This is a genomic window from Pseudomonas sp. PDM22, from assembly GCF_014851965.1.
In the GTDB taxonomy this organism is placed as follows: Bacteria; Pseudomonadota; Gammaproteobacteria; order Pseudomonadales; family Pseudomonadaceae; genus Pseudomonas.
The window spans coordinates 223,386-326,316 of record NZ_JACVAR010000007.1 but is presented as its reverse complement, the minus strand read 5'-3'; the positions used below and the strand labels follow the sequence as shown (position 1 = coordinate 326,316).

The window sequence follows — 102,931 nt, the reverse complement described above, 5'->3', positions numbered from 1 at the left end:
ATCTTCTGCGCGGCAGCGACAGTGTTCAGAGTGGCAGCGCCCAGTGCGCCGTTGTTGTGCTCAGCGATTACCAGGATAGCCATCAGATTACTTTCGCCTCGTTCTTCAGTTTCTCGACCAGTTCGGCCACCGATTTCACCTTGATGCCGGCACTGCGCGCGGCGGGCGCTTCGACCTTGAGGGTTTTCACGGTGGAGGCCGTGGAGACGCCCAGCGCATCAGGAGTGAGGGTTTCCAGCGGCTTCTTCTTCGCCTTCATGATGTTCGGCAGCGACGCGTAGCGCGGCTCGTTCAGGCGCAGGTCGGTGGTGACGATGGCCGGCAGGTTCAGGGCAACGGTCTGCAGGCCGCCGTCGATTTCACGGGTGACGTTGACCTTGTCGCCAGCAACTTCGACCTTGGAGGCGAAGGTGCCCTGGGCGTAGCCGGTCAGCGCAGCCAGCATCTGGCCGGTCTGGTTGTTGTCGCTGTCGATGGCCTGCTTGCCGAGGATGACCAGCTGCGGCTGCTCCTTGTCGACAAGGGCATTCAGGGCCTTGGCGACAGCCAGCGAGTTCAGTTCGTCATTGCTCTCGACCAGCACTGCACGGTCGGCGCCCAGCGCCAATGCGGTACGCAGTTGCTCCTGCGCGCCACTGGGGCCGACCGAGACCACCACGATCTCGCTGGCGACGCCTTTCTCTTTCAGGCGTACGGCCTCTTCCACGGCGATTTCGCAGAAGGGGTTCATGGACATCTTGACGTTGGCCAGATCGACGCCGGAGTGGTCCGCCTTGACGCGGACCTTGACGTTGTAATCGACCACGCGCTTGACGGCTACGAGGACTTTCATCGGGGACTCCTGGAAAAAAACCGGGCCTTGCGGCCCGGAACAAGGGGTGACTCTGGGACTGGGCTACACCTGCGAGACGCCAGGGGCCTGTAGGAAAGCAGAACGTAGGGCGCATAACCGCTTGCGGTTATCCGCCGTCATTCGGGGCAGCGGCGGATAACGCTGGCGCGTTATTCGCCCTACGTACTAGGCCACGTCCATCATCTGGCTGAACGCCTGCAGGTGATGGTCGTCGTCGCCAAACTGGTGGCTGATCATCACCAGGTGCTTGGCGTAGTGCGAGCCCAGGTATTCGTCGGTGAGGCCGATGCCGCCGTGCAGCTGGATGCACTGCTCGGAGATCAGGCGGCCGGCGCGGACCGTGATGTACTTGGCGGCAGCCAGGGCGCGGCTGCGCTCGGCGCTGTCGGGCTGGTCGGCGACGCAGGCGGCGAGGATCGCCATGCTGCTGGCCTGGTCCAGTTCGGCGCGCATGTCCACCATGCGGTGCTGCAGCACCTGGAAGGAGCCGATGGCGACGCCGAACTGCTTGCGGGTCTTCAGGTACTCCAGGGTCAGCTCGCAGGTGGCTTCCATGGCGCCGACCGCCTCGGCGCACTGCGCGGCGATGGCGCGACCCTGCTGGTAGCGCAGCGCATCGAAGGCTTCGCCGGGTTCGCCCAGCACGTGCTCGCTGGCGACAAAGGCACCGTCCAGGTACAGCTCGCAGGCCTTGAGGCCGTTGGCGGTCGGGTAGACGCGGCGCTTCACGCCCGCCTCGTTCGGGTCGAGGAAGAACAGGCCGATGCCCTGCTCGTCCTGCTCGCCGCCGGCCACGCGAGCCGAGACCAGGATCAGCCCGGCGCTGTGCCCGCCGATCACCGCGACCTTGCGCCCGCTCAGACGCCAGCCGCCGTTCACCGGCTCGGCGCGGGTGGCCACGCTGTTCAGTTCGTAATGGCTTTGCGGTTCCTCGAAGGCCACCGCCAGTTGCAGCTCGCCACTGGCGACGCGGGTCAGCAGCTGGTCCTTCTGCGCGTCGCTGCCCAGTTGGGCCAGCAGGCCGCCGGCGAATACCACCGATTGCAGGTAAGGCTCCAGGCACAGGCCGCGGCCCAGCTCGGTGTGCACCAGCATGCTGTCCACGCCGCCGCCGAAACCGCCGTAGGCTTCGGGCAGGGACACGCCGGTCAGGCCCAGCTCGCCGAGCTGGCGCCAGAAGTCGGCGCTGTAGCCCAGCTCGCTACGGCGATAAGCCTCGCGCTGTTCGAATCCGTAGGCGTCACGTACCAGACGCGCCGCCGTGTCTTGCAGCATCTGCTGCTCTTCATTGAGTTTGAAGTCCATGGTCGGCTGCCTCTCAGAGTCCGAGGTTCACTTTGGAAACGATGTTCTTCTGGATTTCGTTGGAGCCGCCGTAGATCGAGAGCTTGCGCATGATGAAGTACTGGCTGGCGGCGGTGGCGCTGTAGTCGGTGTGCAGCAGGTCGCCCGAGCAGGCTTCCATTTCATCTTCGAGGAACGGCAGCGCGTAGGGGCCGACGGCCTTGCGCAGCAGATGGGTGATCGCCTGGCGGATCTCGGTGCCGCGCACCTTGAGGATCGAGCTTTCCGCGCCGCTGCCGCCGCCTTCGCGGGCGGCGGCGAGGATGCGCAGGTTGCTCATTTCTGCCGCCATCAGCTGCATTTCCAGATCGGCAATCTGCGCCCGGAACAGCGGATCGTCGATCAGCGGTTTCCCGCCTTTGCGCTCGCGCGCCGCGATGCCCTTGAGCTGGCGCAGCAACTGCTTGGAGAAGCCGATGCCGGCAAGCCCGGTACGCTCGTGGGTGAGCAGGTACTTGGCGCAGGTCCAGCCGTCGTTCTCCTGGCCCACCAGGTTGGCCACCGGCACCTTCACGTTGTCGAAGAAGACCTCGTTGACCTCGTGCTCGCCGTCCAGGGTGATGATCGGGCGCACGGTGATGCCGGGGGACTTCATGTCGATCAGCAGGAAGCTGATGCCGCGCTGGGCCTTGGCCTGCGGGTCGGTGCGCACCAGGCAGAAGATCCAGTCGGCGTGCTGGCCCATGGTGGTCCAGGTCTTCTGGCCGTTGACGATGTAGTGCTCGCCTTCGCGCACGGCGCGTGTCTTCAGGCTGGCCAGGTCGGAGCCGGAGCCCGGCTCGGAATAACCCTGGGCCCACCAGTCGGTCATGTCGAGGATGCGCGGCAGGAAGTAGGCCTTCTGCTCCTCGGTGCCGAAATTGATGATCACCGGGCCGACCATGACCGCGCCGAACGGCAGTACGCGCGGCGCGCCGAAGATCGCGCACTCTTCCTCGAAGATGTACTTCTGCACCACGCTCCAGCCGGTGCCGCCGTGCTCCACCGGCCAGAGGGAGGCGTGCCAGCCGCGATCGTTCAGGGTGCGCATCCAGAAGACGTTGTCTTCCTTGGAGAGGCGCTTGCCGAGCTTGACCTTGGCGGCCAGCTCGGCCGGCAGCTTGTCGCGCAGGAAGGCCCGCACTTCCTCGCGGAAGGCCAGCTCTTCGGGCGTGTAGTGGATATCCATCGAGGTGTTCCTCAGACCTGTTGTTCTTGTGGGCCGCTTTCACGGCAGGGGTTTCGCCGTCGAGTATCGGGACGTGGCGCGGGGCTGGCTGTAGTTCGTTCGGACCAATTTCGGGCGGGATTTATTTCGGGCGCCGGGAAAGCAGAAAGCCCGCGCGGCATGGGCCGGGCGGGCTTTCGGTGCTTGCCTGGTGATTGCGTGCCTGGGCTTCCCCCTCACCCCAGCCCTCTCCCTCAGGGAGAGGGGGCAGATCGTGCCGGCTGACGCATTGGTTTCAACCTGCACCGAACGGTCCCCTCTCCCCTTGGGAGAGGGTTAGGGTGAGGGGCTCTTGCTCGATGCCCGATCAGAGCACCGCCTCACTCCCCAGGAACGCCGTGACCTGGCTCGACAGCGTCCCGCCGTTGCCATGCAGCAGCGCGATATCGGCCTTCTTCAATTGCCGCGCGCCGGCCTGGCCGCGAATCTGCGTCACCGCTTCAAGGATCAGGAACATCCCGTACATCCCCGGATGCACGCACGACAGCCCGCCACCATTGGTGTTCACCGCCAGCTCGCCGCCGGGAGCGATACGCCCGCCCTGGACGAAGCGGCCGCCCTCGCCCTTCGGGCAGAAGCCGAGGTCTTCGAGGAACAGGATGGTGTTGATGGTGAAGGCGTCGTAGAGCATCACCAGGTCGACGTCAGCGTGGCTCACGCCGGCCATCTGCATGGCGCGCGGGCCGCTTTCCGAGGCGGCGGTGACAGTCAGGTTCGGCATGCACACTACCGAGCGGTGCCATTGCGCGCCGCCGGCGCCGAGGAAGTACGCGGGCTTGTTCGGCAGGTCGCGGGCACGGTCCGCACGGACCATCACGCAGGCGCCGGCGCCATCGGTCACCAGGCAGCAGTCGGCGGCGCTCAGCGGGTCGCTGACCATCCGTGCGCCCAGCACGTCGTCCATGCTCAGCGGGCCGCGGGCAAAGGCCTCCGGGTTGAGGTTGGCCCAGCCGCGCGCCGCCAGCGCCACTTCCGCCAGTTGCTCGCGGGTGGTGCCGTACTGGTGCATGTGCCGGCTGGCCGCCAGCGCATAGGAGGTGATCGGGTGGCGCGGCTTGTAGGCCGTCTCGTGCCACTGCGGCTCGCTCATCGACACCAGCTTGCCGCCGGCGGTGCGCTGGTTGGAGCCATAGCAGATCAACGCCACGTCGCACAGCCCGGCCTGCAGCGCCAGGGTGGCCTGCAGCAGGTGCCATTCGAAGCTGGAACCGCCGACGTTGGTGCCGTCAACGAACCTGGGCTTGATGCCCAGATACTCGCATACCGACAGCGTCGGGAACGCATGGGAGCTGGTGGCGGAGAACACCGCATCGACGTCGGAGAGTTTCAGCCCGGCATCGGCGATGGCTTTCAGCGAAGCCTGGCCGAGCAGTTCCATGGCGCTGAAGCCGTGGGCTTCTCCGATTCCGGCGCTGCCGATGCCGACGATGGCGGTCTTGCCGCGAAGGGACGAATTCATGCCTGCACCTCTTCGATCACGTCGAACACCACGAGCGCCTGCCCGTCTTCCTCGATCACCCGCGCCTTGACGCGGCTGCCGATGGGCGCGGTTTCCCGGCCTTCGATGCGCGACATCAGGCGCACGCCTTCGTCGAGATCGATCAGCGCCACGTTGTGGCTGGCATTGCGCGAGCGGTTAACGGTGATGGCGTAGATGCGCCCGGTGCCGGCAGCCTCGACCCATTCCAGGTCGGTCTCGCCGCTGCCGGGGACGGCCACCCGCGGGTAGAACACATGGCGGCCAGTGGAAGCGCTGCGCTGGATCATGAAACGGCCCTGCTGGAGGAACCGCTGGTACTGCGCTTCCGGTCCGACGGGCGCGGCGGCTGGGGGATTCTCGGCCATGGCTGGCTCCTGGTTCATTGCGCCCGGCCGTGCAGGCTGCGCGTGTTGTTGATGAAAGTGCCCTTGCCGCGCGCCAGCAGTTTGTCGCCGTCAAGCAGGTCGCAACTGGCCACGCAGATGCTGCGGCCGAGCTTGTGGATCTGCACATGGACTTCGATCCAGCGCCCCGGCAGCGCCGGGCTCAGGTAGTCCATGTCGAGGTTGATGGTGGCCGGGGGCAGTTCGCTGCCGGCCGTGAGCTTGATTGCCGTGCCGAAGCCGGTATCGACCAGGGTCGCGAGGAAACCGCCGTGAGCAATCCCCAGCGGGTTCAGGTGCTCCTCGAGGACTCGCGCCGCCACCACGCGGCGTTCGAGGTTCACGTACACGCCACCGCAGTTGTTGACGAAGCCCGGCCGCGACATGGGCTGGAAGCCGGCGGGCACAGCGCCCTCCTCTTCGATGAAATCACTGGCGCTCATGCTTCGCTCCCCGCGTAACGCTGGGCTCGCTGGAGGCTGGCCCGGCAGTCGTGGACCATGCGCTGCAGCAGCTCGGCGCAGCTGGGGATGTCGTCGATCAGGCCGACGCACTGCCCGGCGGTGACGATGCCGTCGTCCGCCTCGCCGCTCTCCAGCGCCGCGCGGCCACGGGCACCGGCCACCAGGTGGCGGATGTCCTCGAACTGCGCATTGCCGCGCTTCTCGATGCTGACCACTTCCTCGGAGATCGGGTTGCGCAGTACCCGCGCGGTGTTGTGCAGGGTGCGGAAGATCAACCGGGTGTCGCGCTCGGTGGCGCCCACCAGCGCGCGCTTGATGTTCTCGTGGATCGGCGCCTCCTGGGTGGCGCAGAAACGCGTGCCCATGTTCACCCCTTCGGCGCCCAGGGCCAGGGCGGCAGCCATACCTTCACCATCGGCGATGCCGCCGGAAGCAATCACTGGCACCTGCAGGCGGCGTGCCGCCAGCGGGATCAGCACCAGGCCGGAAACATCGTCCTCGCCCGGATGCCCGGCACACTCGAAACCGTCGATGGACACCGCGTCCACCCCCAGGCTCTGCGCCTTCAGCGCATGGCGCACGGCCACGCACTTGTGGATCACCGTCATGCCGGCGGCCTTGGCGCGGGCGATGAACTCGCCGGGATTGTTGCCGGCGGTCTCCAGCACCTTCACGCCGCTGGCGATGATCACGTCCAGGTAGCGCTCATAGGGCGGCGGATTGATCGACGGCAGCAACGTCAGGTTCACGCCGAAGGGCTTGTCGGTGAGGGTTCGGCAGCGCTCGATTTCCTCACCCAGCGCCTCGGGGGTCGGCTGCGTCAGCGCGGTGAGGATGCCCAGGCCGCCGGCGTTGGAAACGGCGGCGGCCATCTCGGCGCGACCGACCCACATCATGCCGCCCTGGATGATCGGGTAGCGGATGCCGAGCAGTTCGGTAATGCGTGTCTTCATGGGGGTTCTCCGCGTTTCACTGGTCGAAGACGATGACCGAGCGCGCCAGTTCGCCCCGGCGCAGCTCGTCGAAGCCCTGGTTGATCTGCTCGAGGCCGATGCGCTGGGAGATCAGCTCGTCCAGCTTTAGCCGGCCCTGCAGGTAGAAGTCCACCAGCCGCGGCAGGTCCACCGGGAAGCGGTTGGAGCCCATGAACGAGCCCTGGATGCGCCGCTCGGCGAGGAAGTCCAGGCCGCTCAGCTCCAGCTTCACGCCGGGCCTGATCATGCCGATGACCGTGGCGCTGCCACCACGCGCGAGCATGGCGAAGGCCTGCTCGGCGGTCTGTTTCAGGCCGATGCATTCGAAGGCGTGCTGCACGCCGCCGCGGGTCAGCTCCAGCACCTGCTGCACGGCGTCGCCGTCGGCGGCATTGATCACGTCGGTGGCACCGAAGGTCTTCGCCAGTTCCAGCTTCGAGTCGAGCCGGTCGATGGCGATGATCCGCCCTGCCCCGGCCAGCGCCGCGCCGTTGAGGGTGGACAGGCCGATGCCGCCACAGCCGATCACCGCCACGGTCTCGCCCGGCCGCACCTGGGCGGTGTTGAACACCGCGCCGGTGCCGGTGATTACCGCGCAACCGAGCACGGCGGCACGGTCCAGCGGCATGTCGCGGCGGATGGCGACGCAGGCGTTCTCGTGCACCAGCATCTGCTCGGCGAAGGCCGAGAGGTTCATGAACTGGTTCACCGGCTTGAGGCTGGTGACTTCGCTCAGGCGCGGCTCATCGTTCTTGCCGCGCTTGGTTTCCGGCGACACGCACAGCGACAGGTGTCCGGAAACGCAGTGCGGGCAATGCCCGCAGAAGGCCGAGAGGCAGGTGACGACGTGGTCGCCCGGCTTCACCGAACGAACTTCCGAGCCCACCTGCTCGACGACACCGGCGGCCTCGTGCCCGAGGATCACCGGCATCGGCCAGGGGTAGGCACCCTCGATGAAATGCAGGTCGGAATGGCACAGGCCCACGGCACGGGTGCGGATCAGCACTTCACGCGGGCCGGGCTTGCCGATGGCGACTTCCTCGATGGACAGCGGCGTGCCCGGTTGGCGCAGTACAGCGGCTTTCATGGCGATTCCTCAGCGACTGATCATGGCGGCGACGGCCTGGCGCACCGGTTCGATGTAGGGCGGGCGCATCAGGTCCGGGCCTTCCGCCGGCTTGAACACCGCCTTGGCGTGGCTGAAAGCGCGGAAGCCGTCGCGGCCGTGGTACGAGCCCATGCCGGAAGGGCCGACACCGCCGAACGGCAGGCTCTCGACGCCAACGTGCTTGATCACGTCGTTGATGGTCACCCCCCCGGAAGTGGTGCGGCGCAGCACCAGCGCCTGCTCGTCGGCGTCGACGCCGAAGTAGTACAGGCCCAGCGGACGCGGGTGGGCGTTGATGTAGTCGATCACCTCGGCGATGGTCTTGTACGGCTTGATCGGCAGCAGCGGGCCGAAGATTTCGTCCTGCATCACCTTCAGCTCGTCGCCGGGGTTGCGCAGCAGGGTCGGCGCCAGCTTGTGCCCGGTTTGCGCAGCGAAGTCCTCGCCGGCCGGGTTCAGCTCGATCAGCTCTACGCCCGCCTCGCGGGCTTCGTCCAGGTAGCCCTGCAGGCGCTGCTGGTGGCGGACGTTGATCACCGAGGTGTAGTCGGGGTTGTCGCGCAGGCTCGGGTAGATGCGCGCGATCACTTCACGGGCGCTGGCGATGAAGTCGTCCAGCGACTCCTCGGGAACGAACACGTAGTCCGGCGCCAGGCAGATCTGCCCGGCGTTGTGCAGCTTGCCGGCGATGATCTTCTGCACCGCGGCCTGGAAGTCGGCCGAGCGGGAAATGATGGTCGGCGACTTGCCGCCCAGCTCCAGGGTCACCGGCACCAGGTTCTCGGCGGCGGCGCGCATCACCTGGCGGCCGATGCTGGTGGCGCCGGTGAACAGCAGGTGGTCGAAGGGCTGGGCGCAGAACGCCTGGCCGACTTCCGGCCCGCCGGTGATCACCGCAACTTCGTCCTCGGCGAACACCGAGGCGATCATCCGGGCAATCAGTGCCGAGCTGTGCGGGGTGAATTCCGAGGGCTTGATGATCGCCCGGTTGCCGGCGGCCAGGACTCCGGCAAGGCCGGTGAAGACCATGTTCACCGGGAAGTTCCACGGCGTGACGATGCCCACCACGCCCAGCGGCTGGTACTCCACCCAGGCTTCGCCGCGCTCGCAGTGACGCGGCTCGCGCTGCATCCAGCCGAGCAGCTGGGCCTTGGTCTGCTTCAGGCTCATCAGTGGCGACAGCACTTCCACCACGCGAGAGAAGTCGTCGCTGCGCTGGCCGAAATCGGCGCGCACCGCTTCGACGATTGCCTGCTGGTGATCGACCAGCAGGCCGATGGCGCGGTCGATCAGCTCGATGCGCCGCTCGGCGCTCAGCGGTTCACTGGACAGGTGCGCGGCGCGCTGGCGGTCGAGCACGGCGCGGATGGCAGCGCCGGGGCTGGTCTGGGTCATGGCGGGTCTGAGCCTCGTTGTTGTTGTCGTTCAGTCGTCGCGGCGCGACGGCCACTGGTATTGCGGGGCTTCCTTGCGCAGGAAGCGCGCGGAGGCTTCCTTCACGTAGCCGGATGTGAGCGCCACGGCCTGGGCGGCAGCTTCGGCGTCGAGCTGGGCGGCCAGGTCGTTCTCGAAGCTGCGGGCCAGCAGGCGCTTGCTCATGGCGAAGGCCGGGGGCGACATCTCTGCCAGCGCTCGTGCCAGTTCCTCGGCGCGTTCGATGGCGCGCTCGCCTTCATGCCGTTCCAGGGCGATGCCCAGCTGCACGGCTTCGGCGGCGCCGATCTCGCGGGCGGAATAGATGATCTCGCGGGCGCGTTGCATGCCCACCAGGCGCGGCAGCAGCCAGGAGGCGGCCAGGTCCGGCACCAGGCCGATGCGGGCGAAGGCCATGCAGAAGCGGGCACGCTCGCTGGCGATGACGAAGTCGGCGGCCAGCGCGAGGCTGAAACCGGCGCCATAGGCCACGCCGTCCACCAGCGCAACGACCGGGCGATCGAAGTCGGCCAGGGCGGCCAGCAGGCGGTTGGTCTCGGCCATGCGCATGCGTACCGCGCCCGCTTCGGGCGTGCCGCCCATGCTGCTGACGTCGCCGCCGGAGCAGAAACCCCCGCCAGCGCCGGATAACAGCAGCGCGCGCACTTCAGGGTTGCGGCGCAGGGCGGTGAGCGCGTCGATCAGCTCGGCGACCATCGCCGTGGTCAATGCGTTCCGGCGTTCCGGACTGGCCAGCGTCAGGCGCGCCAGTCCGTCTTCGATGGAGAGTTCGATGCTCGACATGCGTACCTCGCGGCGGGCATCCCGGCGGGAATGGCCGGCCCGCACGTGGCGGCCCGGCCCACCCGCATCACAGGGTGCGGGCGATGATTTCCTTCATGATTTCGTTGGAGCCGCCGAAGATGCGGCCCACCCGGGCGTTGGCGTACATCCGCGCGATGGGGTACTCGAGCATGTAGCCGTAGCCGCCGTGCAGCTGCAGGCACTCGTCGATCACCTTGCAGTTCTGCTCGGTGCTCCACCACTTGGCGATGGCTGCGGTCTCGCCGGACAGCTCGCCCTTGAGCACCTTGACCATGCAGTCGTCGACGAAGGCGCGGGCAATGACGGCAGTGCTCTGGCACTCGGCGAGCTTGAAACGAGTGTTCTGCAGGTCCAGCAGGGTCTGGCCGAACACCTTGCGGCTGCGCACGTACTCCACCGTCTCGGCCACCGCGCGCTCCATGGTCGCCAGCGCGCCGAGGGCGATGATCATGCGTTCCTGGGGCAGCTGCTGCATCAGCTGGATGAAGCCCTTGCCCTCCTCCGGGCCCAGCAGGTTGCTGGCCGGCACGCGCACGTCGTCGAAGAACAGTTCGGTGGTGTCCTGGCCCTTCTGGCCGATCTTCTCGAGGATGCGGCCACGGCGGAAGCCGGGCAGGTCCCTGGTTTCGACCACCACGATGGAGGTGCCCTTGGCGCCTTTCTCCGGGTCGGTCTTGGCCACCACCAGGATGAGGTCGGCGTGATAGCCGTTGGTGATGAAGGTCTTCGAGCCGTTGATCACGTACTCGTCGCCGTCACGCACGGCGCGGGTCTTGATCGCCTGCAGGTCGGAACCGGCGCCCGGCTCGGACATGGCGATGGCGCCCACCATCTCGCCACGGGCCATCTTCGGCAGCCAGTCGAGCTTCTGCTCTTCGCTGGCGTAGCGCAGCAGGTAGTGCGCGACGATGCCGCTGTGCACGTTGGTGCCCAGGCTGGAGCACATCGCCCGGCTCTGTTCCAGGGTGACGATGGCGTCGTGGGCGAAGGTGCCGCCACCGCCGCCGTACTGTTCGGGGATGCTCGGCAGCAACATGCCGAACTCGCCGGCCTTGCGCCACATGTCGCGGTCGATGTACTGCTGCTTCCACCAGCGCTCTTCATGGGGCACCAGTTCGTTGGCGATGAAGCGGCGGATGGAGTCCTGGAAGATCACCAGGTCGTCGGTGATCCACGGCGATTGAGTGGCGCTCATGGCGGCTCCTCGGCAAGCGATTCGGGAAACGATTCGGGTAAGAAGGCCGGCCGCACGGGGCGGCCGGCAAAGGGACGGTCAGGGACGACCGCCGCCGACAATCAGCACCTGGCCGGAGACGTAGTTCGACTCCGGGATGCAGAACAGGTAGACACCACCGGCGGCCTCTTCCGGAGTGCCGGCGCGGCCCATGGGGATCAGCGCGGCGGCGTTCTTCGCCATCTGTTCGCTGATGCCGACCTTCAGCTCGCGGCCGCCAACGTTGATGGTGGCGCCCTCGCCCGCTGCGGCGGAGGTCAGGCGGGTTTCGATCAGGCCGAAGGCGACGCTGTTGACGCAAACCTTGTAGCGGCCCCATTCCTTGGCCAGGGCCTTGGTCAGGCCGTTGATCGCGGACTTGGCGGCCGAGTAGTTGGCCTGGCCGGGGTTGCCCATGACGCCGGAGACGGAGGAGATGTTGACCACCTTGCGGAATACCTCGCGGCCTTCCTCGGCTTCCTTCTTGGCAGCTTCGCGGAAGTGCCCGGAAGCGGCGCGCAGGATGCGGAACGGCGCGGAGACGTGGACTTCCATGATGTCGTCCCACTGCTGGTCGGTCATCTTCTGGATCACGTTGTCCCAGGTGTAGCCGGCGTTGTTGACGATGATGTCGAGGCCGCCGAAGGACTCCAGGGCGGTCTTCACGAAGCGCTCGCCGAAGTCCTTTTCAGTCACGCTGCCGACGCAGGCAACGGCGCGGCCGCCTTCGGCGACGATCTGCGCGACCACTTCCTCTGCCGGGGCGGCGTCGAGGTCGTTGACCACCACGGCGGCGCCGTCGCGGTGCAGCTTGAGGGCGATTTCACGACCGATGCCACGGCCGGAACCGGAAACGATGGCGACCTGGCCTGCGAGTTTGTTGTTCATTGTTGTTCTCCTGTTTCAGGCGTCCAGGGCCACGACGGCTTCGCCGGACAGTTTGATTTCACCCGCCTGGTTGCGGGTGGTGATTTCCAGGCGCAGGGTGCCGGCGGCCTCGTCCTTCTCCAGCACGCGGCCGGAGCAGGTGATGGCGTCGCCCAGCTGGGTGATCGCGGCGAAGCGCACCGAGTAGCTGCGCAGGCGCTCCTGCGCCACCCAGTTGGTCAGCAGCCGGCCGAGGTAGGCCATGGACAGCATCCCGTGGGCGAACACGTCGGGCATGCCGGCCTTCTTCGCGAAGTCGATGTCGACGTGGATCGGGTTGTGGTCCCCCGAGGCGCCGCAGTAGAGCGCCAGGGTGGTGCGGTTCACCGGGTCGGTGGTGAAGCTCGGCAGTTCGTCGCCGACGGCGATTGCATTCAGGTTCACGCTCGGCTCCTTATCCGTTGCGTACGACGAGGCTGTTGCGCAGTTCCGCCACCAGCTCGCCGGCGGCGTTGCTGACGCGGGTTTCACGCACCACGAATTCCAGGGCGCCGCCCTTCTTGTCGTAGATGTCGACGATCTTCGTCTCGAAGGACAAGCGCTCGCCGGCGAAGGCCATGCGGTGGTAGGTGAAGCCCTGCTCGGCATGCAGGATGCGTCCGAGGTCGATGTTCAGGCGCTTGAGTACCGAACCCGAGCCGCCGGCTTCCATGTCCAGGCAGAAGAGGAAGGTCGGCGGCACCGGCAGGCCGGGGTAGCCGGCGTCGCGGGCGGCGGTCTCGTCGCTGTAGCGCGCGTCCGCCTGGCCGGTGGCCTTGGCGAAGAAGCGCAGGCGCCCCGCCTCGACCAGTTGCGTGTGGCTGGAGACCACCGCGCCGATATGGCTCTTGTCGATCATGCTCGCGGCTCCCCGGTCACTGGCGCTGGAACAGGGTGACGACGCAGGCGCCGCCCAGGCCCAGGTTGTGCTGCAGGGCGAAGCGCGCGCCGTCGACCTGGGTGGCGTCGGCAGTGCCGCGCAGCTGGCGGGTCAGCTCGAAGCACTGGGCCAGGCCGGTGGCGCCCAGCGGGTGGCCCTTGGAGAGCAGGCCGCCGGAGGGGTTGGTGACGATGCGGCCACCGTAGGTGTTGTCGCCGTCGAGGATGAATTTCTCGGCGGTGCCCTCGGGGGTCAGCATCAGGCCTTCGTAGGTGATCAGTTCATTGGCGGTGAAGCAGTCGTGCAGCTCGACCACCTGGATGTCCTGCGGACCGACACCGGCCTTCTCGTACACGATGTTGGCGGCGTTGCGGGTCATGTCGTAACCGACGACCTTGCGCATGTCGCCTTCGTCGAAGGTGCTGTTGCGGTCGGTGGTCATGGCCTGGGCGGCGATCACCACGTCGGTGCGCAGGCCGTGCTTCTTCGCGAAGGCCTCGGTGCAGACGATGGCGGCGGCCGCGCCGCAGGTCGGCGGGCAGCACTGCAGGCGGGTCAGCGGGTCGAAGATCATCGGCGAGGCCATCACTTCGTCGACGCTGACCACGTTGCGGAACACCGCCAGCGGGTTGCGCGCGGCGTGCTGGCTGGCCTTGACGCGGATGCGGGCGAAGACTTCGCGGCTGATGCCGTATTCCTTCATGTAGGCGCGCCCGGCGCCGCCGAAGAACTGCGCGGCGCGCGGCGCGGCCTCGTCGAAGCCCTGCACCTGGGTCATGGTCTTGGCGAAGCGGTCCATCGGGCCGGTACGGTCGGTGTAGGCGCCCTTCAGCGCGCCGGGGACCATCTGCTCGAAGCCCAGGGCGATGGCGCATTCCACGGCGCCGCTTTCCACGGCCTGGCGCGCCAGGAACAGCGCGGTGGAGCCGGTGGCGCAGTTGTTGTTGACGTTGACCACCGGGATGCCGGTCAGGCCGACGCCATAGACCGCGGCCTGGCCGCAGGTGGAGTCGCCGTAGACGTAGCCCACGTAGGCCTGCTGCACCAGCGCATAGTCGATACCGGCGTCGGCCAGTGCGGCCTTGGCCGCATTCGCGCCCATGATGTGGTACTCGTCGCTCTGGCCCGGCTTGGTGAAGGGGATCATGCCGACCCCGGCCACCACTACTTTATTGCTCATGTGTTTCTCCTTGGGGATGGGCGTGTCGCGCGCCGTCAGTTGACGGCGCGGTTCTGGTCTTTCCAGTAGGGAGCGCGCAGGTCGCGCTTGAGCACCTTGCCGGCCGCCGAGAGCGGCAGCGCGGCAACGAACTCGACGGATTTCGGGCACTTGTAGCCGGCGATGTGCTGGGCGCAGTGGGCGCGGATGTCGTCGGAGCAGACGTCGCTGCCGGCGTGCAGCACCACCACGGCGTGCACCGCCTCGCCCCAGCGCTCGTGGGGAATGCCGATCACCGCGCAGCTCTGCACGGACGGGTGGCGGGCCACCACGTTCTCGACCTCGGCGGAGTACACGTTCTCGCCGCCGGTGACGATCATGTCCTTGAGGCGGTCGACGATGAACAGGAAGCCGCGCTCGTCCATGTAGGCGCCGTCGCCGGTGTGCAGCCAGCCGTTGCGCAGGGTCTTGGCGGTCTCTTCCGGGCGGTTCCAGTAGCCGAGCATGACGTTGGGGCCGCAGACGATGATCTCGCCCACCACGCCACGGGGGACTTCGTTGCCCTCCTCGTCGACGATCTTCACCAGGCCGCCGAAGCCGCCGCGCCCGGCGCTGCGTACCAGGCCGCTGGCGATGCCCTCGGCCTGATGGGTCCAGTCCGGGCTCACCGAGATCACCGGCGAGGTTTCGGTCATGCCGTAGGCCTGCATGAAGGCGATGCCGGGAAACTTCGCCAGGGCCTGCTCCAGCACCGGCAGGGAAATCGGCGAGGCGCCGTAGGCCATGCGCTTGAGGCAGGACAGGTCGTGGCGCTCGAAGTCCGGGTGGTTGATCACCGCCTGCAGCATGGTCGGCACCAGCAGCATCTCGTTGATGCGCTCGCGCTCGATGGTCTGCAGCACTTCCAGCGGATCGAACATCGGGATGAACACGTTGACGTAGCCACCGATCACCTGGCTCAGGCAGCGCGCCATGGCGGCGGTGTGGAACATCGGCGCGGCGTGCAGGGTGCGCGAGTCGTCCTCGGCGGGGAACTCGGCCATCCGCGCCACGGCGGAGGACCAGAGGTTCAGGTGCGACTGCATCACGCCCTTGGGCAGGCCGGTGGTGCCGCCGGTGTACATGATCGAGGCGAGGTCGTTGCCGCCGCGCAGGGCGTCTTCGATGGGCTCGTGGCTGGCGATCAGGCCCTCGAAGGAATGCATGCCTTCGGGCGCGGCGCCGTCACCGACATGGATCAGCACCGGGGCGCTCCTGGCGCCGGCGCGGATGCCTTCGGCCAGGTGCAGGAAGTGGTCGTCGATCAGCAGGATTTCGGTCTGGCAGTCGTCCAGCGAGTAGACGATCTCCGGCACGCTCCAGCGGATGTTCACCGGGTTGAGCACGCCGCCGCCCCACCAGGTGGCCAGCATGTATTCCAGGTAGCGGTCCGAGTTCAGGGCCAGCATGCCGACCCGGTCGCCGTTGCGCATGCCCAGCGATTGCAGGGCCGCGGCCAGGCGCGAGACGCGCTCGCCCTGCTCGCGGAAGGTCCGCGTGCGGCCGCGGAAGATGGTCGCGACGTGGTCCGGGTCCTGCTGCAGCATGCGTTGCAGGCCTTGGGTCAGGTACATGGCAGGTCTCCAATCGATGTTGTTCTTGTGAGTTCGATACTAGGGAGGGGCGTTGGGCGCGGCGTCGGTCGAAGGGATGAAGCTGCGGGGGATTGGCGGGTGGTTCGAAGGGACTAGAGCGGGATCGCCGGCAGGACCGTAGGGCGCATAACCCGGAACGGGTTATCCGCCGCGCTGGCGGATAACGCCGTAGGCGTTATGCGCCCTACAGGTGATCTGCAGGCAATAAAAAAGGGCCGGGCGCCCGAAGCCGCCCGGCCCTTCCCCCCGTACAACTCGGTATCAACTGGTCTGCAGTTCCCCCAGCGAGGCCGCGCGGCCCGGCTGGACGTCATTGCGCTCGGCCAGCAGCAGATCGGCGCACTTCTCGCCGACCATGATGGTCGGCGCGTTGGTGTTGCCGCCTACCTGCAGGGGGATCACCGAGGCGTCTGCCACGCGCAGGCCCTGGACGCCGCGCACGCGCAGTTGCGGATCGACCACCGACTGCTCGTCGCCGCCCATCCGGCAACTGCCCACCGGGTGGTAAACGTTGTCGCAGTGCTCGCGGATCATCTGTTTCACCGCTTCGTCGTCGCTCCCGTCGAACTTCAGGTGGCCATGGAACAGCGGCTTGCCGCCGAAGCGCGTGAGCACCGGCTGTTCGAGGATCTGATGCACCAGCTTCACGCCCTTGAGCATGGTCGCCATGTCGCGCTCGTCCTGCAGCAGGTTCAGCTCGATCAGCGGGTCGTCGCGCATGTCGGCGCTGTGCAGGCGAATCTGCCCGCGGCTGTGCGGGCGCAGCACGCAGACGTGCACCGAGTAGCCGCTGCCATAGTGGAAGGTGCGCCCGTGGTTGTCGCCCGAGGACATCACGAAGTGCAGCTGGATGTCCGGGTCGGCCAGTGTCGGATCGGTCTTGAGGAAGGCTCCGGCCTCGGTGAAGGTGCGGGTGAACAGGCCGCCGCGCTCGCGCTTGTACTTGCGCCATTGCCCCAGGTAGCTCAGCGCGCCGCGCACGGTCACACCGAACAGGTCGGTGCTGAAGATGCGCTTGTGCAGGATCAGGTCCGGGTGTTCCTGCAGGTTCTGCCCGACCTCGGGCGCGTCGTGCAGCGGCGCGATGCCCAGCTGCCGCAGGTGCGCGGCCGGGCCGATGCCGGAAACCATCAGCAGTTGCGGCGAGACCAGGCTGCCGGCGCAGACGATCACTTCCCGCGAGGCATGCAGCGCCACTTCCTGGCCGTCACGCTCCACCAGCACGCCGGTGGCACGCTTGCCCTGGAACAGGATGCGCAGCGCGCGGCTGCCGGTCAGCACCTGCAGATTCGAGCGCCCGCCATTGTGCGTCGCATCGCCGGCATTGCCACGGTGCAGGTAGGCCCGCGCGGCGTTCCAGCGCTCGCCGTTGAACTGGGTGACCTGGAAGTAACCCACGCCCTCCTGCTGCGGCCCGTTGAAGTCGTGGTTGTAGGCGTGGCCGGCGCTGGCCGCCGCCTCGATGAAGTGGCGCGCCCAGGAGCACGGCGAACGCGGGTCGGTGACGTGCAGCGGGCCGCTGCCGCCGTGCAGTGCGTCGTCCTTGCCGGCAGCGCGCTCGTTGTTCTCGGCGCGTTTGAAGTACGGCAGCACCTCTTTCCAGCTCCAGCCTTCGCAGCCGGCAGCGGCCCAGCCGTCATAATCCGAAGGCGTACCGCGCAGGTAGAGCATGCCGTTGATCGAGGAGCTGCCGCCCAGCCCGCGACCGCGCGGCAGGTAGCTGGCGCGACCCGCCAGGCTCGGCTGCGCGGTGCTTTCGTAGGCGTAGTTGTAGTCGCCCTTGCGCGGAATGGTCAGCACCAGGCCCACCGGCACGGTGACCTTGCCGTGGTGGTCGTGACCGCCGGTTTCCAGCAGCGCCACCTTGCAGCCGGCATCGGCCAGCCGCCCGGCCACTGCGCAACCGGCCGAGCCGGCGCCTACCACTATGTACTCGTACAAGCGTTCCATCGGTTCACCTTTCTTGTTGTTGTGCTGTTGGCCCCCGTCGCTGCGGGGTTCAGATGACGCCGGCCTGCTGCAGGTCGGCGATGCGTTCGTCACTCAGTCCCCAGTCGCGCAGCACCGCTTCGCTCTGCGGTTCGCCCGCAGCCTGCGTCGGCGTCGCGGCGGGTGTGCGGCTGAAGCGCGGCGCCGGCGCAGGCTGGAGTACGCCGTCGAGTTCGAGGTAGGTGCCGCGTTCGCGGTTGTGCGGGTGCTGCGCGGCCTCGGCCCAGTCCAGCACCGGGGCGAAGCAGGCGTCGCTGCCTTCGAGCAGCTCGCACCACTGGGCACGGCTGCGCTGCAGGAACAGCGCGGTGAGCTTGGCCTTGAGCTGCGGCCACTGGCGCGGGTCCATCTGCTGCTGGAACTGCGGGTCGTCGATGCCGCAGCGCTGCAGCAGCTCGGCGTAGAACTGCGGTTCGATGGCGCCCAGGGCGATGAAGCGGCCGTCGGCGCAGGCGTAGGTGTCGTAGAAATGCGCGCCGCCGTCGAGCAGGTTGGCGCCGCGCTCGTCGCTCAGGCGGCCGCCCGCGCGGAAGCCGTACATCATCGCCGAGAGCAGCGCGGTGCCGTCGGTCATGGCCGCATCGACGACCTGTCCCTTGCCGGAGCGTTGCGCTTCCAGCAGCGCGCAGAGCACCCCAAAGCCCAGCAGCATGCCGCCGCCACCGAAGTCGCCGATGTAGTTGTGCGGCACCACCGGCTTCTCGCCGGGTCGGCCGATGGCGTGCAGCGCGCCGGCCAGGGCGATGTAGTTGATGTCGTGGCCGGCGGCCTGGGCCAGCGGGCCGCTCTGGCCCCAGCCGGTCATGCGGCCGAACACCAGCTTCGGGTTGCGCTGCAGGCATTGCTCCGGCCCCAGGCCCAGGCGTTCCATCACACCGGGGCGGAAGCCTTCGATCAGCGCGTCGGCGCCTTCCACCAGTTGCAGCAGGGTTTCCACCCCTTCGCTCTGGCGCAGGTCCAGGGCGACGGCGCGGCGGCCACGGCCGAGCACGTCGAAGCGCGCCCGCTCGCCCAGCGTCTGGCCGGGGCGTTGCACGCGGATCACTTCGGCGCCCATGTCAGCCAGCAGCATGGCGCAGAACGGCGCCGGCCCCAGGCCGACCATCTCGATTACCTTCAATCCCGTCAGCGGGCCCGCCATCGCATCGCTCCTGTCTGGCTGTGCAAGCGCCGGGATATCCGGCAGCTCCCCAGCCTAGCGACGGGCCAGCGGGCAACAATGGATCGAACGGACGAATCACGGACTAGTCCGCTCGGGCCGAATTTCGGGGCTCTGGCGTGCCTCAAACTGTCGAGTAGTTCGAATGGACGACTGCGATCCCGCCGCCGGCCATGGCAAGATGCCGCGACATAGAAAAACAATTGAGCCGGCGGCGCGCCCAGCGCAGCCACACGACCGGCCAGCGGAGTTGCCATGTCTGCCCAGTTTTCCGCCGCCTCTGCCACCGGGACCGCGCCCCTGCGCATCCTGTCGAGCAAGTTCGCCACGCCGTCCGTCTCCGCCAGCCATCTGCCCCGCCAGCACCTGCTGGAGCAGATGGAGCAGTCCAGCGCGCGGCTGATCCTGATCCGCGCCGCCGCCGGCTTCGGCAAGACGACCCTCCTGCAGCAGTACCGCGAGCGCTGCCTGGCCCAGGAGCGCCAGGTGCTCTGGCTCAACCTGGATGCCGCGGACAACGACCTGCAACGCTTCGTCGCCCACCTCGCCAACGGCCTGCGCCAACTCGACGCCACGCCGACCGGCGAGCCGCAGGGCCTGTCCCAGCAGATGCAGACGCTGCTGGAAGAACTCTCCGACCGCACTCGCCCCTTCGCCCTGCTGCTGGACGAATTCGAGGCGATCCACAACCCGGCGGTGCTCAACTTCGTCCAGCAGCTGATCGACACCCTGCCGCCCTGCGGCGTACTGGTGCTGGCCTCCCGCTCGACACCGGACATCGGCCTGGGGCGCATCCGTGCCCGTGGCCAGCTGCTGGAGTTCAACCCCGGCGCGCTGCGCTTCTCCCTCGACGAGGCGACGCGCTTCATCCGCGACAAGCGCGAACTGCCGCTGCGTGACGCCGAGATCGCCACCCTCTACCGCTGTACCGAGGGCTGGATCACCGCCATCTACCTCGCCAGCCTGTCGCTGCAGGGGCGCAACGACCACGCAGCCTTCGTCTCCAGCTTCTCCGGCAGCAACCTGGAGCTGGCCGAGTACCTGACCGAGGACATCCTCGCGCGGCAGAGCGAGGCCTGCCGGCAGTTCCTCCTGCTCACCAGCGTGCTTGACCAGCTCTGCGTGCCGCTGTGCAACGCCGTCACCGGCGGGCAGGACGGCCAGGAAATGCTCGCCTACCTGGAACGCGCCAATCTGTTCCTCTTCCCCCTGGACAGCGAACACCAGTGGTTCCGCTACCACAGCCTGTTCGCCAGCTACCTGCGCGACGCCCTGCAGCGCTCCTACCCCGGCCATGCCGCACGGCTGCACCAGCTGGCGGCGCAGTGGTACCTGGCCGAGCAGCGTCCGGTGCCGGCCATCGACCACCTGCTGCAGGCCGGCGCCCGCGACGAGGCCGCGCTGCACCTGACCCGGCATGTCGGCGAATTCATGGACGTGGGCCGTTCGCGCCTGCTGCTGCGCTGGCTGGACCAGATTCCGCCGCAGACCCTGCAGCGCTATCCCAACCTCTGCCTGGGCTATTCCTGGACCCTCGCCCTGCACCGCCGCTACACCGACGCGTTGGCCAGCATCGCGCTGATCCGTGGCGCCACCGAGGACGGCGAGCAACCGCTGGCGCTGGAAGCGGAAACCATCCGCTGCCTGCTGTTCGCCCTCACCGACCAGGTGGAAGCCTGCTGCGAAGCGGGCCTGGCGCACATCCAGCGCATCCCCGATGACGAACAGTTCCAGTACGGCGTGATCGCCAACTGCCTGGGCTACAGCCTGGTCTCCACTGGACGCTACGAAGAGGCGCGGCGCCTGCTGTCGCGGGCGATCCTGCGCTGCTCGCAGAGCCGCACCCAGTCCATGGGCAGCGTCGCCAGTTGCCTGGAGGGCGCGCTGGACATGATCCAGGGGCGTTTGGGCAATGCCGTGGCGCGCCTGCAGGCGGCCTTCCCGACGCAGACCGCGGGGGGCGCGGAGAAGATTCTCGCCGGGCGGCCGTCGCTGGAGATCACGTTGTCCATTGCGCTCTACGAAACCGACGCGCTGGATGAGGTGGAACAGCTGCTGGGCGAAGTGCTGCCCCACGCCAAGGAAAGCAGCCCGCCGGATTCACTGATTTCCTGCCATGTCCTGCTGGCCCGCGTCGCCCTGCTCAAGGGCGATCGCGACGCCTGGCTGCGCCTGCTGGCGGACCTGGAACAGATCGGACAGCAGTCCGGCTCGGCACGGGTGATCTGCTCGGCCTGGCTGGAGCGTGCACGCGCGGCCACCCTGGAGAATCGACTGGAATCGGCCCGCCAATCCCTGCGCTATGCCGAGCTGCATGGTGACTGGGAGCGGCCGGGCATCCTGCTGCATGGCAACGACGTGGACACCCCGAGCATCGCCCGCTTCCGCCTGCGCATCGCCCAGGGCGACTGCGAGGACACCGAGCGCGAGCTGCGCGAAGCCATGGCCGAGGCCAACACCCGCCAGCACCATCGCCGCGAACTCAAGCTGCGCCTGCTGCATGCCCTCGCGCTCAGTGCCCTGGAGCGAACCGAGGAGTCCTTCGAGGCACTCAGCGAGGCGCTGCGCTTCGCCAGCCATGAAGGCTTCATGCGCACCTTCCTCGACGAGGGCCCGCGCCTGGGTGGCCTGCTGCAACGCTGGGCGGTTCCGCATCAGGCGCAGTCGCGGGCGCTGGGCATCGAGCCGCGCTTCCTCACCACCCTGCTGCAGCGCTTCGTCGGCCATGGCGAGACGCCGAGCAACGGCCAGGTACCCGGCGCTGCCGGCGAAGGCCTGACCACCCGCGAGATCCAGGTGATCCGCCTGCTGGCAGCCGGGCACCGGAACAAGGTGATCGCCGAGAAGATGTTCCTCTCCGAGTTCACCGTGAAGTCGCACCTGCGCAACATCAACGCCAAGCTCGGCGCCCAGGGGCGCACCGAGGCCGTGGCGATTGCGCGGGCGCGGGGATTGCTGGATTGAACATGCATGGCGCACTGCCAGGGTTCTGTCCAAAAACTTCTTCGCTCGGATGACCCCTCACCCTAACCCTCTCCCAAGGGGAGAGGGGACCGTTCGGCACAGGGTGAAACCCAAGTGTCAGCCGGCACGATCTGCTCCCTCTCCCTCAGGGAGAGGGCTGGGGTGAGGGGGAAGCGCAAGCGCGGAGCTGACCTGTAGGAGCGGGCCATGCGCGCGATCGCGGGCATGGCCCGCTCCTACAGGAAACACTGGAAATCAGTCGCCAGCGCTGGCCAGCAACCGCCGGGCGCGGCCCAGCACCGGCGCATCGACCATCTGCCCGTCGACCTGGAAGGCCGCCGCGCCGCTCTGCGCGGCAGCCACCACCCGCTGCGCCCAATCCAGCTCGTCCGCGCTCGGGGCCAGCGCCGCATGGGCGACATCGACCTGCTTCGGATGAATACAGAGCGCGCCGAGCAGACCGAGGTCGCGGCCATGGCGGATGGTCGCGGCGAAGCCTTCGGCGTCGTCGAACGCGGGGAACACGGTGTCCAGCGGCGGTTGCAGGTCGTTCACCCGTGAATGCAGTAGCAGGCTCAGGCGCACCTGGTCATAGACCATCGCGGCAGCCTGGGTGCCACTGCTCATGCCGATATCCAGCGCCAGGTCGAGGCCACCGAAGGTCAGGCGCTCCACACCCTCGCAGGCAGCGATTTCGCCCAGTGCGAGCAGGCCACGGGCGCTCTCGATCAGTGGCCACACCGGTTTGCCGCAGGACGCGGCGATACGCACCTGCATGGCGCGCTCGGCCTTGGGCAGCAGGATGCCGATGACGCCCGGCAGGCGCCGGCAGAGTTCAAGATCGGCGGCCTGTTCCGGATCGCCAGCGGCATTCACCCGCACCCGCACGCGGGCCTCCGGATTGGCGCCGAGGAAGGCTTCCAGATTGTCGCGGGCCTGGGCCTTGAGCGAGGCCTCGACAGCATCCTCGAAGTCGACGATCACCGCGTCGGCGCCGCTGGCCAGGGCCTTGGCGAAACGCTCCGGGCGGCTGCCGGGAACGAACAGCGCGGTTCGCACGATGGAATCCGCCGGGCTTTGCTGAATCATTGGGTTCTCCTGGGTCATACCGCGCCCTGCTCGTGCAGGCGCTGGATATCACCGGGGGTATAACCCAGTTCCTGCAGCAGGTCATCCGTCTGCTGACCTAATGCCGGCACGGCGTCCATGCGCGGGGCGTAGGCATTGCTGTTCACCGGCGGCAAAAGCGCCGGCAGGCGGCCGGCCGGGCTGTCGATCTCACGCCAGCGGTCGCGGGCGGCGAGTTGCGGGTGTTGCCACAGGCCACGCATGTCGTTGACGTGGGCGTTGGCGATTTGCGCCTGTTCCAGGCGTTCGACCACCTGTTCGGCGCCAAGGCTGGCAAAGGCTTCGACGATCAGTCCACGCAGGGCATCGCGGTTGGCCACCCGCAGGCTGGTCGCGGTGAAACGCGGATCGACCGCCAGCTCCGGACGCTGCAGGACCACTTCGCAGAACAGCTTCCACTCGCGCTCGTTCTGTACGCCGAGCATGACGCTGCCGCCGTCGCCGGTGGGGAACGGCCCGTAGGGATAGATGGTGGCGTGGGCAGCGCCGGCGCGCGGCGGCTGCGACTGGCCTTCGAAGGCGTAGTACATGGGGAAGCCCATCCACTCGGCCATGCCTTCGAGCATCGACACCTCGACGCGGCTGCCCTCTCCCGTACGGCCACGCAGCAACAGCGCGGAGAGGATGCCGCTGTAGGCGTACATGCCGGCGGAAATGTCGGCAATCGAGCAGCCGGCTTTGGCCATCTCGTCGGCGCCGGGCCCGCCGGTCACCGAGAGGAAGCCGCTCTCGCTCTGGATCAGCAGGTCATAGGCCTTCTTCTGCTCGTAGGGGCCGCCTTCGCCGTAGCCGGAAATGTCACAGACGATCAGGCGCGGGAAGCGCTCGTGCAGCGCGTCGAACGACAGCCCCAGGCGCGCAGCGGCGCCCGGCGCGAGGTTCTGCACCAGCACGTCGGCGGTTTCCAGCAGTTGCTCCAGCACGGCCTGCGCCGGTTCCTGCTTGAGGTCCAGGGACAGGCTTTCCTTGGAGCGGTTGGTCCAGACGAAGTGCGAGGCCAGGCCGCGCACGCGCTCGTCATAGCCACGGGCGAAGTCGCCGACGCCGGGGCGCTCGACCTTGATCACGCGGGCGCCGAGGTCGGCCAGCTGACGGGTGCAGAACGGCGCGGCGATGGCGTGTTCCAGGCTGACGACGGTGATGCCGTCGAGGGGACGCGAACTCATGGGCAACTCCAGACGCCGGCCGGCTGGCCGACGCGCTTGCTTCGGAAGAATCGGGCGGACTGGCCGCCCGCAGAAGACTCAGTGGAAGACGTCGAGGCTCGGCAACTGGTGCAGTGCCCAGCTGGCCTGCACCAGGCGATCCGCTTCGGCCTGGCTGCGCTGGCCGGCGAAGGCCAGCAGGCGGCGGAACTTGTCTTCCAGCTCGGCGCGGCTCAGGCCGTTGCCCGGGTCGCCCTTGGGCTCGTCGATGGCGCCGTGCAGCTGGCGGCCGTCGGTGGTGAGCACGTCAACGCGGCCCAGCCAGCGCCGCGGGTAGGCACCGTCCACTTCCGCATCGAGCTGCATGCTGACCTTCTCGCGGAACGCCGCCACCTGGGCATCGTCCAGGGAGAATTCCTCGAACTCCACCAGACCGGCCTTGCCGTGTACGGCGATCAGGCCGAGTACGGTGCCCATGGAGAACTTCGCCTGGTGCACCGTCTGCGGCACGACGACGCGGCCGAGCACGTCGATGGCACCCTGGTGCACGCGGGTGGTGACCTTGGCGATGTCGCCATGGCTGAGCCCTTCACGCTGCATCAGGCCCAGCAGCGCATCGGCGGCGGGATGGGTGTGGCGGCAGGAGGCGTGGAACTTGTAGGAGGTCTCGCAAAGCGCCCAGCGGGTACCCAGGCCGTCCACCAGACGGCTCGGGTCGGCGTCGCTGGACATGCCGGCAGCCATGCCCTGCTCGCCTTCGAGGATGTTCTGCGCGCCGGTCAGGCCATCGGCCGTCAGGTAGGCGGCGAGCAGGCCGTCAGCGGCGGCTTTCGCAGTGTGCAGCTGCTTGGAGTCAGCGGCGTCGCGAAGGAACTCCCAGAGCCCGGCGGCCTGCGTGCCGGCGCTGCCAAGGCAGTTGACGAACTGCCGGCTGTCCAGGCGCAGCAACTTGCCCACGGCCACTGCGGCAGCCAGGGTGCCGACCGTGGCGGTGGTGTGGAAGATGCGGTAGTGCGAGCGGCCGAGGAACTCGCCGATGCGGATGCCCGCCTCATAGCCGGCAACGCTGGCGAGGATCAGTTCGCGGCCGGACTTGCCCAGTTCCTGCGCGGCCGCCAGGGCCGCCGGGAAGACCACGGTGGCCGGGTGCAGCACGGAGCTGTTGTGCAGGTCGTCCTGCTCTACCAGGTGCGAGCTGGCACCGTTGACCAGCGCGGCGAAGTACGCGGAGGTCGAGCTGCCGTCCACCAGCACGCGGCTCTTGCCGCTGGCCGGGCCCATGCGCTGGGCGTAGCGCTGGAACAGCGGGATCGGGTGGCGGTTCTGGCTGGCCAGGGCCGAGCCGAGCCAGTCGACGAACAGCTCCTCGGTGTACTCGACCACGGACGTGGGCAGGTCTTCGTAGCGCAGGCCGGCAAGGAACTCGGCAAGGGCGTGGGTATTGTTCATTGTTCTTCTCGTCCCGGCTTAGAAGGAGCGCGGCAGTTCGAGCAGGTGCTCGGCCACGTAGGACAGGATCAGGTTGGTGGAGATCGGCGCCACCTGGTACAGGCGGGTCTCGCGGAATTTGCGCTCGACGTCGTACTCGTTGGCGAAGCCGAAGCCGCCGTGGGTCTGCAGGCAGGCGTTGGCCGCTTCCCAGCTGGCCTTGGCAGCCAGGTACTTGGCCATGTTGGCGGCGGCGCCGGCGTTCTTGCCGCTGTCGTACTCCTGGCAGGCGCGCCAGCGCATCAGGTCGGCAGCCTCGATCTCGATATGCGCCTCGGCGATGGGGAACTGCACGCCCTGGTTCTGCCCGATCGGGCGGCCGAACACCACGCGGTCACGGGCGTACTGGGCGGACTTCTCGGTGAACCAGCGGCCGTCGCCGATGCACTCGGCGGCGATCAGCGTGCGTTCGGCATTGAGGCCGTCGAGGATGTACTTGAAGCCCTTGCCTTCCTCGCCGATCAGGCTGCTGGCCGGCAGCTCCAGGTTGTCGAAGAACAGCTCGTTGGTTTCATGGTTGACCATGTTGGCAATCGGCTGCACGGTCAGGCCGTTGCCGATGGCTTCGCGCAGGTCGACGAGGAAGATCGACATGCCTTCGGACTTCTTCTTCACCTCGGCCAGCGGCGTGGTGCGGGCCAGCAGGATCATCAGGTCGGAATGCTGGATGCGCGAGATCCACACCTTCTGGCCGTTGATCATGTACTTGTCGCCCTGGCGCACGGCGGTGGTCTTGATCTTGGTGGTGTCGGTGCCGGTGGTGGGCTCGGTGACGCCCATGGACTGCAGGCGCAGTTCGCCGCTGGCGAGCTTGGGCAGGTAGTAGGCCTTCTGCTCGGCGCTGCCGTTACGCAGCAGGGTGAACATGTTGTACATCTGCCCGTGGATGGTGCCGGAGTTGCCGCCGCAGTGGTTCACCTCCTCGAGGATCACCGAGGCTTCGGCCAGGCCCAGGCCCGAACCGCCGTATTCTTCCGGGATCATCGCCGAGAGCCAGCCGGCTTCGGTCATGGCGCGGACGAAGTCCTCGGGGAAGCCTTTCTCTTCGTCGATCTTGCGCCAGTACTCGGCGGGGAACTCCGCGCACAGGGCGCGCACGCCGTCACGGATGGCCTGGAGTTCTTCGGGGGTGGACGTCATCGAAACACCTCATGTCTTTCTTGTTGGAGGCACCGGAAGCGGTGCGGTCAGTCGAATTCCACTTCGCCGCGCTGGGCGATACCGGCGCCGTTGCCGGCCCAGACTTCGGCCTTGCCAGGGCCGCTCAGGCGGCCGCCGACGTCGAACGGTTCGGGGCTGATCAGCGGGCGCAGGCCACGGTAGGCATAGCGGCGCAGACGTGCCTGGGGGTTGGCGCGGCAGAACGCGCGCAGGTTCAGGGTGCCGATCAGCGGGCCGTGCACCACCAGGCCGGGGTAGCCCTCGGCCTCGGTGACGTAGGGCCAGTCGTAATGGATGCGGTGGCCGTTGAAGGTCAGCGCGGAGTAGCGGAACAGCAGGATCGGCGTCGGCTCTACTGCTTCACTCCAGTCCCCGGCGGGCAGCGCATCGCCGCTTGTGAGCTTGGGCGGAGTGGGCTCGCGGTAGACGATGTCCTGCTCCTCGCTGAACGCCAGGCGGCCGTCCTGGGCGAATTCGTGGCGCAGGGTGACGAACAGCAGCGAGCCGGTGCGGCCGTGCTTTTCCTCGACATTCAGGATTGTGGTGGTGCGCTTCGCCACGCCGCCGACACGCAGCGGCTCGTGGAACTCCAGGCGGCCACCGGCCCACATGCGGTTGCGCCCATCGGCCGGAGGCAGGAAGCCGCCCCGCGCCGGATGGCCGTCGGCGCCCAGGCCCGGCTCGGTCACTTCATCCTGGAAGAACATCCAGTGCCACAGCGGCGGCAGTGCCTCGCCGGCAGCCGGGGCGTCTTCGGCCAGGGTCACGGCCAGACGGCGGACCAGCAGCGTACTCAGTTCTTCCTCGCGCTCCTGGGAGCGGCCGATCCAGTCGGCGTAGGGTGAATCGCTCATTGCGGACCTCTTGGCAGGTTTGATGAACGGAGCATGCAACAGGGCTTGCGTTCGTCGAATCCACATTTTCATAATCCAGCGTTAGGCAATGCCTAACGCCATTTCTACACTTCAAGCCTAGCGCCGCTGTTGGTCGCTTCGCGGAGAACCGCCCATGCATTTCGACCTCGCCGACCTGCGGCTTTTCGCGCACATCGCCGAAGCCCCCAGCCTGACCCAGGGCGCCCGTCGCGCCCATCTCTCGGCGGCCGCCGCCAGCGCACGGATCAAGGCGCTGGAAGGCCAGCTCGACTGCCGACTGCTCTACCGCGACAACCGTGGTGTCGAGCTGACCCCGGCGGGCCAGCGCCTGCTGCAGCACGCGCGCCTGATCCTGCGCCAGGTGGACCACCTGAAAAGCGATTTCAGCGGCCAGGCCGGCGACCAGGTCGGGCACATCCGCATCTTCGCCAACACCACGGCGGTCACCGAATTCCTCCCCGAACTGCTGGCGGACTTCCTCGCCGAGCGCCCCGGTGTCAGCGTCGACCTGCAGGAGCGGCTGAACCGCGACATCGTCCGCGCCATCCTCGACGGCTCGGCGGACTTAGGCATAGTCGCCGGCCCGGTGCGCGCCGAAGGCCTGCAGATCGTCCACTTCAGCACTGACCGGCTGGTCCTCGCGGTAGCGCCCGACCACCCGCTTTGTGCCCTGCCCCGCCTGACCCTCGCCGACACCCTGGACTACCCGCACATCGCCCTGCATGAAGGCAGCACCCTGCAGAGCTTCCTGCGCGAACGGGTCGAGCGCATGGGCGGCGACCTCAACCTGCGTATCCAGGTGGCCAGCTTCGAAGCCATCTGCCGGATGGTCGAGGCCGGGGTCGGCATCGGCGTGATTCCGGAGACCGCCGCCATCCGCCACAGCCGCACCATGAATCTGCGAATTCTGCCGCTGGACGAGCCCTGGGTGGTACGCGAACGCAGCGTGCTGCTGCGCGACCGCGAGGCCCTGCCGGCTTGTGCCCGCGCGCTGGTGGACCTGCTGCGCGGCATGCAGGAGGCCGGCTCAACCGAGCAGCCCCAGTGACTTGGCGCGGACGATGGCCTGGGTGCGCCGGCGCACGCCGAGCTTGACGTTGATCTTCTTGGCGTGGGTTTTCACGGTGTTGAGCGAGATGAACAGGCTGTTGCCGATCTCCTGGTTCGACAGGCCCTCGGCGAGCAGACGCAGCACGGCCACTTCCCGCGCGGTGAGGCCGTGGGCGCTGTCCTCGGCCTCGCCGCTGGACGTCGGCAACAGGCTGGGCAGGCGCTCCGGGGCGATCTCGACCCGCAGGCTGTTCAAGGCATGTTCGGCCTCGCCCGCCAATGCCTGATAGCCAAGGGCCTGGCACTCTTCACGCAACTGCAGCAGACGGGCCCGCGCGGCGTCGATCCGGCCACAGCCGGCTTCCGCCAGCGCCAGCAGGTAGCGCACGCGCTGCGGCAGTGATGGCGTATGCAGCGGTGCGACCCGCTCCGGGCGCTGTTCCAGCTCCCCGTCCAGCACCGTCGCCTCGTGGTGCAGGCGCAGCCATTGGCCCTGACGCGCCAGCAGGCGCAACTTGAGGCTTTCCAGCGACAGCCGGTAGCAATCGGGCTGCACATTCCAGCAGTGCATGCGGCGTTCGGCTTCCTCGCAGTAGCGTTGCGCGGACGCTGCGTCGCCGCTGCGCGAGGCCGCTTCGCCAAGGCCCAGCAGGCCGTGGAGGATGTAAGGGTCGGCGCAGGAACGCGCCAGGCCCAGCCCGCCTTCCAGCGCGGCCGCAGCAGCCATGGCATCGCCCTGCAGCAACCGCAGTTCGCCATCGAGGAAGGCCAGACGCCCGCGCAGCAGCTCATGCCCCTCGCCGCTGGCCGGCAGCCGCTCGCGGCAAGCGTCCAGCAGGCTGCGGGCCTGTTCGCGCTCGCCGGCCAGCAGGCAAAGGCGCACGCGGTCGAAGTCGATCAGCACTTCGCTGGCCAGGCAGCCCTGGCGTCGCGCCAGCTCCAGCGCAGCCTGGAGGATACGTCGGGCCTGCGGCAGCGAGCCGGTGGCCATGTCCAGCCGCGCCAGGGTGGTCAGGCACAACAGGGTCGAACGCCAGTCGCGCGCCTCCAGGTCTTCGAGTGCCGCATTGCAGTGATCGCGGGCCTGTTCGAGGCGGCCGTGCATGCCATCCAGCGCACCGCGCAGAGCCAGCCAGTTGGCCAGCAGGCGGCGGTTGCGCGGGGCCTGGGGCTGCGGCAGGAAGTTGCCCAGGCGCTCGATGCACTGGTGCGCTTCGTCCAGGCGCCAGCTGAACAGCAGCGCACGGGCGCTCAGGCTGATCAGCCGGGGGGTGCTTTCCAGCAGGGTCGCCGGCAGCCGCTCGCGCCACTCCAGCAGCAGGCCGAGGTGACGGCCGCTGAACAGCCAGTCCATGTCCAGGCGGTCCATGTAGCCGGCGGCGACTTCCGGCTGCCCGGCTTCCAGCGCCATCTCGATGGCTTCGTCCAGCCAGCCGGCCTGGCCCAGCACGCCACAGGCACGCAGGCGCAGGCGGGTCAGCGCCGGGCCCTGGAGATGGCACTGCAATGCCTTGGCCACCAGCGGCGGCAGGCGGAAGCAGCTGGCCTCGGCATCCAGGGCGAGGAAGAAGCCCTGCCCCTGTTGCAGGCGGTCGAAGAGCACGCCGCCCTGCTCTTCCCACAGGCTCGCGCAGATTTCCCGGTTGAAGCGCGGCAGGTAGGCAAGACCGCAGAGCATCGCGCCAGTCTCGGCATCGAGCCGCCCCAGCAGCTCCTGGGACAGGTAGGTACGCAGCCAGGACGCCACCTCCCCCGGCGCGTGCACGCCGTCGCGCGCGCTGAGCACCAGCCGCGCGCCAGCGCACCAGCCCTGGGTCGCAGCCCACAGGCGCTCGCGGCAGTCGGCGTCGTAGCCCTGCGCCAGCGCCAGCAGGTCGCATTCGTCACGGCTGAACGCGAGACGCGCGGCGCCCAGCTCACAGAGGCGTTCATCCAGCAGCAGGCGCGAAAGGTTCCAGGCCGGGCGCTGGCGGCTGCTCACCAGCAGATACAGCGGTGCTTCTGCGAGACCGAGCAGGCGCTGTAGCCAGGCGTCGAGCTCGGGGTCGGCGGCTTGAGGGTAGTCGTCCAGCACCAGCCACAGGGGTTGCCGGCGCGATTGCAGGGCCAGTTGCACGCTGGCCGGGTCACTGTCGATCAGGCCCAGCTGACGGGCGATCTGGGCGCAGCAAGCGCTCAGCGCCAGGGGCTGCCCGGCGAAGTCGAGCCAGACGCGGGCACAGCTCGACGGCAGGCGCTCCAGCACGGCGCGCGCCAGTGCGCTCTTGCCATAGCCAGCCGGGGCGCACAGCAGGTTCAGGCGTCGGGGCGACTCCAGCAGGGCGTGCAGCAGTGGCTCGCGGGGCAATTGCAGGGCGACCGGCGTGGCGGTGGCAATGGCGGGGAAACTGGACATGGCGACACCCGTTATCGTTGTAGTTCGTGCTGCGTCGGGGTGTCAGAAGATCATTGCGGGGCGAGGCGGGACAATCGGTCGTTCGGACTAGCCGCAGGACTAGCCCTGACCCGGCGCCGCCACGAGAGTCGCGGCGCCGGGCTGTTTCAGGCAGCGCGGATCAGCGGATACCGGCGTTGCGCAGGGCCGCGGGGGTGAAGTCGCTCATGCTCGGCTGCGCGCTGTAGTCGATGCCACGCCGCGCTTCGTTGATCATCGCCATGGCCAGGTAGCGCCCGGCGATCAGGTCGTTCAGTGCGTTCACCGCGTACAGTGCCGTGCCTTGCTGGTAGTCGTTCACCGCGAAGCCTTCACCAACGCGCCACAGCTGGCCGCGACCGTCGTAGGCCTCGGACTCCACGGCCTGCCAGGTGTCCTCGTCGAAGTAGAAACGACGCGTGGCGTAGATGTGCCGCTGGTTCGGCTTCAGGGTCGCGACTACTTCCCACACCCGGTGCAGTTCATAGCGGGTCAGGTCGGGGTTGACGTGGCCGGCCTGGAGTATGTCGGTGTACTTGAGCTTGGGCGACCACAGCCGGTAGTTGTTGTAGGGGATGTACATCTCCTTCTTGCCCACCAGTTTCCAGTCGTAGCGGTCCGGCGCGCCGTTGTACATGTCCGAGTCATCGGAGGTACGCATGCCGTCGGCGGCGGTGCCGGGGCCGTCATAGGCAACCTGGGGAGCACGGCGGACGCGCCGCTGACCGGCGTTGTAGACCCAGGCCAGGCGGGGTTCCTTGACCTGGTCGATGGTCTCGTGGACCAGCAGCACATTGCCAGCCAGGCGCGCCGGCGCGGTGACGCGCTGCTTGTAGAAGAACAGGACGTTCTCGGTCTGTTTCGGATCCGCGTCCTTGAGGAGCTGCGGGTAGCTCAGGTCTTCCTCGAACTCGACCGCCGTGAACGAGCCGTTGGTTTGCGGTGTTGCCTGGGCGCTGAGGCGCCGCTGATTGGGGCCGCGATAACGGGTCAGGTGGTTCCAGACGACTTCCACGCCGTTCTTCGGAATCGGGAAGGCATAGTTGCGTCCCTGGAAGTTGGCCAGGCCATTGCCGCCGTCCACTTCTTCGGTATGCAGCGCACTGACCTTGGCGGCTTCATAGACCGTCTGCGGGCTGGCCGCCGTGCGGCGGGTGGTGTAAACCGGAATGCGGTAGGTGTCGGGATAGCGCTTGAACATGGCCACCTGGCCATTGCTCAGCTTGTCCTTGTATTGCTGGGCCGTGGCGGCGGTGATCACGAACAGAGGCTTGTCGTCCGGGAAGGGATCGCCGAGGAAACCGTTCTCCACCTTGGCAGCGCCCGGCTTCAGACCGCCATCCCAGGCCGGGATACTGCCGTCGGCATTACCGGCCTTCTCGCCACCCAGCGGCGTCAGGCTGGCACCCAGCTTGGCGGCTTCGTCAGCCGACACTGCGGCGTGTACCGAACTTGCCAGAAGGCTCAGACCGAGGATGGTGCCCTTCATCAAACTCATCATGTGCATGCTGCTCTCCAGTTCTTGCGGGCGAAGGGTCAGAAGTTCACGCCGACGCTGACGGACATGTAGTCGCGGTCAGTCAGGGTGTTGTAATCGCCGCCGAAATAGTTGGTGTAACTCAGGCTCGCCGTGTAGGTGTTCTGGTAGTCGGCATCCAGGCCCAGGCTGATCGCCTTGGCGCCTTCCTCGAAGCTCGGCCCGGTGCCGTTGATGTCCTGTGACCAGGCCATGTTCGGCTTGAAGTTGATGCCGGCGATGACGTTCGGGTAATCGAGCACGCCACGCACGCGGTAGCCCCACGAACTGCTGGTGTAGAAGCCCTTGTTGTTGCACTCCTGCTGCGGGTTGCTGGCGGTCTTGGTGCCGGCAGCAGTGCCCACGCACACCGACTGGTCGAGCAGTTCGCCGGCGCCGAAGGTCGGGCTGCGGCCGAAGCGCAGATCGCCGACCGAGCTGCCGATGCCACTGATGTGGTCGTAGCCGACCTCGCCCACCAGGGTCAGCCGTTCGGCGCCCAGCACCTGGTCGAAGAACTGCGTGGCGGTGACCTGTACCTGGGTGAACGGCAGGCGCTTGTAGCCTTCGATGGCTGCGCCCGGCGCATTCACCGCCTGGCCGTCGACGAATACCGGCGACACCGCAGTGGCCACGCCGTTGACCAGCCCCACCTGGTTGACCGCCGCGAGGTTCAGGTCGGCGGTATTGATCTGCATCGGCATGTTCGGCCGGTAGCTGACCTCGCCGTTGAGCGCCACGCCGCCGAGGTTGGTCTGGAAGCTCAGGCCATACAGGCGGATGTCTTCGGGGTAGTCGACGAAGTAACTCGCACCACGCACGCGGCTGGCGGTGGTCAGCGCGTTGGAGGCGCCGGCGTAGGTGGTGCGGGTGAAGCTCAGGAAGGGGTTGCGGCTGTGATAGTTCATCACGTACGCACCCACCTCGGTGTCATTGAAGTCCGGCAGGAACCAGCGCATGGCCAGGCCGAACTGCCCTGAGTCGCCCGGCTCGTGGTCGTCGGTGCGCGGGATGTAGGCGTTGGCGCGGTTGCCGGCGACATCCAGGATGGTGCCGGCGTTGGCGCGCGGGTCGTTGGGCGCGAAGTCCGGGCCGGCGATCACCAGGCGGTCGTCGCAGCCCTTGGCCACGGCGTCCACGGAGAAGAAGGTGCCGCAGTTCTCGGTGATCGTCTTGTCCCACTTGATCTGGTAGAAGGCCTCGGCGGTGACGTTCTCGGAGAGGCCCTGGGAGAAGTACAGCAGCTGGATCGGCACCAGCGCTTCCTTCACCTCGGCGCCGGGGCGGCGCAGCGCCGAGACGTCCACCGGGTTGATGGAGTTGATCGAGTTGGGAATGAAGGTGCTCTCGCCCCAGCTCACCACCTGCTTGCCGAAGCGCACGTTGCCCGGCCGGTCGCCCAGCTGGTAGTTGTGGTAGACGAAGGCGTCGAGGAGTTCGCCGCCCGAGGCCTGGGCCGACTGGTCGCGGCCATGGTCGTCGATGTTGTAGTAGCGCAGGTCCTCGTCCTTGAGCTTGAAGTCATACCAGTACTTGCCGCGCAGGAAGGCACCGGAGTCGCCGTACTTGAGTTCGAGGTCGTGGGTGCCCTTGAAGATCTTCGAGAATACGTCGCCCTTGCTGAAATTCAGCCGGCCATCGTCGGCGGTGCGTGAGGCGGCCTTGCCCTTGGCGCCGACCACGTTGTAGTTGGAGACGAAATTCGGGTCGGGATTGTTCAGCGCCCAACTCATGCCCAGGGACAGCGACGAGTCGAACTGGCCTTCGATTTCCCCGATATTGAAGTTCACGGCGTGTGCGCAGGGTGCGCTCGCCAGGGCGATGGCCAGCGCCAGCGCCTGCGGTCGAAAGTGTCCGCGCATTGTTATTGTTGGCATGCGGTACTCCAGGTGGTCCAGGTGTTGGAGTGCGCATGCTGGCAGTGCGCAAGGCCCGCCAAAACCGCCCGATCAGGTGATTTTCATCCTCACCCGTGCAGGTGATCCCGGCTTTTTTCCGCTCTACCCGGCAGCGTTCCCGCGAGCCTTTCCCCTGGGGCGGGCCGACCCCGCGATACCCCCCGTAACACCCCTGGACATCGCCCGCTCACGACCATCCGGCGAACCACCCCAACGGGTGATTTGCACCCCACCCCTTGCCGCGTTCAATGGCGCCCTGTGCCCGGCCACCTGCGCCAGGGCCTGCAAACCACAACAACAAGCATCACGGAGAACCGTGCTATGACCCGCAAACGCAGCTGGCTGCCGCGGCTCGCCCTGGCCGTCGGCCTGCTGGCTGGAGCCGGCGCCCAGGCGGCCGACAAACCGAACATCCTGGTGATCTTCGGCGACGACATCGGCCAGACCAACATCAGTGCCTATTCCCAGGGCGTGGTCGGCTACCGCACGCCGAACATCGACCGTATCGCCAAGGAAGGCATGCTGTTCACCGACTACTACGCGGAGAACAGCTGCACCGCCGGGCGCTCGACCTTCATCACCGGCCAGGCCTCGCTGCGCACCGGGCTGACCAAGGTCGGCGTGCCGGGCTCGCCGGTCGGCCTGCAGGACCGCGACATCACCCTGGCCCAGGCGCTCAAGGGCCAGGGCTACGCCACCGGCCAGTTCGGCAAGAACCACCTGGGCGACCGCGACGAATACCTGCCGACAAAGCATGGTTTCGACGAGTTCTTCGGCAACCTCTACCACCTCAACGCCGAGGAAGAGCCCGAGCGCCCGTACTGGCCCAAGGACCCGAGCAACCCCTTCGTCCAGCACTTCTCCCCGCGCGGGGTGATCCACTCCTACGCCGACGGCAAGATCGAGGACACCGGCGCGCTGACCAAAAAGCGCATGGAGACCATCGACGACGAGACCACCCAGGCGGCTATCAACTTCATCGACAAGCAGGCCAAGGCCGACAAGCCGTTCTTCGTCTGGATGAACACCACGCGCATGCACCTCTATACCCACGTGCGCGATTCGATGAAGGGCCAGAGCGGCATGCCCGGCAACGAGTACGCCGACGGCATGCTCGAGCACGACGGCGACGTCGGCAAACTGCTCAAGACCCTGGATGACCTGAAGCTCACCGAAAACACCATCGTCATCTACACCACCGACAACGGGCCGAACCGCTTCACCTGGCCGGACGCCGCCACCTCGCCGTTCCGCAACGAGAAGAACTCCAACTACGAGGGCGCCTTCCGCGTGCCGGCGATGGTCCGCTGGCCGGGGCACATCGAGGCGGGACAGGTCTCCAACGGGATGTTCTCCGGGCTGGACTGGTTCCCCACCCTGCTCTCCGCCGTCGGTGTGCCCGACGCCAAGGACAAACTGCTCAAGGGCTGGGCGCCGGTTGCCGGCGGCACCAGCTACAAGGTCCACCTGGACGGCTTCGACCAGCTCGCCTTCCTGACCGGCAAGAGCCCGAAGAGCGCGCGCAGCGAGTTCTATTACTTCAACGACGACGGCCAACTGGTGGCCATGCGCTTCGGCGACTGGAAGGCGGTGTTCTGCGAACAGCGCAAGCCTGGTGGCTTCGAGGTGTGGAGCGAGCCCTTCGTCTGCCTGCGGATTCCCAAGCTGTTCAACCTGCGCATGGACCCGTACGAGACCGCCGACATCGTCTCCGACCAGTACAGCGACTGGCTGGTGAAGAACGCCTACCTGCTGGGCATCGCCACCATGAAATCCGCGCAATTCCTGCAGACCTTCGTCGACTGGCCGCCGAGCCAGCGCCCGGCCAGCTTCACCATCGACCAGGTGCAGCAGGCCGTGTACCAGAAGATCGCCGAGAAGGCCAGACAGCAACAGGCCGCCGCCAAGCCCTGAGCCACCACCACACCCCTCCGTTACGAGGGGTGTGGTGCTTCACCGCGCACTGTACAACCCCAGGCGTGACCGCACGGAGCCCCCTCTTGGACATTCGCACTCCGCTCCTGGACCTGGAGCGCAACCTCTGCCGCGTCGTGCTGGGCCAGGAAACGGTGATCCGACAACTGCTCATCGCCCTGCTCGCCGACGGCCACCTGCTGCTGGAAAGCCTCCCGGGGCTGGCCAAGACCCGCACGGTCAAGGCCCTGGCGCAACACCTGCACGGCAGGATGAGCCGCATCCAGTTCACCCCCGACCTGCTGCCCTCTGATATCACCGGCGCGGAAACCCTCCACGCCCACGGCGGGCATGCCGAAATCCAGTTCCAGCCGGGCCCGCTGTTCGGCAACCTGATCCTCGCCGACGAAATCAACCGCGCGCCGGCCAAGGTCCAGGCGGCGCTGCTCGAAGCCATGGAAGAACGCCAGATCACCTGCGCCGGCCGCAGCTACCCGCTGCCCGAGCTGTACCTGGTGCTCGCCACGCAGAACCCCATCGAACAGGAAGGCACCTACCCGCTGCCCGAAGCGCAGCTGGACCGCTTCCTGATGAAACTCAAGCTCGACTACCCGGCGCCCGAGCACGAGGAAACCATGCTGCGCCTGCTGCGTGCCGAAGGTTGCGGCGGTGCTCGCGCCCGCGAAGCCGTGGAGCCGCTGGACGCGGAGATTCTATTGGCGGCACGGGAGCAGGTCGCCGCCATCGAAGTGGCGCCGAGCATCGACCGTTACCTGGTGGACCTGATGCGCGCCAGTCGCCGCCCCGCCGATTACGACGCGCAACTGGCGCGCTGGATCGAGGTTGGCTGCAGCCCGCGCGGCGCCATCAGCCTGGACCGCGCCGGACGCGCCCACGCCTGGCTGGAAGGCCGCGACCACGTCCTGCCCGACGATATCCACGCGGTGCTGCTGCCCGTCCTGCGCCATCGCCTATTGCTGAGCTACGAGGCGGTGGCCGAAGGCATCGATACCGACGCCGTGCTCTGCCGGCTGCGCGACCATGTCGCCATTCCCGCCTGAGCGCCGCGCCGACGGCCGGGCCTACGCCGACCTCGGCCGCCTGCTGGCCCTGGAAATGCCCGCGCGGCGCCTGGGCGCACGCATTACCCGCCTTGCCGCCGCCAGCCTGATCGGCCAGCACGCTTCGACCCTGCGCGGGCGCGGGCTGGACTTCCAGGAGTTGCGCCATTACCGACCCGGCGACGACCTGCGGCGTCTCGACAGCCGCGCCAGCCTGCGCCACGGCACGCCGCTGGTACGCAGCTTCAGCGAGGAGCGCGAGCGCCCCGCGCTGATCTGGGTCGACCAGCGCATGGACATGTTCTTCGGCTCGCGGCGCTACCTGAAATCCACCCTGGCCGTGGAACTGGGCGCGCTGCTGGCCTGGAGCGCGCTGCACGGCGGCGACCGGGTCGGCGGGCTGGTGTTCGGTGACCGCCATGAAGAGCGCCTGCGCCCCACCCGCAACCCGGCCGGCATTCGCGCCTTCTGCGCGGCGATGCTGCGGCACAACCATGCACTGTCTGCCGATAGCGCCCCGGCGAACGGCGCGCGGCTGAACCCGTTGCTGGAAACGCTGCTCAGTGGCCCGGAGCGTGGCGGGCAGCTGTATCTGATCAGCGACTTCTCGGGCTGCGATGAGCACACCCGTGACCTGCTGCAGCAACTGCGTCGGCGCCACCGGATTCTCGCTTTGCAGGTACAGGACCCGCTCGCCCTTCAGCTGCACGGCGACACGCCGCTGAGCCTGAGCGATGGCATTGGCTGGCTGGACCTCGACCTGCGCCGCAAGACCGTGCGCCATCCCATGCAGGACTACCTCCGTGGTCGCCTGGACAGCGTGGCGGAACACCTGCGCCTGGCCCAGGTGCCGCTGCTGCGCCTGAGCACCGCCGAAGCGCCGCTGGACCAGTTGCGCCGCGAACTGCTGCGCCTCGGAGTCCTGGCATGAGCAGCGTGGCCCCGGACCTGCGGCAATTGCAGGAGTTGCCGCTGCCGCCGCTGCCTTCCTACTGGCCGCCGGCCTGGGGCTGGTGGGTGCTGCTGATGGTCCTGATCGTCGTGGCGGCATTGCTCGGCCTGCGACGCTACCGACGTTGGCGCGGCCAGCAGTACCGGCGTGAAGCCCTGGCACAACTCGATCTCCTGGTGCTGCAAGCTGCGGAACAGCGGCGCGAGCTGGCCTCGCTGCTCAAGCGCTGCGCGCTGTCGATCCCCGAACTGCGCAATCGCCACGCGGAAATCACCACGCTTAACGGCCCGGCCTGGCAGGCCTTCCTGCAACGGCACTGCCCGTGGCCGCTGGCTTCCGATCTCGCGGAACGCCTGGCGCAGCTCGCCTACGCCCCTTCTGCGCAACTGCAGCGCTGGCCGCAAGCGGACTGGGACGCCCTCTTCGCCCAGGTGCGCCTCTGGCTGGAGGCTCACCGTGTGGCAGCTTGATTACCCCTGGGTGCTGGCCCTGTGGCCGCTGGGCCTGCTGGCGATCTGGCTGCTGCCCGAGCAGCGCGTGGCGCGCACGGCATTGCGCGTGCCGTTCTTCAGCGAACTGCGCCGCGTGCATCACGCACCCTTGGGCAAGGCTCCCGCACGCTGGCAGGGCTGGCTGAACCAGCTCAACTGGTGCCTGTTGCTGCTCGCCCTCGCCCGCCCCGCCTTTTATGAACCGCCGCAAATGCTGATCGAGCCGGCGCGCGACCTGGTGCTGGCCATCGACCTGTCGCAATCCATGGCCACCCGCGACTATCGCGACACCCAGGGGCGCCAGCTGGTCCGGCTCACGGCAGTGAAACAGGTGCTGCACGACTTCATTGCCCGGCGCAGCGGCGACCGTCTCGCCCTGGTGGTGTTCGGCAGCGGCGCCTACGTGCAGGCCCCGCTGACTCTCGATCACAAGACCCTGTTGCGCCTGCTGGACGACAGCGCCATCGGCATGGCCGGGCCGGATACCGCCATCGGCGATGCCATCGGCCTGAGCCTGCGCGTGCTGGACGGGCCGGCGTTGCGTGCACAGCAGATCGTGCTGCTCACCGACGGCAGCGACAACGCCAGTGCCGTTCCTCCGGAGCGCGCGGTGGAACTGGCGGTGCAGCGCGGCGTAGTGCTACAGGCCATCGCCATCGGCGACAGTCGCGGGCAGGGTGCGGAGAAAGTCGACAGCGAGCGCCTGCAAGTCCTGGCCGAGACCACTGGCGGACGCTTCTTCCGTGCCGAAGACAGCCGGGCGCTGGCCGACGTCTACGCCGAACTGGACCGCAGCGCTCCGCACCCACAGCCACGGCTGGGCCCCCGCCCGCGCCATGAAGGCTTCTACTGGCCGCTGGGCCTGGCCCTGCTGCTGACCTGCTGCGGCCATCTGCTGGCCGCCCGCGCCGTGCGCCTGCCCATCCTGCGGAGAGCCTGAATGCCATTCCATCGACCGCTCTGGCTGCTACTGATCGTCGTGGCGCTCCTGCTGCTGCAGCTCTGGCGCCGTCGCCAGAACCTCGGCCAACGGCTGGCCGAACGTATCGCCCCGCACCTGCTGCAACACCTGTTGCTCGATCAGCCCGGCACGGGCCGGCTCAGCCCCGCACACCTGCTGACGCTGTTCCTCTGCCTCGGCGCAGTGGCAGTTGCCGGCCCAGTCTGGCCGGGGCACGCCACTGACTTCGCCGATGATCGCGGCCTGCTGATCCTCGCCGTCGAACTGTCGCCCAGCATGGATGCACCGGACCTGCGCCCCACCCGCCTCGAAGCCGCCAAGCGCAAGCTGCGCGATCTGCTCAGGGATCGCCAGGGCGCGCCCACCGCGCTGATCGCCTATGCCGGCAGCGCACACCTGGTGTTGCCGCCCACCGACGACCCCGGCCTGCTGGAAAGCTACGTCCAGGCGCTGTCCACCGCCCTGATCGAAACACCCGGCAGCGACCTGCGTGGCGTCCAGCATCTGGCCGCGAGCCTTTCGGAGGAAGCCGGCACGCCCGCCAGCCTGGTGCTGTTCGCCGACAATGCGGACCCGCGCGAACTCAACGACCTGCAACGCCACGCCAGCGATGCGCTGCAATGGCTGCTGGTGGATTGCAGCGCGGCGCCCTCAGGCCGCTCCGCCTCCCTGACCGAACTGGCCAGCGCCCTGGATGCCGGCCTGCGCGCACTGAGCCCGGACGACAGCGACGTGCGCTGGATCGGCCAGCAAGCCGTGCGACACTTCCAGGCCCGCCAGGAAGCTGCGCAAGGTTCGCGGGAAGTCGGCTACTGGCTGTGCTGGGCGCTGCTCCCGGTGGTGCTGCTCAGCCTGCGCCGTGGTTGTAGGGTCCACTGGCTGGGGGCTGCGCTGCTGGCCCTGGGCGCTGCCCTGCCAAGCCCGCCCGCCATGGCCGCCAGTTGGCTGGACGCCTTCGCCAGTCCGGACCAGCAAGGCCGCTGGGCCCTCCAGCATGGACGCCCGGCACTGGCCGCCGAGCGCTTCGACGATCCCTACTGGAAGGCACTGGCGACCTATCAGGCAGCGGACTACGCCGGCGCCCTCGCGCTGTTCTCCCGTCTCGACACGGCCGAGGCGCAGTTCTACGCAGGCAATTGCCAAGCCCGACAATACCGCCTCACCGAGGCCATCAAAGCCTATCGCCGGGCCCTGGCCTTGAAGGCCGACTTCCCCGAAGCCCGCGCCAACCTTGCGCTGGTGGAAGCGCTGGAAAAGGACCGCGAAGACGCCGCGCAAAACGCACCCAAGCAACGCGGCGACGATGAAGTCATCGACGACTCGGCGGACAAGGGCCGCAGCATTGCCCAGCCCTCGGGCCAACGACCGGCCGACGAGCACTGGCTGGACAGCCTGCAGACCTCTCCCGCCGCCTTCCTGCGCAACAAGTTCCGCGCGCAGGGCAGCCACATCGGGGAGGACAGGCCTTGAAGCGGGTCCTGCAGTTGCTGCTGATGCTGCTCGCCACTGCCGCGTATGCAGACGGACCACAATTGCGCGTCGAAGCCCAGCTCATCCCCGATTCCAAGGTAAGTCTCGGCGCGACGCTGACGCTGCAGCTGGACGTACTGACGGACACCTGGTTCACCGCCGCGCCGCAGCTCCCTGCCCTGCAACTGCCAGGCACCCGCGTGGCCGAGCCAGCCGGCTCCCCCGTGCACCTGACGGTGGAGCGTGACGGGCAGACCTTCTTTGGCCTGCGTTACCAGTACCGGATCACGCCCCGTCAGGCGCAGCGTTTCGAGATTCCCGCGCTCAAGGTCAGCGCGCAGGTCGGGCAAGCCACGGCCACGCTTCACGCCAACAGCCGGCCGTTGAGCTTCGGGGTATCGCCCGCACCGGACGACGGCGCCCGCCTGGTCGCCGACTCGGTGCAACTGCAGCAGGTTCTGCGACCTTCAGCGGCTGTATTTCAGGTGGGTGACAGCCTGGAGCGCCGCGTCGAGCTGCGGGTACGGGGCGCGCCGATGGAGCTTTTGCCTCCCGCCGAATTCGCCGCCGTGGGAGGCACCCGCCAGTATCCGAACCCCGTCCGACTGCAGGAGCTCGACGACGGGCGCGGCCACAGTGATGGCGCGCTGCGTGTCGACAGCGTCGACTATCAGTTCGAGCGCGCGGGACGCATCGAGTTGCCGCCGCTGGAACTGCGCTGGCGGCAAGCCAGCAACGGCGAACTGCACGTGGAGCAACTGCCGGGCCTGACGTTGGAGGTGGCCGCACCACCGCCTTCGGTGAACCACAGGGCGTGGCACGATCGATTGGGGCTGTGGATCGAGCGGCACGCGCTGGCCGCTCTGCTGCTGATTGCCGGCCTGGCGCTGGCCTGGCACTGGCTGGCCGTGCCCGCCGCAGCGGCCCTGCGATGGCTGCAGCGACTCGTCAGCCGGCTGCGCCAACGCTACCGGCATTCGGAACATCGGGCCTGGCGTCGGCTGCACCGGCAACTGCAGCAGCGGCCTGCGCGGCTGGATGGTCTCTATCTCTGGCTGCAGAGGCAGCAGGTGCGCTCGACCGAGCTGCAACGAACCCTGCGCCTGCTGTACGGCAGTACACCCGATGCCGAACGGGGCCTGCGCGTGCTGCGTGGACTGCTGCCAGAACTGCGCCGTCAGCGTGGCGAGCGGAAACCCCGTCCGCCTGCGTTGCGCAAGCTCAACCCCTAGCCTTCCGCGGCCAGCAACTCTACCGCCACATCGCGGAACTGCCTCACCACACGGCTCTCGTTATCCGGGTTGTAGACCAGGGCGAGTGCCACGGTGCGCTCCTGGTGCGGGGTTTCCAGCTCGAGGAAGCACACCGGCGCCGATGAGTTGCGCGCATGCAGCGCCGGCACCAGCGCCACGCCCAGACCGCACGCCACCAGGCTGATGGCCGCCTGCACCTGGGTGGTGGAATGCACCAGTTGCGGCACGAACCCCGCCGCCTGGCAAAGCTGCAACAGCACGTAGTGCAGGCCCTCGGTGTGCGGGTAATCGATCAGCGGCTGGTCGGCGACTTCCGCCAGGTGCACGCGGCTACGCCCACTCTGGGCCAGCGGGCTGTCCTGCGGGACCACCAGCATCATCGGCTCCCACACCAGCGGGATCAGCTTCAGCGCCGTCGGCTGCGGCAGTGGGAAACGCACCAGACCGACATCGGCGCCGCCATTCTCCACCAGTTCCAGCACGCCGCTGGAAGGCAGCTCGCGCAGCTCCAGGGCAATGCCCGGATAGCGCCGGCGGAACTCCGGAATCAGCTGTGGAATCAGCGAAAGCGTCGCCGAGCCGACCGAACCCAACGTCAATTGCCCGCGTTCCCCGGCCCCTGCCTCAAGCGCGTAACGCCGCGCCTGCTGCAAGTGCAGCAACACCTTGCGCAGCTCCGGCAGGACCGCCTCGCCGGCTTCGGTGAGGGCCACCTGGCGCGTGGTGCGCTCGAACAGCGGCAGGCCGATCTCCTCCTCCAGCTTGCGGATCGACACCGACAGCGGCGGCTGGGACATGTGCAGGCGCTCGGCGGCCTCGCGGAAGTTCAGGGTCTCGGCCAGGGCGAGGAACTGGTGAATCTGGCGCAGCTCCATACTGATACTCCATATGTATCAATCGTTCTCCAAATAATATTGGATGAGTACGAGCCCTGCCCATAGCCTGACCCCACTCGACGACAACAATCCCAACAGGAGAGTGGTGCATGGCGCACAACGAAATCGCCCTCGGGCAAGGCTACTACTGGCAGCAGATCGAAGCCGGCCAGCGTTTCCGCACCTTCCGCCGGACCGTCACCGAGGCCGACCTGATCGGCTTCGTCGGCGTCACCGGGCAGACCGAAGTCATCTTCATCGACAGCACCTTCAACGGCGCCATCCAGGGCCGCCCGGTGCCGGCGGCGCTGAGCTACAGCCTGATCGAAGGCATCCTCATGCAGACCATGCTGCAAGGCACCGGCCTGGCCCTGCTGGAACTGCACAAGAGCGTGAAAGGCCCGGTGGTCGTAGGTGACACCCTGGAAGCCGTGGTGGAGATCGAGGACGTCCGCCCGACCTCGAAGAACAACCGCGCCGTGGTCACCTCCCGCGTCTTCGTGCTCAACCAGCGCGAAGAAACGGTGATGGAGTACCAGGTCAAGCGCCTGCTCGCCGGCCGCCCCGAACGGAGTGAAGGCTGATGCTCGAAGCCCTCGATTTCCGCGCGCTGCCGGCGCGGCACGAGGCCTTGCGCGAGGAGCTGCGCAGCTTCCTCGCCGAGCGCCTGCACGATTACCCCACCGACCTGCGGGCACGCAGCTGGCAAGGTTTCGACGCTGACTTCAGCCGTGCCCTGGCCGAGCGCGGCTGGGTCGGGCTGACCCTGCCGCGCCAGTATGGCGGCGCCGGCCTCGACCCGCTGGCGCGCTTCGTGGTGGTGGAAGAACTGCTCTGCGCCGGCGCGCCGGTAGCCGCGCACTGGATCGCCGACCGCCAGAGCGGCCCGCTGCTGCTGCGCTTTGGCAGCGAACAGCAGAAGCGCCAGCACCTGCCGGCGATCTGCCGTGGCGAGCAGTTCTTCTGCATCGGCATGAGCGAACCGAACTCCGGCTCGGACCTGGCCAGCGTGCGCACCCGCGCCGAAGCCAATGCCTACGGCTGGCTGCTCAACGGGCAGAAGATCTGGACCACCTACGCCCAGCACAGCCACTACATGATCGCCCTGGTGCGCACCTCCGGCAGCGCCCAGGACCGCCATCGCGGGCTGTCGCAGGTGCTGGTCGATCTGTCGCTGCCGGGCGTGAGCATCCGCCCGATCCGCGACCTGACCGGCGCCGAGCACTTCTGCGAAGTGTTCTTCGACAACGTGCAGCTGCCCGCCGGAGCGCTGGTCGGCGAGGAAGGCGACGGCTGGAAGCAGGTGACCGCCGAGCTGGCCTTCGAGCGCAGCGGGCCGGAGCGCATCTACTCCAGTATTGCCCTGCTCGATGCCTGGCTGGACTGGCTGCGCACCGACCCGCAGGCAGGCCAGGAACGTCTATTGGGCCAACTGCTCGGCGAGCTGATGGTGCTGCGTGCGCTGTCGGTCAGCCTCGCCGCACAACTGGCGGACGGCCGCAGCCCGGTAGTGGAAGCGGCGCTGGTAAAGGACCTGGGCACCAGCTTCGAACAATCCATCCCGACCCTGCTCGGCGACCTGCTGGGCGCGGTGCAGGGCGCCGCCGTCCCGCACCTGCTGCAACGCACCCTGGCCTACCTGGAACGCATGGCCCCGGTGTTCTCCCTGCGCGGCGGCACCCGCGAAATCCTCCGCGGCGTGATCGCCCGCGGCCTCGGCTTGCGATAGGAATCCCCATGAGCCTCGACAACCTCATTCTCGACGCCTTCGGCCAGTGGCTTGAAGGTGAAGTCAGCGCCGAGCGCGTGCGCCGCATCGACCTGGGCGAGCCCGCCGACGGGCTGTGGCGTTCGCTGGCCGAACACGGCTTCGCCGACCTGCTGCTGCCCGAGGAACTCGGCGGCGCGGCGGCCAGTGCTGAAACCGCCTGCCACCTGCTGTTCGCCGCTGGCGGCGCGGCCCTGCCGCTGCCGTTGGCCAGCACCTGGTGGGCGCGCCTGGCGCTGGCCGAAGCTGGCCTCGCGCTGCCCGAAGGGCCCATCGCCCTGGCCAATGGCGAACGCGCTGGTCAGGGCCTGCGCTGCCATGCGGTGCCGTTTGCCGCGCAATCCCGCTGGGTATTGGCGACGCTGCCGGAAGACGCCTGGCTAATGCCGGTAGATGGCGCACAACGGCGTGCGGATGGCGTTCACGCCAGCAGCACCGAGGAACTGCATTGGCCGAGCCTGCCGGAGAACGCCCAGCGCCTGCCGCCAAATCGTGACTGGCGCGCCCTCGGCGCGGCCTTCAGCGCAGCGCTGATCGCCGGCGCCGCCGAGCGGGTACTGCAACTGACCCTGGACTACGCCACTACCCGCCAGCAGTTCGGCAAGCCGGTCGGCGGCTTCCAGGCCATCCAGCAACAGATCAGCGTGCTCGCCGAGGAAGTCTTCGCCGCGCGCATGGCGGCGCAACTGGCGCTGCGCGGGTCGACATGGCCGCAAGGCATCCCCGCCGCCGTGGCCAAGGCCCGCTGCAGCGGCGCGGCGGTGCGCATCTGCACCATCGCCCATGCCGTCTTCGGCGCCATCGGCGTCACCGAGGAATGCGACCTGCAGCTCTACACCCGCCGCCTATATGCCTGGCGTGCGGACTTCGGCAGCGAGGCGCACTGGCAGCCGTTGATCGGCCGCGCAGCCCTGCGGGAGAGCGGCGACAGCCTGGCCTTCCTGCGTCGCCACCTGCCCGCAGCCTGAGCCGTACCCCTCAGAACCGTGCTTCTCAAAACCGTGCTTCTCAAAACAATGACAATGGAGAACACCGATGGCCCACCTTCTCAGCCAACCGCATCGCGCCGCTTCAACGAGCGCGGCTGCCAGCGCCCGGCCCATCGCCTGGCGCACCATCATCGCCGGCAGCGTCGGCAACACCGTGGAATGGTTCGACTGGACGGTCTACACCGCCTTCGCGCTCTACTTCAGCCACCAGTTCTTCCCCTCGGACAATGAGACCACCGCCCTGCTCGCCTCCTTCGCGGTGTTCGCCATCGGCTTCGCCATGCGCCCGCTGGGCGGCTGGCTGATCGGCATCTTCAATGACCGCGCCGGGCGCAAGGCGGCGCTCAACCTGACCATCCTGATGATGGCGCTGCCCTCGCTGCTGATCAGCCTGATGCCGACCTATTCCACCATCGGCATCGCCGCGCCCGTGCTGATGGTAGTGGCGCGCATGGTCCAGGGGCTCTCGGTAGGCGGCGAGTACGGCGCCGCCGCGACCTTCCTTGCCGAATCGGCGCCGGCCAGCCAGCGTGGCCTGTACTCGGGTTTCTTCTTCGCCAGCATCGCCCTCGGGCTCCTGTTCGCCTCGGGCCTGGCCTGGGTGCTGAGCCAGTGGCTGAGTCGTGAACAGCTGATCGACTTCGGCTGGCGCATTCCGTTCTTCATCGGCGGCCTGGGCAGCCTCGCCGGCTTCTGGATTCGCCATGGTGTCGACGAGACCGCGGCCTTCCGCAGGAGCCAGGAGCAGCGCCGCGGCCAGCGCATCGAGCAGCCGCTGCGCACCCTCTGGCGAGAGCATCCGGAAGCCGTGAAACGCCTGGTCGGCATCAGCCTGCTGGGGGCCTTCGCCTTCTACCTGTTCGTCAGCTACCTGCCGGTCCACGCCATCCGCACCCTCGGCGTGGAGCCGGGCACTGCCTATGCCGCCAGCAGCCTGGCGCTGGTGGTGTTCATGATTTCCCAGCCGCTGTTCGGCTGGCTGTCCGACCGCATCGGCCGCCGCCCGCAGCTGATCGTCTTCGCCCTGGGCTACGCCGTCCTGCTCTATCCGGTGGTGCGTTCCATGGAGGCCTCGTTCACCTCGATCCTCGCCGTCGAACTGTTCGGCCTGCTGCTCTACGGGCTGTATTCGGCCATCGCCCCGGCGATCAAGTCGGAGCTGTTCAGCACCGATATCCGCGCCCTGGGCATCGGCCTGCCGTACAACCTGGTGGTGGCGATCTTCGGCGGCACCACGCCCTACCTGATGACCTGGTTGCAGAGCCGTGGCCACGAACAGTGGTTCCTGGTCTACGTCTCGGTCATGGCGGTGATCACCCTGGTGGCCTTCGTGCGCATGCCCGAAACCCGCGGCAAAGACCTGCACTGAAGCCCCGCAGCGAACTGGAGAGAAGCATGAGCAACACTCAACAGCACGGCCCGCTCTCGGGCCTGCGCGTCCTCGACCTCTCGCGGGTCCTTGCCGGGCCCTGGGCCACGCAGATACTCGGTGACCTGGGGGCGGACGTAATCAAGGTCGAGCGCCCCACCCGGCGCGACGACACCCGCACCTGGGGCCCGCCCTTCCTGGAAGACAGCAGCCCCACCTGGGACGCCGCCTACTACTTCTGCGCCAACCGCAACAAGCGCGCCATCGCCGTGGACTTCGGCCACCCCGACGGCGCGGCGCTGCTGCGCCGGCTGGCCACCTCGGCAGACATACTGGTGGAGAACTACAAGGTCGGCACCCTGGCGCGCTATGGCCTGGATTACGCCGCGCTCAAGGCACTGAACCCGAAGCTGATCTACTGCTCGGTCACCGGCTTCGGCCAGACAGGCCCCTATGCCGGGCGCGGCGGCTACGACTTCCTGGTGCAGGGCATGAGCGGGCTGATGAGCATCACCGGGCGCCGCGACGACGAACCCGGCGCCGGGCCGCTGAAGGTCGGCCTGCCGGTGAGCGACCTGTTCTGTGGCCTGTACGCGACCATCTCGATCCTCGCTGCGCTGAACCATCGCCACGCCAGCGGCGAAGGCCAGCACATCGATTGCGCGCTGCTCGACAGCCAGCTGTCGCTGATGGCCAACCAGGCGATGAACCATCTGGTCAGCGGGCAGGTGCCGCAGCGCCTGGGCAACGCCCACCCCAACGTGGTGCCGTATCGCGACTTCGCCTGCAACGACGACTACATCCTCGTCGCCTGCGGCTCCGACGGGCAGTTCCAGGCGCTGTGCCGCCTCCTCGGCCGTGACGACCTTGGCGACGACCCACGCTTCACCCGCAACCCTGGCCGCAGCCAGCACCGCCGCGAACTGGAAGTGGAACTGGCAAAAAGCATCTCCGGCTGGCATGCCGCCGACCTGCTGGCCGCCATGGAAAAGGCCGGCGTGCCCGGCGGCCCGATCAACAACCTGCAGCAGGCCCTCGCCGATCCGCAGGTACAGGCCCGCGGTCTGTTGCAGACCTTGACCCGGCAGGACGGCACCGAAGTCACCCTGCTCGGCTACCCGGCACGCTTCTCCGCCTCGCCGCCCACCTACCGCCTGGCGCCGCCGATGTTCGCCCAGGACACCGCGCAGGTACTGGCCGAGCAACTGGGGCTGGCCACCGAGCAACTGGCGGAACTGGCCGGCAAGGGCGCGATCGCCCTAGCTCAACCACTGGCCGAGCCCGTCTCGCAGGTGGGCTGAGCCGCCGGCTTTGCATTCCCTCGCCTCGATCAATATGATGCATATATGTTTTGTTATGCTTCATAGCGAATTGCGTCAGAGAGAGGCGAGAGAATCATGGGCATCATCAACCTGGACGACGACCTGCACGACCAGCTGCGCCGCGCCAGCTCCGTGGCCTGCCGGTCGATCAACGCCCAGGCGGCGTTCTGGATCAAGATCGGCATGCTCTGCGAGCTGGAACCGACCCTGAGCTTCAACGAGATCATCACCCGCGAACTGCAGGAAGCCGGGGTCAAATACTCCGCCGCGGGAGGCGCCAAGTGACCAAGACTCCCGCGGAACTGGCACTGATGGCCGAATCCGGCCGGTTGCTGGCGAAGGTCTTCGGCTTCGTCGACACGCTGGCGCTGGAAGGCATGACCACCCTGGAAGTGAACGACCGGGTCGAGCGCTACATCGTCGATGAACTGCACGCGCGGCCGGCCAGCAAAGGCCAATACGGCTTTGCCTACGTGCTCAACTCCTCGCGCAACCAGGTGGTCTGCCATGGCGTGCCGTCCGAGGCGGACCGCCTGCAGGGCGGCGACATCGTCAACTTCGACATCACCCTGGAGAAAAACGGCTTCATCGCCGATTCGAGCAAGACCTACCTGATCGGCAATGTCTCCCCCGCTGCCCGGCGGCTGGTGGAGATCACCTACGAGGCGATGTGGAAAGGCATCCGCGCGGTGAAGCCCGGCGCGCGCCTGGGCGACGTCGGCCACGCCATCGAGCGGCACGCCCGGCAGCACGGCTACACCGTGGTCGAGGACTACTGCGGCCACGGCATCGGCCGCGAGATGCACGAGCCGCCGCAGGTACTGCACTTCGGCCGCCCGCGCACCGGGCAGGTGTTGCGCGAAGGCATGACCTTCACCATCGAGCCCATGCTCAACCAGGGCCATTCCGGGGTGAAAACCCTGGCGGACGAATGGACCGTGGTCACCCTCGACGGCAAGCTCTCCGCGCAGTTCGAACACACCGTGGCGGTGACCGCCACGGGCTTCGAAGTCCTCACCCTGCGCCCCGAGGAGCGCAACGCCGGCTACTGATGCGCCGCTCAGCCGTCGGTGGAGCGGCTGAGCGCTTCCCAGTGGCTGATCTCCTCCTGCAACGCCGACAGTTTCTGCCGCACCAGCCCCAGCGCGTCGCTCCCCAGCAGCAGATGCCGTGGAGGCAGCGGCGCTTCGATCGCCGCCAGCATCGCTTGCGCGGCTTTCTGCGGGTCGCCCAGCTGCTTGCCGCTCTTTTCCTGCCGCGCCTGGCGCACCGGGTCGAACAGCGCGTCGTAGTCGGCGATGGAACGCGGGCTGCGCACCATGGAGCGCCCGGCCCAATCGGTGCGGAAGGAACCCGGCGCCACGGCGGTCACCGCGATGCCGAAGCCCTCGACTTCCTTGCCCAGCGCGTCGCTGATCCCCTCCAGGGCGAACTTGCTGCCGCAGTAGTAAGCGATGCCCGGCATCGTGATGTAGCCGCCCATCGAGGTGATGTTGAGGATGTGCCCGCGCCGGCGCTGGCGCATGTAGGGCAGCACGGCCTGGAGCATCGCCACGGCGCCGAAGACGTTCACCTCGAACTGCCGGCGCATCGCCTCCAGTGGCGACTCCTCGAGAATGCCTTCGTGACCGTAGCCGGCGCTGTTCACCAGCACGTCCAGCGGGCCGACGCTGGCTTCGACTTCCTCGACCACGCCGGGGATGGCGTCGAAGTCGGTCACATCGAGCAGGCGGCCGAAGGCCTGGCCGGGCGCCAGTGCTTCCAGTTCGGCGCGGGCCTGCTCGGTGCGTACCGTACCCACCACGCGATGTCCGGCGGCGAGCGCCGCGTGGGCCAGGGCCAGGCCGAAGCCGCTATTGGCGCCGGTAATCAGCAGGGTCTTGGGAGATGACATGGGGTGACTCCATTGCAGGGGGAATGAGTGCACAATACGCAGCCTCACCTCCCTTTCAGAGACCTCAAGCTCTGTCTTTATTGCCTGATTCTATGAATACCGATATCGACGCTCCCAGCAGTGACCAGGCGCGCATGGTCGCCCTGATCGCAGCACTGGCTCCGCAGGAGGGCTACAACCTCACCGCACTGCCAAGCGTGCGACTGCTCCGCTCGAACCGGCCGCTGGCGCGCACTCCGGTGCTCTACGATCCCGGCATCGTGATCGTCTGCCAGGGCTGCAAGCGCGGCTATTTCGGCGATGAAACCTACGTCTACGACGCACAGCACTACCTGGCCGTCGCGGTGCCGGTGCCCTTCACCATGGAAACCGACGCCACACCAGAGCGTCCGCTGCTGGCCATCTACCTGCACCTGGACTTCCAGCTCGCCGCCGAGCTGATGCTGCAGATCGACCAGCACAGCCTCCAGCTGGGCCAGCCACCCGCAGAAACCACCCCGCGCAGCCTATTCTCCAGCCCGATGGACCCGGCACTGACACAGTCCGTGCTGCGCTTCCTCGAAGCGCTGGGCGATCCGCTGGAGGCCGCCATCCTCGCGCCGGCCCTGCTGCGCGAGCTGTACTTCCGCGTGCTGACCGGCGCACAGGGCAATGCCATGCGCGCGGCGCTGGCCATGCGTGGTCGCTTCGGCAACATTGCGAGGGCCCTGCAGCGCATCCATACGGACTACGCACAACCCCTCGACCTGCCGCAGTTGGCCAGCGAGGCCGGCATGAGCGTTCCGTCATTCCACAGCCATTTCAAGGTCATTACCCGCACCTCCCCCATGCAGTACCTCAAGTGCACGCGGCTGCACCAGGCGCGGCTGCTGATCGTACGCCAGGGCATGACGGCTCAGGCGGCGAGCCTGGCCGTCGGCTACGCCAGCGCCTCGCAGTTCAACCGCGAGTTCAAGCGCCTGTTCGGCCGTACGCCCCTGGCGGAGGCGCAGCGCATGCGGGAGAACTTCGCGATTCCGCCGGCGCAGGAAGGTTCGGCTTTTGTCTCGTCCCACTGACCATCCACCGCCTTTCAGGCGATTGCTTCATCTGCCGATAATTCGAGCATTAATTGCTTGATAATTCACTTTTCAGCACTCTAACGCCGATTATCCGCCAGAAGTTTCACTTAAAATGCAAGCTCCACCAGGAGCTCCGCATGAAACCGCTCGACACCTCCACTCGCACCGAAGGCAGCCCGTCATGACCTGCGCCCTCTCTCTCGAAGCGCTGGCCTACGACCATCAGGATGGCGAAGAAATCCTGCCCCACTGCCATCCCCAGGCGCAGCTGATCCACTCGATCTCCGGCGTGATGCTGGTCGGCGCGGCGCAGAAGAACTGGGTGGTACCGGCCGGCCATGCGCTGTGGGTGCCGCCGGGCAACGAGCACCAGATCCGCATGTTCGGCAACGTGCGCATGCGCACCCTGTTCATGCCCGCTTCCACCTGGCCCTGGGGCGGCCAGCAGTGCCAGCTGATCGCGGTAACGCCACTGCTGCGGGAACTGCTCGTGGCCGCCAGTGCCGTACCGGCTGACGCCGGCAACGAGCACCGCCGCCGTTGCCTGCATGAACTGCTGCTGGTGGAGATGGACGCGGCGCAAACGGTCGGCATCCACCTCGCCATGCCGCAGGACCCGCGCCTGCTGCGGCTATGCAACGCGGTGATTGGCGCACCGGCGGACGAGACCGGCATGGAAGACTGGGCGCAGCAACTGAACATGAGCAGCCGCACCCTCGCCCGGCTGTTCCAGCGCGAACTGGGAATGAACTTCGGCGACTGGCGCACCCGCGTGCGCATGGTCCTCAGCCTGCAACGCCTGATCGCCGGCGCCTCGGTGCTGGAAGTGGCGCTGGAGCACGGCTACCAGAGCCCGAGCGCCTTCTCGCAGACCTTCAAGCGGGTTCTCGGTCGGTTGCCCAGCCAGTATCGGGCTGAGAGGGTCTGAGGCCTGCCGGCAATCGAGGTTAATAGAAACCTCCGTACTAACGCTCTGACCTGAACGAGCTTCCTTACAGGTTTGCAGGACCAATCCACGCAGGCTGTCCGATCAGCCGCGTTGTTTTGAGTATTTAGAATCGGCACTTTATCGGGGTTGCGCTCTTTCCTTTAACTTCCTCCATCTACGAGGACAAAATGAAAAAGAAGCCCTGCTCCAACCCCGTTCTGCAAATTGCAGCGGACGATGAAAGATACATCCAAGCCAGAAGACCCGAGAATCCTATCGATCAACTGATCGACGGCGTTGCTACAACCTTGTTCGTCATCCGTGCGGCGCGCCAGCCGCCCACCCCCGAAGACCTCGATCACGCCAAAAACCTCATCGGTAAAGTCGACATCCTGGTGGAGCTGGCGAAGCTGGAATCCGGCGTGACTCAACTCGATATCCGTGCAGGGATAGGTGGCCCGGCCGGGACGAAGGCTGCGGAATGGACGCTGGCCCACCTGCTGCGTATGCACGTCCACTCCGCTTGGGATCGCCTAAACAAGGGTAGCGCTCACTCTTCTGGAACCTAAGCGGGATGCCTTGGCGCGGCTGTTGCGCTGCATCCGATAGCCGCTACCATGGCACCGACCGTTATCGAGCCGCTCTAACAGAGAGCGGCATCACAGCCTGCCCTAGAGGCACAGCAATGCCCGACCAGTACCGCGTAACGCTGAACAATGAACTCATCACGGCCACATCAAACGAAGCCGCCGCGTGGGAGACTTATCGTCGCCTGCTACGGCGTGGTGACCTTCGAGCACAGCGCCCTCTGGCCAGCATCAGCAAAGGAGATGAGGTATTACACAGCGCACTGTGCGATGGTCGAGCCGACATTACGGAAATCGGTCCCTATATAACGCCCAACGAAATACTCAAGCTCGTCACTAGCAAAAAGAGAACCCAGGACTTGGTCGCGGCCGCTCACACCCAAGGCTACCCAGTAACTGAAAGCCGCGTAATGTGCTGGATGTTTTCCGCCAGTAATCCTCGACAACAAGTCATGAGCGTGGATGAGCTTTATATTGTTCTCGCCGGACTCAAGGAATTAGATAAAGAGTAAATAATCGGACAGCTCCCCCACACTTTCCTCGCCCCACGCTGAATAAGCGCCGCGCCACAGAGCCTATTCCTACATACTTGCCAATCAGCTCCTGAGTAGAGTCCGGTTAGCCGCTGAACAAATCAGCTGCACTTCTACTTTCTGGAGCAAAGAGCATGACCACCAATCAACCCTCCACGCCCTTCTATACCAACGACATAACACCAGAACGCCTGCACAAACTGAACACGCCCTATTTCACCGAAGAGCAAATACAAACCTTTGCCCCCGAAGCAGCGGCAATTATTCGGCAAAACCAGGCAGCGCAACTCGCGAACCCGGCAATAGGCATTCGGCTATTCGCAACCGAAGGCAGCCAGACCAAGCGTGGCGGCGTCATCCAGAAAGGCACTTCCCCCCTCGTCATCCTTATCGAGTCTGGTGAAAAGCTGACCGTTGCCCGAACCGGCGACCCAATCCAATACCCCGATGGCTCGCTTGCCTACATCAAGACCGGCGCCGGCAAAGCCAATGGCAACCTGGCCCTGGTTGGCAGCCGGCTGGATAACGGCGATGAAATCATCAATACCCGGCAGCACACAGGCAGTATCTGCATACGAAGAGACACACCGGTGGCTAGCGACTTCCTCCCCGCCCTGGAGGATGAAGCATGACGCTGTATCGCCCCGATATCGACGGCAAAGGCCAGGCGCTTGCCGGTGACAGGACCACCACCGGCGCCTTGCTCATCAGCTACATCACCCCCTGGGGAAGCTGTGACGGACGAGGATTCGTGCTGCGCGGCGATAAAACCACGGACTGCCCCAAATGCGGGAAACCCGGCGTCATTGTCGAAGGCGCTGAAGGTTACAGCTGGGAGGGAATCCCGATTGCCGTGGACCGATGCATCGTCAGTTGCGACTGTCCGGATGGAAGCAATCGGATCATTGCGCCATTGGGGCTGTTGTCCACCAGCACATCTGGCAGCGTAACGCGACCAGCGTTGGCTGGTACTGAACGAGCGAATCAAAAACCCGAAAAAAAGGTCACTCAACTCTTTTGGTCGTACGGCGACAGCTTCATTCGCCTAAACGGCCCATCCCGTCACTACGTCGATCTGAACCTCCACGCCGAAACCCAGAACTACCAGCCGGGTGAATCTATCAGTGTAACCATCGAATACGCCGACGGAGACACGCTGATTAATGGCGCAAGGCAATTGAACCTAACGGGAACCACGAATGCTCAGGGCGCTGTGATTTTCAGGAATCTATTCAAGAACGGAACGTTGAACCTCAAATAAGGGAGTAATTATGACATCCATTATTGCAAGAAGCGGCGACGTCTCAGCTGGCATAAAACCAAATAGACCATCCTGGAAAGATATGAGCAAGAACTACATGGGGGAGGATGTTTCTCGGGAAACCTTATACCCAATGATTTCCGCGCAACTTGTCCGGCTCTATCAAGAGAATGATAAGGCCTGGGAGAATACTTGCGCAATCAGAATGTCATACGCATTGAACCGAAGCGGAATAAAATTACCATCAGAAACCTCCCCCAAAGGAGGCACGCTCAAAGGAGACGATGGTCGCTACTACTGGATAAGAGTCAGAGACTTAAAAAAATATCTCAGAGATCGGTTTCGTGATGGAGACGTGGAGTACGAACTGAGCCCCATAACACATAGATCTGAAATGCCAAAAAGAGCCGAAGAAGCACGCGAAAATATAATAAGAAAAATTCAAGGAAGGCATGGAATTATTGTCTTTGATGTTAAAGGCTGGGATGGCGCAACTGGACATTTTACGCTATGGAATGGAAGTGATTTAGTTTATGTGGGCGATGGTTATCACAATGACGACACTACCACTGCCTATTACTTCTGGTTCGCACAATTCAATGAAAAAGAACAAGTCGCAGTACAAACAGTAAAGGTTACTTTTTGGGAGTTAAAATGAAGGCCGCAAAAAAATATATCTACACACTAACATTGGCGGCAATATATCCATCAACCTCACAAGCTATGGAGACAACCCTACCGGAACATTCAAGCAGTTCGAGCGTCGAGCTAAAAGACCCATATCCACCGATAAGGAGGCTCGAGGGGGACTATACAATTTCCCCGAAAGAATTCGCATTAAAAACCTGTCTTGACACAAACTACGAGAAGCTCGACTCCTACAAGACCGAGGAGTTGATGGATCACACTAGCTTAAGTAAAAATATGCCACCGGCTAAGGTATTGAAACTCATAGACTTTACAAAATCTCACACGAGCTTCTTTCACACTGAAAATCTCCCAATAAAATCAGAGTCGCACCCGCCACCCTATAACGCAATATTTGGTCGCTGCATACATTTCTATAAATCTCAAGGGCTAAGCGAGTTCATTCAAAATCTGGAGCGCGAAAATTAAATTATTTGCAGCCCAATCTCCCGTCGCAATGAATTACAACCTGCCTAACAGGGTGGCAGTCGCTTGAATGGCCCCATGAACTCATCAATAGCTCATTCTACGAGAAGCTCAGAGCACCGCATATGCGAGTCGCGACAGCCCAGCAACCTATGGCTACTAGAGTAGAAAACCTTGTATGCCAACTATTCCCCAGCGCTCCCAAAGCGGGCTGTACAAACCTATTTCCCGGGGGATTGAAATGAAACAGCGATCGTTGGCCGCAATTGCAGCAACAGCTCTACAACTAGCTCCTATTCCTGTTCAAGCCGAAAATTCACCAGCCTCAACGCCACAGGAAAAAATTATATTAAGAACACTCAGAGAAGCGATTCCTGCAGAAAAACCCTTAGGTGGAAGCTATTTAATTACTCAGCGCGAGGCCGCGCTTCGTTACTGCCTAAATATAAATTACGAAAAGATCGGAGTCTATAAGACAGAAGACTTAAGAGACTACTCAGAAATAGAAAGCACCTTGGATACCGAAAAAAGCTTGGTGCTCACAAATTTTATAGCGAAAAAGACCGGGCACTTCTACACGGAAAACCTCCCTATACAAATGGAAAAAAGCCCACCCTACAACGCCATATTTGCGCGCTGCATGCATTTCTACAAATCTCGCGAACTAATCGAATTCATTAAAAAACTGGAAGAATGAAATGATCCGACCAATACAGGCAGCTCTATTTATCTGCATTCCTTTGCTCTCCAGCCCTCTCCTCGCAAAGCAAGCAACCCTCTCGCCGGAGCGAGTAAAACAATTGGCGCTACAGCAGTGCATATTAAACAACTATAGAGCCATATCCGGCGATAACCCTGCGTACCAATACGATGTCTCCTACTATGTCGAAAAGGTTACATTTGATCGAGACGGGACCGGCCGCCGCCCTGCTGCCTTCCGAAATTTTGTCAAGAAAAACACGGAAAACTTTAATGTCAATGATACATCCATGGCAATGAAGGAAGGGCCGCGCCCCTACAATACAGTTTTCGTAAAGTGCATGGATTTTTACCAATCGAACAACCTGGATAGGTTCGTGAAAGAATTCCTCAAGAGCAAGTAGAGCCACCTTCGAAATATGCTCTGGGGAGAAGATAAAAATCCATTGAGGATGAGTGGCGACTAAATTCTTGAGCACTTATATCAGCATGAATAGTGATTCTACGTATAAGCAATGGGGCTCTTCGCATTGAGTCGGAATTTAGCGAAGCCCCCATGCTTCTCATACTAGTGCCACAACAAGCGCAGCGTCTGCGATCAACAACTGTGGTCGCAGCCTCACTCGATACCAAAGCGGATGCTGTAGTCCACCTTGGTCCCGCGGCGGGCGGTGGCGCGCATCTGGTAGACCTGCACGCTGTAGGTGCCCGAGGCCGGCAGCGCGCCGCTCCAGTCCTGGCCCACGGCGCCGCTGCCCAGAGCGGTGGATTCACCCGGCTCGTTGCCCGGTGCGTAGAGGTTGAAGTTGGCGTTGTTGCTGCCGCTGACAGCGACTTTCATGTGCTGCCCGGCCTTGGCCGACAGGGTGTAGACGACCGTGTCATAGCCCTTGAAGCTGCCTTTGACGGTGGTGCTGCTCGCGCCCTTGGTGAAGTGCACCGGGACCGTGGTGACGGTATCGGCGGCCAGCGCGAGTGCCGGGGTGGCACTGAGCAGGCAGAACAGCAGCAGGGAGGTTTTCATGGTGATCATCCTGTGGTCAGTGGTTGGAAATCATGAGGCCGCCAGCCAGGTCTGGCCGGCGAGGTAAGCGAGGAATTCGTTGAGCGGCATCGCCTTGCCGAACAGCCAGCCCTGGCCGTACTGCACGCCGCGCTGACGCAGGTACTGCAGCTGCTCGTCGGTCTCGACGCCTTCGGCCACCATCCGCAGCGCCAGCTGGCGAGCCATGGCGATGGTGTGGTCGGTCACCGGGCAAGGCGCGCCGGCCGACAGCGACTGTACGAAGGAGCGGTCGATCTTCAGCAGGTCCAGTGGCAGGCGCCGCAGGTACTGCAGGCTGGAGTAACCGGTGCCGAAATCATCCAGGGCGATCGGGTGGCCCGCCTCGCGGCTTTGCGCCAGTGTCCGGTGCGCGGCGTCGATACTCAACAGGCAGCTTTCGGTCACTTCCAGCCAGATGCTGCCGGGATCGATGCCCGCCTGCTGCCGTGCTTCGACCAGGTGCGGCAGGAAGTTCCCGCTTGCCACGTCGAGTGCCGAGAGGTTGATCGAGACATGCTGCAACTGCCCCGAAGCGAGGCTGGCGCCCAGGTCGCGGCAGACCGTCGAGATCACCTGCGCGGTGATCGACTCGATCAGGCCACTGGATTCGGCCAGGGGCAGGAAGCTCTCAGGCAGGGTCACCGAGCCGTCCTTGCGACGCCAGCGCACGAGCGCTTCGGCGCCGATGCAGCGGCCATCGCGCAGGTCGAGGATGGGCTGGTAGAAGGCAGTGAACTCATTGTTCGCCACGGCCCGTGTCAACACTGCCAGTGGCGACAGATAGGCACGCACGCGACGTGCAACCACCCAGCACCACAGGCCGGAAAGCAGCAGGGCCAGCGGCGTGAGCATGAGCAGCTCACGCCACAGGTCGCGGACCAGGGCCTCGCGACTGACCGCAGCCACCGTCTGCCAGTTGCCATGGTTGACCCGCGTAAAGAGGTAACCACCCCGCAGCGCAGAGTGCGGCTCGCTATGGATGCGCGTGAGGACCTGGGCAAAGCCGGCGGCCGGCGTGCCCAGCCAGTGTCCTGCCGGTGTGCCCAGGGCCAGGCTGACGCCGGGCGCGAGGGAGGTTTCGAGGAAGTGCTCGGGGTCGATCAGCAGGTTGAACGCCGCATCGCGCAAGGCCAGCATGGGTTTGGCTGGCGCCATGAACGGCTGCACGTTGATCGACACGCCCATGCCTTCGCGAGTGCGGAAGTCTTCCGGCCAACGCTCTGCCGGACGACCGACCAGGCCCCAGGAACTGCAGACGAACACCTCTTCCTCGACGTAGCCGACCGCCTTCACCGCCAGCGTGTCGATGGCCAGCAGACGCATCTGTTCGATGCCCTCCGCCGAGCAGGGCGGCAGCGGTGAGCGGTTCAGTTCGCGAAGCGTCGCGGCCGCCTGGGCGAAGGTACTGTCCGCCCGTTGCGAGGCGAGCCGGGCCAGCGTTTCCAGGCGTTCCGCGGTGTGTTGCACGACCAGATGCCAGGCCAGGTAGCCGGTGCCGGTCAGTACCAGAGCGACACCCAGCAGGCTGGCGAGGGTGCCGGTCCTGACGATGCGAGCGCGACTCATGATGGGTCTCCAGAGGGCACACGGCGTGTGCCCGAGCGGGATGGTCGACTACCAGAGGTAGCGGTAGCCGAGGGTCAGCGACAGCGGTTGCTCGATTTCGTGGCCATTGGCGTAGTGGGCTTCGAGCATCAGCTTCTGGTGGGCGCTGACCAGCAGCGAACCGCCGACGCCCAGTTCGGCGCGCGAACCCGGCAGCTGGTTTTCCAGCGCGTGGCCGTTGACCTTGACCGTGCTGTCGCCGGCCAGTTCGTCGATCCACGAGGCGCTGAGGTAGCCCTGCACCTGTGCGCCGGAGTCCAGTTGCCAGTTGCGCCCGGCGCGCCCGCCGGCCCGAGCCTGGACGGAGTCCACGGCGTCGCCATCCACTTCCAGTTCGTCGCTGCTGGTGTACTGCGGCCCTTGCAGGTGGGCGCCAGAAAGCTGTACCTGCGGCTCGACGAACCAGCCCTGGCCCAGTTGCACGGTACGACCCAGCTCAACGCTGGCGCCGTAGGCGTCGGAGTCGTAGTGGCCGCGGACCTGGCCACCGGTGTTGGTCGGCACCTTCACTTCGCCGCGCAGGTGGTCGTACTTGAGTACCGAGTCCAGGTACCAGCCGTCTTCGCGCACGTAGGTGGCGTAGAGGCCGACGCTGCGGCTGTCGAGGTCGCCGGAGCTGTGCTCGCCGAAGTCCTGGTCGGCATGGCCAGCCCCGAGCATGCCGCCGACGTAGAGGGTGCCGTCAGCCTGTTCGAAGGCGCGGTCGGCGCCGATCTCGGCCCCGCTCAGGCTCTGCTCGAAAGCACGGCTGTCGCCGCTATCGACGTTCAGCTTGCCGCCCATGGCGCGGGTCCACAGGCCGCCCTGGTCGTGCCCCTGGCGCAGTTCGCCGAGGCGGCGAGTCAGGGTGCCCAGTTCGCTCTGCCAGAGGTTGGCGGCGGCGCTCTGCATGCCCAATGCGGCGTTGGCGCCCTTGGACAGGCGCTGGGCCTGGCTGGCCGGGCGCGATGCCGGGGTCAGTGTGCTCATTGCAATGGACGGGGTACCCGTGGCGACGGCGGGTTGATTCGCCGGCATCAGTGCCGTCCTCGGCAGCGTATCGACCTTGGGCTGGGGCACCATCTGAGGGCGCATCGAGGGGTTCAGCGCCGTCATGGGAATACTCGAGCCATTGGGCTGCGGCACGAGTTGCGGGCGCAGCGACGGATTCAACGAAGTCATGGGCACGCTGCTGCCGTTGGGCTGGGGCACCTTCTGCGGTGGTATCGAGGGGTTGAGCGCCGTCATCGGGATGCTGCTGCCATTGGGCTGCGGGACCAACTGCGGGCGCAGCGACGGAGTGAGCGCAGTCATCGGCGCCACCTGCCCGGTCTGCACCAGGTACCAGTCGTTGCCTTGCTGCTGAAGTCCGTAGCGGAACGCCCCGGCGTCCACATGACCGCCGAGCAGGCTGAACTGCCCGGTGCCGCCACCGGTGCCGACCAGTTTCAGCGGGGCGCCCTGGGCGTCCCGGCCGCTGTCGGCCACCAGTATCTCGTGGCTGCCCTGGGCCTGGCCCAGCACCTGCAGCAGGTCACCCCGGGAGGTGGAAAGATCGGTTTTCATCTGGAAGCGGCCATTGCCGCTGAGGTCGCCATTCACCGTCAGCACCTGGTAGCCGGGGCCGCTGAAGAACACCGCGGAATCGCGCAGCTTGAGATTGCCCAGGGAGGCGTTACCGGCAAACTCCCAGGTGCTGGTGCCCAGGTCCATGTCCAGCCGACCACGGGACGGAGCCAGCAACTGAGTGTTGCCATGCAGGGTGCTGCCGTTCGCGAGCAGGTCGAACTGGCCGTTGTCCTCGACGCTGGCAAGGGTCGGGGTTTCGACTGTCGAGCTGTCCAGAGCGGCGTTCAGCACGCTGCCCGGACGAACCAGGAAGGCACTGCCGGCGACGACATGCAGCTGCGCGCCCCGGGCATCAACATGGCCCTGGCTGCCGCTGGCGGTTTCGATCAGGTCCTGCTGGCCGGTGAGCGCCGAGTCGGTCAGTTCCAGCTGGCCGATACCCTGCCCTCCGGAGAACAGCACGGTGCTGCCATCGACGTTGGCGGCCTGGCTGTCCCACAGGCCGATGCGGCTGTCGCCGCTGATTTCCAGCGCGGAGGACTGGGCGCCTGCGCTCAGCAACTGGGTATTTTGCAGCTCGATCTGGCTGGACCGGCCGGCCAAGGCGGCGGCGGACTGGCGCCCCTGGGTGAACACCGAGCCGTCGCTCATGGCGATGGCCGAGCCGTCCCGGGCGCTCAGCGCAGCGGCATAGTCTCCCTGCGTATTCACCGTACTGCGCTGGCCCAGCAGCACCTGGCTGCCGTTGTTCGCGGAAACGCCGTAGCTGGAACTGCCCTCGGTGAGAATCCGCGTGTCGACCAGCTCCAGCGGGCCGCTGGCGCTCAGGCCGACGCCTGCGCTCTCGGCCTTGTGCGTGTGGATCTGCGAGTGGCTGACAATTCCGGGAAGCACGTCACTTTCCACGAGGATGCCGGTACTGCTGGTCTCGAAGGTTTCGATGCGCGAGTGCTCCACCTGCAGGGCCGAGGCCCCCGACACCTGTATGCCGTAGCTGAGGATGCCGCGCGTCACCAGGCTCGAATCGCTCAGCCGCAGGGAGCTGCTGTCGACGCGGATGGACGGGCTACGGCCACCCAGCGTCTGCGCATCGAGCGCCGTCGCGTCCAGAACCGCGCCGCCGAGAGCTTGCAGCGCGCCGCCGCTGCCGGCGTTGCGCAGCAGCACATCACGCAGGGAAAAGTCAGTGCCCTGCACGTTGACGGCTGGGCCGTTGCCGGGGATATCGACGCGCGACTGCACCAGCGCGTGGGGTAGCGCGCTGGTGGCGGTGAAGAGCTGCGGGGAGTTGAAGTCCACAGCCAGCGCCGGAGAGGCGATGAGCATGGCAATGAGCAGTGCAAGCGGTGTGTGGGAAAGGTTGGGACTGCGTGTGAGGGGTTCCATGGCGAGTCACCTTGAGGGGAAGCGGTTGAGGCCATTCTTGGCGTGCCCGCTCAAAGTGAGGATGCGAAAACCAGTCACGATTTGTAGGAAAATGATTACACGAGTGCGATCACCATGCCCTAGAGTGAAGGGCAACCCAGGGGGAACAGATGGCGCGGATACTGATCGCGGACGAACACCCGATGACCCGCTACGCGGTGCGCATGCTGCTGCAGGCGGAGCGCCACACGGTGGTCGGCGAGGCCTGCAATGGCCTCGAGGCGCTGAGCCTGACCACCCGCCTCGCGCCGGACCTGCTGATCATCGACATCGACCTGTCGCAGCTCACTGGCCTTGACGTCATCTCACGCCTGCGCAGCCGAGGCCTAACGCTGCCGATCCTGGGCTACAGCACGCAGGATTCGGAGCACTACGTCGGCCGTTTCCTGCAGGTCGGCGCCTCGGGCTTCGTCAGCAAGCACCAGGACATCGACCGGCTCAAGGAAGCACTGGCGGTGGTCCTGCGCGGGCACAGCTATTTCCCAGCCGAAATGCTCGGCAGCGTGCACCGCGCCAGCCTGCACGAGAATGACGCCGAGCGCGTCGCTTCGCTGTCCAACCGCGAACTCAGCGTGCTCAGCCTGCTGGCCAGCGGCTACAGCAACCAGGAAATCGCCCACGAGCTGACCATCAGCGAAAAGTCCGTCAGCACCTATCGCGCACGCATGCGCAGCAAGCTCAACCTGTCCAGCATGCTCGAGCTGATCGACTTCGCCCGGCGCAACCATCTCGCGGCACCGGCAAGCCATACCCATGACACGGGCGCCGACGGTGGTGAGGCCCCCCTGTGGCGCTCCATGGTGGAAAGCCTGCCGGCAGCCTTCTATGTCCGCGATACCGAGGCGCGCCTGGTGTACGCCAACCCGGCGCACCTGGAGCTGTACCAGGCGGAACTGGACGACGTGCTCGGCACCCGCACCACCGAGGTGGACTGGTATCAACCGACCGATGCCCGCAACATGCTGCGCTTCCTGCAGCGCGCACTCGCCGAGGAGCAGCCCTTCAGCAAGGACATCGAACTCTCGGTCCACGGCGAACGCCGCGTGCTCCACCACTGGGGCACACCTTACCGCGACGGCGACGGCAACCTGCTCGGGATGATCTGCTGCAGCACCGACATCACCGAACGCTACGACCAACTCAACGACCTGCGCAGCCGTGCCGAAGCCAGCGAACTGGCACACCAGCAGCTGACCGACCTGTTCACCAGCGCGACGACCCATCTCAACGAACGTATCGAGGCGCTTGCCGGCTCCCTTGCGCAGCCCAACGCCACGGATCTCGACCAGGCCCTGGCGATACTCGAGGAACTGAAGGTCCACGGCGCCTCGCTCAAGCGGGCGCTCATCGCCCAGGACGACGTTCCCCTGATGCCGACGCGGCTGGACGAGCTCGCCTCCGAGGTCCTCGACGTCCTGCACGCACCGGCCGACCAGAAACAGCTGCCGCTGAAACTGGAGGCCGACAGTCGCTCGCGCAAAGCCCTGCTGGTCGATGCCAAGTCCCTGCGCGAGGCCCTGCGCCATCTGGGGTTGTACGTGATCGACCTGACCGACGACGGCAGCGTCCGGTTGCGCATCGCCGCCAGCCCGAAGCAGCAGCAAATGGGTGTGCGCATCACCCTCGAAGGCCTTCCGGGCAGCAAGCGCCGTGAACTGCGCGCCTATTCCCTTTCCGAACTGACCCGCGACTACCCCGCGCGCAACCCGGCCCGCAACAGCCTGAGCCTGAATATCGCCCAGCACCTGATCAACAGCCTCGGCGGCGAGCTGCAGGTTTCCCATCTGCCAGGCCAAGGCTGCTGCGCCACCGTGCACCTGCTGCTGCAACAGGCCAGCGCACGCTGAGCGCCACAGCGGCGCCGCTCATACGATCGTACAAGGCCCTCCGCGGCGCTTCTTACCTTGGGTGAATTGTCCGCCCGGGCCTCCCCCTGCACCCTCTCCCTCCCCTTGCCGGCCTCTGAAAAGGGCTCCTGCCGCCCGTTGCCGGCTCCAGAAAGCTGCCTGCCCGGCCACTTATAAATTCAACAAAGGTTGTACCCATGAGCGTGTTTGATGTCATTGAACATTCCCCGGTATCGAAATTTCACCGGAAATTGCTGCTGGCCTGCTGCGGAGGCCCCTTCCTCGATGGCTACATCCTCAGCCTGATCGGCATTGCGCTGATCGGCTTCGGCCAGGACATCGCCGCCACCTCGGTGGAAACCGGCCTGATCGGCGCGGCCTCGCTGCTGGGCATCTTCTTCGGCGCGACGGTGTTCGGTGCCATCACCGACCGCATCGGCCGGGAAACCATGTACGCCCTGGACCTCACCGTGCTGGTGATCGCCTGCGGCCTGTCGGCCTTCGTCACCGAGGCCTGGCAACTGATCGTGCTGCGTTTCGTCATCGGCCTCGCGGTCGGCGCGGATTACCCCATCGCCACCTCGCTGCTCACGGAGTTCACCCCGTCCAAGCGCCGTGGCTTCATGATCGGCGTGTCGGGGCTGGCCTGGTCCTGCGGCGCCATGACCGCCTTCATCGTCGGCTACCTGATGGTCTCCTGGACCGGCGACCACTCGCTGTGGCGCTGGATGCTGTTCAGCGGCGCAGTGGTGGGCATCATCGTCGTGCTGATCCGCCGCGGTATCCCGGAATCGCCACGCTGGCTGGCCAGCAAGGGGCGCATCGAGGAAGCGCAGAAGGTCATCAAGCTGGTCTACGACAAGGACGTGGTGATCACCCCCGCCGACGTCGCCGAACTGAACGACGGTGGCCGTCATCGTTCGTGGAAAAGCGACCTGAAGATGATTTCCTCGGGCGGCTACCTCAAGCGCACCATCATGTGCGGCATGCTCTACTTCGCGCAGATCACCCCGCAATACGTGCTCTACACCTTCGGCAGCATGATCCTGCTGACCGCCGGCATCAAAGGCGAGAACTCCTCGACCCTGGGCGAGCTGATGATCGCCATCCTCTTCGCCATCGGCGTGATCCCGGCGCTGAAGCTGGTGGAAACCTGGGGCCGCCGCCCCATGGTGGTGGTGCCCTTCGCACTGATGGCGTTGCCGCTGCTGGCCCTGGGCCTGTGGGCGGACGCCCCGGCCTGGTTCATCGTCGGTGCCTTCGCCTTCTACGCCTTCGTCTCCGGCGGCCCGAGCATCCTGGAGTGGATCTACCCCAACGAGCTGTTCCCCACCTCCGTGCGCGCCACCGCCGTCGGCGTGGCGGTCGGTTTCAGCCGCATCGGCGCGGCGACCGGCACCTACCTGATGCCCATCGGCATTGAGTCCATCGGTCTGCAGGCAACCCTGCTGATCGGTGCGGGCATCACGCTGCTGGCGTTCTTCATCTGCCTGGCGTGGGCGCCGGAAACCAAAGGCCGCTCGCTGCAGCAATCGGCATCGCTGAGCCTGGCGACCTGATCCGCTCCTGCGTTTGACCCGAAGCCCATCGGCGCTGCCGATGGGCTTTTTTGTGCCCGGCGATTCGGCCAGGCACGGCGCTCCCTGTAGGGACGCGCGGACTTCGTCCGCGGTTCGCGGGCATGGCCCGCTCCTACAAGGGAGTCACGGTGCTAGCCGGTGTAGAAGCGAGCCATGCTCGCGATCCGTAAGCAGGGCTTACGGTACCGATGCACGACGGGACGCACGGACTTCGTCCGCGGGTCGCGGGCGTGGCCCGCTCCTACAGGGGAGTCACGGCGCTAGTCGTTGTAGGAGCGCCCACAAAAAAGGCCGCCCGAGGGCGGCCTGAAAGTGCGGCGACGCCGCACACTGTGAAGCTTTACTGCTTGGCGGCCCAGGCGTTGAAGCGCTGCTCCAGCTGCTCGCCATGGTCGGCCCAGAAGGCCGCATTCATCGCCACCTGACCGGCGAGGTTGGCCTCATCGGTAGGCATGTTGGTGCGGCGGGCGGCGTCCACCAGCGGGACCGCGGCGCGGTTCACCGGGCCATAGGCGATCTGCTGCGCGTAGTTCTTCTGCTGTTCGGTCTGCAGCACGTACTGGATGAAGCGCAGGCCTTCCTCGGTATTCTTCGCGCCCTTGGGAATGGCGAAGGCGTCCATGTCATAGATGCCGCCGTTCCACACCACGCGCAGCTGGCTTTCGTCCTGCACGGCAGCGATGCGGCCGTTGTAGGCGGAGCTCATCACCACGTCGCCGGAAGCCAGGTATTGCGGTGGCTGTGCGCCGGCTTCCCACCACTGGATGCTCGGCTTGATCTGGTCGAGCTTCCTGAAGGCGCGGTCCTGGCCTTCCTTCGTCCCGAGCACGGCGTAGACATCCTTCGGCGCCACGCCGTCGGCCATCAGGGCGAACTCCAGCGTGTACATCGCGCCCTTGCGCAGGCCGCGCTTGCCAGGGAATTTCTGCGTGTCCCAGAAATCCGCCCAGCCGGTGGGCGCGCTCTTGAGCTTGTCGGCGTTGTAGGCCAGCACCGTGGACCAGACGAAGAAGCCCACGCCGCACGGCTGTACCGCGCCATCCAGCAGCTCCGGGGCGAGCTTGGCGATACCCGGCTGCTCGCCGATTTCCTGCAGCAGGCCCTCGTCGCAGGCCCGCGCCAGTTCCGGCATTTCCATCTCCACCACATCCCAGGAGACGCTGCCGGTATCGACCTGCACCTTGACCTTGGCCATTTCGCCGTTGAACTCGTCGGCGATCAGGCGGCTGCCGCTCTGCTGCATGTAGGGCTGGTAGAAGGCCTTGACCTGGGCAGCCTTGTTGGCGCCGCCGTGGGAGACCACGGTGAGGTCGGCGAAGGCAGGGAAAGTCGCCGCGCAACCCAGGGCGCAGGCGATGGAGGAACTCAGGATCTTGTTCATTGTTATGGTCTCCGGTGAGTAGACGGCCCGCCTCGCGGCAGGCGGCGCCATCCGGGGCCTCCAAGGGCTCGCATGGCGCACTGCCAGCTAGTCTTGGGGCCGCCGCCAGGCTCCACAATCAGACGGAACTACAATTCGAAGGGCCCTGCTCGTATCCCGGTACGAAGCCCGCAAGGCTCGCTCAAGCCAGGCGCGACAAGGCCTCGCGCTTGGTGGCATGCTTGCCGGCCCGATCGATCGTCACTCCTGCCCGCGGACCCGCCATGCCATTCCATATCCAGGACATCCTCGACAACGCTTCCCTGCGCACCCGCCTGCTCGGCGGCAGCGAAGGCGTCGGCCGGCGCCTGCGCTGGGCGCATGTGTGCGAGCTGGCGGACCCGACCCAGTGGCTGGGCGAAGGGGACCTGCTGATGACCACCGGCATCGGCATTCCCGCCCAGGCCCAGGCGCAACGGGATTACCTGCAACGCCTGGCCGCGGCACGCATCTCGGGGCTGATGATCGGCGAGAACATGCAGGCCCCGGCGGATATCCAGGCCCTGCAGGACGAAGCCTGCCAGCTGGGTTTCCCGCTGCTGATGACCGATTACGCGGTGCCCTTCTCCGCCGTGACCCGCGCCATCGTCGACGCCAGCAAGCAGGAAGAGCACGAGCGTCGCAGCGCCGTGACGCGCATCTATGAAAGCGCCCGCATTGGCCTGCGCGGGCTTGGCCTCGCCGGGCTTTTGCGCCGGTTGTGCAGCGACGTGCGCGCGCAGCTGTTCCTGTTCGACTCGGCGACGCTGCAACCCTGGCAGGAAGGCCTGCCGCCGCTGCCGGCCAGCTGGCGGGCAACCCTCGCCCAGCGCCGCTCGGTGCCGGACACCGTGACCCGCTGCAGCAATGGCGAGCAGGAAGCGCTGGTGATGCCGCTGCCGTCGCTCACCACCTGCGAAATCCTCGCCACCGGCGGCGAGCTGCTCGACTACGGCCTGCTGCATCACATCGTGGCGGTACTGGGGATCGAGCTGGAGCGCGCCCAAGTCGAGCACGAACGCATGCTGCGGCTGGGTTCGGAACTGCTGGACGATCTGCTGCAGCAGCGCCTCACCGAGCGCGCCGCGCAGGAACGGCTGGCGCAGCTGAATTGCCCGGTGGATGCCGCCTGCCTGGTGCTGGCGCGCGCCGCCGGCGAGCTGCCGCAACACTGGCAGCAGCGACTTCAGCGACTGGGAATGGGCCTGCTGGTGCGACACCAGGGCAACGAACTGATCCTGCTGCTAAGCGATCCGGCGCAGGCCGCAACGCTGCAGGCCGAGCTGGACTGCACCCTGGGCCACAGCAACCCGTTGGGCCATGCATTACGGGCGGTGGAAGCCCTGCGCGAGGCGCGCCTCGCGCTGGCCCATGCCAACCACCAGCGCCCGCTGGTGGCCTATGCCGATGCCCAGGGCGAGCAGTCCTGGCTGCCGGCGAGCCTGGAGGAAGCACGGCGTGTGCATCGCCGGGTACTCGGTGCGCTGGCGGATTACGATGCGCAACAGGGTGGCCAGTTGCAGCACACCCTGCGCGTCTTCCTCGAGCAGAACCGTTCCTGGCAGAAGGCCGCACAACGGCTCAACGTGCACAAGCAGACGCTGGTCTACCGCATCCGCCGCATCGAGGAAATCACCGAGCGCTCGCTGGACTGCACCGAGGACGTGGCCGTCCTCTGGATCGCGCTGCGCTCGGCGCAGATTGCCGGCATGGACGCCGGGATCAGGGAATGATCACGAAGCTCTTGCGCACGGTCTCGCGGATGTCCCAGGTGCCCTGACAGTTCGCCGGGAACAGCACGGCGTCGCCGGCGCGCAGTTCGATCGGCTCGCCGTCGTCCGGGATGAACAGGCAGTGGCCGCTGATGAAGTGGCTGAATTCCCGCGACAGCACCTGGCGCCGCCAGCGGCCGGGCGTGCATTCCCAGACACCGGTGAGCAGGCCGCCCTCGCCTTCCTCGGCGTGGGTCGCGGCGCTGGATACCGGAGTGCCCAGGGGTTCCTTCACCGGCTGCGGCGCCGGCAGTTCGAGTCCGGCGGTGCCGGTGAGCAGGATCGGTTGGGGCATGGTTCTTTCTCCTAAAGGTCCTTGTCTTCGAGCCCTGCCGGGGCGAAGCCGGCCAGGGTGCGGTCGAGCCAGCCGCCCTTGCGGTTCTGCGCCTCGGCCTGTTCCTTGCGTTGCACCGCGCCGCGCACCATCAGTCCGCCGACGTAGCGCACCGGTTCGAGCGGGAAGCGCTTGGGCTGCCGGCCGACCAGGCCGCAACGGCTCCACTCGTCATCGATGCCCAGCGCCAGGCTGGCGAGGATGCGCCCGCCCAGGCGGCTCGGGCCGACGCCGTTGCCGCTCCAGCCGATGCCGTAGACGATGTGCGGCGCGCCCTCCAGGTGGCCGAACACCGGCAGGCTGTCGTAGGTACGGTCGATGGGGCCGGACCAGCTGTGGGTCACCGGCACGTCGTCCAGCTGCGGGTAGGTGCGGCGCAGGTCCTGCTCGGTGTCTTCGCTGAGCTGCGGGTTGTGGTCGTAGCTCTCGTCGATGCGACTGGCGAAGCTGATCATCCCGGTGCCCTTGCCGAAGGCGATGCGGCCGTCCTGCGTGGTGCGGTAGTAGTCGACCATCAGCTGCGAATCGGTGATGGCTTCGCCACCGGTCCAGCCGATCTGCTCCAGGCGCTCCGGGATCGGCGCGGTGGCGACCACGGTGCTGGTCACCGGCAGGATGGTACGGCGCAGTTCGGGAATTGCCGCCGCCCAGGCGTTGGTCGCCATTACCACCTTCGGTGCGCGCAGTTCGCCGCCGGGGGTGCGGATCACCGCCGGCCGGCCGCGCTCCAGGCTGAGCATGGGGGTGTTCTCGAAGATGCGCACGCCCTTCTCCAGCGCCACCCGGCGCAGACCGCGCACCAGGCGGGCCGGCTGTACCGTGGCGTTGCTGGCTTCGAGCACGCCTTCGAGGTGTTTCGCGGAGCCGGCGCGGCGCGCCACTTCGCTGTTGGAGAGTGACTGGAACACCGGCTCGCCGAGGCGCTCGCAGGTCTGCTGCACGCCCTTCCAGGCACCGCGCTGGGCGTCGGTGGTGGCAGTCCACAACCAGCCGGCACGGCGGAAGTGCGCATCGATGTCGTGGGCCTTGCAGAATGCTTCGATCTCACCGATGGCCGCTGCCGAGGCGCGGGCCAGGCGCAGTGCCTCGTCCTTGCCGCACTGCGCGGCCAGCGAACTGATCTTCGGCCACCAGGACATGACGAAGCCGCCGTTGCGCCCAGAGGCGCCGCCGCCACAGATGTCGCGCTCGATGATGGCGATACGGCAATCAGGCTTGAGCTCGAGCAGGCGCAGCGCAGTCCAGAGGCCGACAAAGCCGCCGCCGACGATGGCCACGTCGACGTCGAGCGGGCCTTCCAGCGCAGGCAGCGGAGTGAGCTCGGAGGCGATTTCCTCCAGCCACAGGGAACGTTTCATGTGCGGATTCCAGGTTGAACGGTAGTGGCGCCACTGTCCTGTGTCAGGCCAGTGGCGAACAATCGTCCATTCCATGCAATCCGGGGAAAGGCCTCATACGAAGATATGAAGCCGGGGCGCTGCGGCCGGTGATATCAGGCCTTGGGCTTCTTCGGCGCCAGGCCCGGCTTGGAGAACTTCACGATCAGCCAGTTATCGGACTTGCCGTGCTTCACCGTGACCTCGGCCACGCGGATGCTCGACGGCACCGTGGCCAGTACCTGGCGGGCGTCGAGGCCCGGCTTGATGTACTTGTCGAGCTGCTCGTAGAGGCGGTAGCTGATCATCCCGCTGCGCAGCGCATGGGTCTCGAAGTCGCCGATGGCCTTGGCGTCGGCCTCGGTGCGGTTCGGGTTGAGGGTGTGCGCCAGCACGTCGACCACGTTCTTGTCGTCGGCGATGGCCACCAGCATGAAGCGCTTGGCCACTTCCTGCAGTACGCGCCGGTAAGCGGCATCGTTGTATTCGCTGTACAGCACCGCCTCGACCAGCTTCTGCTTGTCGAAGGTCAGCGCCAGGCGAAAGCGCGTGCCGGCGTAGTCCACGCCATCCTTGCAGCGCGCGGTGACGCCCATGGGCTGCAGGCATTCGACGAAGCCCTGCTGCTTGCCGAAGCCCTTCTGCGCCGCGCCGTAGTTGTACTTGCCGAACAGCGGATCAGCCGCCGACGCCATGCCCGCCACGCACATCAACAGTGCGCCCATTGCCCATCTGCCCATTACCAACTCGTCCCACGCAATGCAAAGGACGCGAGGATAGAGGATTCAGGGGCCTTGTGGCGCCCCGCAGACGACAATCGGAACATTGGAAGGCGATCCGGCGGCGACTCAATCGAACCGGTATTCCAGCCCGGCCCCCGCATACCACGAGCGCCCCGGCGCCGCCTCGTAGTAACGCCCGTTGCTGTCGCCGACGATCACCGAACCGACGTACTGGCGATCCAGCAGGTTGTCCAGGCGCACCAGCTGGTGGAAGGTCCAGGGCCCGACGTGCTGCTCGAAGCGGGTGCGCCAGTTGAACACCGCATAGCTGGGGGCCGGCTTGTCCTCGTTGCTGTCCTCGACATAGACCTTGCTGCGGTACTGGCCTTCGAAGCCCATGCTGATGCCATCCTGCCGCTTCCACACCAGCTCGCCGAACAGGCTGCTGCCGGGCACACCGGGCAGGTGATTGCCCTTCTCGATGGTACTGCCGCTCTCGACGAAGTCCTCGTCGTAGGTGGCGTCGAGGCGCGTGTAAGCCAGGTTGGCCTGCCAGTGTTCGGACAGGTCGCTCTGCACGCCCAGCTCGAAACCCCTGCGCAGGGTCTTGCCGGCGTTCTGGTAACTGGTGCGGCCGCCGCTGGAGCTGGCGACGACGATCTCGTCGTCGGTGCGTATCTCGAAGATCGCCGCGTTGACCCGCGTATTACCGGCGACCCTGGCCTTCAGACCGACCTCATACTGGGTACTGGTGGCCGGGTCGAGGCCGAAGTTGAAACTCTCGCTCAGACCCGGCGCGTAGGCCATCTCTGCCTGGGTCGGGGTCTCGAAACCCTTGCCGGCGCTGATGTAGCCGTGCAATTCGGGAGTGAAGGCGTACATCACCGAGAGCGACGGGTTGTTCTGCTGGTACTTCTTCGAGCCGCTGGAGTCGCCGTTGGCCAGGTAGCGATCGTCCACTTCCATTTTCATGGTGCTGTGCCGCAGGCCGGCGTCGAAGGTCCAGTTGCCCAGTTCCCAGCGCGCCTGCACGTAGGGGTCGAGGCTGGTGGCGATGTCGTTCTCGTTGCGCCGCATCTCGCCCTTCACGCCCAACTGGTCGCCGCTGAAGTTCTGGAAACCCTTGCGGTCATCCTCGCTGCGGTCGTAGTCCACCCCGGTGGTGACGGTCAGCTCGCCCGGCACGCCGTGCACCGGCTGGATCCAGCGCAGGGTGCCACCGTGGAACTCGCGGTCGAAGTCCACCACACCGCCGCCACGCTGGGAGTTGGAGGCCACCGTCCTGGGGATCGACAGGTACTGCACCACGCTGCGCTGGCCGGCGTAGAGGTTGAACTGCAGGGTCGCATCGCCGAAATAGCGCTCATAGTTCATGCCCAGCTGCTGGTGATCGATGCTCTTGCGCGTGTTGTACAGCTCGGCAGCCGGAGCGACGGAGCGCGGGTCGTGCTCATAGGCGTCCCAGGTCTGGCCCAGCGGGTCCTGCGTGTTGTTCTGCTCCAGGCTGCTGTAGATCAGCGCCATCCGGCTGTCTTCGTCGGGCTTGAAGTTGAGCTTGGCGAAGGTCTGGTCGCGGCGCGCGGCGCTGTGGTCGCGGTAGCCGTCGGTGTCCATGCGCGAGGCATCGAGCAGGAAACCAGCCTGGTCGGTGCCGCCTTCGGCATACAGGTGGTTCTTGTTGAAGCCGTCGCTGCCGAAGGTGGTTTCCGCGCCAACCTTCGGCGCCCCGTAACCGTCGCGGGAGAACATCTGGATCACCCCGCCGCTGTTGCTGCCGTAGAGCGTCGAGGCCGGGCCGCGCAGCACCTCGATGCGGTCGGCGACGTCGAGGTTCAGCGTCGCCGCCTGGCCCTGGCCGTCCGGCGTGCTGGCGGGGATGCCATCGCTGAGCAGCTTCAGACCGCGAATGCCGAAGGCCGAGCGCGCGCCGTAGCCACGGGAGGAAATCTGCAAGTCCTGGGCGTAGTTCTGGCGGTTCTGCACCACCAGGCCGGGCACCCGCTGCAGCACTTCGGAGGCATTGACGCCGAGCTGGCCGTCGCTGAGCTGCGGCTGCTGCACGGTGTCGATGGAAAACGGCAGGTCGAAGCTCGACACCGGCGCGTAGGCGCCCGTCACCACCATGGGTTCGGCCAGGGCTTGCTCGGCGCTCTGCGGGTCGGCGGCGCGGGCCAGCTGGCCGTGGGTGACGCCGCAGATCAGCAGCGGCAGCAGTTTGAGTCGGGCGGGCACAACGGAGCGGGAAACAGGCACGGCAGCTAGGATTCTTCTGTAGGACCGAGCAGCGATGCTGCCAGTCTCGGCAGCCTCTGCACAGGGGGATTGTGGGTCAGGATGTTCTGGGCAAGAACCGGAGGAGGCTATGGCATTCGTCCCAGCTTTTTTTGACAGAAGGCGCATCTTCGACGTTTGTACTATCTAGTTAATTAGCTAGCTAAGAGTATAATCGGCGAATCCAACAGTGAGAACCTTCTGTATGAAACCGGTACAGCGCGCCTCCCGCGTGAGCACTTTCATCCTCCTCGGCCTGGGTGTGGTCATCGCCCTCCTCGGCCTCGCCCTGGCCGCCGGCGGCATCCGCCTGGTCAGCCTCGGCGGTTCCTGGTACTTCCTCATCGGCGGTCTGGCCATGGCCGTTTCCGGTCTGCTGATCGCCCTTCGCAAGCCGGCCGGCGCCTGGCTGTTCGCCGCCTTCCTGGTGGCAACCGCGGTCTGGGCCGTGGCCGACACCGGCCTGGTGTTCTGGCCGCTGTTCTCGCGCCTGTTCATGTTCAGCGCGATCGGCGTGGCAGTTGCGCTGGTCTACCCGCTGCTGGCCCGCTCCGCCGGCCGCGACGCAGGTCGTGGTGCATACGGCATCGCTGGCGTGCTGGCAGTGCTGGTGGTGATCGCCGCCGGCAACATGTTCGTCGCCCACCCCAGCGTTGCCCCCACCGGCAAGGGCCCCGGTCTGACACCGGTTGACCCGGCCCACGCGCAGAAGGACTGGGCCCACTACGGCAACACCGAGGGCGGCAGCCGCTTCGCCGCACTGGACCAGATCAACCGTGGCAACGTCGACCAGCTCAAGATGGCCTGGACCTACCACACCGGCGACGTGGCGATCAGCGACGGCAATGGCGCGGAAGACCAGCTCACCCCGCTGCAGGTCGGCGACAAGGTGTTCATCTGCACCCCGCACAACAACCTGATCGCCCTCGATGCGGACACCGGCAAGGAACTCTGGAAGAACGAGATCAACGCCCAGTCCAAGGTCTGGCAGCGCTGCCGTGGCATGGCCTACTTCGATGCCACCAAGGAGATCGCCCAGCCGACCCAGCCCAACAGCTCGCAGGTCATCGCCGCCAGCGTGCCGGCCGGCGCCAACTGCCAGCGTCGCCTGCTGACCAACACCATCGATGCGCGCCTGATCGCCGTGGACGCCGACACCGGCGAGTTCTGCCAGGGCTTCGGCAACAATGGCCAGGTCGACCTGAAGGCCGGCCTGGGTGACGTGCCCGATTCCTACTACCAGCTCTCCTCCGCCCCGCTCATGGCCGGTACCACCGTGGTGGTCGGCGGTCGCGTCGCGGACAACGTCCAGACCGACATGCCCGGTGGCGTGATCCGTGGCTTCGACGTCATCACCGGCGCCATGCGCTGGGCCTTCGATCCGGGCAACCCGGAAGACAAGGAAGCCCCGGCAGACGGCAAGACCTACGTGCGCAGCACTCCCAACAGCTGGGCGCCGATGTCCTACGACCCGGCGATGAATACCGTCTTCCTGCCCATGGGCAGTTCCTCCACCGACATCTATGGCGTGGAGCGCAGCAAGCTCGACCACACCTACGGCGCCTCGATCCTGGCCCTGGACGCCACCACCGGCGCCGAGAAGTGGGTCTACCAGACCGTGCACAACGACCTCTGGGACTTCGACCTGCCGATGCAGCCGAGCCTGATCGACTTCACCCGGGACGACGGCAAGACCGTGCCGGCAGTGGTGATCGGCACCAAGGCCGGGCAGATCTATGTGCTCGACCGCGCCACCGGCAAACCGCTCACCGAGGTGAAGGATGTACCGGTCAAGCCAGGCAACATCCCCAACGAGCCCTACTCGCCGACCCAGCCGAAATCCGTCGGCATGCCGCAGATCGGCGCGCAGACCCTCACCGAATCGGACATGTGGGGCGCCACGCCGTATGACCAACTACTGTGCCGCATCGACTTCAAGAAGATGCGCTACGACGGCCTCTACACCGCGCCGGGTACCGACCTGTCGCTGAGCTTCCCCGGCTCTCTGGGCGGCATGAACTGGGGCAGCCTTTCCACCGACCCGGTGCACGGTTTCATCTTCGTCAACGATATGCGCCTGGGCCTGTGGATCCAGATGATCCCCTCGGCCAACAAGGGCGCGGCGGCCGGCGGCGGCGAAGCGCTGAACACCGGGATGGGCGCCGTGCCGCTCAAGGGCACGCCCTACGCGGTGAACAAGAACCGCTTCCTCTCGGTGGCCGGCATCCCGTGCCAGGCGCCGCCGTTCGGTACCCTCACCGCCATCGACATGAAGACCCGCCAGGTGGCCTGGCAGGTTCCGGTGGGCACCGTGGAAGACGCCGGCCCGCTGGGCATCCGCATGCACCTGCCGATCCCCATCGGCCTGCCGACCCTCGGCGGCACGCTGTCCACCCAGGGCGGCCTGGTGTTCATCGCCGGCACCCAGGACTTCTACCTGCGCGCCTACGACAGCGGCAACGGCAAGGAAATCTGGAAAGCCCGCCTACCCGTCGGCAGCCAGGGCGGCCCGATGACCTATGTGTCGCCCAAGACCGGCAAACAGTTCATCGTCATCACTGCCGGCGGCGCACGCCAGTCCACCGATCGCGGCGACTACGTAATGGCCTACGCCCTGCCCGACAAGCAGTGAGCGGCCCGGCCTGACGATCCCATCGCGCCCGCCTCGTGCGGGCGTCTCCTTCCGGCGCGGCACTACCACCGCGCCTTTTTTTATTCGCTTCACGTTCAGGAAATCCCATGCGCACTTCCCTTCGCCTAACGCCCGGCCTGCTGCTGTGCGTCGCCTCGCTGCCTGCGCTGGCCGAAGAAGGCCTGCTCGACCGCCCCATCATGACCGGCGACTGGGGCGGCCTGCGCCACCAGCTGGAACAGGACGGCGTCAAGTTCACCGGCGACTACAGCGGCGAGACCGCCTACAACGCTCACGGCGGCCTGCACCGCTCGGCGCGCTATTCGCAGAACATCAAGCTGGGCGTGCAATTCGACCTGTCGAAACTCTACGGCCTGGACAACGGCGGCAAGGTCCAGCTGACCATCAACGACCGTCGCGGCAACAGCGCCTCGGAAGACCTGGTGGGCAACCGCCTGCCGGTCCAGGAAAACTACGGCGGCCTCTACACCCGTCTGACCGAGCTGAGCTACGAGCGCGACCTGAGCCAGGCGCTGAACCTCAAGCTCGGCTACATGGCCATGGGCAACGACGTCGGCGGGCTGGACAGCGGTATCCTCTGCAACTTCATGAACGCCGGCTTCTGCGGCCACCCGCTGAACATGTCCGGCGGCAGCGGCTGGACCAACTACCCCAACGCGCACCTGGGAGCGCGGGTGAAGTACAGCTTCGCGCCGGACTGGCAGCTGCGCATCGCCGCCTTCAACGTCGACCCGGAAAGCAACGGCAACTCCAGCCGCGCCTGGCACCTCACCCCCAAGCACACCACCGGCACCGTGGTGCCCATCGAGCTGATCTACAAGCCCCAGGGCGAGCTGCCCGGCGAGTACAAGCTGGGCTGGTACTACGACAGCTCCGACGTACAGCGCATCGGCAGCGACAAGCAGGAGTCCGGCCGCAGCGGCCACTACCTGCTGGTGGACCAGGCCGTGTGGAACGACCCGGCCACCAAGGGGCGCAGCCTGCACCTGTTCGGCCAGGCCTCGGCCGCCAGCAGCGCCGCCTCGCCCTTCACCAGGTGGTATGGCGCCGGCGTCGTGCTCTACAAGCCCTTCGAAGGCCGCCCGAAGGACAGCCTCGCGCTGGGTTATGGCCGCGCCGTGCCCAACCCGCGCAGCCGCGAGGTGCAGGAGAACAACGCTCTCGCCAACGGCCAGGACTATCCGAACCTGGACAGCGGCGAACAACTGATCGAGCTGAGCTACGGCTACCAGGCCACCCCCTGGCTGACCCTGCGCCCGGACGTGCAGTACGTCATCGAGCCGGGCGCCTTCTCCGGCCAGGACATCGACAACGCCCTGCTGCTCGGCCTGCAGGTCAAGGCGACGTTCTGAGACCCGTGCCCCTGAGACAAATTGATACAGTAACCCCATGATTCATAGGACTTTTCCTATACAAATAGAACGTTCGTACTCCTAAACTGGCCTGTCACCCTGCGGGAACACCCGCAGGACGTTGACACCGGTTATATGGAGCTACACATGCCCGGTTGGTATGAAATCAAGGAACTCAGCAGCGGCAACCGTCGCGTTCTGCTCAAGAACACTGCCCACGGTACTCTGCTGGAAACTCTGGCCTACCCGACACAGGAGGCAGCCGAGCAGGCCATCAACAGCCTCCGCAGCTCCTGTGCGGCCGTCGAGCGCTACAAGCGCCAGATGTCCCCCGGCGGCAAGAATTTCTTCGTGATCCGCGATAACACCGGTGCAGAACTGCTGACCAGCAAGCTGTACGACTCCGAGGCCGCTCGCGACCAGGCGATCGCAACGATCGCCCAGGCCGGCCTCAGCAGCGAGCTGCGCAAGCACGCCTGAGTGACGAGTGAATGAAAGAGCCCCGCGCAATGCGGGGCTTTTTTATGTGCGTCTGGGCCTGCAGGGCGGAAAACGCTGGCGCGTTATGCGCCCTACGAACTTATCCGCGAAGTCCCGGGCGGCGGAATCCGCAACTAGCGGGAATTACCGACGCACAGCGCCCGCTCCTACGGAATAGATCTGTGCTCGGATCGGCCCTCACCCTAACCCTCTCCGTTCGGTGCCGGATGAAATCACAGCGTCAGCCGGCACGATTTGCTCCCTCTCCCTGAGGGAGAGGGCTGGGGGTGAGGGGGAAAGCACAAACACCGAACTACCAGGGAAAGACAGTTGCTCCTACAGGTTGGCTCCGTCGTTCCCGGAAACCACGGTGGTCATGCTCTTGCCGTCCACCCGCCGCAACGGCAGCGACTCCGGGTCGAAGCCGTCGATGCAGCAGGCATTCACACTGAGCAGCGCCGGATTGCTGCGGCGCTGGTGGTAGACGTAGATGCCGCATGTCCCGCAGAAGTAATGCAGCGCGACGCCGCTGTTCCAGCGATACAGGTGCAGGGCCTGATCACCGCGGGTCAATCGGAAGTTGTCCTTCGGCACGGTCGCCATCAGGGCGTTGCGCTTGCCGCACAGCGAACAGTCGCAGCGCACCAGTTCATCGAGCTCCGCGTCGAAGGCGAAAGCCACCGCGCCGCAGTGGCAGGTGCCGGTGTAATGCATGGCTGAATCCTCCTCGGGGATGCCCTTCATCGCTGATCCTCATGAATACATCAGCGTAGACACCCCGCTATTCGTGACTCCGACTCAACTATCCTTTGCTGTTTACCACGTTTTTCTCAATGACTGACTTCCGGACAATGCCTCCCATCGCATCCCATTCGTCCGGAGCCCCATACCATGCCCCTCGCACTCCTGGCGCTGACGCTCAGCGCCTTCGCCATCGGCACGACGGAGTTCGTCATCGTCGGCCTGATCCCGACCATCGCCACCGACCTGGGCGTCACCCTGCCCTCCGCCGGCCTGCTGGTCAGCCTCTACGCCCTGAGCGTCGCCATTGGTGCACCGCTGCTCACCGCCATGACCGGGCGCATCCCGCGCAAGGCCTTGCTGGTCGGTCTGATGGCACTGTTCACCCTCGGCAACCTGGTGGCCTGGAAGGCACCCAGCTACGAATCGCTGATCATCGCGCGCATCCTCACCGGCCTGGCCCACGGTGTGTTCTTCTCGGTCGGCTCGATCATCGCCACCAACCTGGTGAGCAAGGACAAGGCCGCCAGCGCCATCGCGACCATGTTCAGCGGCATGACCGTGGCCTTCGTCACCGGCATCCCGATGGGCACCTTCATCGGCCAGCACCTGGGCTGGCGCGTGACCTTCCTGGTGGTCGCCGCCTTTGGCGTGGTCGCCCTGCTCGGCAGCCTGCTGTTCGTGCCGAAGAACATCCAGCACACCCCGCCGGCACCGCTGCTGCGCCAGGCCCGCGTGCTGCTGCAACCGCGCCTGCTGCTGGTCTATGCGATGACCGCCGTGGGCTACGGCGGCTCGCTGATCGCCTTCACCTTCCTCGCGCCGATCCTCCAGGACCTGGCCGGTTTCAGCCCGAACATGGTCGGCGCCGTGCTCCTGGCCTACGGTGTCTCGGTGGCCATCGGCAATATCTGGGGCGGCCGCCTGGCCGACAAGCGCGGCCCGGTCAGCGCCCTGAAGATCATCTTCGGCCTGCTGGCTTCGGTACTGCTGGTGCTGACCTTCACCGCCGGCAACCCGTGGCTGGTGGTGCTGACGGTGCTGGCCTGGGGCGCAGTGGCCTTCGGCAACGTGCCAGGCCTGCAGGTGTATGTCGTGCAACAGGCCGAGCGCGTGGCGCCGGATGCCGTGGACGTGGCCGCCGGCTTCAACATCGCCGCGTTCAACCTCGGCGTGGCTGGCGGTTCCTGGGCGGGCGGTCTGGTCGTCAGTCACCTGGGCCTGGGCCACACCCCCTGGATCGCCGCCGTGGTCACCCTCGCCGCCTTCGGCCTGACCGCCCTGAGTGGCCGTCTGGACCGCAGAAATTCCATGGAACCGGCCGCCGCTGGCGCGGTTCCCACTCACTGATCGACCAAGGAGACTTCCCATGAGCGTTCCCGCATTCGGCCTCGGCACCTTCCGCCTCAAGGGCCAGACCGTCATCGACTCCATCCGCACCGCGCTGGACCTGGGCTACCGCGCCATCGACACCGCGCAGATCTACGGCAACGAAGCCGACGTCGGCGAGGCCATTGCCGGCGCCAGGGTCAAGCGTGACGAGCTGTACCTGACCACCAAGATCTGGACCGAGAACTACGCTGCCGACAAGCTGATCCCCAGCCTCAAGGACAGCCTGCACAAGCTGCGTACCGACCGCGTCGAACTGACCCTGATCCACTGGCCCTCGCCCAAGGGCGAAGTCCCGGTCGCCGAATTCATGGGCGCCCTGGCCGAAGCCAAGGCCCAGGGCCTGACCGGCGAGATCGGCGTCTCCAACTTCACCATCGCGCTGATGCAGGAAGCCATCGCCGCCGTTGGTGCGGGCCAGATCGCCACCAACCAGGTGGAACTGCACCCCTACCTGCAGAACCGCAAGGTCGTCGATTTCGCCAAAAGCCAGGGCATCCACATCACCTCCTACATGACCCTGGGCTACGGCAAGGTGCTCAGCGACGAGGTGATCATCGAGATCGCCAAGCGCCACGGTGCAACCCCGGCGCAGGTCACCCTGGCCTGGGCCATGCAGCTGGGCTACTCGGTCATCCCCTCGTCCACCAGGCGCGAGAACCTCGAAGGCAACCTGCGCGCCGTCGACCTGCGCCTGACCGACGCCGACATGGCCGCCATCGCCGCGCTGGAGCGCAACGAGCGCATCACCAGCCCGGAAAGCCTGGCCCCGGCCTGGGATTGATTCGTCCCTGCCTGACAGCCGCCCCTCGGGGCGGCTTTTCCGCTTCCAAGGAATACTCATGAGAGCACCCGAGCACACCCCCGCAAACGACTACGCCGCCTGGACCTGGACGCCCGGCGCCGGCCTCGACGGGCTGACCCTCGCCCGCCTGCCGGTGCCCACGCCGGGCCCGGACGAAGTGCTGGTGGCCAACACCGCCATCGCACTGAACCCGGTGGACTGGAAGATGATCGACTGGGGCCGCGACGACTGGCAGCAAGGCCAGGTGCCCGGCGTGGATGGCGTCGGCATCGTCATCGCGGTGGGCAGCGAGGTGAACCTGCGCGCCGGTGCCCGCGTCGCCTACCACCAGGCGCTGACCCGCGGCGGCAGCTTCGCCGAATACACCCTGCTGCGCGCCCGCGCCGTCTACCCGGTGCCCGATTCGCTGGACGACGCCACCGCCGCCAGCCTGCCCTGCCCCGGTCTCACCGCCTGGCAGGCACTGGACAAGCTGCCGGCCTGCAACAACCGGGACGTGCTGGTGACCGGGGCCGGCGGAGCAGTCGGCTACCTGCTGGCGCAACTCGCCCTGCAACGCGGCCTGCGCGTGTGGGTGACGGCCTCGGCGAAACGCCGCGAGCACCTGCTGCAACTGGGTATCGCCGGAGTCTTCGACTACCGCGACGGCCAGTGGACCCAGCACCTGCTCGAAGCCCTCGGCCCGCGTCGCCTGCATGGGATCTTCGACACCGTCAGCGGTAACCACGCCGCCAGCCTCGCCCCGCTGCTGGGCTACAACGGCCACCTGGTGTGCATCCAGGACCGCCAGGAAGGCGCCCCGCTGCCGGCTTTCAGTACCGCCATCTCGCTGCATGAAGTGGCGCTCAACAGTATCCACGCCCATGGCGAAACCCTCGACTGGCAAGAACTGCACGCAGGCGCAGAACAACTGATGCAGGGCGTCGCCAATGGCCAGCTGCAGGCGCCGGCGAAGCAATTTTTCGACTTCGCCGAGCTGCCCGAAGCACTGCACCGCTTGAAGTCCGGCGCAGGCAGCGGTAAATGGATCAGTCGCCTGCCGGCGCCGATGGTCATCGCCTGACCGGACCGCTTCGGGGTAAAGCCGAATCCCCATCTGGCAGGATGAACACGTCGTAGGATGGCGTGGAGCGCAGCGATACCCATCGATGCCATGCACCCGACGCATGGGTATCGCTGCGCTCCACCCATCCTACAAGAGCGCCCCGGACAAAACCCTCAGAACGAACAGGAGAACATCATGGATCTGGGCATCAAGGGCCGCTGGGCCGTGGTCTGCGCCGCCAGCAAGGGCCTGGGCAGGGGTTGCGCCCTGGCGCTGGCCCGCGAGGGCGTGAACCTGGCGATCAACGCCCGCGACGTCGACACCCTCGCCGCCACCGCCGCTGAACTGCGCCTGCTGGGCGTGGAAGTACGCGAAGTGGCCGGCGACATCAGCCAGCCGGACGTGCGCGCCGCACTGGTCGCCGCCTGCCCGCAGGTGGACATCCTGGTTAACAACGCCGGCGGTCCCCCGCCTGGTGATTTCCGCGACTGGGAACGCGAGGACTGGCTGCGCGCCCTGGAGCTGAACATGCTCACGCCCATCGAGCTGATCAAGGCCACCATCGACGGCATGGCCGAGCGCGGCTTCGGGCGCATCGTCAACATCACCTCCGGTTCGGTTAAAGCGCCGATCGCCACCCTCGGCCTGTCGAACGGCGCGCGCAGCGGCCTGACCGGGTTCGTTGCCGGCGTTGCCCGCCAGCCGCAGATAGCGGGCAACAACGTGACCCTCAACGGCCTGCTGCCCGGCTCCTTCGACACCGACCGCCTGCGCAGCGGCTTCCACCGCGCGGCAACCCTCAGTGGACGCGACGAAGGCGAACTGGTGGATGCCGGCAAACAGGAGATCCCCGCCGGGCGCTTCGGCAGCGCCGAGGAGTTCGGTGCTTTCTGCGCCTTCCTGTGCAGCGCCCACGCCGGCTACCTGACCGGGCAGAACCTGCTGCTCGATGGCGGCGCCTATCCGGGCACCTACTGAGTCCCGCACCCTGGTCCCAGCACCGGTATCCCTGTAGGAGCGGGCCATGCCCGCGATCCGTCGGCAGGGCCGGCGCTGGCCATCGCAGCGGAAGTCTGCCATCGGACGAATTCCAACCCTACCGGCACCTGGCACCGAATCTCCCTGCAGAGTCGCCCTAAGGGCGCGGTCGCGGACATGGCCTGCTCCTGCAATGGCGCCCGATGTTCAAGACAACCCAGCTACGCCGCCCCTACAATCACCCCGCCGCTCCCGAACAGGCCTGCCGATGAAAGCCCACTCCGACGAACTCAAGACCTTCGCCACGGTGATCGACTGCGGCTCCATCACCGCCGCCGCCGAACAACTGGGGCTGACGCCCTCGGCCGTCAGCCGGGCGCTGTCGAAGCTGGAGGAAAAGCTCGGCACCACCCTGCTCAACCGCACCACGCGGCGCATGAAGCTGACCGAGGAAGGCGAGTTCTTCCTCGAGAATGCCCGGCACATCCTCGAACAGATGGACGCCCTGGAAGAGCGCCTGGCCCTGCGCCAGCAATCCCCGGCCGGGCGTCTGCGGATCAACGCGGCGTCGCCCTTCATGCTCCACGCGGTAGTGCCGCATATCGGCGCCTTCCGCGAGCGCTATCCGGACATCGAGCTGCAGCTCAACACCAACGACCTCAACATCGACCTGCTGGAACAGAGCACCGACATCGCCATCCGCATCGGCCACCTCGCCGACTCCAGCCTGCACGCCCGTCCGCTGGGCAGCAGCCGCCTGAACCTGCTCGCCGCTCCCCAATACCTTGAGCGCCACGGCACCCCGACCAACCTGGAAGAGCTGCTCGGCCACTCGCTGCTGGGCTTTACCCAGCCCGAGGCGCTGAACGTCTGGCCGATCCGCCACGCCGGGGGCGACACCCTCACGGTCGACCCGTCGCTGTCCGCCTCCAGCGGCGAGACCCTGCGCCAGCTGGCCATCGGCGCCCAGGGCATCGCCTGCCTCGCCAGCTTCATGACCTGTGACGACATCCGCGCCGGCCGGCTGGTGCGCGTGCTGCCGGAGATGACCAGCGAGCGCCGCCAACCGATCCACGCGGTGTACTACCGCAACTCGCAGCTGGCGCTGCGCATCCAGTGCTTCCTCGACTTCATCCAGGAGCGTCTGGCGCAGTCGCTGCACGCCACCGGCTAAGCCAAGAAATTTCCCACAGCCGGAAAACCTCGACCACACTCAACAGGGTTCGCGACGCTCCGCCGCCGGGGCGTCTTCCCGCCGTGATCGAGGGCCTGGCATGTCACCCATGCTGCTGTACCTGCGCGCCATCATCCATCCTGGCCGCGATACCCTGCTGTTCGCCCTGCGCACCGTGCTGGCGGGGCTGCTGACGCTCTACCTGGCGTTCCTGCTCGACCTCGACCAGCCCAAGTGGGCGACCATGACGGTGGTGATCATCAGCACCCCGCTGGCCGGCATGACCCTGCAGAAAAGCTTCGCCCAGGTAATCGGCACCACCATCGGCGCCATGGTCGCCGTGGCCATCATGGCGCTGTTTCCCCAGGCGCCGCTGCCCTTCATCGTTACCCTGGCGCTGTGGCTGGCGCTCTGCACGGCCGGCGGCACCCTGATGCGCTTCACCTACTCCCACGCCTTCGTCCTCAGCGGATTCACCGCGGTGATAGTCGCGCTGCTGGCCCAGCCGGCGCCCGAATCCACCTACACCCTGGCCATCACCCGCGTCACCGAAACCCTGCTGGGCGTTGCCTGCGTGACCCTGGTCAGCCTGTTCTTCGCCCGGCCGCAGAGTGTCGCGCGCGGTTATTTCGCCAAGGTCGACCAGTTGATCCGCCTGATTGCCGTGCACGCCGCCGCGGTGATCCGCGGCGAGGAGCTGGAGGAAGACTTCCAGCAACGCCAGAAGCAACTGCTGGGCGAGATAGCCGCCCTGGAAATGCTGCGCCGCCACCTGTATTTCGACGCCCCGCGCCTGCGCGGCGCCGATGAACTGGTGCAGCAGTTGGCCAACCAGTTGGTGCTGATGACCTCGCGCCTGGCCATCCTGCGGCGCCAGCGCAAGTTGATCGAAGCGCGCCTGAGCGGCCCGCTGCCCGAATCCGTGCGGCGCCTGCGCGAGGACGAACTGGCCTGCCTTGCCGAGCTGGCCGAGTTCGGCCGCGACCTGCCCGGCGCCACCCGCAAGCGCATCACTCAGCTGCGCCAGCGCTTCGACGCCGCCGCCCGGCAGGCGGAGGAACTGGCCGACGGCCTGCCCACGTCACTGCGTTCACTGGCCTGGGCGCTGCGCTTCGAGCAGGCGCGGCTGATGCAGCAACTCGACGAGATGATCGAGCTGAGTGAGGCGATCCAGGAGGGCCGCCCCGGCAGCAGCTCCTACCCGCAGAGCCAGGCCCACGCCCTGCACCTGGACTTCCACCTCGCCGCGATGAACGCCACCCGCGCGTTCGTCGCGCTGTGCTGCGCCGGCTGGATCTGGATCGAGACCGCCTGGGACGGCGCCCGCGCCGGGATGATCCTGATCGGCATCCTCTGCTCCCTGCTCGCCACCTTCCCGCGTCCGCTGATGGCGAGCCTGGCCTACATGCGCGGGCTGGCCATGGCGCTGGTGGCGGCGGCGCTGCTGCAGTTCCTGCTGCTGCCCAGCGTTGGCGACTTCGAGATGCTCGCGCTGTTCCTCACGCCGCTGCTGTACGTGATCGCAGTCGGGCTGGCCAACCCGCAGACAGCGGGGATCGGCATCGGTCTGGGCTTATCGACCTTCCTGCTGGTCGGCCCGCAGAACCAGGGCGCGTGGATCAACACCTCGCTGCAATGGTTCGAGTTCGCCGGCGGCTACGTCAGTGCCGGTGTGCTGGCGTTGCTGGTCTACGCCTGGGTGTTCCCCTTTGACGCCGATGCGCGCCTGCGCCGCCAGTCGCGCCGCACCCGCGCCGAGGTGCGCTCGGTACTGCTGTCCAAGCCCAGCGAAGCTCGCCGCTTCCTGTTCGAGAGCCGCATGGTGGATCGCCTGGCGATCATGCTCGGGTTGTTGCCGGCGGCGCGCGACAACCAGTCCGGCGAGCGCTTCCAGTGCAGCCTGGCGAGCATGACCCTGGGTGTGGTGCTGCACCAGCTGCGCCGCGAGAGCCTGAACCCCAACGGCCTGCCGCAGGCGCTGCGCGAGCGCCTGTCACTGCTGCTGGATGAACTCGCCGCCTGCCTCGACCAGCCACCCGCCGCGCCGCTGCACCGGGTACTGCCGGCCATGCGCGAGCTGGGCAGCGAGCTGGACGAGCTGCAAAGCCACGGCAACTACCCCAGCGGCGACGCCATGCGCCCGGTGTTCGTCAGCGGCGTCGCGCTGCTGGTGGCTGCCGACCTGCTGGAACGCTTCCGCGACCTCTACGGCGAATCCGCCGCCCTCCATGACGACCACGGGGAAGCCGCGCTGCATGCCCGTTGATATCGAACTGGGCGGGGTCTACCTGCCGCCGCTGGCCCAGGCGCTGCTGCTGGCCCTGCCGATCTTCCTGCTGCTGGACTGGAGCCTGCGTCGCCTCGGCGTCCTGCGTCTGGTCTGGCACGAGGCGCTGTTCGAAGGCGCGCTCTATGCCTGCATCTGCGCAGGCCTGATCCTGCTCATGGGAGCCCTGCACTGAATGGCCAGCCTGCGCAAAGCCGTCCCGCCACTGATCACCCTGGCCGTGGTCGCGCTCGCCCTGATCCTCGGTTACTTCGCCTGGACCTACTACACCCGCGCGCCCTGGACCCGCGACGCCCGAGTGCGCGCCGACGTGGTGACGCTCTCTGCGGACGTCACCGGGCGTATCGTCGAACTGCGGGTGAAGGACAACCAGCACGTCAAAAAGGGCGAGCTGCTGCTGACCATCGACCCGGCGCGCTACGAACTGGCGGTGCTGCACGCCGACCGCGCGGTGGAAGTCGCCCGCGCCGCACTCGGCCAGTCCCAGGCGGCCATCACTGCCAACCAGGCGCTGTTGCAGCAGCGCCACAACGAGGAGGTCCGCCGCCGGGCGCTGAAGGCGCGCTCGGCGATCTCCAACGAGGAATGGGAGAAGGCGCAGACCGACGTCACCGTGGCCGAGGCCCAACTGCTGCGCGAACAGGCCAACCTGGGCCTGGCGCAAGCCAATGTGGCGCTCTCCGAAGCCGCGCAGAAGCAGGCACGCCTGGACCTGGAGCGCACCCAGGTGATGGCGCCGGTGAACGGCTACGTGACCAACCTGCTGACCCGCGCCGGTGATTACGCCACGGCCGGCCATTCACTGGTGGCGCTGGTGGACAGCGACTCCTTCTACGTCGGCGGCTACTTCGAGGAAACCAAGCTGCCGCGTATCCGCGAGGGGGACCGGGTGGACGTGCAGCTGATGAGTGGCGAGCGCTTCGACGGCCGCATCGAGAGCATCGCCTTCGCCATCACCGACCGCGAGAACGCCCCCGGCGCGCGCCTGCTGGCCAACATCAACCCGAGCTATACCTGGGTGAAACTCGCCCAGCGCATCCCCGTGCGTATCGCCATCGCCCCCGACTACAAGGGCCGCGACCGCCTGCGCGCCGGCACCACCGCCACCGTCAGCGTGGTCGAAAGCGCTCGCTAGGCCCCTACCTTCCGATGGGCACGGGGAACTTTCATCACCGCCCCGTCATCAACCCATCGCGTGATTGTCACCCGCCCGGTGCAGCATGCCTTCAGCTTCCCGCATCCCGCGCGGACGCCTGCGCACGAGGATGACCCTTGCCCCGCCTTCGCCTTCTGGCCGCTTCCCTGCTGACCTGCACCACTCTCGCCCTGGTGGCCTGGCGTTCGCTGCCCACGCCACTGGAAGACGTGCCGAGCAGCAGCCTGTTCGCGCACAACTGGGCCCGCGGCGGGGTCGTCCTGCTGGTGCGCCACATGGAGCGTTGCGACCGCTCCACCGCCGAATGCCTGGGCGCCGCCGACGGCATCACCGCCCGCGCCGCCGCCCTGGCCCGGAGCATGGGCGAGAGCATCACGCGCCTGGGCCTGACCGCCACCGACATCTACAGCAGCCCGGCCAACCGCACCATGCAGACCGCCGACCTGATGTTCGACCGCAACGTGGCGCGCCAGGACTGGCTGCTCACCTGCAAGGATGGCGACCTCGCCGAGCAGATCCGCCAGCACAAGGCCGCGCACCGCAACCTCGTGCTGGTCACTCACAGCGAATGCTTCGACCTCCTGCGCGAGAACCTCAAGGTGCGCGAGACCGACACCCCCGAGTACGGCAGCGCCCTGGTGCTGTTCGACGAGAGCGAACCCAGGCTGCGCATTGCCGGGGAAGTCGAGACCGATGAGTGGCTGAAGCTGGTGAACTCGCACAACCCGAGCTGAGGCCGCTGCCAGAAAGCGCTTTCTGTGCCATCTTCTTGCGATCGTTCCAAGGAGAGGCTCGATGCCCGCCCTGCTCACTTCCCACCCGCTGTTCGCTGCCCCCGTCCTGCTGCTGATCGACCTGCTGCTCTGGCGGCTGGTCGGTCCGGCTCATCCGCACTGGCGGCTGGCCACGCGCATCCTGTGCTTCCTGCTGTTCAGCCTGCTGCTGTTCAACGCCGGGATGAACCCGCTGCGCGCCGCGCCCTGGCCGGATGACCTGCCCAGCCACATGGTCGCCACGGCCGTGCAGATCTTCTGGTGGCTGTTCGCCGCACGCTGCCTGACGGTGGTGCTGGGCTTCCTGCTGGTGCAACGCATCGGCCACGGCGGGCGGTTGCTGCAGGACGTGGTCGGCGCACTGATCTTCCTGGTCGCCATCATCGCCGCCGCCGGCTACGTGCTGGAGCTGCCGGTGAAGGGCCTGCTGGCCACTTCCGGGGTGGTTGCCATCGTCCTCGGCCTGGCGCTGCAGAGCACCCTGAGCGACGTGTTCTCCGGCATCGTGCTGAACACCACCAAGCCGTACCAGCTGGACGACTGGATCTCCATCGACGGTATCGAGGGCAAGGTCACCGAGATCGACTGGCGCTCCACCTACCTGCAAACCTCGCAGGGCACGCTGGCCGTGGTGCCCAACTCCCTCGCCGCCAAGGCCAAGGTGCTCAACCTGAGCCGCCCGGCAAACCTCTATGGCGTCAGCGTGAGCCTGACGGTCAGCCCGCACATCCGCCCGCGCAAGGTCGTGGAGGCGCTGGAGCACGCGCTCGGCGGCTGTCGAGCGCTGCTGGCCACGCCTGCGCCAGCGGTAAGCGTGCGCAAGTCCGCGCCGGACGGTGTGGAATACGAAATGAGCGGCTTCGTCGCCGCCATGGGCGAGAAGCGCGAGGTGCGCAACCAGTTGTTCGACCTCGCCTACCGCCACCTGCAGGCCGCGGGCATCAACCTGCTCGCCGAAGCCGATGCGCCGATGCGCGAGAGCGCCTCGCGGGCACGGGCGCTGCTGGTGCGTTCGGGGCTGTTCGATGCACTGCGCGACGAGGAACGCGACGAACTGGCAAAGCGCATGCAGCGCCGCCCCTTCAAGCGCGGCGAAGTGCTGCTGGCGCCGGGGGATGTCAGCGACCGCCTGCTGATCATCGACTCCGGCGTGGTCAGCGTCACCCTGCCCCACGACAGCCAGACCATCGAGGCCGGCCGCATGGGGCCAGGCGAAGTGTTCGGCGAGGCCGGCGTGCTGACCGGTTCGGCCTGGCAGGCTGAGTTCACCGCGATCAGCGATGGCGCCGCCTACTACATCGACAAGGAAACCCTCGCTCCCTGCATGGAGGCGCGCCAGGAGATCGCCGAGGCCATGGGCCGTCTGCTGGACTTCCGCCAGAAGGCCAGCGCCGCGCTATTGGTCGAGCAACCCACGGTGGTGCAGCAGCGCGGGCTGATGGCCTGGCTCAAGCAGCACGCCGGACGCCGCTACAAGGCCTGACTCCATTGCGTAGCAGGCGTTGCCGGGTCAGGCGCTGACTTCCTGCAGGCAATCCAGCGGCACCCAGCCGGCCTCGCCACCGGAGCGCACGCACCAGAGCCAGCCGCCCAGCTCGCGGCCGCCTTCGAGGCGCTCGCCGACTTCGACGTCGAGCTCGCGGGCGGTGTAGTCCTCCATCGCCACCCCCGCGCCCGGCGCAGTCATGTTGAAGACCTGCGCCGGCACCCAGCCCTCGCGCTGGCCGGGCGTGGAGCAGAAGTACCAGTCTTCCCAGCCCTCGGCGCCTTCATATCGCTCACCGACGAACAGCGGTGCGCCCCTGGCGAAGGTGATGGGCGCGGGGTACTCGCTGCGGTGGCGCTGAATCACTTCGTAGTGCATGTCGATCTCCCGGTTCCCTGGACCGATCCATGCTACTCCTCACAGCGCATCGTGGAAGATCACCCCGAGGGTGAAACGCTCGCCGGTATGCAGGCGACTGACGCCGTGGCGCAGATTGACCCGGTGATAGCCGCGCACGCCGTGAACCGGGCGCTGGGCCACGGCGAACACCACCGCATCGCCCTGCTGCAAAGGCACCACGCTCGCCCGCGACTGCATGCGCGGGCGCTGCTCGGTGAGGACGAATTCGCCGCCCGTGTACTCTTCGCCCGGCCGCGACAGCAGGATCGCCACCTGCAACGGGAAGGCCCGTTCCCCGTAGAGGTCCTGGTGCAGGCAGTTGTAGTCGCCAGCACGGTAGCGCAGCAGCAAGGGGGTCGGCCGCCGCTGGCCGGCGGCGTGGCATTGGTCGAGGAAGCCAGCATGCTCCGGCGGATACTGGATGCCAGTGCCCATGCGCTCCTGCCAGGTGTTGGCGATGACCCGCAGCGGCGGATAGAAGGTTTGACGAAGCTCCTGCAGCAGGGTCGGCAAGGGATAGGCGAAGTAGCGGTATTCGCCGAGGCCGAAGTTGTGCCGGGCCATGACTACGCGGCTGCGAAATGGCGCCTCCTGGTCGTAGAGCGCGCGGAGCGTCTCGCACTGCGCCCTGTCCAGCAGGCCGGGGATCAGCGCGTGGCCGTCGGCGTCGAGTTGCCGGGTGAGTGCGGCCCAGTCCAGGGCGGACAGGGTTCGGGAGAGGAGCATCTTGGCGATCCGTGATGGCAATGCCTCAGTCTAGGACCGCCCCTTTACCGCCCGCGCCCCAAGGCCGACTTTCAAACTTCCCTGTAGGAGCGCCCCATGGGCGCGATCGCGGGCATGGCCCGCTCCTACAGTGTTGGTATCCGCCGCGGTGGCATCGGCGGATAACCCGTTCCGGGTTATTCGCCCTACGGGTACCAGGAAATCAGGTCAGCGGCCGGCCCTGTAGGGCGCATAACGCCTATGGCGTTATCCGCCGCCATGGCGGACAGCCTGCTCCGGGTTATTCGCCCTGCGGTGACCGGCCAATGGGGCCATCCGTCAGGCGTCGTTGTAGACTCGGACATCCACCCCGGACCGACTACCGCCATGAGCACCGAAGACCCGATCCTGCGCGACATTTCCCGCGTCACCCTGCAGCACTACCAGAACAGTGCCCAGTCTTTCCGCGAGGGCACCTGGGACCACGACGTCACCCAGAACATTGCCGCGCTGCTGCGACATATCCAGGGCGAAGCACCTTTCGTGCTGCTCGATTTCGGTTGCGGTCCAGGCCGCGACCTGTGTGCTCTGAAAGGCATGGGGCATGCACCGGTCGGTCTGGACGGCTGCGCCGACTTCGTCGCCATGGCGCGCGAGGCCAGCGGCTGCGAAGTCTGGCAGCAGGACTTCCTCGCTCTTGAGCTGCCTGCCGAGCGCTTCGACGGCATCTATGCCAATGCCAGCCTGTTCCACGTACCGCGCAGCGAGCTGCCGCGTGTGTTGCGCCAGCTGCATGGGGCGCTGAAGCCGGGTGGCGTGCTGTTCAGCTCCAATCCGCGCGGGGAGAATCAGGAAGGCTGGAATGGCGGGCGCTACGGCTCCTACCACGACCTGGAGAACTGGACGCGCCTGCTGGAGAACGCCGGCTTCCGCGAGCTCGAGCACTACTATCGTCCGGCAGGCCTGCCACGGGAGCAGCAGCCCTGGCTGGCGAGCGTGTGGCGCAAGGTTTGAATTGACGCCAGCCCTGCCGGCGGGTCGCGGGCAGGGCCCGCCCCTGAGGGGGAACACGACTCCTCGCAGGGGCGAACCGCGCCAGCGATTCGATCACGCGGGTGTTGCCACCCGCGTCAAACCGCCGATCAGCCCTTCGCCGCCCAGGCGTTGAAGCGCTGCTCCAGGTCCTCGCCGTGGTCGACCCAGAACTCGAAGTTCACCGGCACGGCCTGTTCCAGGTTCGCCGGCGCCGTGTTCAGGCGCTCGATCAGTTTGGGATCGATCAGCTTGTTGGTCCCCAGGTTCACCGAGCCGTAGCCCAGCTTCACGGTGTGGATCTTCTGCTGTTCGGGCGAGAGCGAGAAGGCGATGAAGTCCTCGGCGGCCTTCTTGTTCGGGCTGCCCTTGGGGATCGCCCAGGAGTCGATGGCATACAGGCTGCCGTTCCACACCACCTTCATCGGCACGCCCTCCTCCTGCGCAGCGAAGGCGCGGCCGTTGTAGGCAGTGCTCATGACCACGTCGCCGCTGGCGAGGAACTGCATCGGCTGCGCGCCGGACTCCCACCACTGGATCGACGGCTTGATCTCATCGAGCTTCCTGAACGCGCGGTCCACGCCTTCCTTGGTGGACAGTACCTTGTACAGGTCTTCCTTCTTCACGCCATCGGCCAGCAGGGCGATCTCCAGGGTGTACTTGGCGCCCTTGCGCAGCGAGCGCTTGCCGGGGAATTTCTTCGTGTCCCAGAAATCCGTCCAGCCGGTCGGGCCGTTGGCAAGGCGTTTGCCGTCGTAGACCATGGCCATCGACCAGACCAGCAGGCCGGCGCCGCAGTCGGAGATGGTGCCGGGCACGTAGTCTTCGGCCTTGCCGAGGATCGCCGGGTCGAGTTGTTCGAACAGGCCTTCTTCGCAGCCGCGCAGCAGCTCCGGCCCTTCCACCTGGACGACGTCCCAGTTGACGCCGCCGGTGTCGACCATGGCCTTGATCTTGCCCATTTCGCCGTTGTACTCGCCGGCGATCACCTTCATTCCTTCCTTCTTCTCGAAGGGTTTGTAGAAGGCTTCGGTCTGTACGTCCTTGCTGATGCCACCGAAGGAGATCACGGTCAGGTCAGCAGCCATGGCGCCGGACGCCACGCCCATGAGCAGGGCTCCCAGAATCGGGTTTTTCATTTCCACCTCTTGGCTTTGTTGTTGGCAGATGGTTCAAGCACGCAGGCGCCCGGTCTCTGCGGACCGGGGCACGGTAACAGGGTCAGGTAGGCCTGTTTTTCTTAACTGCGATAGGCGGCCTCGCCGTCCTCGATCAGGCGCAACGCCGATTCCCAGGCCAGCAGGTGCAGGCCGTCGACCAGCGCTTCCTCTTCCTGTACCGCAACGCGCTCGCACACAACGTGCGACGGGTAACACAGCTGGCGGCCACCAGCCAGGGCCTGGACCTGCGCCTGGCAGGCACGTTCGAGAAAGTAGATCTGGTTGAAGGCTTCGGCGATGCAGCGCCCGGTAGCCAGCAGGCCATGGTTGCGCAGGATCATCACCATGTGGCTGCCCAGATCGCCGACCAGGCGCGAGCGCTCGGCCGGGTCCAGGGCAATGCCTTCGTAGTCGTGGTAACCCAGGCGGTTGTAGAACTTCAGCGCGTGCTGGCTGATCGGCAGCAGGCCGTCTTCCTGGGCGGATACCGCGATGCCGGCAGCGGTGTGGGTGTGGATCACGCAGGCCACGTCCTCGCGGGCGGCGTGTACCGCGGAATGGATGTTGAAGCCGGCGCGATTGACGCTTTTCGGCCCGAAGCGCGGATCGATGACGTCGCCCGCGTGGTCGACCTTCACAAGGTCGGAGGCGCGCATTTCATGGAACATCACGCCGTAGCGATTGATCAGGTAGTGGCCCGGCTCGCCCGGCACCCGCGCGGAGATGTGGGTGTCGATGTGGTCGGTCCAGCGGAAGTGCGCAATCAGCCGGTACAGCGCGGCGAGTTCGCAGCGGGCCTGCCACTCTTCGGCGGAAATGCTCGACGGATCGATGTTGTAAGCTGTGTCACGCATGACGGGCTGTCCCTGTTCTTGTTCGGGGGTTCTTATTTCAGGCTGTGCGGCTAATTGCCGCCGTCTGGGACCGAGTGTGCTGGGCGTGCCCGGCCCGCACCATGCACAGGGACAACGCAGAAATTGCAGTGCTGTTATGGTCCGCGGACCTGTACAGATCCTTCCCCACCAGAATCGGACCTTCGGATGCTGTTGCTCGACCCCACCTCGGACATTCCCCTGGTCACCCAGATCGTCGACGGCATCGCCCAGGCCATCGACGAGCAGCGCCTGCGCCCCGGCGCCAAGCTGCCCTCGATCCGCAAGTTCGCCCAGGCCAACGGCGTCAGCCACTTCACCGTGGTCGAGGCGTACGACCGGCTGGTGGCACGCGGCTGCCTGAACGCCGTGCCCAACGCCGGCTTCTATGTGCGCGGCCCGGCAGTCGAGGACAGCGCCAGCGATGAGGCGCCCACCGAATTCGACTTCGATGCGCACCTGCTGCTGCACAAGGTCTTCCAGCCGCTGGGCATGGAGCTGCGGCCCGGCGTCGGCCTGCTGCCCGAACACTGGCTCGACGGCGAAGGCCTGCTGCGCGGCTTGCGCAGCCTGGCGCGGGAAGAACCGACCCAGTTCGGCAACTACGGCCACAGCAAGGGCAACCCAAAGCTGCGCGGCAAGCTGGCCGACCGCCTGGGTGATGCGGGCGTGGCTGCCAGCCCGGAGCAGATTTTGCTGACCGCCGGCGCCAGCCAGGCGCTGGACCTGACCGTGCGCTACCTGGTGCAACGCGGCGACCCGGTGCTCGTTGACGAGCCTGGCTACCACAACCTGTTCCTCAACCTGCGCCTGCAGGGCGCGCAGCTGCTGGGCGTGCCACGCAGCGCCGACGGGCTGGATCTCGACCGCCTGGAGCAACTGGCCCGCGAACACCGCCCCAAGGTCTACTTCACCCAGGCGCGCCTGCAGAGCCCCACCGGCGGCAGCCTGTCGCTGGCTGCCGCTCACCGGCTGCTGCAACTGGCGGAGAAGTACGACTTCCTGATCGTCGAGAACGACATCTACGCCGACCTCGACCCCGCCGGCCAGTTGCTGCTGGCCAACCTCGACCAGCTGGCGCGGGTGATCTACATCAGCAGCCTGTCCAAGGTCATCGCCCCGGCGCTGCGCACCGGCTTCATCGCCGCGCACCCCGAGCTGATCGAGGAGCTGGTGCCGCTGAAGATGGTCAGCGGCCTGACCAGCTCGGAACTCACCGAGACCCTGGCCCTGGACATCCTCCTGCAGGGCCGCCACCGCAAGCACGTGCGCCAGCTGCGCGACCAGCTCGGCGAAGCCCACGACAGCGTGGCGCGACGCCTGGAAGCCGCCGGCCTGGAAATCTTCCATGAACCGCGCGCCGGCCTGTTCCTCTGGGCCCGGCACCGCGCGGTGGATGACGCCACCCTGCTCGCCAGCCGCGCCAAGGAAGCGAAGATCCTGCTGTTCCCCGGCCAGCTGTTCATGCCCGACGGCCGCAGCGTGCCGTGGATGCGCTTCAACGTCGCGCACTCGCTGGACGAGCGGCTGTACGCTTTTCTATCGGCACAAAGCGAAGTGCCGGGCTGACGGTCACAAAAATCGCGGGCGCCGAGTCCAAGGAAGAACAGCCGGTCTTTCGCCCGGCAAGTCAGGAGGACACCGTGAAATTTCCCGCCATCGACCCGCAACAGCTGCAACGCGCCCAGCAAGGCGACCCCGCCGCCCTCGACGCACTGCTGGTGGCCCTGCAATCACCGGTCTACAACCTCGCCCTGCGCATGCTCGGCCGCCGAGAAGATGCCCAGGACGCCAGCCAGGAAATCCTCCTGCGCATCACCACGCACCTCGCCAGCTTCCGCGGCGACAGCCAGTTCTCCACCTGGGCTTTCCGCATCGCAAGCAACGCGCTGCTGACTGCGCGCACCAAGGTCCGAGAGACGCCCACCGTGTCGCTGGAAGCTCTGGCGGAGAAGCTCGACCTCGGCCTGCGCCTGGCGGAGGCCAATGAACGCCCGCTGGAGCCCGCCGACAAGCTCGCCGCCGAGCGCATCGCCCTGGCCTGCACCCAGGGCATGCTGATGTGCCTGGAGCGCGAGCAGCGCCTGGCCTATGTGCTCGACATCGCCTTCGGGCTGGACTCGGAGACGGCGGCGGCGGTGCTGGAGATCGAGCCGGCGGCCTATCGCAAGCGCCTGTCTCGGGCACGTCAGCGCCTGGATGAGTTCATGCAGCAGCACTGCGGGCTGGTCAACGCGCAGGCGGCCTGCTCCTGCGAGCGTCAGGCACTGGCCCTGCCAGTGGGCGCCAGCGACACCCGCAAGGCCGAGAGCGAGCTGCTCGCCCTCACCCGCCTGGCGGATGCGGCGGCGGTGTTCCGCGCCCACCCGGATTACCGCGTCCCGCAACGGGTCATCGAAACCGTCCGCGCCGTGCTGCAGCAGCACACCGGAGGCTGGCAATGAACGCGATCGCCGACCTGGGCTACCCCGAGGGCTTCGCGCCACTGCAGCGACGCAATCCATTGCTGGACCTGCTCGGTCCGTTCCTGGTGCGCGGCGAGGGCGAATCCCTGGAGCTCGGCCTGCTGCTGGACGAGCGCCACACCAACAGTCGCGGCGGCGTACACGGTGGCATCCTCGCCACCCTGGCGGACATCGGCATGGGCTACGCCATGGCCTTCTCCAGCCAGCCGCCGCAGCCGCTGGTCACCGCCAGTCTGACCCTGGACTACGTCTCCACTGCGCAGGTCGGCGACTGGTTGAGCATCCGCCTGCTGCACTGCCGGCGCGGCCGGCAGATGGCCTTCGCCAATGCGCTGCTGTCGGTGGGCGACAAGGTGGTGGCGCAGGCCAGTGCGGTGTTCGCGGTCCCGCACTGATCCAGCGGATATCGCCAGCGGGCGCGCGAGGCCTTAGACTTGCCGCCCATCAGCAACCGCCAGCAAGAGATCACTATGGGCGCCCAGTGGAAAGCCAAACATAAAGAAGTCGCCGCCAACGCCAAGGGCCGCATCTTCGGCAAACTGTCGAAGGAAATCATGATCGCCGCGCGCAATGGCGCCGACCCGGACATGAACCCGAAACTGCGCCTGGTCGTCGAGCAGGCCAAGAAGGCCTCGATGCCGCGCGATACTCTGGAGCGCGCCATCAAGAAGGGCGCCGGCCTGCTGGACGGCGCCGCCACCTTCGAGCGCGTGGTCTACGAAGGCTTCGCCCCGCACCGCGTGCCGGTGATCGTCGAGTGCCTGACCGACAACGTGAACCGCACCATCGCGGAAATCCGCGTGCTGTTCCGCAAAGGCCAGCTGGGCGCTTCCGGTTCGGTCTCCTGGGACTTCGACTACCTGGGCCTGGTCGAGGCCACCCCGGCCAGCGCTGACGCCGACCCGGAACTGGCCGCCATCGAAGCCGGCGCCCAGGACTTCGAGCCGGGCGAGGAAGAAGGCGACACCCTGTTCCTCACCGACTCCACCGATCTGGACGCCGTCTGCCGCGCCCTGCCCGAGCACGGTTTCACCGTCGCCTCGGCCAAGCTCGGCTACAAGGCGAAGAACCCGGTGAGCCTGTCCGACGCGGAGCTGGAGGAAGTCGAAGCCTTCCTCGATGCCCTCGACGGCAACGACGACGTGCAGAACCTCTACGTCGGCCTGGCGTAACAGCAAGGCACCCCAGGGGAGATGGGGCAAACCCGTCTCCCTCGCACCACCGTCAGTACAGCCCGGTCGCGCTCCCCGGTTCGAACACCGGAGTTTCGTTGGCCTGGATCATGTTGTAGCTCAGCATGAAGGTCACGCCGCCCTCGCTGCCCAGCGCCTGGCTGACCCAGCCGATGGGGTTGTTGAACAGCGAATCATCCGGGTTGAGCACACCGATAGCTGCCGAGTCGGGATCGTTGTCCCAGGTGACATCACCCCAGTGCCACCCCAGCCCCAGCACGAACTGCCGTCCCAGCAGGGCACCGAGCGCGAACACCGTGTCATCGTCCACCTCACGCTGCTGCGCCTTGGCTTCGCGCACGTACTGGGTAATCGCCGCGACCACCTCATGGGGTGGCAACTCGGGCGCCAGCTGAAGCAGCACCAGTCCCTGCTGTTGCAGATCTTCCAGTTGTTGTTCCAGTTCCGCCGACAGCGGGATGATTTCAGCCATGCTTCCTTCTCCTCAAACGGTTCCCGCGCTGTCCTGGCGGGTCCCTGTCACTGTTGAAACTTCCATCCTGCCGACACTCAAACGGCGCGGCCCATCAGTACGTCCTGGCTGCCTTCGGCCTTTTCCCGCAGGAAATCCCAGGTAGTGCGCATCCGCGCGATGTCCTTGAGTTCGGTCGGCATCAGCATCCAGAAGGTCCGCACGAACTCGATTTCCCCTGCCAGCACCGGCTGCAGCGACGGGTCTTCGGCTGCCGCGAACGCCGGCAGGATCGCCAGCCCGGCGCCCTCCGACACCGCGCGCTGCTGGGCGAGGATGCTGGTGCAGCGCAGCGCCATGTGCAACGGCCGGCCGATCTCGTCGAGGTACTGCAGCTCCTTGCTGTAGAGCAGGTCGTCGACGTAGCCGACCAGGGCGTGCTCGCGCAGGTCGTCGCGGTTGCGGATCGGCCCGCGCTCGGCGAGGTAGTCCTGCGAGGCGTAGAGGCGCAGCACGTAGTCGGTCAGCCGGGTAATCAGGTAAGGCCCGCGGCCGGGGCGCTCCAGGGTGATCACTATGTCCGCCTCGTGGCGCGACAGCTGCAACGCCCGTGGGACCGCCAGCAGGTCCACACCCAGGTGCGGGTGGCGCTGGTTCAGCTCCACCAGTTGCGAGGTCAGCAGCGTCGAGCCGTAACCCTCGGTGGCGCCGATGCGTACCTTGCCGGAGAGATTGTCTTCGGCGCCGGCCAGGCGCTTCTCGATCACCTTGCAGGCGCTTTCCATGGCCTCGGCCTGGGGCAGCAGCCCGTGACCGGCCTCGGTCAGCCGATAGCCGGCGGGCTCGCGCACCAGCAGTTGGGCGCCGATGCTCTTCTCCAGCGCCTGCAGGCGGCGGGCGACCGTGGTGTGGTCCACGCCCAGGCGTCGCGCGGCCACGGTCAGCTTGCCGGCCCGGGAAAGCTCGAGGAAAAACCGCAGGTTGTCCCAGTCCATATCTGCCTCAGCACGGGCCGTGTCTGCAAAAATGCAGAGCATACTTGCACATCGCCTCATTGAGCACATCAAAAATGCACTGCTAGGATCGTTCCAGACAACAAGAAAGCCTTCAGGCTGGGAGAACCCCGATGACTGCAACTGCCGTCCCGACCGTCAAACTCTTCCTCGACGGCAAGCCCGTCGAGTCCACCACCACCGAATGGCGCGACGTGATCAACCCCGCCACCCAGGAAGTCCTCGCCCGCGTGCCCTTCGCCACGCCCGAGGAAGTCGAGCGCGCGGTAGCCAGCGCCAAGGCCGCGTTCAAGACCTGGAAGAAGACGCCCATCGGCGCCCGCGCGCGCATCTTCCTCAAGTACCAGCAGCTGATCCGCGAGAACATGAAGGAACTAGCGGCGATCCTCACCGCCGAACAGGGCAAGACCCTGCCCGATGCCGAGGGCGACGTGTTCCGCGGCCTGGAAGTGGTCGAGCACGCCGCAGGGATCGGCAATCTGCAACTGGGCGAGCTGGCCAACAACGTGGCCGGCGGCGTCGATACCTTCACCATCCTGCAGCCCATCGGCGTCTGCGCCGGTATCACCCCCTTCAACTTCCCGGCGATGATTCCGCTGTGGATGTTCCCGATGGCCATCGCCACCGGCAACACCTTCGTCCTCAAGCCCTCCGAGCAGGACCCGATGGTGACCATGCGCCTGGTCGAGCTGGCCCATGAAGCCGGCGTTCCGCCGGGCGTGCTCAACGTCATCCATGGCGGCCCGGACGTGGTGAACGCCATCTGCGACCACCCGGACATCAAGGCCGTCTCCTTCGTCGGCTCCACCCGCGTCGGCACCCACGTCTACAACCGCGCATCCCAGGCCGGCAAGCGCGTGCAGTGCATGATGGGAGCGAAGAACCACGCCATCGTGCTGCCCGACGCCAACAAGGAGCAGACCCTCAACGCCATTGCCGGTGCGGCCTTCGGCGCCGCCGGGCAACGCTGCATGGCGCTGTCGGTGGCGATTCTGGTGGGTGAAGCCCACGACTGGATTCCCGACCTGGTGGCCAAGGCCAAGACCCTCAAGGTCAGCGGCGGTACCGAGGCCAATACCGACGTCGGCCCGCTGGTCTCCTGTGCGGCGCTGGATCGCGTCAGCGGCCTGATCGAACGCGGTACCCAGGAAGGCGCCAGGCTGGAGCTGGACGGCCGCAACCCGCAGGTGGCCGGCTACGCCAAGGGCAATTTCGTCGGCCCGACCGTGTTCTCCGGCGTCACCCCGCAGATGACCATCTACCGCGAGGAGATTTTCGGCCCGGTACTCTGCGTGGTGTCGGTAAAGACCTTCGACGAGGCCATCGAGCTGATCAACGCCAACCCCAACGGCAACGGCACCGCGCTGTTCACTCGCTCCGGCGCTGCCGCGCGGCACTTCAAGGAAGAGATCGATGTCGGCCAGGTGGGCATCAACGTGCCGATCCCGGTGCCGGTGCCGCTGTTCTCCTTCACCGGCTCGCGCGGCTCCAAGCTGGGCGACCTGGGCCCGTACGGCAAGCAGGTGGTGCAGTTCTACACCCAGACCAAGACCGTCACCGAACGCTGGTTCGACGAGAACGAGGTCGGCGGCGCGGTGAACACCACCATCAACCTCAAATAAATCAGCCTGCCCGCCCGCTCGCCCCGAGCCGATCCGGACTTCAGCAAGGATGCTGTTCCGGACCCGGCACCACGCGGGCGGGCACCTCCTTTCGCGCCTGATCGACCGGGCGCCCCGAACAAGAAGAAGAGGACCATCCCATGCGCATCGGCTTCATCGGACTCGGCAACATGGGCGGCCCCATGGCCGCCAACCTGCTCAAGGCCGGCTTCGACCTGAGCGTCTTCGATCTCTCCGCCAAGGCCGTGGAAGCGGCCGTCGCCCTCGGCGCCCGCGCCCTGGCATCCCCCGCCGAAGTGGCGCGCGACGATGTCGAGGTGATCATCACCATGCTGCCCGCCGCCGCCCACGTGAAGCAGGTCTTCCTCGGTGACGACGGCCTGCTGGCCAACGTGCAACCCGGCGTGCTGCTGATTGATTCGTCCACCATCGACCCGCTGAACGCCCGTGACGTCAGCGCCGCCGCCCTCACCCACGGCAACCCGATGCTCGATGCGCCGGTTTCCGGCGGCACCGCTGGCGCTGCCGCAGGCACCCTGACCTTCATGGTCGGTGGCGATCAGGCCGACTTCGATCGCGCCCGCCCGGTACTCGCGGCGATGGGCAAGAACATCGTGCACTGCGGCGGCGCCGGTAACGGCCAGGTGGCCAAGGTGGCGAACAACCTGCTGCTGGGCATCTCCATGATCGGTGTGGCGGAAGCCATGTCCCTGGGCGTGAAGCTGGGCATGGACGCAGAAGTGCTGGCCGGCATCATCAACACCTCCAGCGGCCGCTGCTGGAGCTCCGAAGTGAACAACCCGCTCACCGGCGCCCCGGCGGCGCGCGGCTACAGCGGCGGCTTCGGCACCGACCTGATGCTCAAGGACCTCGGTCTGGCCAGCGAGGCAGCGCGCCAAGTGCGCCAGCCCGTGCTGCTCGGCGCCCTGGCCCAGCAGCTGTTCCAGACCTTCAGCAACCAGGGCAACGGTCAGCTGGACTTCTCGGCCATCGTGAAGCTGTACGAACAGGGCTGATCTCGGCAATTCCCTGCAGGAGCGTGCCATGGACGCGATCGCGTGCATGGCACGCTCCCACGGGGGCCAGCGAACCGCATCCCCGCCTCTATCTCGGCTATCATGCGCGCTCCGCCCCACCGGATGCCGCCCGATGATCCTCCGCCCGCAAACCCCGACACTCTGGGTCCTGCTGTTCTCCCTCAAGGGTTCGATCATCCCCGCCATCTGGCGCAAGGTGCTCTACACGGTACTGCTCAGCTCACTGGTAGTGGCCACCCACGGCACCCTGTATCACTACAAGGTGATCATCACCTCCACGCCCTTCACCCTCTGGGGCCTGACGCTGGCGATCTTCCTCGGCTTCCGCAACAACGTCGCCTACCAGCGCTTCTGGGAAGCGCGCACGCTGTGGGGCGAACTGCTGATCGTCACCCGCAACCTGGCTCGGCAGACCCGCTCGCTCCTGCCGGACCTGGACAGCGAAGGCCGTCGCCAACTGGGTAATCAGCTGATCGCCTTCAGCTACGCCCTGCGCGACCAGTTGCGCGGCACCCCGCAAAGCGAGGACCTACGCCGCCTGCTGGGCGACGAAGCCGCCGCGCTGGCTACCAGCCGCAGCCCGACCAACGTGCTGCTCGCCAGCCTCGG

At 66.6% G+C, this 102,931-nt stretch carries 92 protein-coding genes (1 of these 92 running past the window's edge); 49 read left to right on the top strand and 43 right to left on the bottom strand.

Annotation, left to right across the window (positions count from 1 at the left end; translation table 11 throughout):
• Positions 1-82: 82 nt before the first annotated feature.
• From IB255_RS24890 to IB255_RS24805, 18 genes are all read right to left on the bottom strand, one after another.
• Positions 83-832: an electron transfer flavoprotein subunit beta/FixA family protein gene (locus IB255_RS24890; RefSeq protein WP_151187167.1), complete on the bottom strand. Its 750-nt coding sequence runs from the start codon at positions 830-832 to the stop codon at positions 83-85.
• Positions 833-1,018: 186 nt separating this feature from the next.
• On the bottom strand, positions 1,019-2,158 hold the full coding sequence (locus IB255_RS24885; RefSeq protein ID WP_081520356.1) for an acyl-CoA dehydrogenase family protein: 1,140 nt from the start codon (positions 2,156-2,158) through the stop codon (positions 1,019-1,021).
• 13 nt (positions 2,159-2,171) lie between these two features.
• Complete coding sequence (locus tag IB255_RS24880) at positions 2,172-3,365, bottom strand: acyl-CoA dehydrogenase family protein (RefSeq protein WP_081520357.1); 1,194 nt, start codon at positions 3,363-3,365, stop codon at positions 2,172-2,174.
• A gap of 346 nt (positions 3,366-3,711) precedes the next feature.
• Positions 3,712-4,863 carry a thiolase gene (locus IB255_RS24875; protein WP_081520358.1) on the bottom strand — a complete coding sequence of 384 codons (1,152 nt, stop codon included), beginning with the start codon at positions 4,861-4,863 and terminating at the stop codon, positions 3,712-3,714.
• The gene (locus IB255_RS24870; RefSeq protein WP_081520359.1) at positions 4,860-5,249 is read right to left on the bottom strand and encodes a Zn-ribbon domain-containing OB-fold protein; all 390 of its coding nucleotides are present in this window, start codon (positions 5,247-5,249) and stop codon (positions 4,860-4,862) included. The genes IB255_RS24875 and IB255_RS24870 overlap by 4 nt, the downstream gene beginning before the upstream one ends.
• A 14-nt stretch (positions 5,250-5,263) precedes the next feature.
• Positions 5,264-5,710, bottom strand: coding sequence for a PaaI family thioesterase (locus IB255_RS24865; protein ID WP_081520360.1), 447 nt, complete (start codon positions 5,708-5,710; stop codon positions 5,264-5,266).
• On the bottom strand, positions 5,707-6,684 hold the full coding sequence (locus IB255_RS24860; RefSeq protein ID WP_081520361.1) for an NAD(P)H-dependent flavin oxidoreductase: 978 nt from the start codon (positions 6,682-6,684) through the stop codon (positions 5,707-5,709). Before IB255_RS24860 ends, IB255_RS24865 begins: the two co-directional genes overlap by 4 nt.
• Before the next feature lie 16 nt (positions 6,685-6,700).
• The gene (locus IB255_RS24855; protein WP_081520362.1) at positions 6,701-7,792 is read right to left on the bottom strand and encodes a Zn-dependent alcohol dehydrogenase; all 1,092 of its coding nucleotides are present in this window, start codon (positions 7,790-7,792) and stop codon (positions 6,701-6,703) included.
• 9 nt (positions 7,793-7,801) lie between these two features.
• Positions 7,802-9,208, bottom strand: coding sequence for a coniferyl aldehyde dehydrogenase (locus IB255_RS24850; RefSeq protein ID WP_081520363.1), 1,407 nt, complete (start codon positions 9,206-9,208; stop codon positions 7,802-7,804).
• Positions 9,209-9,238: 30 nt separating this feature from the next.
• Positions 9,239-10,030: an enoyl-CoA hydratase/isomerase family protein gene (locus tag IB255_RS24845; protein ID WP_192211001.1), complete on the bottom strand. Its 792-nt coding sequence runs from the start codon at positions 10,028-10,030 to the stop codon at positions 9,239-9,241.
• 67 nt (positions 10,031-10,097) lie between these two features.
• Positions 10,098-11,246: an acyl-CoA dehydrogenase family protein gene (locus tag IB255_RS24840; protein ID WP_081520365.1), complete on the bottom strand. Its 1,149-nt coding sequence runs from the start codon at positions 11,244-11,246 to the stop codon at positions 10,098-10,100.
• Positions 11,247-11,324: 78 nt separating this feature from the next.
• The gene (locus tag IB255_RS24835) at positions 11,325-12,152 is read right to left on the bottom strand and encodes an SDR family NAD(P)-dependent oxidoreductase (protein ID WP_151187172.1); all 828 of its coding nucleotides are present in this window, start codon (positions 12,150-12,152) and stop codon (positions 11,325-11,327) included.
• Between the two features lie 15 nt (positions 12,153-12,167).
• Positions 12,168-12,575, bottom strand: a complete 408-nt coding sequence (locus IB255_RS24830; protein WP_081520367.1) for a MaoC family dehydratase — start codon at positions 12,573-12,575, stop codon at positions 12,168-12,170.
• A gap of 10 nt (positions 12,576-12,585) precedes the next feature.
• A complete protein-coding gene (locus IB255_RS24825) occupies positions 12,586-13,029 on the bottom strand; it encodes a MaoC family dehydratase N-terminal domain-containing protein (protein WP_081520368.1) in 444 nt (147 codons plus the stop codon).
• A 16-nt stretch (positions 13,030-13,045) separates the two neighbouring features.
• The gene (locus tag IB255_RS24820; RefSeq protein WP_192211000.1) at positions 13,046-14,230 is read right to left on the bottom strand and encodes a lipid-transfer protein; all 1,185 of its coding nucleotides are present in this window, start codon (positions 14,228-14,230) and stop codon (positions 13,046-13,048) included.
• A gap of 35 nt (positions 14,231-14,265) precedes the next feature.
• Positions 14,266-15,822: an acyl-CoA synthetase gene (locus tag IB255_RS24815; protein ID WP_151187173.1), complete on the bottom strand. Its 1,557-nt coding sequence runs from the start codon at positions 15,820-15,822 to the stop codon at positions 14,266-14,268.
• A gap of 282 nt (positions 15,823-16,104) precedes the next feature.
• Positions 16,105-17,793, bottom strand: a complete 1,689-nt coding sequence (locus IB255_RS24810; RefSeq protein ID WP_192210999.1) for a GMC family oxidoreductase — start codon at positions 17,791-17,793, stop codon at positions 16,105-16,107.
• A gap of 49 nt (positions 17,794-17,842) precedes the next feature.
• Positions 17,843-18,973, bottom strand: coding sequence for a CaiB/BaiF CoA transferase family protein (locus IB255_RS24805; RefSeq protein ID WP_192210998.1), 1,131 nt, complete (start codon positions 18,971-18,973; stop codon positions 17,843-17,845).
• Between the two features lie 273 nt (positions 18,974-19,246).
• Between IB255_RS24805 and IB255_RS24800 the strand changes: the two genes are divergently transcribed.
• A complete protein-coding gene (locus tag IB255_RS24800; RefSeq protein ID WP_192210997.1) occupies positions 19,247-21,955 on the top strand; it encodes a LuxR C-terminal-related transcriptional regulator in 2,709 nt (902 codons plus the stop codon).
• Positions 21,956-22,210: 255 nt separating this feature from the next.
• Here IB255_RS24800 and IB255_RS24795 read toward each other — a convergent pair whose 3' ends face one another.
• The 5 genes from IB255_RS24795 to IB255_RS24775 all read right to left on the bottom strand — a co-directional run bounded on the left by IB255_RS24795 (position 22,211) and on the right by IB255_RS24775 (position 27,731).
• On the bottom strand, positions 22,211-23,044 hold the full coding sequence (locus tag IB255_RS24795; RefSeq protein ID WP_192210996.1) for an HpcH/HpaI aldolase/citrate lyase family protein: 834 nt from the start codon (positions 23,042-23,044) through the stop codon (positions 22,211-22,213).
• 14 nt (positions 23,045-23,058) lie between these two features.
• On the bottom strand, positions 23,059-24,249 hold the full coding sequence (locus IB255_RS24790) for a CaiB/BaiF CoA transferase family protein (protein ID WP_081520375.1): 1,191 nt from the start codon (positions 24,247-24,249) through the stop codon (positions 23,059-23,061).
• Between the two features lie 78 nt (positions 24,250-24,327).
• A complete protein-coding gene (locus IB255_RS24785; protein WP_192210995.1) occupies positions 24,328-25,677 on the bottom strand; it encodes an MmgE/PrpD family protein in 1,350 nt (449 codons plus the stop codon).
• Positions 25,678-25,695: 18 nt separating this feature from the next.
• Complete coding sequence (locus IB255_RS24780; RefSeq protein WP_192210994.1) at positions 25,696-26,856, bottom strand: acyl-CoA dehydrogenase family protein; 1,161 nt, start codon at positions 26,854-26,856, stop codon at positions 25,696-25,698.
• A 47-nt stretch (positions 26,857-26,903) separates the two neighbouring features.
• On the bottom strand, positions 26,904-27,731 hold the full coding sequence (locus tag IB255_RS24775; protein WP_192210993.1) for a MaoC family dehydratase N-terminal domain-containing protein: 828 nt from the start codon (positions 27,729-27,731) through the stop codon (positions 26,904-26,906).
• Positions 27,732-27,885: 154 nt separating this feature from the next.
• On the opposite strand from IB255_RS24775, the gene IB255_RS24770 reads away from it, so the two are divergent.
• Positions 27,886-28,800 (top strand): LysR substrate-binding domain-containing protein, encoded by a 915-nt coding sequence (locus tag IB255_RS24770; RefSeq protein ID WP_081520379.1) that lies wholly within the window; start codon positions 27,886-27,888, stop codon positions 28,798-28,800.
• On the opposite strand, the gene IB255_RS30865 is transcribed toward IB255_RS24770, so the two are convergent.
• From IB255_RS30865 to IB255_RS24755, 3 genes are all read right to left on the bottom strand, one after another.
• Positions 28,780-31,197, bottom strand: coding sequence for a helix-turn-helix transcriptional regulator (locus IB255_RS30865; protein ID WP_225594996.1), 2,418 nt, complete (start codon positions 31,195-31,197; stop codon positions 28,780-28,782). The two genes, IB255_RS24770 and IB255_RS30865, sit on opposite strands and share 21 nt — an antisense overlap.
• Before the next feature lie 160 nt (positions 31,198-31,357).
• Positions 31,358-32,722: a DUF1329 domain-containing protein gene (locus tag IB255_RS24760; RefSeq protein ID WP_192210992.1), complete on the bottom strand. Its 1,365-nt coding sequence runs from the start codon at positions 32,720-32,722 to the stop codon at positions 31,358-31,360.
• 29 nt (positions 32,723-32,751) lie between these two features.
• Complete coding sequence (locus IB255_RS24755) at positions 32,752-34,608, bottom strand: DUF1302 domain-containing protein (RefSeq protein WP_168190544.1); 1,857 nt, start codon at positions 34,606-34,608, stop codon at positions 32,752-32,754.
• A 342-nt stretch (positions 34,609-34,950) separates the two neighbouring features.
• On the opposite strand from IB255_RS24755, the gene IB255_RS24750 reads away from it, so the two are divergent.
• From IB255_RS24750 to IB255_RS24720, 7 genes are all read left to right on the top strand, one after another.
• Complete coding sequence (locus tag IB255_RS24750; protein WP_081520382.1) at positions 34,951-36,543, top strand: arylsulfatase; 1,593 nt, start codon at positions 34,951-34,953, stop codon at positions 36,541-36,543.
• An 86-nt stretch (positions 36,544-36,629) separates the two neighbouring features.
• Positions 36,630-37,604 (top strand): AAA family ATPase, encoded by a 975-nt coding sequence (locus IB255_RS24745; protein ID WP_081520383.1) that lies wholly within the window; start codon positions 36,630-36,632, stop codon positions 37,602-37,604.
• Entirely contained in the window at positions 37,585-38,535 is a 951-nt protein-coding gene (locus tag IB255_RS24740) for a DUF58 domain-containing protein (protein WP_192210991.1), read from the top strand. Before IB255_RS24745 ends, IB255_RS24740 begins: the two co-directional genes overlap by 20 nt.
• A complete protein-coding gene (locus tag IB255_RS24735; RefSeq protein ID WP_192210990.1) occupies positions 38,532-39,026 on the top strand; it encodes a DUF4381 domain-containing protein in 495 nt (164 codons plus the stop codon). The genes IB255_RS24740 and IB255_RS24735 overlap by 4 nt, the downstream gene beginning before the upstream one ends.
• Positions 39,013-39,987 (top strand): VWA domain-containing protein, encoded by a 975-nt coding sequence (locus IB255_RS24730; RefSeq protein WP_192210989.1) that lies wholly within the window; start codon positions 39,013-39,015, stop codon positions 39,985-39,987. The genes IB255_RS24735 and IB255_RS24730 overlap by 14 nt, the downstream gene beginning before the upstream one ends.
• Complete coding sequence (locus IB255_RS24725; protein ID WP_192210988.1) at positions 39,988-41,478, top strand: VWA domain-containing protein; 1,491 nt, start codon at positions 39,988-39,990, stop codon at positions 41,476-41,478.
• Positions 41,475-42,710 carry a BatD family protein gene (locus tag IB255_RS24720; RefSeq protein WP_192210987.1) on the top strand — a complete coding sequence of 412 codons (1,236 nt, stop codon included), beginning with the start codon at positions 41,475-41,477 and terminating at the stop codon, positions 42,708-42,710. Before IB255_RS24725 ends, IB255_RS24720 begins: the two co-directional genes overlap by 4 nt.
• Here the strand turns inward: IB255_RS24720 and IB255_RS24715 are convergent.
• Positions 42,707-43,606, bottom strand: a complete 900-nt coding sequence (locus IB255_RS24715; RefSeq protein ID WP_192210986.1) for a LysR family transcriptional regulator — start codon at positions 43,604-43,606, stop codon at positions 42,707-42,709. The genes IB255_RS24720 and IB255_RS24715 overlap by 4 nt on opposite strands.
• A gap of 110 nt (positions 43,607-43,716) precedes the next feature.
• On the opposite strand from IB255_RS24715, the gene IB255_RS24710 reads away from it, so the two are divergent.
• The 7 genes from IB255_RS24710 to map all read left to right on the top strand — a co-directional run bounded on the left by IB255_RS24710 (position 43,717) and on the right by map (position 50,106).
• Positions 43,717-44,190 carry a MaoC family dehydratase gene (locus tag IB255_RS24710; protein WP_081520390.1) on the top strand — a complete coding sequence of 158 codons (474 nt, stop codon included), beginning with the start codon at positions 43,717-43,719 and terminating at the stop codon, positions 44,188-44,190.
• Positions 44,187-45,335, top strand: coding sequence for an acyl-CoA dehydrogenase family protein (locus IB255_RS24705; protein ID WP_412548134.1), 1,149 nt, complete (start codon positions 44,187-44,189; stop codon positions 45,333-45,335). Before IB255_RS24710 ends, IB255_RS24705 begins: the two co-directional genes overlap by 4 nt.
• Before the next feature lie 8 nt (positions 45,336-45,343).
• Positions 45,344-46,342, top strand: coding sequence for an acyl-CoA dehydrogenase (locus IB255_RS24700; protein ID WP_192210984.1), 999 nt, complete (start codon positions 45,344-45,346; stop codon positions 46,340-46,342).
• A 67-nt stretch (positions 46,343-46,409) separates the two neighbouring features.
• The gene (locus tag IB255_RS24695) at positions 46,410-47,732 is read left to right on the top strand and encodes an MFS transporter (RefSeq protein ID WP_151187189.1); all 1,323 of its coding nucleotides are present in this window, start codon (positions 46,410-46,412) and stop codon (positions 47,730-47,732) included.
• Between the two features lie 26 nt (positions 47,733-47,758).
• Positions 47,759-49,033, top strand: a complete 1,275-nt coding sequence (locus IB255_RS24690) for a CaiB/BaiF CoA transferase family protein (RefSeq protein WP_192210983.1) — start codon at positions 47,759-47,761, stop codon at positions 49,031-49,033.
• Positions 49,034-49,129: 96 nt separating this feature from the next.
• Positions 49,130-49,339, top strand: coding sequence for a ParD-like family protein (locus IB255_RS24685; RefSeq protein ID WP_081520395.1), 210 nt, complete (start codon positions 49,130-49,132; stop codon positions 49,337-49,339).
• Positions 49,336-50,106, top strand: coding sequence for a type I methionyl aminopeptidase (gene map / locus IB255_RS24680; RefSeq protein ID WP_192210982.1), 771 nt, complete (start codon positions 49,336-49,338; stop codon positions 50,104-50,106). Before IB255_RS24685 ends, map begins: the two co-directional genes overlap by 4 nt.
• Before the next feature lie 8 nt (positions 50,107-50,114).
• On the opposite strand, the gene IB255_RS24675 is transcribed toward map, so the two are convergent.
• Positions 50,115-50,948: an oxidoreductase gene (locus tag IB255_RS24675; protein WP_192210981.1), complete on the bottom strand. Its 834-nt coding sequence runs from the start codon at positions 50,946-50,948 to the stop codon at positions 50,115-50,117.
• A 92-nt stretch (positions 50,949-51,040) separates the two neighbouring features.
• Between IB255_RS24675 and IB255_RS24670 the strand changes: the two genes are divergently transcribed.
• The 9 genes from IB255_RS24670 to IB255_RS24630 all read left to right on the top strand — a co-directional run bounded on the left by IB255_RS24670 (position 51,041) and on the right by IB255_RS24630 (position 57,128).
• Positions 51,041-52,006, top strand: a complete 966-nt coding sequence (locus IB255_RS24670; protein ID WP_192210980.1) for an AraC family transcriptional regulator — start codon at positions 51,041-51,043, stop codon at positions 52,004-52,006.
• A gap of 184 nt (positions 52,007-52,190) precedes the next feature.
• Positions 52,191-52,937 carry an AraC family transcriptional regulator gene (locus IB255_RS24665; protein ID WP_081520399.1) on the top strand — a complete coding sequence of 249 codons (747 nt, stop codon included), beginning with the start codon at positions 52,191-52,193 and terminating at the stop codon, positions 52,935-52,937.
• A 188-nt stretch (positions 52,938-53,125) separates the two neighbouring features.
• Entirely contained in the window at positions 53,126-53,506 is a 381-nt protein-coding gene (locus IB255_RS24660; RefSeq protein ID WP_081520400.1) for a hypothetical protein, read from the top strand.
• Between the two features lie 116 nt (positions 53,507-53,622).
• Positions 53,623-54,036: a hypothetical protein gene (locus IB255_RS24655; RefSeq protein ID WP_081520401.1), complete on the top strand. Its 414-nt coding sequence runs from the start codon at positions 53,623-53,625 to the stop codon at positions 54,034-54,036.
• A 155-nt stretch (positions 54,037-54,191) separates the two neighbouring features.
• Positions 54,192-54,689 (top strand): hypothetical protein, encoded by a 498-nt coding sequence (locus IB255_RS24650; RefSeq protein ID WP_081520402.1) that lies wholly within the window; start codon positions 54,192-54,194, stop codon positions 54,687-54,689.
• On the top strand, positions 54,686-55,318 hold the full coding sequence (locus IB255_RS24645) for a PAAR domain-containing protein (RefSeq protein WP_192210979.1): 633 nt from the start codon (positions 54,686-54,688) through the stop codon (positions 55,316-55,318). The genes IB255_RS24650 and IB255_RS24645 overlap by 4 nt, the downstream gene beginning before the upstream one ends.
• Positions 55,319-55,400: 82 nt before the next feature.
• Positions 55,401-55,976: a type VI secretion system amidase effector protein Tae4 gene (locus tag IB255_RS24640; RefSeq protein WP_192210978.1), complete on the top strand. Its 576-nt coding sequence runs from the start codon at positions 55,401-55,403 to the stop codon at positions 55,974-55,976.
• A complete protein-coding gene (locus IB255_RS24635; RefSeq protein WP_192210977.1) occupies positions 55,973-56,434 on the top strand; it encodes a hypothetical protein in 462 nt (153 codons plus the stop codon). Before IB255_RS24640 ends, IB255_RS24635 begins: the two co-directional genes overlap by 4 nt.
• Before the next feature lie 175 nt (positions 56,435-56,609).
• Positions 56,610-57,128, top strand: coding sequence for a hypothetical protein (locus IB255_RS24630; RefSeq protein ID WP_192210976.1), 519 nt, complete (start codon positions 56,610-56,612; stop codon positions 57,126-57,128).
• A gap of 621 nt (positions 57,129-57,749) precedes the next feature.
• Here the strand turns inward: IB255_RS24630 and IB255_RS24625 are convergent.
• From IB255_RS24625 to IB255_RS24615, 3 genes are read right to left on the bottom strand one after another with little or no spacing between them, the layout of a single operon-like run.
• A complete protein-coding gene (locus tag IB255_RS24625) occupies positions 57,750-58,154 on the bottom strand; it encodes a g-type lysozyme inhibitor (RefSeq protein WP_192210975.1) in 405 nt (134 codons plus the stop codon).
• 30 nt (positions 58,155-58,184) lie between these two features.
• Positions 58,185-59,741 carry an EAL domain-containing protein gene (locus IB255_RS24620; protein WP_192210974.1) on the bottom strand — a complete coding sequence of 519 codons (1,557 nt, stop codon included), beginning with the start codon at positions 59,739-59,741 and terminating at the stop codon, positions 58,185-58,187.
• 48 nt (positions 59,742-59,789) lie between these two features.
• Positions 59,790-62,714, bottom strand: coding sequence for an autotransporter outer membrane beta-barrel domain-containing protein (locus IB255_RS24615; RefSeq protein ID WP_192210973.1), 2,925 nt, complete (start codon positions 62,712-62,714; stop codon positions 59,790-59,792).
• A 149-nt stretch (positions 62,715-62,863) separates the two neighbouring features.
• Between IB255_RS24615 and IB255_RS24610 the strand changes: the two genes are divergently transcribed.
• Complete coding sequence (locus tag IB255_RS24610; RefSeq protein WP_192210972.1) at positions 62,864-64,600, top strand: response regulator; 1,737 nt, start codon at positions 62,864-62,866, stop codon at positions 64,598-64,600.
• 197 nt (positions 64,601-64,797) lie between these two features.
• Positions 64,798-66,159 carry an MFS transporter gene (locus IB255_RS24605; protein WP_081520411.1) on the top strand — a complete coding sequence of 454 codons (1,362 nt, stop codon included), beginning with the start codon at positions 64,798-64,800 and terminating at the stop codon, positions 66,157-66,159.
• Positions 66,160-66,520: 361 nt separating this feature from the next.
• On the opposite strand, the gene IB255_RS24600 is transcribed toward IB255_RS24605, so the two are convergent.
• Positions 66,521-67,561, bottom strand: coding sequence for an ABC transporter substrate-binding protein (locus IB255_RS24600; protein WP_081520412.1), 1,041 nt, complete (start codon positions 67,559-67,561; stop codon positions 66,521-66,523).
• A gap of 263 nt (positions 67,562-67,824) precedes the next feature.
• Between IB255_RS24600 and IB255_RS24595 the strand changes: the two genes are divergently transcribed.
• Positions 67,825-69,312, top strand: a complete 1,488-nt coding sequence (locus IB255_RS24595; protein WP_081520413.1) for a PucR family transcriptional regulator — start codon at positions 67,825-67,827, stop codon at positions 69,310-69,312.
• Here the strand turns inward: IB255_RS24595 and IB255_RS24590 are convergent.
• From IB255_RS24590 to IB255_RS24575, 4 genes are all read right to left on the bottom strand, one after another.
• The gene (locus tag IB255_RS24590) at positions 69,302-69,646 is read right to left on the bottom strand and encodes a cupin domain-containing protein (protein ID WP_192210971.1); all 345 of its coding nucleotides are present in this window, start codon (positions 69,644-69,646) and stop codon (positions 69,302-69,304) included. The genes IB255_RS24595 and IB255_RS24590 overlap by 11 nt on opposite strands.
• Positions 69,647-69,657: 11 nt before the next feature.
• Positions 69,658-71,043, bottom strand: coding sequence for an NAD(P)/FAD-dependent oxidoreductase (locus IB255_RS24585; protein WP_192210970.1), 1,386 nt, complete (start codon positions 71,041-71,043; stop codon positions 69,658-69,660).
• Positions 71,044-71,177: 134 nt separating this feature from the next.
• Positions 71,178-71,801, bottom strand: coding sequence for a hypothetical protein (locus IB255_RS24580; protein WP_151187202.1), 624 nt, complete (start codon positions 71,799-71,801; stop codon positions 71,178-71,180).
• A 108-nt stretch (positions 71,802-71,909) separates the two neighbouring features.
• Entirely contained in the window at positions 71,910-73,907 is a 1,998-nt protein-coding gene (locus tag IB255_RS24575; protein ID WP_192211006.1) for a TonB-dependent receptor family protein, read from the bottom strand.
• Positions 73,908-74,259: 352 nt separating this feature from the next.
• Here IB255_RS24575 and IB255_RS24570 point away from each other — a divergent pair, with 352 nt between their 5' ends.
• The 3 genes from IB255_RS24570 (at position 74,260) to IB255_RS24560 (ending at position 78,539) form a co-directional block, all read left to right on the top strand.
• Positions 74,260-76,686, top strand: coding sequence for a glucose/quinate/shikimate family membrane-bound PQQ-dependent dehydrogenase (locus IB255_RS24570; RefSeq protein ID WP_192210969.1), 2,427 nt, complete (start codon positions 74,260-74,262; stop codon positions 76,684-76,686).
• Between the two features lie 107 nt (positions 76,687-76,793).
• On the top strand, positions 76,794-78,059 hold the full coding sequence (locus IB255_RS24565; protein WP_192210968.1) for a carbohydrate porin: 1,266 nt from the start codon (positions 76,794-76,796) through the stop codon (positions 78,057-78,059).
• Between the two features lie 147 nt (positions 78,060-78,206).
• Positions 78,207-78,539, top strand: a complete 333-nt coding sequence (locus IB255_RS24560) for a DUF1508 domain-containing protein (RefSeq protein ID WP_192210967.1) — start codon at positions 78,207-78,209, stop codon at positions 78,537-78,539.
• Between the two features lie 336 nt (positions 78,540-78,875).
• Here IB255_RS24560 and IB255_RS24555 read toward each other — a convergent pair whose 3' ends face one another.
• A complete protein-coding gene (locus IB255_RS24555) occupies positions 78,876-79,253 on the bottom strand; it encodes a GFA family protein (protein ID WP_225594995.1) in 378 nt (125 codons plus the stop codon).
• Between the two features lie 177 nt (positions 79,254-79,430).
• Here IB255_RS24555 and IB255_RS24550 point away from each other — a divergent pair, with 177 nt between their 5' ends.
• From IB255_RS24550 to IB255_RS24505, 10 genes are all read left to right on the top strand, one after another.
• Positions 79,431-80,630 carry an MFS transporter gene (locus IB255_RS24550; protein ID WP_192210965.1) on the top strand — a complete coding sequence of 400 codons (1,200 nt, stop codon included), beginning with the start codon at positions 79,431-79,433 and terminating at the stop codon, positions 80,628-80,630.
• A 19-nt stretch (positions 80,631-80,649) separates the two neighbouring features.
• Entirely contained in the window at positions 80,650-81,453 is an 804-nt protein-coding gene (dkgB, locus tag IB255_RS24545) for a 2,5-didehydrogluconate reductase DkgB (protein WP_151187207.1), read from the top strand.
• A 58-nt stretch (positions 81,454-81,511) separates the two neighbouring features.
• On the top strand, positions 81,512-82,537 hold the full coding sequence (locus IB255_RS24540) for a zinc-binding dehydrogenase (RefSeq protein WP_151187208.1): 1,026 nt from the start codon (positions 81,512-81,514) through the stop codon (positions 82,535-82,537).
• Between the two features lie 177 nt (positions 82,538-82,714).
• The gene (locus IB255_RS24535; RefSeq protein ID WP_081520425.1) at positions 82,715-83,497 is read left to right on the top strand and encodes an SDR family oxidoreductase; all 783 of its coding nucleotides are present in this window, start codon (positions 82,715-82,717) and stop codon (positions 83,495-83,497) included.
• 268 nt (positions 83,498-83,765) lie between these two features.
• Entirely contained in the window at positions 83,766-84,671 is a 906-nt protein-coding gene (locus IB255_RS24530; protein ID WP_081520426.1) for a LysR family transcriptional regulator, read from the top strand.
• Positions 84,672-84,771: 100 nt separating this feature from the next.
• A complete protein-coding gene (locus IB255_RS24525) occupies positions 84,772-86,937 on the top strand; it encodes an FUSC family protein (protein ID WP_192210964.1) in 2,166 nt (721 codons plus the stop codon).
• Positions 86,927-87,133: a DUF1656 domain-containing protein gene (locus tag IB255_RS24520; RefSeq protein ID WP_045207441.1), complete on the top strand. Its 207-nt coding sequence runs from the start codon at positions 86,927-86,929 to the stop codon at positions 87,131-87,133. Before IB255_RS24525 ends, IB255_RS24520 begins: the two co-directional genes overlap by 11 nt.
• Entirely contained in the window at positions 87,134-88,093 is a 960-nt protein-coding gene (locus IB255_RS24515) for an HlyD family secretion protein (protein ID WP_151187213.1), read from the top strand.
• Positions 88,094-88,230: 137 nt separating this feature from the next.
• Positions 88,231-88,848 (top strand): hypothetical protein, encoded by a 618-nt coding sequence (locus tag IB255_RS24510; RefSeq protein ID WP_081520429.1) that lies wholly within the window; start codon positions 88,231-88,233, stop codon positions 88,846-88,848.
• 61 nt (positions 88,849-88,909) lie between these two features.
• On the top strand, positions 88,910-90,370 hold the full coding sequence (locus IB255_RS24505; protein WP_081520430.1) for a mechanosensitive ion channel domain-containing protein: 1,461 nt from the start codon (positions 88,910-88,912) through the stop codon (positions 90,368-90,370).
• A gap of 27 nt (positions 90,371-90,397) precedes the next feature.
• Here IB255_RS24505 and IB255_RS24500 read toward each other — a convergent pair whose 3' ends face one another.
• Positions 90,398-90,751: an SH3 domain-containing protein gene (locus IB255_RS24500; protein ID WP_081520431.1), complete on the bottom strand. Its 354-nt coding sequence runs from the start codon at positions 90,749-90,751 to the stop codon at positions 90,398-90,400.
• Between the two features lie 39 nt (positions 90,752-90,790).
• On the bottom strand, positions 90,791-91,498 hold the full coding sequence (locus IB255_RS24495) for a 2OG-Fe(II) oxygenase (RefSeq protein WP_192210963.1): 708 nt from the start codon (positions 91,496-91,498) through the stop codon (positions 90,791-90,793).
• A gap of 366 nt (positions 91,499-91,864) precedes the next feature.
• Between IB255_RS24495 and IB255_RS24490 the strand changes: the two genes are divergently transcribed.
• Complete coding sequence (locus tag IB255_RS24490; RefSeq protein ID WP_192210962.1) at positions 91,865-92,491, top strand: class I SAM-dependent methyltransferase; 627 nt, start codon at positions 91,865-91,867, stop codon at positions 92,489-92,491.
• A 128-nt stretch (positions 92,492-92,619) separates the two neighbouring features.
• Here the strand turns inward: IB255_RS24490 and IB255_RS24485 are convergent, their stop codons facing one another.
• Together IB255_RS24485 and IB255_RS24480 are read right to left on the bottom strand one after the other, a co-directional pair.
• On the bottom strand, positions 92,620-93,648 hold the full coding sequence (locus IB255_RS24485) for an ABC transporter substrate-binding protein (protein ID WP_192210961.1): 1,029 nt from the start codon (positions 93,646-93,648) through the stop codon (positions 92,620-92,622).
• 101 nt (positions 93,649-93,749) lie between these two features.
• Complete coding sequence (locus tag IB255_RS24480; protein WP_081520435.1) at positions 93,750-94,523, bottom strand: class II aldolase/adducin family protein; 774 nt, start codon at positions 94,521-94,523, stop codon at positions 93,750-93,752.
• 186 nt (positions 94,524-94,709) lie between these two features.
• Between IB255_RS24480 and IB255_RS24475 the strand changes: the two genes are divergently transcribed.
• The 4 genes from IB255_RS24475 to IB255_RS24460 all read left to right on the top strand — a co-directional run bounded on the left by IB255_RS24475 (position 94,710) and on the right by IB255_RS24460 (position 98,178).
• Positions 94,710-96,110: a PLP-dependent aminotransferase family protein gene (locus tag IB255_RS24475; protein WP_081520436.1), complete on the top strand. Its 1,401-nt coding sequence runs from the start codon at positions 94,710-94,712 to the stop codon at positions 96,108-96,110.
• A 74-nt stretch (positions 96,111-96,184) separates the two neighbouring features.
• Positions 96,185-96,985 carry an RNA polymerase sigma factor gene (locus IB255_RS24470; RefSeq protein WP_168190546.1) on the top strand — a complete coding sequence of 267 codons (801 nt, stop codon included), beginning with the start codon at positions 96,185-96,187 and terminating at the stop codon, positions 96,983-96,985.
• Positions 96,982-97,401 (top strand): PaaI family thioesterase, encoded by a 420-nt coding sequence (locus IB255_RS24465; RefSeq protein ID WP_081520438.1) that lies wholly within the window; start codon positions 96,982-96,984, stop codon positions 97,399-97,401. The genes IB255_RS24470 and IB255_RS24465 overlap by 4 nt, the downstream gene beginning before the upstream one ends.
• 75 nt (positions 97,402-97,476) lie before the next feature.
• Positions 97,477-98,178, top strand: coding sequence for a YebC/PmpR family DNA-binding transcriptional regulator (locus IB255_RS24460; RefSeq protein ID WP_081520439.1), 702 nt, complete (start codon positions 97,477-97,479; stop codon positions 98,176-98,178).
• Positions 98,179-98,230: 52 nt separating this feature from the next.
• Here IB255_RS24460 and IB255_RS24455 read toward each other — a convergent pair whose 3' ends face one another.
• Both IB255_RS24455 and IB255_RS24450 read right to left on the bottom strand, forming a co-directional pair.
• Positions 98,231-98,671, bottom strand: coding sequence for a hypothetical protein (locus IB255_RS24455; protein ID WP_081520440.1), 441 nt, complete (start codon positions 98,669-98,671; stop codon positions 98,231-98,233).
• 77 nt (positions 98,672-98,748) lie between these two features.
• A complete protein-coding gene (locus IB255_RS24450) occupies positions 98,749-99,645 on the bottom strand; it encodes a LysR family transcriptional regulator (protein ID WP_081520441.1) in 897 nt (298 codons plus the stop codon).
• A 131-nt stretch (positions 99,646-99,776) separates the two neighbouring features.
• Between IB255_RS24450 and IB255_RS24445 the strand changes: the two genes are divergently transcribed.
• The 3 genes from IB255_RS24445 to IB255_RS24435 form a co-directional block, all read left to right on the top strand.
• Entirely contained in the window at positions 99,777-101,285 is a 1,509-nt protein-coding gene (locus IB255_RS24445; protein ID WP_081520442.1) for a CoA-acylating methylmalonate-semialdehyde dehydrogenase, read from the top strand.
• A gap of 140 nt (positions 101,286-101,425) precedes the next feature.
• Complete coding sequence (gene mmsB / locus IB255_RS24440) at positions 101,426-102,301, top strand: 3-hydroxyisobutyrate dehydrogenase (RefSeq protein WP_081520443.1); 876 nt, start codon at positions 101,426-101,428, stop codon at positions 102,299-102,301.
• Positions 102,302-102,434: 133 nt separating this feature from the next.
• Positions 102,435-102,931, top strand: the 5' portion of a protein-coding gene (locus tag IB255_RS24435) for a bestrophin family protein (protein ID WP_081520444.1). 421 nt of this gene lie beyond the right edge of the window; 497 of the gene's 918 nt are visible here — the first part of the coding sequence; it begins with the start codon at positions 102,435-102,437; the stop codon falls past the right edge of the window.

What these genes read in the sequence shown, in the direction of transcription:
- IB255_RS24885 (WP_081520356.1), bottom strand. Translation starts at nt 2,158, where the DNA reads ATGGACTTCAAACTCAATGAAGAGCAGCAGATGCTGCAAGACACGGCG.
- IB255_RS24805 (WP_192210998.1), bottom strand. Translation starts at nt 18,973, where the DNA reads ATGGCGGGCCCGCTGACGGGATTGAAGGTAATCGAGATGGTCGGCCTG.
- IB255_RS24460 (WP_081520439.1), top strand. Translation starts at nt 97,477, where the DNA reads ATGGGCGCCCAGTGGAAAGCCAAACATAAAGAAGTCGCCGCCAACGCC.
- IB255_RS24820 (WP_192211000.1), bottom strand. Translation starts at nt 14,230, where the DNA reads ATGAGCAATAAAGTAGTGGTGGCCGGGGTCGGCATGATCCCCTTCACC.
- IB255_RS24795 (WP_192210996.1), bottom strand. Translation starts at nt 23,044, where the DNA reads ATGATTCAGCAAAGCCCGGCGGATTCCATCGTGCGAACCGCGCTGTTC.
- IB255_RS24710 (WP_081520390.1), top strand. Translation starts at nt 43,717, where the DNA reads ATGGCGCACAACGAAATCGCCCTCGGGCAAGGCTACTACTGGCAGCAG.
- IB255_RS24790 (WP_081520375.1), bottom strand. Translation starts at nt 24,249, where the DNA reads ATGAGTTCGCGTCCCCTCGACGGCATCACCGTCGTCAGCCTGGAACAC.
- IB255_RS24725 (WP_192210988.1), top strand. Translation starts at nt 39,988, where the DNA reads ATGCCATTCCATCGACCGCTCTGGCTGCTACTGATCGTCGTGGCGCTC.
- IB255_RS24530 (WP_081520426.1), top strand. Translation starts at nt 83,766, where the DNA reads ATGAAAGCCCACTCCGACGAACTCAAGACCTTCGCCACGGTGATCGAC.
- IB255_RS24615 (WP_192210973.1), bottom strand. Translation starts at nt 62,714, where the DNA reads ATGGAACCCCTCACACGCAGTCCCAACCTTTCCCACACACCGCTTGCA.
- IB255_RS24890 (WP_151187167.1), bottom strand. Translation starts at nt 832, where the DNA reads ATGAAAGTCCTCGTAGCCGTCAAGCGCGTGGTCGATTACAACGTCAAG.
- IB255_RS24740 (WP_192210991.1), top strand. Translation starts at nt 37,585, where the DNA reads ATGTCGCCATTCCCGCCTGAGCGCCGCGCCGACGGCCGGGCCTACGCC.
- mmsB (WP_081520443.1), top strand. Translation starts at nt 101,426, where the DNA reads ATGCGCATCGGCTTCATCGGACTCGGCAACATGGGCGGCCCCATGGCC.
- IB255_RS24770 (WP_081520379.1), top strand. Translation starts at nt 27,886, where the DNA reads ATGCATTTCGACCTCGCCGACCTGCGGCTTTTCGCGCACATCGCCGAA.
- IB255_RS24715 (WP_192210986.1), bottom strand. Translation starts at nt 43,606, where the DNA reads ATGGAGCTGCGCCAGATTCACCAGTTCCTCGCCCTGGCCGAGACCCTG.
- IB255_RS24675 (WP_192210981.1), bottom strand. Translation starts at nt 50,948, where the DNA reads ATGTCATCTCCCAAGACCCTGCTGATTACCGGCGCCAATAGCGGCTTC.
- IB255_RS24785 (WP_192210995.1), bottom strand. Translation starts at nt 25,677, where the DNA reads ATGAACAATACCCACGCCCTTGCCGAGTTCCTTGCCGGCCTGCGCTAC.
- IB255_RS24570 (WP_192210969.1), top strand. Translation starts at nt 74,260, where the DNA reads ATGAAACCGGTACAGCGCGCCTCCCGCGTGAGCACTTTCATCCTCCTC.
- IB255_RS24775 (WP_192210993.1), bottom strand. Translation starts at nt 27,731, where the DNA reads ATGAGCGATTCACCCTACGCCGACTGGATCGGCCGCTCCCAGGAGCGC.
- IB255_RS24880 (WP_081520357.1), bottom strand. Translation starts at nt 3,365, where the DNA reads ATGGATATCCACTACACGCCCGAAGAGCTGGCCTTCCGCGAGGAAGTG.
- IB255_RS24585 (WP_192210970.1), bottom strand. Translation starts at nt 71,043, where the DNA reads ATGAAACGTTCCCTGTGGCTGGAGGAAATCGCCTCCGAGCTCACTCCG.
- IB255_RS24455 (WP_081520440.1), bottom strand. Translation starts at nt 98,671, where the DNA reads ATGGCTGAAATCATCCCGCTGTCGGCGGAACTGGAACAACAACTGGAA.
- IB255_RS24665 (WP_081520399.1), top strand. Translation starts at nt 52,191, where the DNA reads ATGACCTGCGCCCTCTCTCTCGAAGCGCTGGCCTACGACCATCAGGAT.
- IB255_RS24610 (WP_192210972.1), top strand. Translation starts at nt 62,864, where the DNA reads ATGGCGCGGATACTGATCGCGGACGAACACCCGATGACCCGCTACGCG.
- IB255_RS24815 (WP_151187173.1), bottom strand. Translation starts at nt 15,822, where the DNA reads ATGTACCTGACCCAAGGCCTGCAACGCATGCTGCAGCAGGACCCGGAC.
- IB255_RS24500 (WP_081520431.1), bottom strand. Translation starts at nt 90,751, where the DNA reads ATGCACTACGAAGTGATTCAGCGCCACCGCAGCGAGTACCCCGCGCCC.
- IB255_RS24735 (WP_192210990.1), top strand. Translation starts at nt 38,532, where the DNA reads ATGAGCAGCGTGGCCCCGGACCTGCGGCAATTGCAGGAGTTGCCGCTG.
- IB255_RS24655 (WP_081520401.1), top strand. Translation starts at nt 53,623, where the DNA reads ATGCCCGACCAGTACCGCGTAACGCTGAACAATGAACTCATCACGGCC.
- IB255_RS24840 (WP_081520365.1), bottom strand. Translation starts at nt 11,246, where the DNA reads ATGAGCGCCACTCAATCGCCGTGGATCACCGACGACCTGGTGATCTTC.
- IB255_RS24700 (WP_192210984.1), top strand. Translation starts at nt 45,344, where the DNA reads ATGAGCCTCGACAACCTCATTCTCGACGCCTTCGGCCAGTGGCTTGAA.
- IB255_RS24800 (WP_192210997.1), top strand. Translation starts at nt 19,247, where the DNA reads ATGTCTGCCCAGTTTTCCGCCGCCTCTGCCACCGGGACCGCGCCCCTG.
- IB255_RS24870 (WP_081520359.1), bottom strand. Translation starts at nt 5,249, where the DNA reads ATGGCCGAGAATCCCCCAGCCGCCGCGCCCGTCGGACCGGAAGCGCAG.
- IB255_RS24640 (WP_192210978.1), top strand. Translation starts at nt 55,401, where the DNA reads ATGAGCAAGAACTACATGGGGGAGGATGTTTCTCGGGAAACCTTATAC.
- IB255_RS24845 (WP_192211001.1), bottom strand. Translation starts at nt 10,030, where the DNA reads ATGTCGAGCATCGAACTCTCCATCGAAGACGGACTGGCGCGCCTGACG.
- IB255_RS24825 (WP_081520368.1), bottom strand. Translation starts at nt 13,029, where the DNA reads ATGATCGACAAGAGCCATATCGGCGCGGTGGTCTCCAGCCACACGCAA.
- dkgB (WP_151187207.1), top strand. Translation starts at nt 80,650, where the DNA reads ATGAGCGTTCCCGCATTCGGCCTCGGCACCTTCCGCCTCAAGGGCCAG.
- IB255_RS24560 (WP_192210967.1), top strand. Translation starts at nt 78,207, where the DNA reads ATGCCCGGTTGGTATGAAATCAAGGAACTCAGCAGCGGCAACCGTCGC.
- IB255_RS24860 (WP_081520361.1), bottom strand. Translation starts at nt 6,684, where the DNA reads ATGAAGACACGCATTACCGAACTGCTCGGCATCCGCTACCCGATCATC.
- IB255_RS24635 (WP_192210977.1), top strand. Translation starts at nt 55,973, where the DNA reads ATGAAGGCCGCAAAAAAATATATCTACACACTAACATTGGCGGCAATA.
- IB255_RS24875 (WP_081520358.1), bottom strand. Translation starts at nt 4,863, where the DNA reads ATGAATTCGTCCCTTCGCGGCAAGACCGCCATCGTCGGCATCGGCAGC.
- IB255_RS24780 (WP_192210994.1), bottom strand. Translation starts at nt 26,856, where the DNA reads ATGACGTCCACCCCCGAAGAACTCCAGGCCATCCGTGACGGCGTGCGC.
- IB255_RS24540 (WP_151187208.1), top strand. Translation starts at nt 81,512, where the DNA reads ATGAGAGCACCCGAGCACACCCCCGCAAACGACTACGCCGCCTGGACC.
- IB255_RS24600 (WP_081520412.1), bottom strand. Translation starts at nt 67,561, where the DNA reads ATGAACAAGATCCTGAGTTCCTCCATCGCCTGCGCCCTGGGTTGCGCG.
- IB255_RS24810 (WP_192210999.1), bottom strand. Translation starts at nt 17,793, where the DNA reads ATGGAACGCTTGTACGAGTACATAGTGGTAGGCGCCGGCTCGGCCGGT.
- IB255_RS24755 (WP_168190544.1), bottom strand. Translation starts at nt 34,608, where the DNA reads ATGCCAACAATAACAATGCGCGGACACTTTCGACCGCAGGCGCTGGCG.
- IB255_RS24515 (WP_151187213.1), top strand. Translation starts at nt 87,134, where the DNA reads ATGGCCAGCCTGCGCAAAGCCGTCCCGCCACTGATCACCCTGGCCGTG.
- IB255_RS24495 (WP_192210963.1), bottom strand. Translation starts at nt 91,498, where the DNA reads ATGCTCCTCTCCCGAACCCTGTCCGCCCTGGACTGGGCCGCACTCACC.
- IB255_RS24445 (WP_081520442.1), top strand. Translation starts at nt 99,777, where the DNA reads ATGACTGCAACTGCCGTCCCGACCGTCAAACTCTTCCTCGACGGCAAG.
- IB255_RS24580 (WP_151187202.1), bottom strand. Translation starts at nt 71,801, where the DNA reads ATGGGCAGATGGGCAATGGGCGCACTGTTGATGTGCGTGGCGGGCATG.
- IB255_RS24650 (WP_081520402.1), top strand. Translation starts at nt 54,192, where the DNA reads ATGACCACCAATCAACCCTCCACGCCCTTCTATACCAACGACATAACA.
- IB255_RS24690 (WP_192210983.1), top strand. Translation starts at nt 47,759, where the DNA reads ATGAGCAACACTCAACAGCACGGCCCGCTCTCGGGCCTGCGCGTCCTC.
- IB255_RS24760 (WP_192210992.1), bottom strand. Translation starts at nt 32,722, where the DNA reads ATGCACATGATGAGTTTGATGAAGGGCACCATCCTCGGTCTGAGCCTT.
- IB255_RS24605 (WP_081520411.1), top strand. Translation starts at nt 64,798, where the DNA reads ATGAGCGTGTTTGATGTCATTGAACATTCCCCGGTATCGAAATTTCAC.
- IB255_RS24835 (WP_151187172.1), bottom strand. Translation starts at nt 12,152, where the DNA reads ATGAACAACAAACTCGCAGGCCAGGTCGCCATCGTTTCCGGTTCCGGC.
- IB255_RS24625 (WP_192210975.1), bottom strand. Translation starts at nt 58,154, where the DNA reads ATGAAAACCTCCCTGCTGCTGTTCTGCCTGCTCAGTGCCACCCCGGCA.
- IB255_RS24525 (WP_192210964.1), top strand. Translation starts at nt 84,772, where the DNA reads ATGTCACCCATGCTGCTGTACCTGCGCGCCATCATCCATCCTGGCCGC.
- IB255_RS24520 (WP_045207441.1), top strand. Translation starts at nt 86,927, where the DNA reads ATGCCCGTTGATATCGAACTGGGCGGGGTCTACCTGCCGCCGCTGGCC.
- IB255_RS24750 (WP_081520382.1), top strand. Translation starts at nt 34,951, where the DNA reads ATGACCCGCAAACGCAGCTGGCTGCCGCGGCTCGCCCTGGCCGTCGGC.
- IB255_RS24685 (WP_081520395.1), top strand. Translation starts at nt 49,130, where the DNA reads ATGGGCATCATCAACCTGGACGACGACCTGCACGACCAGCTGCGCCGC.
- IB255_RS24490 (WP_192210962.1), top strand. Translation starts at nt 91,865, where the DNA reads ATGAGCACCGAAGACCCGATCCTGCGCGACATTTCCCGCGTCACCCTG.
- IB255_RS24535 (WP_081520425.1), top strand. Translation starts at nt 82,715, where the DNA reads ATGGATCTGGGCATCAAGGGCCGCTGGGCCGTGGTCTGCGCCGCCAGC.
- IB255_RS24620 (WP_192210974.1), bottom strand. Translation starts at nt 59,741, where the DNA reads ATGAGTCGCGCTCGCATCGTCAGGACCGGCACCCTCGCCAGCCTGCTG.
- IB255_RS30865 (WP_225594996.1), bottom strand. Translation starts at nt 31,197, where the DNA reads ATGTCCAGTTTCCCCGCCATTGCCACCGCCACGCCGGTCGCCCTGCAA.
- IB255_RS24855 (WP_081520362.1), bottom strand. Translation starts at nt 7,792, where the DNA reads ATGAAAGCCGCTGTACTGCGCCAACCGGGCACGCCGCTGTCCATCGAG.
- IB255_RS24505 (WP_081520430.1), top strand. Translation starts at nt 88,910, where the DNA reads ATGCCCGCCCTGCTCACTTCCCACCCGCTGTTCGCTGCCCCCGTCCTG.
- IB255_RS24475 (WP_081520436.1), top strand. Translation starts at nt 94,710, where the DNA reads ATGCTGTTGCTCGACCCCACCTCGGACATTCCCCTGGTCACCCAGATC.
- IB255_RS24660 (WP_081520400.1), top strand. Translation starts at nt 53,126, where the DNA reads ATGAAAAAGAAGCCCTGCTCCAACCCCGTTCTGCAAATTGCAGCGGAC.
- IB255_RS24555 (WP_225594995.1), bottom strand. Translation starts at nt 79,253, where the DNA reads ATGCATTACACCGGCACCTGCCACTGCGGCGCGGTGGCTTTCGCCTTC.
- IB255_RS24575 (WP_192211006.1), bottom strand. Translation starts at nt 73,907, where the DNA reads ATGGTGGTGACGGGCGCCTACGCGCCGGTGTCGAGCTTCGACCTGCCG.
- IB255_RS24565 (WP_192210968.1), top strand. Translation starts at nt 76,794, where the DNA reads ATGCGCACTTCCCTTCGCCTAACGCCCGGCCTGCTGCTGTGCGTCGCC.
- IB255_RS24865 (WP_081520360.1), bottom strand. Translation starts at nt 5,710, where the DNA reads ATGAGCGCCAGTGATTTCATCGAAGAGGAGGGCGCTGTGCCCGCCGGC.
- IB255_RS24850 (WP_081520363.1), bottom strand. Translation starts at nt 9,208, where the DNA reads ATGACCCAGACCAGCCCCGGCGCTGCCATCCGCGCCGTGCTCGACCGC.
- IB255_RS24485 (WP_192210961.1), bottom strand. Translation starts at nt 93,648, where the DNA reads ATGAAAAACCCGATTCTGGGAGCCCTGCTCATGGGCGTGGCGTCCGGC.
- IB255_RS24550 (WP_192210965.1), top strand. Translation starts at nt 79,431, where the DNA reads ATGCCCCTCGCACTCCTGGCGCTGACGCTCAGCGCCTTCGCCATCGGC.
- IB255_RS24695 (WP_151187189.1), top strand. Translation starts at nt 46,410, where the DNA reads ATGGCCCACCTTCTCAGCCAACCGCATCGCGCCGCTTCAACGAGCGCG.
- IB255_RS24480 (WP_081520435.1), bottom strand. Translation starts at nt 94,523, where the DNA reads ATGCGTGACACAGCTTACAACATCGATCCGTCGAGCATTTCCGCCGAA.
- IB255_RS24595 (WP_081520413.1), top strand. Translation starts at nt 67,825, where the DNA reads ATGCCATTCCATATCCAGGACATCCTCGACAACGCTTCCCTGCGCACC.
- IB255_RS24645 (WP_192210979.1), top strand. Translation starts at nt 54,686, where the DNA reads ATGACGCTGTATCGCCCCGATATCGACGGCAAAGGCCAGGCGCTTGCC.
- IB255_RS24590 (WP_192210971.1), bottom strand. Translation starts at nt 69,646, where the DNA reads ATGCCCCAACCGATCCTGCTCACCGGCACCGCCGGACTCGAACTGCCG.
- IB255_RS24670 (WP_192210980.1), top strand. Translation starts at nt 51,041, where the DNA reads ATGAATACCGATATCGACGCTCCCAGCAGTGACCAGGCGCGCATGGTC.
- IB255_RS24450 (WP_081520441.1), bottom strand. Translation starts at nt 99,645, where the DNA reads ATGGACTGGGACAACCTGCGGTTTTTCCTCGAGCTTTCCCGGGCCGGC.
- IB255_RS24630 (WP_192210976.1), top strand. Translation starts at nt 56,610, where the DNA reads ATGCCAACTATTCCCCAGCGCTCCCAAAGCGGGCTGTACAAACCTATT.
- IB255_RS24465 (WP_081520438.1), top strand. Translation starts at nt 96,982, where the DNA reads ATGAACGCGATCGCCGACCTGGGCTACCCCGAGGGCTTCGCGCCACTG.